Here is a 115,343-nt window from a genome sequence, read left to right on the forward strand (position 1 = left end):
TTTTCCGGCATTGTGTACCGGTAGACAGCGAAAGGTGCTCTAACGAGTGGCCGGGAGGGTTTCACCTCCCGGCCACCGTATGTGGCAGTGTCCCGTCACACATGGTGGCCATCATCGAGCGTTCACGGTGCCGGGTTCCCGATCGCCCAGTCGGAGAAAGAATTTCGGGTAGGACCTCGAACGCACTCGCACCGACAAGTCCAGGTCGCCGCAGTCACCATGATCGTCATTCGACCTGGTTGGCCATCACAAACGAGAACTCCGGCGTGCTGCCGAAATGATCTGGGTACCGCTGATTGCCGAGACGTATCGCGGGGCTGGGCTGTTGAAAGTGCAACGGATGCAACCGGACTGGACGCGAGGTCGGCCAGCGACAGTGTCGGCAATTCCGGCCCACGGCTGCGATGCCTGGGACCGGGAGGGATCCGGCTACTGTCCGAACACGACGGCATTGGCCGCTGCGGTCGCGGCGATGCCGGTGAATGCGCGGCGGGTGCTCGCAGAACCGTGTTGCTGATGCAGGAGAATCGCTCGTTCGATCATTATTTCGGCACGATGGCCGGTGTGCGCGGTTTCGGTGATCCGGACGCGTTGGTTTTTTTCCCGACGGTTCACCGGTGTTCCGGCAACCCCGACGAGCAGAACCCAGACGGCTACACGTTGCCGTTTCATCTGGACACCTACCGCAACAGCGTGCAGAAGATTCCGTCCACCTCGCACGCTTGGTCGGTGCAACCGGCAACCCCGACACGTACTCCCGCCCATGAGCCCGAGGCTCAACCGGGACCCGATACGCGATATCAACGAATCTGATTCGACCACAATCCATTTCAACAACGGGGCACTATCGCGAGACACGAAGACCTCCGATAGGTGAATGCGTGCCCAGACAGCTCGCACTTCACTCGGAGGTCTTCGTCACGTCAGCTCGCTACGCCGTCACCAACGTCCGTGGGCAGTAGAGCTAGCCGCTGGAACCGGTGGGCAGGCAGATCGAACCCAAGCATCCGCTGGACCGTGGTCCCACCGCGATACCGGCAGGGTTGCTCAAACCGCTGGCGACGACAGTGGGCGTGCCGCCGGTCGTCGGCAGCGAGACCACCTCGCCGGTACTTACCGTGATGTACAGCGTGGTGTCCGTCACCGCGATATCTTGGCCGAGGTTCAGGGTGGTCAGGGTGGTGGGTATTCCGCCGGTCATCGGCACCGAAACCACAGGTCCGGCGCTTTCGGTGACAAAGAGGGTGTTGCCGGACACGGCGACTGCGGAGGGGTTGGGCAGGGAGACCACGGTCGTGGGCGTGCCACCGGTCACCGGCAACGACACCACAGCCCCAGCGGCGGTGTTTTCGGCGATGAAGAGGGTGTTGCCGGACACGGCGATACCCTGTGGATTCGGCAAGCCGGTAGCCAGAATGGTCGGCGTGCCGCCGGTCACCGGCAACGAAACCACGTTACCGATGCTCTCGGTGACGTAGAGGGTGTTGCCGGACACGGCAATATCGAATGGGCTGACGCCGGGCAGCGTGGCAATGGTGGTGGGGGTGCCGCCGGAGGTCGGCACCGAAACGATCGTGTCGTTGCCTGGCACGGCGATATAGAGGGTATTGCCGGAGAGCGCCACCCCATAGGGATGGTCCAGGCCCTGGGTCAGAGTGGTGGGCGTGCCGCCGGTCACCGGCAGCGAAACCGCCGTGCCGTTGCCATTCTGCGCGATGAAAAGCATATTCGTTGCGGGCGCCGCGGCGGCGGGGCCGCTGGCGGTAACCGCGATCGCTGTGATGAGCACCAACGGAGTCGTCGCAGCCGCAGCCAACATCCTGCTCGCTGACCTCACTGCGGCAGCGAGACGTCGCCCACCCAGGGCTTGACGGAAATGCAGGTTCAACTCTATCTACCTCAGTTCTGTTGTCCTGGAAACGGTTCAGAGGCGCAGCTGTCACTCTGGTGCTCCGACACGCTGAGTCATCGACTACGGAACGGGTCACACAGCGACCCAATGTTGGGGACAGCGAGAAACTCTCACCCGTCGGGGTGGGCAATGCGCGCACGTTTCGGCACGGGGGCAAAGCCCCGCACCGCTGGGAGTGACCGATCAACAATCGTTGCCCGTTACAGCAGGCAAGCTTGCGCGCCACAGTCGAGCAGATCTCGCGGAAGATCCGCCTACAGTGCCGCGCCAGCATATCTATGTCATCAACGAAGTCAACGTAGAACGATCCCCTGCGTGTCAGGGCATCTCAGGAGCTTTGATGTCAAGGGAGTCAGGCCGCGAGGTGTTGGTAGCGGTTGACCAGGGACGCTGTGTGGCTGTAGAGGGTCTTGGTTTTCAGGCAGCCGTGCAGGATTCCGACAAGCCGGTTGCCGAGCTGGCGTAGAGCGGCGTTATGGCCGATCCCGCGCGGCGCTGTCGGGTTTGGGATCGTGGTCGTTTGGTATTCCCGCGCACGGCATCACGTAGACCCATCCGCCGCATCAGTCGTTCAATCGTGCAGCGGGCCACCGCAATTCCCTCTCTGTTCAGTTGCAGCCACACTTTCCGTGCCCTGTAGACACCGAATTTGTCCGCATGCACCCGCCGGATTTCGGCCTCGAGTCTTTCGTCTCGACGACTAATCCATATCCGAGCCAAACGGCATGATGTAAGACTGGATCGCTCGCAGAACGACGGTGATCGAACGCAGGTCGGCGCGGGACTCCGCGCCGACCCGGCGCAGATCCGGACCGCGAGTGTCGGCAAATCTTGACGCAAATCCCGGGTCGACTGTCGCGCCCGGCGGCGCGGGAGCCGCTGACGCAACTACCCGTGCTATTGGTCGTACCGGGCGAGACCCAACAGAACAAGAGACACCACCCGTCACTACAGCTGGTAATCCGCTTCGATAACCAGCCGCCCACCCGAAACCCGCAGGTCGTCCCCGTTCCCATGTTCGACACGCCCTGCCCGGGGCGCGAACCTACGACAGGACCAACTGCAAGGGGTCGACCCCCATCCGATGGCAAAACTGCACTCTTGTCCGTGCGCTCATGTCCGGCATGGTTGCTGGCCAGCCGTCGCGGCTTGCCATCAAACCCGCCATTTAATGGCCGACGTCAACCAACGACACCAGCGCACGCCAACGCCAGTAATCGATATCACAGCCAGCACTGGGCCGAATTGCAATGTATCCGCAGCTCAGAGGCTCACGGAACCAACGACACCCAACGCTGCCAACTCTTGACAACGACACCCATCGCACGCTGGTTCGATGCGAGTACATGGAGTTACCCATGTGCTTGCGAAATCAGTTGTCACGTAGGCGAACTTCACCAGCGTTCGGCCAAGGCGAGGGTGCGTTCGGCCGCGGTGACCATCGGCCGCAGCTGTGCGGTGAACCGCTGCGCGGTGACCGGCACGATATCGACATCGGCCCCGGTGCGCACCGAGTATCTGCCGTCGCCGACCACGTCGATCCAGCACAGCACGCCGAACGGATGCAGCTCGCCGTCGGCTCGGCGCACCGACACCACGATCTGGCCGATGCCGTCGCGAGATTGCCTGAGCAGCTTGCGGATCCGGGTCGGCGTGGTGGGTCCGGCCACCGGCACGGTCACCAGATCCCGGCTGTCCTCGGTGACTCGGGCCAGCGGTGCGGTCAGTTGCGGTGTGGCGCCTGGCGAATTCTCCGGTAGCACCGAAGTAATCCGTGCGGAAAGGTTTTTCACGCGGTCGACGAACAGCCGGATATCGCCGCCGCGGTCGGTGGTCGCACCCGCACGTTGCGCCGCGACCACCGCGATATCTCCCGCGATCGCACCGAGTACACGCACCGGACGCGATTCGGCCGCGATGCCGGGCTGGGCGACTACGGGACCGGTCTGTTCGACCAAACCCGTCGCCTCGACCGTTCCGTTCGGCCCGCCATCGACCGCCGACGGCTCTGCCGTACCACGTTCACCGAAGACCTCGATGCGCACGGTGGGGCGTGCGAGCACCCGCAGTGCCCCCTCCAGATCGGCGTCGAGAGTCTCGTCGCACCAACGGTTCAGGGCGGGGAGTTGCGCGGCGCGCTCGGTGGTATCGCGAGCCGAGAGGCGGACGGCGAGCGGGTAGGGGATGCGGTCGCCATCGGTGCGGGCCCAGGCCATGGCGAACTGGTCCGGGGTCAGCGTCCAGTTCACTCCAGTTCGGTCCATTCGCCGACGACCGGGGGCGTCGTCGGATCCATATCGCCGATCAGCTCACCGCCGTCATCGGCCGGTTCCAAAAAGGTCAGATCGTCGTCGAAGAAGTGGTAGTCGTCGTCGTACTCGTCCTCTTCGCGGGCCTGGGCGCGGGCGGCGGCAGCGCTGGTGCTCATGCCGGAGCGCGGGCTGTCACCCGCGACCATGGCGCCGCCCATGAGTCCGCCGACCGCGCCCGCGCCGACGCCGTTGATGGCATCGCCACTCGCATCGCGTTTGCGCTCATCGCGTTTGCGTTCGTCGTCGGTGTTCGAGGTGCCGGGAACGGTCGGGGCGACCACCGAGGTGGACGCGGCGGTGGTCACCGGTGCGTTGGTACCTGGTCGCACCGGGCGATCCGGTGTGGTCGTCGGTGTGGTGGCTGCGGCGGGTGCGGTCGATGCGGGGGAATCTGCTATCGGCACAACGGGTTTGGCGGCGGCAGGTGCGGTGTCGGCGGCGGGGCTCACCGAAGTGACGGTGGTCGGCGCACCAGCCGGTTGAGTCGTCGCGGCCGGCTCGACGGTGGTGTGCGATGTGGTCGGCACCGGCGCGGTCGTCGAAACCGTTGGGGTGGTGAGGGTTTGCGTACCGGTGTCGAATACGGGCGTTGTGGCCACCTGCGCGGCTGATGTTGTGTCGGAAGACTGCGGCACGTCGGCGGTGACCGCATCCGGGAAGGCGGGCACACCGGAACCGGTCGAGACGAACACATTCGTGTAGATGCTGTCCATCGCCTGCACCACATCCTGACGGGTGCCATCGGCGGATTTCTGGGTGGCGGTGTTCTCGGTCGCCTTGGCCGGATCCAACAGTGCACCGGCCAGATCCGTTGTCTGGCTGGATGGTTCGACAACGGCCGCGCGCAGTGCCTCGGCGGCATCGCCCGCTTGGCCGAGCCGCTGACCGACCGCCGCCATGACATCCGCGAGTTGCTGTCCCTGCCGCTCGAATTCGCGTACCGCATCGGCGGCAGCATCCGCCGCGGCACCGCGCCAGCCATCGGCCATCGCGGCCCGAATCTCACTGTGCGCCTGCTCGACTGCGGTGGCGAGTCCGGTCGAACTGCCTTGCCACGCTTGCTGTCCGGCCGCGAGGACAACCGGATTCATCAGCTGGACACCGTCGTGAATTTCCCGATGCGACAGGTTGTCGAAGATTTCGACGGTCTGCGCGTAGTTGGGGTCCGTATAACTGGGGTCGGCATACCGAATGGGCGTCTTCTCACCGGAGTGCGGCATTTTACGCATGCGCGGCTCCCGCCACCTCGACCCGACCGACCGCGGCTGCCAGATCCGTATCGGCCCGGGTGTACGCCGCTCCGGCCGCGCGGAAGGTCTGCGCGAGCGCCCGCGCGGCGTCGGCGTATGCGCGCAATCGGGTGATCGCGCCGTCGGCCTTGTCCTCGAAGCCGCGCCGCAGCGCCGCACCGGAATCGAAGCCGCCGAAGCCGGGAAGTGAAGTGGCCCCGCCCAATACGGCGATCTGCGCATCGACCTCATCGGCGAGTTGTTCATAGCGCTTGGCGCACTGTTCGTGCGCACCCTCGGCGACCAGTACCCCATCGATCCAGAGCTGGCCATCGTCGATCGCTTGATTCAGAGTTGTCACGTCCGACATCTCGCCGCCCCCTTCCTCGTCGTGCTGCCCGCGCAGCCGTGATCAACTCACCGGTGCGCCAACCCCACGACGACACCCTGCATCCAGTCCGCGATGTCGGCAGCGACCCGCGCGTGCACCGGCTCGTGCAACAGGTCGTGCCCGGCGTCGGCGTACTCACGCAAACTTACCCAATCGTGGCGGCGAGTCCAGACCTTCATCGCATCGATCGGCGCCCGTCGGTCCTCGATGCCGTGCACCGCGAGGATGGGCAGGGTGCTCGGCAACGGCGTGCCGGGTGCACCGGGTGCGCCGCCACCGAGTGCTCGCTTCGGCACTCCGGACAGCACCAACCCGATCAGCTCGCTCGGCGGCAGGCTCGGCTGCAGCGGGTACTTGGCCTCGAGTCCGTGCAAGTCGTCGGCCGCACTCGTCTGATCCGGCACCGCCGCGCCGAGGATGCCCAGGGCGGTGACGGCCCCGAGTGAGTGGCCCATCAGGATCAGCGGCGTACCCGGTAGTTCCGCGCGGACCAGCTCGATCAGCTGCATCGCATCGGCCACCAGTTCCATCAGCGTGCCGGGATTATTCGGATCGCCCTCGCTCAACCCGTGCCCCGCGGTGTCCAGTGCCCACACCTCGATCCCGACGGATTTCGGGGTGCGGGCGAAGCGGTGGTAATGGCCGCTGTGCTGGCCCATTCCGGGCAAGAGCACTGCAGCTGCGGCCGGGTTGTCGACCGGCCACCGCCGGTAATGCATCCGGCCTCGCGCGCCGTCGAAGAATGACATCCGTAAATACTGGCAACTCGCTGAGACGCAGTCGAGTTCCTGACATAACTACTGGTGAGTTCATAACTGACAAAGTGGCTAGACTCCCGGCCGAGGGTCGGGCAAGAGAGTCGAGGTTCGCTTTGAGGAAGCCCTATCGTCGGAACGTGCGAGTGTGGGTCATCGCATTTGCGCTGAGTTGTGCCGGTGTGGATGTCTCGGTCGCCATGGCCGAGCCCCAGCCGCTCGGTGCGGTCGCCGCATGCGCGCAGGGCCAGGCGGCGACGGCCGTGCCCGCCGGTCTGCCGGTGCTCGACTGGTCGGAGAATGTGGGGTACGACGCGCAGGGCAACCTATGGGTATCGCGGCTGTACCGCAATGAGGTGCAGCGCTACGACAGCGCGGGGCGGTTGACCGCGACGGTGCCGGTCGAATTCCCGGGCGCGATTCGGCTCGGCCCGGACGGACTGCTCTATGTCGTCTTCGGCGATTCGCCGACGAGTGTGGTGCGTCCAGGTGGTGTGGTGCGCTTCGATCCCAACGATCCCAGGCCCTCCGTATTCGCCTCCGGATTCACCATGCCCAACGGTGCCGCCTTCGATACGCAGGGCAATCTGTACGTCGCCTCCAGTCTCGGCGTGATCCGGATCCGTCCGGACGGCGGCGTCGATGCGGACTGGACCGCGCGGGCGAAGTACACCGGCGCCAATGGGATTGTGGTGCGGGATAGTTCGATCTACCTCAGCATGAACGGCAATCCGCTCGGTCGGATCGTGCGCTTCCCGATCGAGGACCCGGACCGTGTCGCCGTGATCGCCGACTTGACGGTGTCACCCGGAATTCCGGATTTCGCAGACGACTTCGTCATCGATGACGCGGGTGTGCTCTACGTGACCACCTTGACCGGCCAGCTGGTTCGGGTCGATCCGAGCGCGAATACCGCATGCGCGGTGCTGACCGGCGAACCGATGACATCAGTGGTCGCCGTGCCCGGCCGCCCCGACGAACTCATCGCCGGCACCGAGAGCGGCGCGATCCTGAGGATTCGGCTGTCGCGCTGAGCGAATCGGTCAGTCCTCGATGAGATCGGCGGGTGCGGCCTGACGCCAGGAATCCAGCAGGATGTCGTAGAGTTCGTCGATATCTTCCACGGCGCGGAGCCGGGCCCGGACCCAGGACGAGGACGCCTCGTGCGGCGGAACCCAGAACTTGCCCGGTTCGGCGGCGATGAGTTCCGCGCGATCGTGTCTGGGGCAGCGGATGGCGACCGAGGTCTGATCGTCGGGGATGGTGACGAACATTTTGCCCGCCACATCGAAGGTGGGATGGTTCCAGCGTTCCTTTTCCACGGTTTTGGGAAAGGACAACGCGATGCGGCGCACGTCGTCGGCGTCGAGCACGGTTCAGCCTCCGGTTCGGAAATCGGACTCCTATCGTGCACATCGCTTCGTCGGCCATCAAGTGACGGCGTCGGTTATGCGGGACGCGATCGTGCGCAACCGTTCCACCAGGACGGGCGGCTCGTGGACTCGGAAGTCCGCGCCGAGTTCGATCAGGCGGTGTGCCAACCAGGCCGGGTCGTCGTCGCGGGTGGCCTCCAGTCGGCAGGAGTCGTCGTCGATGGGTGCGATATCGCCGGGGGAGTCGCCGAGACGGCCCGCGACCCGGCCGATCGGTGCCTGGATCGTCACGCGGACGCGGAAGGACGGCGTGCCCCAATCGGTTCGGCGACCCGCCACATAGGCGGCCGGATCCGCGGCGGGCAGCGCTCGCGGGCTGTAGCGGGCTCCGGTGGGTTGCGGTCGGTCGATGCGATCGACTCGGAAGATGCGCCAGTCGTCGCGGTCCACATCGTGGCCGACGAGGTACCAGCGACGCCGTGACGGCACCAGCCCGACCGGTTCGATATGGCGACGGGTTTCGGCATCGGATTCGCCCCGATACGCGAAACGTACCCGCTCCCTGTTGGTTACGGCCGCGGCCAGCGCGCTCAGCACCTCGGGATCGACCGCCGGGGCGTCGTCGGTGTGCGGCACCAGGGCGGTGCCGAGCACCCGCACCCTGCGGCGCAATTTGGCGGGCAACACCTGTTCCAGCTTGGCGAGCGCGCGGACCGAGGCCTCCTCGATACCGACGATGGCCGATCCGGCGGCGGCACGCAGTCCCACCGCGATGGCGACCGCCTCTTCGTCATCGACCAGGAGCGGCGGCATCGCGGTACCGGCGACGAGCCGGTAACCGCCCGTCGCGCCCATCGTCGCCTCGACCGGATAGCCGAGTTCGCGCAGCCGGTCGATATCGCGGCGCACGGTGCGGTCGGTGACGCCGAGTCGATCGGCGAGTTCGCTGCCCGGCCATTCCCGTGGTGTCTGCAACAGGGAGAGCAGGCGCAGCAGGCGGGCGGGGGTGTCGTTCATGATTTCAGGATTCCAGATAACTAGGACTTGGGTTGTCCTAGTTGGTTCCTAACGTAGTTTCCGTACCCGAGAGCTAGGAGTCACCCGATGAACGAGATCCACCCCTTCCGTATCGACATTCCGCAGGCCGATATCGACGATCTGATCGACCGGTTGGCCCGCACCCGCTGGTCGGCGCAACTGCCGGGCAAGGGCTGGGAGCGCGGTGTCCCGGTCGACTATCTGCAGGAGCTGGCCGAGTACTGGCGCACCGGATTCGACTGGCGGGCACAGGAGACGGCGTTGAACGAGTTCCCGCAGTTCGTCACCGAAATCGACGGCCTGGACGTGCATTTCCTGCATGTGCGTTCGCCCGAGCCCGATGCGCTGCCGCTGATCCTGACCCACGGCTGGCCGAATTCGTTCGTCGAATTCACCAAAACCATTGGTCTGCTGACCGATCCGCGCGCCCACGGACTCGATCCGGCGCAGGCGTTCCATGTGGTGGTCCCGTCGGTGCCCGGTTTCGCATTCTCCGAGGGGCCGAACGAGACCGGGATGACGGTGCGTCGGGTGGCGCAGATGTGGGTCGAGTTGATGGACCGGCTCGGCTACCAACGCTATGGCACCCAGGGCGGTGATCTCGGGGCCTACGTGGCACCTGAAATCGCCCTCATCGCACCGGATCGCGTGGTCGGTGTGCATATCGATGGCGGTATCGGCATGCCGACCGAGGCCGATGTGCCGACCATGACGCCGGAGGAACGCGCGGAATGGGATCAGATGCAGGGCTGGATGTCCGGCGGCGTGAACCACCACGTGCTATTGCGTGCCGCGCCACAGACTTTCGCGCACGCCTGGACCGATTCGCCGGTGGGCCTGCTCGCCTGGCTGATGCAGAAATTCAACGAGTTCACTCCGTTGGCCGAACTGGCCGAGGATGTCATGGACCGCGATCATCTGCTGACCAATATCAGCCTGTACTGGTTCACCCACACGGCGGGGACGTCGTCCTGGCCGATGTACAACGGACTCGGCGACGGCGGATTCGTCTGGCCTACCGGCCAGAAGGCGGTACCGACGGGCGTCTACGCGGGTGGTTCCGCACTCATGCTGCGACTCGCGGAGCGCGACAACACCATTGCGCACTGGCCCGAGGGCAATACCGGAAACCACTTCGTGCCGATGGAACTGCCGGATATGCACGTCGCCGATATCCGGGCGTTCTTCGGCAAGGTGGCTTGAGCGCTCAGTTGTTCTGGTGCGCGATTTCGTCCCGCGATACGGAGTCCGCATGGTTCGGGGTGGCCGGCGCCACGGGTTCCTGAGTCGAGGCTGCCGGTGCCGGTGCGGCGCCCTCGGGTGCCGGCGCCGGCGGCAGCACTGGACGATCCGGAACGTAGAACATTCCGACGGTCGGCGTCATCACGCAGTGCGCGAACGGGTAGTCGATCATGCCCCACATCGAGGCGATGATCGTGCCAGGACCGCTGGTCACGGTCTTCGACAGCGTCGGCATGTTGTATTCGGTCCGGTCGTCGAGCGTGGTGAGGCCGCTCGCGCCGGTATTGACGTTCAGCCAGGCCACGACGAGCCCGGAGGACAGCGGTGCGCCCGAATGCGCGGGCGTCGCGCTGAACCGCAGGGTGCCGGGCAGCGGGTCCGCGGCGCCATTGGGGTTGGAGCCGTCGGTGGAGGCCGCCGCGATGATCGTGGTGACCGGGCCGACGCTGCCGCAGCCGAAGGTCGGCGCGGCATAGGCGAACGGGGTGAAGGCGGCCGAGACATTGCGCAGCTCGGCGATATCCACCAGCTTCGTGAACTGGCTGAGCGCGCCGACGCCCGCCTGCGCGGCCGGATCGGATCCGGCATCGGTGGTGAGCTGTTCGAGTCCGGTATCGACGGTGGATGGCTCGGCGACCGCCGTACCGGTGAGGGCGAGGACCGCACCGATGCCGAGAGAGGTCACTGCCGCGGCGGCGCGTGCGATGGATCTGCCGTTCACTCGTTCTCCTCGATACCGAACACCGGGATAGCCCCGCCCCACGAGCAGCAACGTACCAGTTCGTCGCTTACGCCGCCCAGGGACTCACAACCAACCGCACCGGCCGCTGAGGGCCGGCGCGCGACACATCCCCGATCTGCCCTTGTGACCCACTCGACAGTGCGAGATTACCGGGGGGTAGGTTTGACGCGGACGTACGAGACACACCGGGAGATGTGTATGAAACTAAGTCTGACGCCCGACGAGGTGGGCTTCCGCGACGAGCTGCGGAACTTCTACCGGACCGAGATCCCCGCAGACATCCGTGACCGCGTCAAATACGGCCACGAGCTGTCCCGCGAGGACATCGTCACTTCGCACAAAATCCTCAACGACCACGGTCTGGCCGTGCCGAACTGGCCGGTCGCGTGGGGCGGCAAGGACTGGACGCCGATTCAGCGCCACATCTGGCAGGACGAAATGCAGCTGGCATCGGTGCCCGAGCCGCTGACGTTCAATGCCCAGATGGTCGGCCCGGTGATCGCGCAATTCGGCTCGCAGGAGATCAAGGAGCGCTTCCTGCCGCCGACGGCCGCGCTGGATATCTGGTGGTGCCAGGGCTTCTCCGAGCCCGACGCCGGATCCGACCTGGCCTCGCTGCGCACCACCGCGGTGCGCGACGGTGACTCCTACATCGTCAACGGCCAGAAGATCTGGACCACGCTCGGCCAGTACGCGGACTGGATCTTCTGCCTGGTCCGCACCGATCCGAATGCGCCGAAGAAGCAGGCGGGCATCTCCTTCCTGCTGTTCGATGTGAAGTCTCCCGGCGTCACCATCCGCCCGATCAAGTTGATCGACGGTGGCTACGAGGTCAACGAGGTCTTCTTCGAGAATGTGCGGGTGCCCGCCGATCAGCTGGTCGGCGAGGAGAACCAGGGCTGGAGCTACGCGAAATTCCTGCTCGGCAACGAGCGCACCGGCATCACCGGTGTCGGTCGTACCAAGGTCAAGCTCGGTGTCGCGAAGGATTACGCGCGCCAGACCAAGTCGGGTTCGGGCACCCTGCTCGAGGATCCGGTCTTCGCCGCGCGAATCGCCGAACTGGAGAACGAACTGCTCGCACTGGAACTGACCCAGCTGCGCGTGGTCTCGAACTCCTCGGACGGTAAGCCGAATCCGGCCTCGTCGGTGCTCAAGCTGCGCGGTTCCGAACTGCAGCAGGCCACGACCGAGCTGCTGCTCGATATCGCGGGCCAGGACGCACTCCCGGTCGACGCCGCCGATATCGCCTCGCCCGGTTGGGCGCAGCGCAGCGGCCCCGGCTATCTGAACTACCGCAAGACCACCATCTACGGAGGCTCCAGCGAGGTGCAGCGCACCATCATCGCCTCCACGATCCTCGGATTGTGAGGCGCCGCCATGGATTTCGAACTCACCGATGAACAGGTCATGCTGCGCGACACGGTTCGCGACCTGCTCGCCCGCAACTACGATCCCGAGACCCGCCTGAAGGTCACCGACACCGAACTCGGCTGGAGCCGCGATGTCTGGAACCAGCTGGCCGAACTCGGCGTGCTCGGCCTGAGCTTCACCGAGGAGGACGGCGGCGTCGGCGCCGGTCCGGTGGAGACCATGGTCGTACTCGAGGAGATCGGGCGCAGGCTCGCACCCGAACCGCTGCTGGATGCGGTGCTGGTGCCGGGCGGTCTGGTCGCGCGGGTCGGCAGTGCCGAACAGCGGCAGCGGATTCTGCCCGAGGTGACCGGCGGCACCAAACTGCTGGCGTTCGCGCATGCCGAGCCCGGTGTGCGCTGGCCGTCCACCGAACTCGCGACCACCGCTGTGCAGCAGGGGGATTCGTGGGTGCTGACGGGCCTGAAGAATCCGGTTCCGCACGGTGACAGCGCCGATGAGCTGGTGGTCAGCGCGGTGCTGCCGACCGGCGGCATCGGACTGTTCCTGGTCGATGCGGCCGGAGTGCAGCGCAAGGCGTACCGGACGCTCGACGGTCAGCGCGGCGCGCAGATCGAATTCGACAAGGTCCCAGGCGAATTGCTCGGTGACAATATCGACGCCGCCGAGGCGGTGCAGATCACGATCGGGCACGCCCAGGCCGCGCTGTGCGCGGAGTCCATCGGTGCGATGGAAGAGGCGCTGCGGCTGACGACGGATTATCTGAAGACGCGCAAGCAGTTCGGCGTCACGCTGTCGAAGTTCCAGACGCTGACCCAGCGGGCAGCGAATATGTACGTCTCGCTGGAACTGGCGCGCAGCATGAGCCTCTACGTGAATGCGTCGCTGGCCGATAGTGCCGACGCTGAGTCCGATGGCCACTCCGCAAGCTCCGTGGACGCGGTCGTCGCGTCGCGGGCGCGGCTGCAGGTCGGCCGGTCGGCTCGGCATATCGGCCAGGAGGCGATCCAGATGCACGGCGGCATCGGCGTCACCGCGGAGTACCCGGTGAGCCATTACGTCGCTCGGCTCACCGCGATCGAGCGCACGCTCGGCGGCGGGCTGGAGCATCTGCGGGTGCTCAGTGCGCAGGTCGGTGATTACGACCTGCCGCAGCTGTAGGGTCCGGTAGTTCCGAACGGCGGCGCGTACGAGGTACGCGCCGCCGTTTTGCTATTCGTCGTCGCTGAGGCCCGGCGAGGTGGCCGTCGGCACGCGGCGCGTCGTCGGCGGCTCTTCGATGGTCGGGTCGACGGCAGGACGCGACTGGGTGGTCGGCGGCAGCTCGATCTCGGTGGTGAAAGCGGGCGGCGGCACAGCGTACGACGGGGAGGTCTCTGTCCCTCGGGTCGTGGATTCCGGCCGGGCCGACGGTGGAACGGTGAAATCGACCGACTTGCGCGGCGGTCCCGGGCGCGCGACCTGCCAGCTCGGCGACGGCGGGATGAATACCTTCGGCGCCGCCGAGGTGCTGGTGCCGTAGCGCACTGCCGGGACGGCGTCGTCATTGGCGGATTTGATCGGCGGGGGTGCGACGTAGGTGTCGTGCTTGCCGATTCCGCAGGCGCCGATGAGAACGAGTCCGAGAGAGACTGCGCCCGCGGCGATTACCGGACCGGCGATCTTGGCCCTGCTGCTCTCCATCGGTAACACTCCTCGTCCGTTCGAGTGGAGCTCACAATAATCGAGGCCGGTCGACCCGGCCAGACGAGCACACGCTGGGCACGCGCGGTGCCAGCATGAATTAAACAGTGGTGACTCAGATATCGAATTGGTCTCTTCGGCGTGTCGCGGGCACGTGTCGTGGTCGAACCACGTCTCCGGGCCGTAGCGTGTGTGATCAAAGTTACGCGTGAGACGCCAGTACCTAGATGAGAGACGCGCGGTGGAAATCGTGCGACGGCAACACTCTGATCGGCGTCATCGAGGAGTTGATGATGGGAGCTTACTCGACAACTCCGTTGCGAGCCTCCGCCACGGCCGACGAATCGGCCGCCCCGGAAACTTCGCAGCAAGTCGTGTCGAACCCGCCGGTGCCCACCCTGTCCACGATTTTGTCGCGGATAACGGCCTGGCTGATTTTCATCGGCGGCATCGTCGGAGCCGTGCTCGGCATCGCCGGACTGCACGTCGAAATCACTGTCGCCGGACTGATTCTGGCGTGCACAGCTGGTCTGGTGCTGCTGAAGCTACGCGCGGATCGAACCAGCTGAACCGTGCCGCGGCGACGCGGAAAATTGCGAGCGCGCAGGGCTTTCGCGCTCTAGCGTAATCCGGTATGAGGATCGAGATCACCGCCGATGCCGCACGGTTCCGGTCGCTGACCGAGCCGTTTCTGCGACGTGATCCGCTGCGGCACACGGTGATCACCACCGGGATCGCCAACCACCTGACCGGCATGCAGGTCGATGCCGACTGCTCGCGGTTCCTGTCCGTCCACGACGACGACGCGACGGTGATCGGCGTTGCCATGCGCGTGGCCGGACGCGGCGTGTATCTCGGTGAGCTGCCCGCGGGAAGTGTTGTGCCCGTTGCCGATGCGATGGCCGAGGTCGCTGCGGATGCGGGCGGGGTCGAGGGCGCGACCGACGATGCGACCGAATTTGCCGAGCGCTGGGGCAAACGGCACGGTGTCGGCTATCGGGAGGTGTACTCGACGCGCCTCTACCGGCTCGGGGATCTGAACTTCCCGAAGACCGCCGGATCAGCCCGTCGCGCAACCGATTCCGATGCCGGGCTGTGCGCCCAATGGGCCGAAGCCATGCGCCTCGAATCCGGTATGCCGCCGCCGAGCCTGACCGCCATCGCCATCCGGAATCGCATCGCGACCGGTCGCTGGTGGCTGTGGGAACGCGACGGCGAGCCCGTCTCCCTTGCCGCACACCAGGTCCCGGTCTTCGGCTGGTCCCGAATCGGTCCCGTCTACACACCTCCGGCCCACCGCGGCAACGGCTACGCCGGCATCCTCACCGCCCACCTATCCCGCACCCTGCGCTGGAACAACCTGAACGTCTGCCTCTTCGCCGACATCGCCAACCTCACCGCGAACCACATCTACCGCACCATCGGCTTCGAACCCGTCCGCGATTTCGTGCACTACCAATTCACCTCGGCCACAACCGCACTGCGCAAGTAGCCGGTGTCGCATAGGCATTGGTGACCTCGCAGGGGCCATAGCTTTTGCGAGGTACGCACGGCTTGTGCGGCGGTCAGGGGGCGGGGGTGACCCATTCGAAGGCGGAGGCTTTGGAGCGGGTGCCTTCGGCGGTGCGGGAGCGGTTGGGTTCGTCGAGGTCGGTGAGCAGGGCTTCGGTGAGGGTTACCAGGGTGGCCAGGACCGGCGGGGTGAACCAGGTGGGGCGGGTGGCGAAGAGGATGTCTTCGGTGGAGGTGTTGCCGCTGGCGCCGGGGGCGAAGGGGCAGCCGCCGAGGCCGCCGAGGGAGCCGTCGACCATCGTTGCTCCGGCCTGCAGGGCGGCGAGGGTGTTGGCGACGCCCATGCCCCAGGTGTCGTGACCGTGGAAGACGATGCGGCGGTGCGGGGTTCGGTCGCGCACCGCCGAGATCAGCTCCGACACCTGGGTCGGGTGCGCCTGGCCCAGGGTGTCGGCGATGACGATGTCGCAAGCGCCCTCGGTGCGCGGGTCGTTGGCAATGGCCAGAACTCGCTCGGGATCGACGGGACCGTCGAAGGGGCAGGTGAAGCTGGTAGCGAGGCAGAGCTGGATTTCGCCGCCCGCCTCCCGCGCCAACCGAACGGCATCCGGCATCGCGGCGACACTGTCCTCGGTGCTGCGGCCGATATTGGCCTTGTTGTGCGCGTCCGATGCGGAGAAGCAGTACTGGAAGTTGCGCACGCCCGCGGCGGCGGCCTTCTCCACATGGCGCGGCGTGGCCACCCAGACCCAACAGCGTTGCAGCTCTTCGGGACTCAGGGCGGCAATGAGTTCCATGGTGTTGGCCATCGGCGGCACCAGATCGGGACGTGCCATCGACCCGATCTCCAGTGCCGGCACGCCGACCGCGAGCAGTTCGCGCACGATATCCACCTTGCGCTCGACCGGCAGCACCTTCCCCGTCAACTGCAATCCGTCCCGGAGCGTCACATCGCGAAGGATGGCTTCGGAGCTACCTGCACGCCCACTCGTCGAATCGCTTTCCGATGCCGTGTGCATCACTCCTCCTCTAGCGCATCCCGGACCGGCGGCGCCTGACGCACATGCGGCGGTACGCACATCACGCCACCGCACGGCTTTTCATTCGAAGCGGGGGTCGGATGCACTGTCGGACGCGCGTGTCCGGGCGCACTCATTTCGCGCGCACCACGCCCCGGCGGTCGACGCCTGCCATATACCCGTCGCGTCATACCGCCTCCACTCCATCGATACCGGCGCGCATCACGCCTCCAATCCGGCGATATCGGCATCGCTCATTCCGAGCAGTTCCGACAGCACCTCTCGCGTGTGCTCACCCAGGTCCGGTCCGACATTGCGGATCGGCAGGGACTTTTCACCGATCACCGGCACGATGCCGGGAAAGCCGACCGTCTTCGGTTGCGGCGCACCCACATCCACCGGGAACGGCTGAATCATATTGCGCGCCTTGTATTGCTCGTCGTCGACGATATCGGCGGCGGTGTAGATGGGGCCGCACGGAATGGCCGCCGCCTCCAACAGTTTCAGCGCCTCGTCGCGGGTGTGCCGCACGGTCCATTCGGCAATGGACGCGTCGAGCCGTTCGCGATTGCGCCAGCGTCCGGCATTGTCCTGCAGTTCCGGATCGGCGGCCAGATCGGGACGGCCGATCACCTCCATATAGCGCTGGAAGATGGCGTCCCCGTTGCCACCGATGATGACGCTCGCACCGTCGCTGGTCGGGTAGGCATTACTCGGCGCGATGCCTTCCATCCGCCCGCCGACCCGCTCGCGATTGATGCCGTAGGCAAGATAGTCGGGCACCAGCGATTCCATCACCGACAGGATCGCCTCGTTCAGCGCCACATCGATGACGCGTTCCCCCAGCGGGATCGACTCGTTGGTGCGTTGCCGCTGGAACAGCGCCATCACCGTGCCGAACGCCGCGTAGATCCCCGCGATCGAATCACCGATGGACACGCCGACCCGCACCGGCGGCCGATCCGGATCACCGACGAGTTCGCGCAGCCCGCCGACCGCCTCGGCGACCGCGGCGAAACCGGGCCGCGCGGCCAGCGGCCCGGTCTGCCCATAAGCCGAAATCCGGGTGATCACCAGACCCGGATTGACTTCGTTCAGCACCTCCGGACCGAGGCCCCACTTCTCGAGCATGCCCGGCCGGAAATTCTCCAGCAGCACATCGCAGTGCCGGAGCAGATCCAGGACGATGCCCCGACCTGCCTCGGTGCGCAGATCCAGCGTGATCGACTTCTTGTTCCGGTTGATGGTGCGGTACAGCATCGAGGTATCGCCGCCGTAGAGTCGCCAGTTGCGTAGCTCGTCGCCGGCCTTCGGGCGCTCCACTTTGATCACCTCGGCACCGAAATCGCCGAGGATGCGACCAGCGGTCGGCGCGGCGATGTAATTGCCGAGTTCCAGGACGCGAACCCCGTCCAGCGGGCTGATACTCATGGCATCAGTCTGTACTATCGTGCCGCCCGGCAACGGCCCGACCTCATACCTCGGCGAATGCCGGTACCGCAACCGCGCGGCCCCTCAACTGCCGCAGCGCAATCGGCGTACTGCGGCAGCCGTGCGATCGTCGTCACACTTCGAGCGGGGAAGCTTCCTCGATGATCGAGTAGTGCTCGGCATTGCCGTGGTGCGAGGTGCTCGCGAGGCCGTCGACACCGACCGGGATATCGCCGGCGAGGGTGATCCGGGTCAGCTTGCGCGGCTGGTTGTCGTAGTCGTCGACGGCGTAGTGCTGGGTGGCGCGGTTATCCCAAATGGCGACGTCACCGGGCTGCCAGTTCCAGCGGGTGGTGTTCTCCAGCCGGGTCACCCGGTCCTGGAACAGGCGGAACAGCGCCTGGGACTCGCTGGTGGAGACCCCGAGGAAGCGCTTGACGAAGTGCCCGACCAGCAGGGCGCGCTCACCGGTCTCCGGATGCACCCGCACCACCGGGTGCTCGGTCTCGTAGTAGTCGGACTGGAACTCGGCGCGGTAGGCGTCGGTGTTCGGGTTGCTCCGGTCGACGTCGGTGGCGGCGTAGTCGTAGAGGTTGGTGTGCACCGCCCGCAGGCTCTCGGCCAGGCGCTTGAGCGGCTCCGGCAGCGAATCGTAGGCGGCGACAGTGGAGGCCCAGGTGGTGGAGCCGCCGTAGGTCGGCAGGGTGACCGCGCGCAGGATGGAGGCCTTCGGGATCCGGTCGACGAAGGTGACGTCGGTGTGCCAGCTATTGGCGCGGCCGTACTCCGAGTCGATGGCCAGGCTCTTGACGCCGTGCGAGGTGACCGTCGGATGCGGGGTGGTGGGGGTGCCGAGCAGTTGCGCGAACTCGTACTGCCCGTCCTCGGTCAAATGGTCCTGGCCGCGGAAGAAGATGACCTTGTGCTCGAGCAGCGCGCGCCGGATCACCGCGACGGTTGCCGCGTCCACATCGCCGCCGAGCCGGACATTGTCGACCTGGGCGCCGATGCGGGCGCCGATTTTGGTCACGGTGGCGGTTGTCTGGGCGTAGTCGACCGTCATGGGATCACCTTCGCTGGGTTGAATCGGTTGATGCCCCATCGAGCACATCACCGAAACACCCACCCCAACCAGTGTTTTCGTCGCCCTGATCCCAACCCCACGCCCCGCAGCGTTTGCCTAGAGTAGTCAAATGGCGGTTGTCGGTGGCGTTTCGGGCCACCATTTGACTACCTTTGGTGAGCTGTCCGGTTGGGTCTGCTGACACCTGGACGGCGGGGGAGGGTCAGCCGACGTGCTCGCGCAGGTATGCCAGATCCTCGGCAACACCCTCGCCGGGTGTCTCCAGAACCACCGGGGCATCCGCCGTCCGGCACACCTCGGCGAGCAACTCCGGATCGATCGTCCCGTCCGCGAAGTTGGCATGACGGTCCGCGCCCGAATTGAATTCGTCGCGGGAGGAGTTCAGGTGCACCAGGTCGATGCGGCCGGTGATGGCCTTGATCCGCTCGACGACGCCGACGAGATCCTCACCGCCCGCCCAGGCGTGGCAGGTGTCCAGGCAGAAGCCCGCGCCGAAATCGCCGACAGCGTCCCAGAGCCGGGCGATCGAATCGAAATGCCGGGCCATGGCGTGGTTGCCGCCCGCGGTGTTCTCGATCAGGATCGGCACCGCGAAGCCGCCCTTGTCCTGCTGACGTTCGAACAGCTTGCGCCAGTTGTCGATTCCGGTCTCGAGTTCGCCGTCGGAGCGGACATGTCCGCCGTGCACCACCAGGCCGAACGCGCCGATATCGGCGGCGGCCTTCGCCTGCTGTGCGACCGCGTTGCGCGACGGCATGCGCAGGCGATTGTTCAGGCTGGCCACATTGATCTGATAGGACGAGTGCACCACCACATCGATCGGACTGGCGAGGATTTCCTCGGTCCGCGGATGCGGGGTCGGTTTGTCCCAACTCTGCGGGTCGACGACGAACAGCTGGATGACATCGGCGCCGAGTTTTTCACCGAAGCCGATCGGATCGCTGTCGAGCCGGACGTGTGCTCCAATGCGCATGGGGCCGAGCCTAACGAGTGCCACCGACAACGTCTTCGCCCACCGCAACGAACATGTTGCGTCCGGGCCGTGCGAACAGATACATCGGTAGGATCCAGGTGCTCGACCCGATATGGGGGGTGAATCCACTGTGCTGCGAACTGGCGATGTTTTCGCTGGATACATGATCAAACGTGTGCTCGGCCAGGGCGGTATGGGCACCGTCTACCTGGCCCAGCATCCGCGCCTGCCACGCCTTACCGCGCTGAAATTGCTGAAGCGCGAACTGTATACCGATGCCGAGATCCGGCGCCGCTTCGAGCGGGAGGCCGATCTGGTCGCTCAGCTGGACCATCCGAATATCGTCACCGTCTACGACCGCGGCGCCGAGGATCAGCAGCTGTGGATCTCGATGCAATTCGTGCCTGGCGCGGATGCGTCCTGTGCGGATGTCAATGTGCTCGCGCCGGGTCGCGCGGTGCAGATCGTCGCCGATACCGCGGCCGCGCTGGATTTCGCACACGGCAACGGCGTGCTGCACCGCGATGTGAAACCGGCCAATATCCTGCTGGCCAAGGCGCCGATCGGACAGCCGGAACGGGTGCTGCTCACCGACTTCGGCATCGCGGCCATGCGCGATGGCGAGTCCACGCTGAGTTCGGCCGGAACCATCACCGCCACACTGGCATACGCCGCGCCGGAACAACTGACCGGTACGCCGGACTACCTGGCCGACCAGTATTCACTGGCCTGCTCGCTGTTCTGGATGCTGACCGGTGTCGGGCCGTTCCAAGGGGCGAATCCCATGGCCGTCATCAACGGGCATCTGTATGGGGCGATACCGTCGCTGCGCCGGTATCGCCCCGACGTGCCGCCCGCGCTGGACGCGGTGCTGGCGCGGGCCATGGCCAAACGGCCCGCGGACCGGTTCGGCAGCTGTACCGAATTCGCAGTGGCGGCTCGGCGGGCGCTGGTGTCGTCCGCGCCGCACCCGGCTCGAGCGAACGGTCCGTATCGCCCGCCGATGGGCACGGGTCCCGAATCGCGTCCCGGCACCGAACCTCCTCGCGATACCGGTCCGGCCCGGAACCCGCTGCCGTCTGGAAACGCGGTGCCCCCCAACAGTTCCGAGCGGGTCGGCAGCAGAACCGCCCGGCCGACCGAGCCGACCAGCCGCAGTGCCCCCGAGTCCTCGAGAATGTCCCAGCCGCGCCTGCCGCTGCCGCCACGCCGTTCGCCGCGACCCGGCACCATCGCCCTGCCCGATATCCCACGTCGCCCCGGCAGAACGCCGCCTGGACCCACGCCGCGCCCTCCGCCATAGCCGGAAACAACGTCGATACCGATAAGTCGACGATAACCAGGGCTTAAGCGAATCCTGCTAAGGTTTCGATGTTTTCCGTGGTCAGGAGGTCCTGATCGCGCATTCTTATGCTGTACGCCCGTTCATCGGTGGGTCCCGGTGGGCGGCGGGAAGTGGAGCAGACATGCTGGCCAGCGGTGACGTTTTCGCCGGTTATGTCATCGATCGGCAATTGGGTCGCGGTGGCATGGGTTCGGTGTACCTGGCAAAACATCCGCGACTGCCGCGGATGACGGCGCTGAAGCTGCTGAATCGAGAGATGTTCTTCGATAAGGAGGTGCGGGCGCGGTTCGAGCGGGAGGCGGATCTGGTTGCACAGCTCGATCACCCGAATATCGTCACCGTCTACGACCGCGGCCTCGAGGACGAGCAGCTGTGGATCTCGATGCAGTACATCGATGGCATCGACGCCGCGTCGGTCGATCCCAAGTCGCTGCCGCCGGAGCGCGCGGTCCAGATCATCAAGGAGACCGCCGACGCGCTCGACTACGCGCACGGCATGGGCGTACTGCACCGCGATGTGAAGCCCGCGAATATCCTGCTCGCCCGCTCCGGCGGCGGGCGCGGTGAGCGGGTCTACCTGACCGACTTCGGTATCGCGCGACTGCGCGACGACACCGGCCATCTCACCCAGACCGGCACCTTCACCGCGACTCTGGCCTACGCCTCCCCCGAACAGCTGACCGGCGCGTCGCTCGATCACCGCTCGGACCAGTATTCGCTGGCCTGCTCGCTGTTCTGGCTGTTCACCGGGTCGGGTCCGTTCGCCGCGACCAATCCGGCGGCGGTAATCCAGGGGCATCTGCAGGGCACGCCCCCGGCATTGAGCAGCGTCCGTCCCGGACTGCCGCTCCAACTGGACGGGGTGCTGGCGAAGGCCATGGCCAAGCGACCCGATGAGCGGTTCGCCTCGTGCTCGGAGTTCGCGCAAGCCGCCAAGCAGGCATTCACCAATCCGAGCATCCCGGCGATGCCGGTGGTCGGCCCGCGTCCGGGTACCGGACCGGCGATTCCGGTGACGGGCGCGCCCCGCCCGGTCACCGGGCAGCCGATGCCCGTGACCGGTACGCCACATCCGGTGACGAACGGTCCGTACCCGCAGACCGCCGGACCGTATCCGCAGACCAGCGGCCCGTACCCGCAGACGAGCGCTCCGCCCACCGTGCAGCCGCAGCCGTTGGCGCCGACGACCGTCAATCCCGCTTCGCAGGGCCCCCCGCGTCCGCAGCCGATGCAGACCGCGCCGACCCAACAGCAACCGCATCCGAGCAATCCCTACAACCAGCAGCCGCTCGGATTCGCGCCCCGGCCGCCGATGAGCGGGCCGCGCCCGCCCGCACCGCCGCAGCGCAAATCGAACGTAGGGCTGATCGTCGCGCTGTGCGTCGGTCTGGTGATCCTGTTGGTGATCGTGCTCGCGATCATCGGCGTGGTATCGAACGGTGGTTCGTCCAGCTCCAGTGGCGGCAGCACGACGACCTCGTCGAGTTACTCCAACGGCGGCAGCGGCTCGGTGGATGCGACCGCGGCCGCGATCAGCAAAGAGTTCCCGCGCATGGTGCCCGCCAGCGAGTCCGATTCGGTCGGCTACAACGGCGCGAAATGCAATGCCCACAAGACCGGCGACCTGACGCTGCCCACGCCGGGCACGCCGGACTTCGGCGCCTGGGCCGCGCAGTGGGATTGCTACGGCGGCGGTGACAACGACGACCCGTTCTACACGATCTACGTCTACAAGAACGCCTCCGATGTGCAGAGGGCGCTGAGCAACCTGCCGTCCGACGCCACCAAGTCGACCGATGCCAACGGTGGCAAGACCTACACGAACTACAAGTTCGTCAACGACGGGCCCAAGATCGTCACCGCGTTCACCGGCGACAGCAAGCGCGCCCAATTCCTCATGTACGCCGACGGTTTGGCGGGTGCTCAGGACAAGGTCCTGCGCTGGTGGCGCTCGGCCCCACTGAACTGACAGCCGAACCGGGCGCGAAAAATGGCTCGCGCCCGGTTCCGTTCGGCCCGTACAGTTCTGCGCATGTTCGGCCACGCCATCGCTCTGGAGTCCGCGGTCGCGGACGCGATGGCGGCTGCCCTGGCAGCGTCCGCAGCAGTGGCTGCGGCGCACTTCGACGGCGCCCGAAGCTGACCTTCCCCGGGATGTCCCGGGACCTCTGACGGGGAAGGTGGCCCGTCGCAGAGAGGTCCCACGGCGAGATCGCCGGAAATCATTTCCTAGCCGGGGAAAGTCATGTCCAAGAAGACGTATGTGCGGACCAAGCCGCATCTGAACATCGGCACCATGGGTCACGTCGATCACGGCAAGACCACGTTGACCGCCGCCATCACCAAGGTGCTCGCCGAGCGCGGCGGCGGTAGCTTCGTGCCGTTCGACCGGATCGACCGGGCGCCGGAGGAGGCGTTGCGCGGAATAACCATCAATATCGCGCACGTCGAATACGAAACCGCCACACGGCATTACGCGCATATCGATATGCCCGGGCACGCCGACTTCGTGAAGAACATGATCACCGGCGCGTCCCAGCTCGACGGGGCGATCCTGGTGGTTTCGGCGCAGGACGGCGTCATGCCGCAGACGGCCGAACATGTGCTGCTCGCGCGTCAGGTCGGGGTGGAGCACATCGTGGTCGCGCTCAACAAGGCCGACGCGGGCGATCCGGAACTGCTCGACCTGATCGAGCTTGAGGTGCGCGAGCTGCTCAGCGCCCAGGGTTACCCGGGTGTGGAACTGCCGGTCGTACGGGTTTCGGGTTTGCGTGCGCTGGACGGGGATTCGCGGTGGACGGCCGCGCTGCTCGACCTGTTGGATGCCGTGGACACGCATGTGCCCACGCCCGTGCGCTACACCGACGCGCCGTTCCTGCTCCCGGTGGAGAACGTCCTGACCATTACCGGTCGGGGCACTGTCATCACCGGTGCGGTGGAGCGCGGCCGGATTCGCCTCGGCGATCGGGTGCAGCTCTACGGCGGCGAGGAGCTGACCTCCGTTGTCACCGGGGTGGAAACCTTCGGCCGCACAATGGAGTTCGCGGAAGCAGGCGACAATGTCGCGCTGCTGCTGCGCGGCGTGCAGCGCGGTCAGGTGCGTCGCGGTCAGGTCGCGGCGGAACCGGGCAGCATCGCGGTGCACACCAGGTTCACGGCGCGCGTGTACCTGCTGGGTACGGCGGAGGGCGGTCGGCGCACCCCGATCGCCACCGGCTACCGCCCGCAGTTCTACGTGCGCACCGGTGACGTCGTCGGCAACGTCACGCTGCCCGTCGCCGTCGCCCGCCCTGGTGAAACCATCGACCTGACAGTCGAATTGGGCCGCCCGGTCCCGCTGGAGCCGGGCCTCGGCTTCGCCATCCGCGAGGGCGGCCGCACCGTCGGCGCGGGCACCGTCCTGACCGTCGGCTAGCCCCTGCCCGGGTTGGGCATGCGCGAGCATCACGCATGCCCAACACCTGGCCGGGAGCTGCCGCATCGGCAGACCGCATGACGCGCAGCTACGCCCTGAATGTGTGCGTCGATTCTTGTGCGGCGCTTGGGGAATTCGTGCCGTCAACCGCCGGCGCATCCACCCGCGATCGAGTTGTCGCTGTGGTCGTAGGGGTTGCGCTCCCGAGGCCGATTGCGTTCGTCATCGCGACGAATCCGCTGGAGGTCGCGAACCACCGCCGCGCGCCGAACTGCGGTTTCCTCGGCCGCGGACCAGGATGCCGAAACCCTGCGCCGCCGGAGCAGCATATTCAGAATTCGTCGAATACCCATGATTACCAACCCCCTTCTGTGTTATGTGATTTTATCGAAGGGGTCTGACATTGATCGGCTGCCTTGACGGCCTTCGCAGTGGACGAATGAACACCGGGAAGAGGGAGCAACACGACGTGATCAGCGATCGGCGGCAACGCGCACAACGGTTCGTCGAGTTGCACCGGGAAGGTTGCTTCCTGCTCCCGAATGCGTGGGATGCGGGCAGCGCCCGGATTCTGGAATCGGCCGGGTTTCCCGCAGTGGCCACCACCAGCGCCGGTATCGCGTTCTCCCTCGGACGTCCGGATCACGACTTCTTCGCTGAACACGAGGACGGGCGGGTCGATCGCGAGACCATGCTGGGGCGGGTTCGCGAGATCGTCGACGCGGTAGGGGTGCCGGTCAGCGCCGATCTCGAAGAGGGATACGGCGAGAAGCCCGAGACGGTGGCGACCACGATCTCGTCGGCGCTCGATGCCGGTGCGTCGGGCGGCAATATCGAGGACTTCACCGGTGACAGCACCCGACCGCTCTATGACCTGGAGTTGTGCGCGGACCGCATTCGCGCGGCCCGCGCTGCCGTAGATGCCGGCGGGGAGCCGTTCGTTCTGGTCGGCCGCACCGATGGTCTCCTGGTCGATTTCTCGCTCGATGAATGCATCCGCCGGGCCAACGCCTATCTGGCAGCGGGCGCGGACTGCGCTTTCGTTCCGGGTGCCGGCGACGCCACCACTATCGGCACACTCGTGCGCGAACTCGACGGCCCACTAAATGTGGTCATGGGCTTGACCGGCAACGCACTGTCCCTCGACGACCTGCGCGAACTCGGCGTACGCCGAGTCACGGTCGGCGGCAGCATCTTCCGCGCCATGTACCGCCAATTGCTCGATACCGCACACGAATTGGCCGACCGCGGCACTTTCACCTACGCAGCCGAGCAACTCACCCAGAACGATCTCAACAACCTCTTCCGCCGCTGATCCGGGCTCCAGGTAGCGGCGTTCGCGCAGTTCTCGCGCATCGGGCGGCAAGGATCGTGTCGAGGGCGCGTTCCTTGACCGGAACTGGGTTGGGGCGCCGCAGGCGCGAATTACGGCGAGGTCGATCGCCGTCAGGCGAACAAGAGGCCCGGCACTGCGAGTGCCGGGCCTTTTGTCACGGCAGCACGCTTTCTCCCAGGCACAGGGGCGAAGTCGGCGCTGACCCTTGCCTGCCCCACGTTTATCGTAGTACTGTCCAGACACATGTCCATCACGTGTGTGGACAGATATCCCAGGAGGACTTCATGACCCTGGTCAAGCCGCTGCGGGTTTCCGGAGGCGATCACGAGCATGGGCATCTCGAGGAATTCCGCGTCGATCCATTGGCTTTGATGCGCCGGGTGCGGGCGGAATGCGGGGATGTCGGCGCGTTCGATCTCGCCGGGCGGCATGTGATTCTGCTGTCCGGCGCCGAGGCCAATGAGTTCTTCTTCCGATCCGGCGACGAGGATCTCGATCAGGCCGCCGCCTATCCGTTCATGAAGCCGATTTTCGGTGAGGGCGTGGTGTTCGACGCCAGTCCGGAGCGGCGCAAGGAGATGCTGCACAACCAGGCTTTGCGTGCGGAACAAATGCGCGGACATGCGGCGACCATCGGGCGCGAGGTCGAGCGCATGCTGGCGAATTGGGGTGACGAGGGTCAGATCGACCTGCTCGATTTCTTCGCCGAGCTGACCATCTACACCTCATCGGCCTGCCTGATCGGCAAGCGCTTCCGCGATGAACTCGACGAACGCTTCGCCCGCCTCTACCACGATCTGGAGCGCGGCACCGACGCGCTGGCCTATGTGGATCCGTATGCGCCGATCGAAAGTTTCCAGCGCCGTGACGCCGCCCGTGCCGAACTGGTCGAATTGGTGCAGGGCATCATGGACGGCCGCGCCGCGAATCCGCCCGCGAACAAGGAAGATCGGGACATGCTCGACATCTTGATCTCGATCGAGGACGAGCACGGGCAGCCGAGATTCAGCGCGAGCGAAATCACCGGGATGTTCATCTCGATGATGTTCGCGGGCCATCACACGACTTCGGGTACCGCGGCGTGGTCGGTCATCGAATTGCTGAGGCATCCGGCGGAATTGCGTCGCGTCGTCGACGAACTCGACGAGCTCTACGCCGACGGTTCCGATATCAGTTTCGGGGCGCTGCGCCAGATTCCGAATCTGGAGGCGGTGGTCAAGGAGACACTGCGGCTGCATCCGCCGCTGATCATTCTGATGCGGGTGGCGCAGGGCGAATTCGAGGTGTGCGGACATCGCATCGCACCGGGCGATCTGGTCGCGGCGACTCCGGCCATCTCCAACCGAATTCCGGAGGACTTCCCGAATCCGGATCTGTTCGACCCGAACCGCTATATCGATCCGAATCAGGCGGATATCGTCAACCGCTGGACCTGGATCCCTTTCGGGGCCGGTAGACATCGCTGTGTCGGTGCGGCCTTCGCGCTCATGCAGCTCAAGGCGATTTTCTCGATACTGCTGCGGGACTGGGAATTCGAAATGGCACAACCATCCGACAGCTACCGCAACGACCACAGCAAGATGGTGGTGCAGTTGCAACAGCCCTGTGCGGTGCGCTACCGCAGGCGGCGAAAGGTCTAGGCAAACGCCCAGTTACGAGAGTGTGAGCGGTAAGATTCTGGGCCCCATGGACTTTCGAATTCGCTTGTAGGGTGAAGACATGATCACGCTCAAAAAGGAAGATGGCGCCGCTGATCTCAACGGCATCACCAAGCTGACGGTCGGGGTGAGCTGGGACCCGTCGGGAGGCACCAGCGGTGGCGCGGTCGGATTATTGCGCCGCAAGCGCGGTGTGGACCTGGATCTGATCGCCATCCTCATGCAAGGCGCGGAGCCGGTGCGTTTCGCCGGACTCGACTCCCTCGACCCGCTCGGCAACGGTTCGGTCCAGCACACCGGCGACGAACAGACCGGCGCGGCCTCCGGCGACGACGAATCGGTGCACGTCACCTTCGCGAATGTGCCCGAGGCCATCGACGCGATCATTTTCGTGGCCGCGGCCTTCAAGAAAGGCTCCTCGTTCGAGAAGGCCAACAACATCAGTTTCAAGGTCTACGACGCGACCGGCGGCAGCGCCCAGCAGGTGGCCGACATCTGGCCGTCGCTGCTCGGCACGGATAACGCCAATGCCGTGGCCAAGGCGTTCCGCAACGGCGGAAGCTGGCAGCTCGAGGTGCTCAATCGCAAGGGCAAGATCAAGCAGGGCGATAAGCAGGCCCTGCTGCGCTTCGCCATGGCGTGAGCAAGCGGGCCGGAGCTCGGCCGCCGAGCTCCGGCCGCTATTGCTACAGAACCGATTCGACGGCGGAGACGACCGCGGCGTCGTCGGGGGTGGTGCGCGGCCGGAACCGGCCGACTACCGCACCCTCGCGATCGATCAGGAACTTCTCGAAGTTCCACTGGATATCACCGGCCGTGCCCTCGGCATCCGCGGCCTCCACCAGGGCCTGGTAGAGCGGATGCCGCTCGTCGCCGTTGACGTCGGTCTTCTCCAGCAGCGGAAAGTCGACGCCGTAGGTGGTCGAGCAGAATTCCGCGATCTCCTCGGCGGTACCCGGCTCCTGGCCCATGAACTGGTTACACGGCACGCCGACCACACTGAATCCGCGGTCGCCATAAGTTTTCTGAAGTTCGACGAGTCCGGTGTACTGCGGCGTCAGCCCACACTTGGAGGCCACATTGACCAGCAGTACCGCCTTATCTCCGACCAATTCGCCCAGTGTTGCCGGGTCGCCGGAGAGGGTACGTAGGGGAATGTTGCGGATATTCATTCGTATCGCACCTGCCAGTTCTTGATTCCGTTGATCCACCCCGATCGCAACCGTACCGGATCGGCGACTTGGCTGATCTGGGGCATGACATCGGCGATCGCGTTGAACATCAGGTCGATCTCCAGTCGCGCCAGATTCGCCCCGACGCAATAATGCGCACCGGTGCCGCCGAATGCGACGTGCGGATTGGGATCGCGTAATACGTCGAAGGTGAACGGATTCTCGAGGGCGTCCTCGTCGAAGTTGGCCGAACTGTAGAAGATTCCCAGTCGCTGACCCTGCTTGATCTGCTGTCCACCGAGTTCGGTGTCCTGGGCGGCGGTGCGCTGGAAGGCATTCACCGGGGTCGCCCACCGAACGATCTCGTCGGGTGCGGTGCGCGGCCGCTGCTCCCGATACAGCTCCCACTGCTCCGGATGGTCCACGAAGGCCTTCATGCCGTGGGTGATGGCATTGCGGGTGGTCTCATTGCCCGCGATGGCGAGCAGGATGACGAAGAATCCGAATTCGTCCGAACCGAGCGCTTCGCCGTCGACATCGGCGTGCACCAATTGGCTGACGATGTCGTCGACCGGGCAGGCGCGGCGCTCTTCGGCCATATTCCAGGCGTAGCCGAGGATTTCGGTGAACGCGGTGGTTGCGTCGCCGTACTCCGGATCGTCGTAGTTCAGCGTCTGGTTGGACCATTCGAACAACTTGTGGCGGTCGTCGTTCGGCACGCCGAGCAGTTCCGCGATGGCCTGCAGCGGCAGTTCGCAGGCGACCTGCTGTACGAAATCGCCACCCCCGGTTCGCTTGGCCTCGTGCACGATTCGCGCCGCGCGTTCGGTGAGTGCGGCGCGCAGGCCCTCCACCGCACGCGGGGTGAATCCCTTGGAGACGATCCGGCGGGTCTTGGCATGCTTGGGCGCATCCATATTCACCAGCAGCGCACCGGTGAGTTCGATCTGCTCCGGCGTGACATCGTCGGGCAGCCGGATGATCGCGCCCTTCTGCGCGGAGGAATAGATTTCCGGGTTGCGCGAAATCTCCTTCACGTCTTCGTGTTTGCTGACCACCCAGTACCCACCGTCGCGGAATCCGCCGGAGGTCGCATCGGGCTGCGCGCACCACCACACCGGTGCGGTGCGGCGCAGGGTCGCGAATTCCTCGACCGGCATGCGGTTTTCCCACAGCCGGGGATCGGTGAAATCGAAGCCTGCCGGGAACGCGGGCGCTGCCATAGCTACCTCCTGGAGTGAAAAGTGTTTCAGCGCAGCCTGAGCCGGCGCATGAGTCGTAGGGTCGTCAGCGTGGTCTTCAGCTGCTTCTCGTAGGGCAGGCCCGCGCGGGCGGCCATCACCTGGCGCTTTTGCACGCCGATATTCACGGTGTCGGTGTATTTGAGCAGGCCCTGATCGCCGTGCCGGGTGCCGACGCCGGATTGTTTGACGCCGCCGGACGGGGTGCCCTTGGCGGCGTAGGTGGTCACGAAGCCGTCGTTGATATTGATATTCCCGGCCTCGAGCTGCGCGCCGATTCGGTTGGCGCGGGCCAGATCTCGGCTCCACACGCTGGCGTTCAGGCCGTAGGTGGTGTCGTTGGCGAGCCGGATGGCCTCCTGCTCGTCGGTGAACCGGTAGACGCTCACCACCGGACCGAAGGTCTCCGCGGTCGCGTGCGTCATCTCGGGGGTGACATCGGTGAGCACGGTGGGTTCATAGAAGGCCGGGCCGATATCCGGTCGCGCCTTGCCGCCGGTCAGCACGGTCGCGCCCTTCGCGCGCGCGTCCTCGACATGCGCCGCGACCCGCTCCATATGCTGCACCGAGACCAGCGAGCCGAATTCCGGTGTGAAGTCGTAGGCCGCGCCGATCTTGGCGTTCAATTCGTCTGCCGCCGTGACCAATCGGCGCACGAACTCGTCGTACAACCTGTCCTGCACATAGATCCGCTCGATGTGCATACAGGCCTGGCCCGAATTCGCGAAGACCGCGAATGACGCACCGGGAATCACTTCGTCGAGATTCGCATCGTCCAGCACGATCATCGGGTTCTTGCCGCCGAGTTCGAGGCTGCAGCCGATCAGATTGCGGCCTGCGCCTTCGCCGACCACCCGCCCGGTCGCGGTCGAGCCGGTGAACATGACGAAGTCGGCATTGTCGATCAAGGCCGGACCCACATCGGGACCCTCACCGCAGACGACCTGGAACAGCCCCTTCGGCAGACCGGCCTTGTACAGCAGCTCCACCCCGAACAGCGCACAGAGCGCGGTCTTGTTATCGGGCTTGAGTACCACGCCATTGCCCGCCATCAGCGCGGGCATCGAATCCGAGAGCGCGATGGCGAATGGGAAATTCCACGGCGCGATGACCGCGACGACGCCCTTGGGGCGGTGCTGCTCGGTCGAGGTGGTGATCAGCGGCACCGGGCCGCCGCGCCGCTTGGGCTTCAGCACCCGGCGTGCGGTCTTGAGGTAGTGGCTGATGACCATCGGCACATCGCAGGATTCCTCGAAGGCCATGCGGCGGGTCTTACCGCAGCCGATCTGGATCAGGTCGGCGATGGTTTCGTATTCGGCGAGTATCAAGTCGTGTGCGCGTGCGAAGACCTCGAGCCGGCGCTGCAGCGGCCAGGCGGCCCATTCCTGCTGGGCCCCGCGGGCGGTCGCGTAGGCGGCGGCGACGTCCTCGGGGGTCGACTGCGGTAGTTCACCGACCGCGGCGCCGGTGTAGACCTCGACCATCGAATACGGATCGGCGGTGCCGGAGGCCGCGACCATTGCGGTCAGCCTGCCGATCAGCGCTTCGGTGATCCGGGCGGGCAGCGCCGGTGCGGAATCCTTCTTGGCTTCGGTTGTATTCATCGGACCTTCTCCGTGCTGACGGCAGATGCCCTCGAATTAGAACACGTTCCCATCCTGGCTGTCAGGGGCTCGAGGGGGATGACCTGGTCGAATGCATGCCGAGACATGGTTCAATCCGCCTGATGATCCGGTGCGCGGCTCGCCGCGTACTCCCGCGCCCAGCGGTAATCGGGCTTCCCGCTCGGGGCGCGCGTGACGACCTCGGCCAGCCAGATCTGCTTGGGCACCTTGTACCCCGCGAGATGCTTGCGCACATGGCGCTCGAGCGCCGCGAAATCCACCGATCCGGCGCCCGCGACCGATACGACCGCCGCCACCTGCTGGCCCCAGCGCTCATGCGGGAGCCCGATCACCACCGCGTCGTAGACGGCTTCGTGCGCCTTCACCACGCTCTCGACCTCTTCGACGAAGACCTTCTCGCCGCCGGTATTGACGACCATATTGCCGCGGCCGATCAGGGTCACCGAGCCGTCCGGCTCGACCCTGGCGCGATCGTCGGTCACCACGATTCGGGCGCCGTCGACCGTCTTGAACAGCCGCGCGGTCTTCTCCGGATCCTTGTAGTAGCCGATCGGCACCGCACCGGTCTTGGCCAGCCAGCCCTCGGCACCGGGTTCGACCTGCCGTCCCGCATCATCGACCACGATCGCGCCGCGCCCGCTCTGCACGCGCGGACCGCGGCCGGGATTGTCGTCCTTCTGCGCGAAACCGATACCGCCGAAACCGGTTTCGGAGGACCCGATGGAATCGGAGACCACCGTCGACGGAAACAGTTCCAGCAGTGCGTTTTTCACCGGTTGGGACAGCAGCGCGGCACCCGAGCCGATGGCGACGAGCGAGGATGCGTCCACTGGGGCGGCGCGGTAGGCATCGATGAGCGGACGGGCCATCGCATCGCCGGTGATCACCATGATTTGCGGGCGATGTTGTTCGACCACCTGCCACACCCGCTGCGCATCGAATTTGGGCTCGAAGATCACGGTATTGCCGGACCACAGGGCGGTGAAGGACGGCATCATCGCGGCGGCGTGGATGAGCGGCGGGAGGACGAACCAGGTGCTCGGCTCGCCCTGTGCGCCGACACGGGACTGTTGATATTCGTCGGAAACCGGTTCGTTCGTGTAGAAGTCGATACCGCCGCCGAGTACCCGCCACATATCCTCTTGCCGCCACATGACGCCCTTGGGCCGGCCGGTGGTGCCGCCGGTGTACATCATGAACAGGTCGTCGGGGCTGCGGTCGATCGGACGGCGGGCGGGGGAGCCCGAGAGTAGGGCCTGCTCATACGAGGCGGACGCGGCCCGGGGGATGGTGCCGGCAGGTGGCCGGGCGTCGACGATCAGCACGCGGATCGACGGCGTGTCGGCGAGCGCTTCCAGTGCCGCATCCGCGTATTTCTCATGGCACACGAGCACTTCGAGGTCGGCATTGTCGTAGAGGTAGCGCAGTTCTTCGACGCCGTACCGATAGTTGATATTGATCGGGACTGCCCGCAGCTTGAAGCAGGCAATGAGGGTGGTCATGGTTTCGATGCCGTTGTGCATCTGGAAACCCACGTGCGTACCGGGGCCGACGCCGATCGAGCCGAGATGGTCGGCGAGGCGATTCGCGCGGGCGTCGAGTTCGGCGAGGGTGAGTGCGAGATCGCCCTCGATGAGCGCGGTGCGCTCCGGCATCGCGTCGACCGCATGCTCGAAGAGGTCGGCGAAATTGTGGGACATGGCAATTCACTCTCAGCGAATGACGGTGAGCGGCAGCGGAATGCCGCGGTCGGTGAAGGTGAAGGCGGCGCCGGTGCTGATCCGGGTGATGGCCACCTCGGTCGCCTCCTTGAACGGCGCTGCGGCGAGGGCTATCTCAGCGGTCCAGCCGTGCTCGTCGGAAGTGGTCGAGTGCACGTCGAACCGTGGATTCACGCCGCGCACCATGGCTGCCAACGGTGCTGGATGGTCGGGATCGACCATCGATGGCCAGGTGCGGTCGGTGTTGGCATCGCTGTGCCACGGCACGCGCAGTCGCACCGCATCGTCGGTGACGGATACGTCGATGCCGGTGTACGGCAAGGGATTCCATGCCGGGTGCAGGAGCAATACCTCGGCCAGTGCAGCCGGATCGTCGCCGAGCCCGAGCGCGTTGCGAATCCGCTCGGAGGTGAGTCCGGCGATGCCGGTGAATTGTTTGCGGCCGATATCCGTTGCGGTGTCGGCGGACCGAGCGCGCACGGCGGTCATGAAGCCGATGGTGAGCAGATGGTGTTGCAGGCAGACCTCGTCGGCCATGCGCACCAGCGCAGATTTGGAGAAGTCGGCGAACCGCAGATCACTGAGCAGCGGACCCGCGTAATCGCTTTGGCCGGGATCGTCCTTATCGATGGGGGACAGTTCCAGCAGTGCGGCTCGGGAGTTGGCCACCACCTCGGCATTCGGCGGTGTGGGCGGTGGGATATGTGCCTGGTCGATGACGACGGTCCACGCGCACACCGGCTTTCGATCCGCCGGATGACGCGGCGGCCGGTGGATCGGGCGGACCTGGGCATGCGGATTTGTCGCGAGGGCGGTCGCGTCGAAGGTCGGATCCTCGATGTCGTGGCACATGGACACCACGAACTCCTCGCCGAGCGGCTCCACATCCGCCAGCGCGCCACAGTGGTCCAGCCAGAATTCGCCGTGATCGCGATCCTCGACGCGGAAACGGAAGTCCATGAACTGCGGCGGCGCACCGATATCGAGTTGCAGGCCCTTGAAGATCGTCGGCACGTCATCGCCCTCGAAATCGAGCGCGCGGCGCATGCGGCGGGTATAGACCGGACTGGCGAGCTGCCATTCCTCGATGGCGACCGCCGCCATGCCCTCGCGCCCGAATGCGCCGATGGAATGCGCCATTCCGGACCGGTCGATCAGATGACCGCACAGCAGCAGTTCGGGCACCAGCCTCGCCAGCTGGGCCCGCGACAACCGGTCGAAGCTCGAAATCACCACAGTGGAACCGGTGCTTCGCCGATCCGATACCAGCCCGGCAGCGTCTTTCCAGAGACCGACCGCTGGATGCGTTTCTGCATTCCGGCCGTCAGTGCGTTGTTCTGGATCATCTCCACGAACAACTGCGAGACATTGCCGAAGTCGAAGAAGTCGCGCTGCCAGGACCACTGGTAGTTGCCGCCGTAGCGGAACCAGCTGCCGCCGATGCCCTCCGGACTGTAGTTGCGACCGTCGGATCGCTTGTTATCGCTGATCTGCTTCCAGAAGCCGATGACATCACCGCTGCGCTCATCGATGACGAACTGTTGGTACGGATAGGACCAGCCCTCCAGCCCATCCATCTCCTGACCGAGTGCGAGTTCTCGGATCTCGGCCCGTCCCACTGCCATGAATTCCTGGGTCGGACCGTAATTCCAGCCGTAGGTGGCGTCCTCGGTGTACATCTCGGCGAGCGGCTTCCAATCGCCCTTTTCCTCGCAGCGCTGATTCTCCAGCACCCAGCGCCGGACCATCTCGTCGAGTTCGGCGCGGTCGAAATCTGGCATTACCGTGTTCCTTTCGCAGCTGTATTTACCCGCCCCGCCGACTCCGCAGGCTCCGTCGGCTGCCGTCCCCCGGGGTCCTCGCGGATCGACAGCGCTTGGGTGGGGCAGTAGCGCACCGCGCGCTCGATATCCGCGCGGGCTTCGGGACCCGGTGTCGGGTCGAGGATTTCGACCTTGCCGCGCTTGGGCACGCTGAAGGCCGCGGGCGCTTCGTCCTGGCAGACGGCGTGCCCCTGACACAGATCCAGATCGGCGACGATCCTCACGGTCGGCTCCTGTCCTCGGCGGTCGGTAATGGACGCAGCGGGGCCTCGGGCTGGACCTCGACCAGCACGAGATGTGCCCCGCGCGGTGCGGAGACCACGGCGATGACCGCGGCGGCCAGATCGCCGGCGCGCAGCATGTACGGGTGACGGGCGAAACCCCAGGCTTTCCAGTCCTCCAGCATCGGCCCGACCACATCGGGAGTGGAATTCATGCCCATGCCGGTCAGTGTCGGACCCGGGCGCACCAGTGATGCGCGAACTCCGCTGCCCTCCAGCTCCATTCGCATCTGCTGGACCATTGCCTCGAGCCCGGCCTTGGCAGCGCTGTAGGCGCCGGTGCGCGGGCGTGGCTCCTCGGCGCAGTCGGAGCTGATCAACACGAAATCGCCGCGCTGCCTTTCCATCATCCCCGGTAGTACCCGGTGCACCAGCCGGTGCGCGCCGACCAGATGCACCTGCACCTGCTGCAGGAACCGATCCGGCTCCATCTCGTGCACCAGCGAGAATTCGATATCGCCCGCGCCGGAGACCAGGATTTCGGTGGGCCCGAGGGTATCTTCGGCCGCGGCGACGAAATCGTCGACGGATGCCGCGTCGGTGACATCGAGCTGGTGGGCGAAGGCTTCGCCGCCATTGGCGCGGATTTTGGCCGCCAGCGCCTCGCATTGATCCACCCGGCGCGCGCCGAGCGCGACGGGGTGTCCGAGTTCGGCGAGCGCTTCGGCCGTCGCCGCGCCGATACCGGAGGATGCTCCGGCCACAATCGCCGGTCGGCGCACCGGATTCGGTTCGAACCGTGGCATTATTTGGCCTCCACGATGACGGGCAGGTTGGCGAACCCGCGGACATTGGTCGAGTGCACGCGTTTGATCCCGGCGTCGACGACGTCGTAAGACCGCACACGCGAAGCGAATTCGCGCAGCGCTACGTTGGCCTCCAGCCGGGCGAGGTGTGCACCGAGGCAGAAGTGCACGCCCGCACCGAAACTCGCGAGTCCGGACTTGTCGGCGCGCCCGATGCGGTAGCTGTCGCCGTCGGCGAAGACCTCCGGATCCCGATTGGCCGAACCGATCAGCAACAGCACCTTCGCACCCTTCGGGATGGTGCGGCCGTGCTGGTCGATATCAACCGCGGCGCAGCGCGCGACCATCTGGCTGGAGGTGTCGTAGCGCAGCGTCTCCTCGACCCAGTCGGTGACCAGCTCGGGTTCCGCGACGACCTTCGCGTATTCGCTCGGATTGCGTGCGCTCCAATAGAGCGCATTGCCGAGCAGTTTGGTGGTGGTCTCGTTACCGGCCACCACCATCAGGAACATGAAGCCGATGATCTCCTCGTCGGACAGGGTGTCGCCGTCGATTTCGGCATCCAGTAGCGCCGAGGTGAGATCCGTTGTTGGAGTACGCCTTCGCGCGGCGACCATTTCCGCGTAATAGGTGAGCAGTGTGATCGATGCCTGCGCGGCGGCCATCGGAACATCCAGGACGCCGTCCTCGCGGTGCACCACCAGATCGGCCAGCCTGCGGACCTCCGCGCGGTCGGCCTCGGGCACGCCCATCAGTTCGGAGATGACATCCATCGGGAGTTTGCCCGCGACCTCATCGATCCAGTCGAACTCGCCGGTCGCGAGTGCCGGTTCCAGGTAGGACAGCGTCAGGTCCCTGATCCGGTCTTCCATCTCGGCCACCCGCTTGGGGGTGAAGCCCTTGTAGACCAGGCGGCGCATGCGCATATGCCGCGGATCGTCCATGGCCAGGAACGACATCACCCGGCTCGCGTGCGGACCCCACGCCGCCGGATCCAGCGAGACCCCGTTGGCGCTGGACAGGCGGACGCTGTCGCGGAAGGCCGCGGTCACATCCGCGTGCCGGGACAGCGCCCAGAAATCCAGGTCGGCGTTGTAGTAGAGCGGCGCCTCGGTGCGCAGCCGCTCATAGGTGGGGTACGGGTCCTCGTGGAACGCGTAGTCGTAGGGGTCGAAGGTCAGGGGTTCCAGTGAGGCGGCCGTCATCGCGATAACCCGGAATTCGAGAACCAGTTCTCATCGATGATCGGTGTCGCGTCATCGATGGGAGACACATAGCTGGACATGTGTCTGGACGGTACCACCGGCATGCCGGAATCGACAGAGGTTTCCCTGAACAATCTGGGTGAGGTCCCGGGTGGGCCCGAATGACGGCTGGTAGTTCTCGCCGGGGGAGGGCAGGCTGGTTCTGGACCGCAGTTCTGAAACGGGTTCTTGCGTATGGGAGCGGACCGAGACTATATTCCGTACACCTGTCCAGACAGTATCGGAGCCTTTATGAGCAGCCTCCTGCCCGCCGACGGTTCGCGCCTGCTGATCGGCGGCAAGCTGGTCACCGGCGGGGACGGCGTCTTCGCCACGGTGAACCCGGCGACCGAAGCGGTCATCGGTCAGGCCGCGAATGCGAACGGCGCGGATATGGACGCGGCCATCGCGGCCGCGCGCACCGCATTCGACGACACCGACTGGTCGCGCGATCACGCCTTCCGCGCCCGCTGCCTCGAACAGTTGCGCACCGCATTGCAGGCCGATGTCGACGAGTTGCGTGAGATCACCGTCGCCGAGGCGGGCGCGCCGACCATGCTGACCAGAGGGCCACAACTCGAAGGCCCGGTCGCAGATCTGTCATTTTCCGCATCGCTGGCCAAAACCTACAGCTGGGAAACCGATCTCGGCACTGCGACACCGATGGGTATCAAGAGCCATCGGGTGTTGCGTCGCGAGGCGGTCGGCGTGGTAGGTGCCATTACGCCGTGGAACTTCCCGCACCAGATCAATTTCGCCAAACTGGGTCCCGCGCTCGCGGCCGGAAATACCGTGGTGCTCAAGCCCGCACCGGATACCCCGTGGTGTGCGGCGGCCGTCGGCGCGATCATTGCCGAGCAGACCGATATCCCGCCCGGCGTCGTCAATATCGTGACCTCCACCGATCACGGTCTCGGCGCGCAGCTCACCACCGATCCGCGCGTCGACATGATCAGCTTCACCGGCTCGACGCAGACCGGTAGATCGGTAATGACCGGCGCGGCAACGACTTTGAAGAAGACCTTCCTCGAACTCGGCGGCAAATCGGCATTCATCGTGCTCGACGACGCGAATATCGCGGGAGCCTGTTCGGTGGCGGCGTTTTCGGTGGCCGTGCACGCGGGACAGGGGTGTGCCCTCACCACCCGGCTGCTGGTACCGCGCGCGGCATACGACGAAGCGATCCAGGCCGCGGCGGCCACCCTGTCGGGCATCGTTCCTGGTGATCCGGCCGATGCGCGCACTGTCTGTGGACCGCTGATCTCCGAGCGCCAGCGGGCAAGAGTCGAGCGGTATCTGGAGATCGCGCGTGCCGAGGGCGGCCGGATCGTGATCGGCGGCGGCCGACCGGCGGGCCGCGAGCGCGGATATTTCATCGAACCGACATTGATCGCGGATGTGCCGAATACCGCTACGGTCGCCCGCGAGGAGATCTTCGGACCCGTGCTCGTGGTGATCCCGCACGACGGCGACGACGATGCGATCCGGATCGCCAACGACTCCCCGTACGGACTCTCCGGCTCGGTATGGGGCACCGACCCGGACCGAATTCGGCACGTCACCAATGGTGTTCGCACCGGCACGATCGGTGTCAACGGCGGCATCTGGTACTCGGCCGACGCACCGTTCGGCGGCTACAAACAATCCGGCATCGGCCGGGAAATGGGCATCGCCGGATTCGAGGAATACCTGGAAACCAAGCTCGTCGCCACCGCCGGATAGACCACAACAGCTGCAAGGAGCTGATTTCATGACTCGATTCCCGGGAAAGACCGCCATCGTCACCGGCGCCGCCCAAGGTATCGGCGCGACATACGCCAAGGCGCTGGCGAACGAAGGCGCCAATGTCGTTGTCGCCGACCTGAATGCCGAGCGCGGTAAGGCCGTAGCGGCCGAGATCACCGCCGGTGGTGGCAGCGCCATCTTCGGCGAGGTCGATGTGGCCGATCCGGAATCGGCCATCGCCCTCGCCGAATTGACCGTCCGCGAATTCGGGGCGATCGACCATCTGGTGAACAATGCCGCCATCTACGGCGATATGAAGCTCAACCTGCTGCTCAGCGTGCCATGGGACTACTACAAGAAGTTCATGAGCGTGAATATGGACGGTGCGCTGAATATGACCCGCGCGGTGTGGCAGCACATGGTCAAGGCGGGCGGCGGATCGATCGTCAACCAATCCTCCACCGCCGCATGGACCTACTCCAGCTTCTACGGCTTGGCCAAGGTCGGCATCAACGGCCTGACCCAGCAGCTCGCCTTCGAACTCGGCGGTTCCAAGATTCGCATCAATGCTATCGCGCCCGGTCCCATCGATACCGAAGCCACCAAAACCGTGACACCGAGCGTCATCGTCGACGATATGGTGAAACGGTTGCCGCTCAAGCGAATGGGAACACCGGATGATCTGGTCGGCGCCTGCCTGTATCTGCTCTCGGACGAGGCCAGCTGGGTCACCGGGCAGATCTTCAATGTCGACGGCGGACAAGTGTTCCGATCATGAGTAGCGAATTGCCGGTCGGGTTCATCGGTTTGGGCAATATGGGCGCACCGATGGCCAAGAGCCTGCTGTCCTGGCCCGGCGGACTCACCGTCTGCGATATGCGCCCAGATGCGGTGCAACCGCTCACCGAAGCCGGTGCGGCATCGGCTGTTTCGGCTGCGGAAATCGCCGAGAAGGCGGCCGTGATTTCAGTGACCGTGCTGGACGACGCACAGGTGCGGGCCGTGGTCACCGGACCGGAAGGGGTGTTGCGGACGGCCGCCCCGGGCACGGTTATCGCCGTGCACTCCACCATCAGCGACCGGACCGCCGAAGAGTTGGCGGGTGAATGTGCCGAGTACGGCGTCGAATTGGTGGACGCGCCGATCAGTGGCGGTGCCGCCGGGGCCACGCGCGGCAAGCTCGCGGTGATGGTCGGCGGCAGTGATACGGCATTCGAGCGGGTGCGCGGACCCTTCGGTTGCTTCGCCGATCTGGTCGTGCACGCCGGACCGGTCGGTGCGGGCACCCGAATGAAGTTGGCGCGCAACCTCTTGCACTTCATCGCGTTCACCGCCGCCACCGAGGCACAGCGGCTCGCCGAGGCCGCGGATCTGGATATCACCGTGCTGGGCAATGTCGTCCGGCATTCCGACGCGGTCACCGGCGGTCCCGGCGCGATCATGCTGCGTGACCGCACCGCACCGATCGAACCGAAGGATTTCTGGCTGCCGATCCTGAGCCACGTGCGCGATCTCGGCGAAAAGGATCTGAGCCTGGCCCTGGATCTCGGCGCGCGACTCGGCGTCGAGCTGCCGCTTGCGGAACTGTCTCTCGACCGCCTCGGGCCCGGGCTCGGCGTGCCGAAGGAAAGGGGAAATCAATGAGTGAAGCATCGCGTAGCGATTCGATGAGGGGTGGCGGTCGAGTGACGGGTGGGCGTGACAACGGATCTGCTGATTCGGTACGTCAGCGCGGGCTGGCCAAGATGGCCGAGGTCTACGGCACCGAATTCCAGGACTACCCCAGCGACCATTTCGCCGTGACGGCCGATCATCTCTTCGCCGAAATCTGGTCGCGTCCCGGACTCACCATTCGGGACCGCCGACTGATCCTGCTCGGGGCGCTCGCCGCCCAGGGCGCGATGGATACGGCGGGTATCCAGATCGGCGCGGCGCTGCGCAACGAGGAGTTGACCGAGGCGCAGCTGCACGAGATCGCACTGTTCCTCTGCTATTACGTCGGCTGGCCGACCGGCACCAAACTCGACCTGCTGGTGGGAACGATTGTCGCCCAACAGAAAAAGGCGGCACGCAAGCAGTCCGAACAGGTGGGGCAGTCCGAATCGTCTGTGTCGTCCGAAGACGCGAGTAAGTAAGGAACGCGAAACATGTCTGATGCCGCAAAGATCCGGCCGCTGCGCGCCGACGCGATCGCCGCATGGGATTTCGAGGCGGATGTCGTCGTCGCCGGATACGGCATCGCCGGTGTCTGCGCCGCCATCGAGGCCGCGCGTGCGGGGGCCGACGTGCTGATCCTGGAACGCACCGGTGGCTGGGGCGGTGCGGCGGCCATGGCGGGCGGATTCATCTACCTCGGTGGCGGCACGCCCTTGCAGCAGGCTCTCGGCTTCGAGGACACGCCGGAGAATATGGAGACATTCCTGCAGGCCGCGCTGGGTCCCGGACAGGATCGGGCGAAGATCGCGGACTACTGCCAGAACAGCGTCGAGCACTACAACTGGCTGGTCTCCAACGGGGTGCCGTTCAAAGAGGAGTTCTGGGGTGAGCCCGGCTGGGAGCCGCCGCACGACGAAGGGCTGATGTACTCCGGCGGCGAGAATGCCGCGCCGTTCAATGCGATCGCGAAACCCGCTCCGCGCGGCCATGTTCCGCAAATGGCGGATAAGAAGATCGGGGCCAAGAGCGGCGGCTACATGCTGATGAAGCCGCTGGCCGATACCGCCGAAAGTCTAGGTGTCGGTGTCGAATACGACATCAGGATCCGGCGGCTGGTGATCGACGAGACCGATCGGGTGGTCGGCGTCCTCGCGACGCGCTTCGGCAAGGAGGTCGCGATCCGCGCCGAACGCGGGGTGGTGCTCGCCACCGGTAGTTTCGCTTACCACCAGCAGATGATCGAAGGCTATGCGCCGCGGTTGATCGGGCGGCCCGCCGCCGCCATCGAAGAGCACGACGGCATCGGCATTCTGGTCGCGCAGGCGCTCGGTGCTGAGCTGGCGCATATGGATGCCACCGAGGTGGCGTTCTTCGGAGATCCGCAGCTGTTGGCGCGCGGCATCCTGGTCAACGGGCGTGGTCAGCGTTATATCCCGGAGGACACCTATCCGGGGCGGATCGGACAGGCGACGCTGATCCAGCAGGAAAATCAGGCGTTTCTGGTCATCGACGAGGAGTCGCTCGAAGCGGCGCTTGCCACCGTGACATCCACGCCGTTCTTCCGGCAGCCGCCGACCTGGGCGGCCGAGACCGTCGCGGAGCTGGAGTCCGATATGGGGCTGCCGGAGCGCGCGTTGCAGGGCACCGTCGAGTGCTACAACCTGCACGCCGTCGACGGCAAGGATCCATTGCTCGGGAAGAAGCCGGAGTGGGTCAAACCGATCGGCACCCCGCTCGCCGCCTTCGACATGCGGGGCTTCACCGCGGGTTTCACCCTCGGCGGGCTGCGCACCGATCTGGACTCGCGAGTGCTGCACGTCTCCGGTGAACCGATTCCCGGCCTGTTCGCCGCGGGCCGCTGCACCTCCGGGCTCTGTGCCGGCGGCTATGTCAGCGGTGCTTCCCTCGGTGACGGCAGCTTCTATGGTCGGCGCGCCGGTCGCGCCGCCGCAAAGTAGGATCTAGACACATGTCCGAAGGCGAGTCCATCATCCTGGAGGCGACCCGGCGTCGCCTCACCGAGAAGCAGGCCGACACCGTCGACAAGCTGACCAAGGCCGCGGTGGAAGTGCTTGCGCGCGAAGGCTTCGCGGGGATGACCATCCGCATGGTCGCCGCGGCGGCCGGCGTCGGCACCGCCACGGCGTATACCTACTTCTCCTCAAAGGAACATCTCGTCGCCGAGATCTTCTGGCGTCGCCTGTTCGCCAGTTCGGCTCCGGTCAGCGATGACCCGGACCCCACTGTCCGGGTCGTCGCCGAACTCCGCAATATCGCCATGCTCGTCGCCGACGAACAAGAACTCTCGGGCGCCGTCACCAGCGCCCTGCTCGGCCGCGATCCCGACGTCGCCCACCTCCGTGCGCGGATCGGCATGGAAATCCGCAAACGACTGGTCCGCGCCCTCGGCCCCGACGCCGACCAGGAAGTAGTCGAATCCCTCGAACTCGTCTACGCGGGCGCACTCGTCCGCGCGGGCATGGGCTACGCCTCCTACTCCGAAATAGCCGACCGCATCGAGAAGTCGGCGCTGCTGATTCTGAGGTAGGGCACTTACCCGAGAGGTAATCGACTTCATTATCGGGACCCGCAATGATGGTGGGGCACCAGATGATTGGAGAAATCGATGCCCTACTTCGAATCGCACGACGGCACCACGCTGCACTACCAGGACTGGGGTTCGGGGCAGCCGGCGCTGTTCCTGGCCGGTGGCTGGTTGAGCAGCACTTCGTGGGAGCTGCAGATGTTGCCGCTGTCCAAGCAGGGGTTGCGGTGCCTGTCCTACGACCGGCGTGGGCACGGCAAGTCGGATTGGGTCGGGCACGGATACGACTACGACACGTTGGCCGCGGATCTGGCCGCATTCCTGGAACATCTCGATCTGCGCGAGGTCACGGTGGTTGCGCATTCGATGGCCGGCGGTGAGATCGTCCGGTACCTGACGCGGTACGGCAGCGATCGGATCAGTCGGGTCGCGCTGGTCTCGGTGACGATGCCGTATCTCGCACAGGCCGAGGACAATCCGAACGGTGTGCCGAAGGCCGTCTTCGATGCGGTGGGCGCGGCCCGCGCCGCGGACCGACCGCTCTGGATGGAGCAGAACGCCCAGGCATTCTTCGCGACGCATCTGGGCAACCAGGTTTCCTCGGCGCGCATCACGTGGATGGTCCAGAAGTGCATGGACTGCTCACTTCTCGCGGCGGACGAGATCATGAATACGATCTACAACGCCGACTTCCGCGACGAGTTGCGCGCACTCACACTGCCCACGCTGGTCATCCACGGTGACGCCGACGCCTCGGCGCCGATCGACCTCTGCGGACGCGTGATCAAGGACCTGATCCCGAGCAATACCTACAAGGAATACCCGGCCACCGGACACGGCATCATGATCTCGCACGCCGCGCAGCTCAATGCCGACATCCTCGACTTCATCAAGGCGTGAGGGCCGGACGGTAGCGGCGGATACTTGTCGTACCCCGCCGCTACCGTGTGCCAATGGGATTCGCGCTCTCGATCACCGTGTCGCCCGAGGACATCGATGGCAACGGACATATGAACCAGGCCGTCTATCTGCAATACGCGGAGCGGGCGCGCTGGGCCTGCCTGCGGGAGGGCGGTCTATCCCAGGAGAAGTTGCAGGACGCCGGGGTCGGGCCGATCTCGCTGCAGGTGACGCTCGAATTCAAACAGGAACTCTTCGTGGGCGACGAGGTCACTGTCACTTGCGATTTCGCCTGGGATGGCAAGACCCACCGGACCATCCAGGAGATCCGCAAGGCGGATGGCACGGTCTCCGCCGAGATCGTCGGCGTCGGCGGTCTGCTCGATCTCACCGAACGGCGCTTGGTGCCGGACGCCGCGCGCTACTTCCGCGACCTTGCGCAGGATCCGACGGTCTTCGGTCTGGGCCGGTCGGCGTAGTTCTAAGGGTTCATTGAGACCTCGAGACTTGGGGGAGGTCCCTGATGGCGCGGGCGCGCGATACCCGACAGACTGGGTTCCATGACTTCGCAAGCCCTAGGTGCCGACCTCGAGAAATCGGCCGCCGCCACTGTCGCGGCACGGGCCATCGACCTGGTGAAGGTCTACGGCCACGGAGATACACAGGTCAGGGCGCTGGATGGGGTATCAGCCGAATTCGTGAAGGGGGAGTTCACCGCGATCATGGGGCCCTCTGGATCGGGCAAATCGACCCTGATGCACTGCCTGGCCGGCCTGGACAGTGCCAGCACCGGAACCGTGCGGATCGGCGACACCGATCTCGCCGGGCTCTCCGATAAGCAGATGACCCGGCTGCGCCGCGACCGCATCGGCTTCGTCTTCCAGGCATTCAACCTGGTGCCGACGCTGACCGCGCAGGAGAACATCACCCTGCCGCTGGATATCGCGGGCCGCAAGCCCGACCAGGATTGGCTGGATACGGTCATCAAACGGCTCGGGATCACCGATCGACTCACCCACCGGCCGAGCGAACTGTCCGGCGGGCAGCAGCAGCGGGTGGCGTGCGCGCGGGCGCTGGCCGGTAAACCGGAGATCATCTTCGGTGACGAGCCGACCGGCAATCTCGATTCGCGCGCCTCGGAGGAGGTGCTCTCGATCCTGCGCGCGGCGGTGGACGAATTCGGGCAGACGGTCGTCATCGTCACCCATGAGCCGCACGCGGCGGGATATGCCGACCGGGTGGTGTTCCTCGCGGACGGTCGCATTGTCGACGAGTTGCGCGATCCCACCGCCGAATCGGTGCTCGACAAGATGAAGTCGCTGGAGCAGGTTTAGTGAGCGAGCGTCAGCGAGTGAACCAAAGACACAGCGCGCCTTCGCGCACGACGGAGCCGAGCGTCAGCGAGGCGCAGTCGTGAGCGAGCGTCAGCGAGTGAACCAAAGACACAGCGCGCCTTCGCGCACGACGGAGCCGAGCGTCAGCGAGGCGCAGTCGTGAGCGGCAAACCGATGCGCAAGGTGGTCTTGCGCAATCTCGCCGCGCACAAGGTGCGACTGGCACTGACCCTGCTCTCGGTGGTGCTCGGAACCGCATTCATCGCGGGCTCGTTCGTCTTCACCGATACCCTCCAGCGGACCTTCGACGGGATCTTCGCCAATCAGGCCAAGGGCGTCGATGTGCGGGTGAGTCCGCAAAAGCAACAGGCACAGGGCATTCCGCTCAGCGTGGTCGACCAGATTTCGAAGATGGACGGGGTGCGGGCGGTCGCGCCGAGCGTCAACGGACCGCTGGTGCTGCTGTATCCGGACGGTAAGAAGGCCGTACAGACCGGTGGCGCACCGACTTTCGGTCAGTCCTACATCCCGCCGGATAAGGCGGTCGCCGAACCGGATAAGTTCGTGCAGGGTGTCCCGCCCGCGCACGAGGGCGAAATCGCACTCAATACCGGCGGCGCCGAACGCGCGGGCCTGCATGTCGGTGACAAGACCAAGGTGCTGGTTCCCTCGCACGGCACCCCGATCGACGTCACCCTCACCGGAATCTACGAAGTCCCTTCGGACACCGGCGGTTTCATCGGCGTGCTGTTCGACGACGCGCAGGCCCGCCAGCTGTTCACCGACGGCTCGCATGTCGCCTATATCGATATCGCGGCCGTCGGTATACCGGGTGACGACCTGCGCGACAAGATCGCGAACGTGCTGGTGGACTACAAGGTGCAGAACGGCGATCAGGTGCGCGCCGATCTGAAGAAGGAAGTCTCCAACGCGCTCAACTTCATCAATTACTTCCTGCTCGCCTTCGGTGCGATCGCACTGATCGTCGGCACCTTCATCATCTACAACACCTTCTCGATGATCGTGGCCCAGCGGTTGCGTGAGCTGGCGCTGCTGCGTGCGGTCGGTGCGAGTCGACAACAGGTCGGCCGATCCGTGGTGGCAGAGGCACTGGTCATCGGATTGGTCGGCAGCGCAATCGGTTTGGTGGGCGGCATCGGTCTGGCCTTCGGGCTTTCGGCACTGCTCAATGCATTCGATCTCGGCCTGCCGACCGGATCGTTGACGGTGCTGCCGCGCACGGTGATCGTCGGACTGCTCGTCGGGCTGCTGGTGACCGTGGTCAGCGCTTATGCGCCCGCGCGTCGCGCCGCCAAGATTCCGCCGGTGGAGGCCATGCGCGAGGAGTTCGCCTCGGCCGGTGAATCGCTGCGGCTGCGGACCGGTTTCGGCAGTGCGCTGGCCGTCGCGGGTGTGGTGCTAGTGGTGCTCGGTGCGCAGAAGACCGGCGGCCATGCCGCACTGACGGTCGGGATCGGCGCGCTCGGCCTGATCTTCGCGGTACTGCTCGCCGCGCCCGCATTGTCGCGGCCGGTGGTGGGCGGTCTCGGGGTGCTGCTGCGGCCGTTCGGCCCGATCGGCCGGATGTCGCGCAATAATGCCGCGCGCAACCCACGGCGCACTGCCGCAACGGCTTTCGCGCTCACCCTCGGTTTGATGCTGGTGACCGCGATCGGCATGCTCGGCGCATCGGCCAAGGCCAGCGTGAGCGTGCTCGTCGACAAGGGCGTGAAGGCAGACTATGTGCTGGCCGGACCGCAGATGATCGGGGTGCCGCTCGGTGCGGGTGACGCCGTGCGCAAATCGGTGCCCGGGGTGGCCGATGTGGTCGGCCTGCGCGGTGTCACGTTCAAGGTCGGCGATGAGCAGCTGGCCGGCACCGAATTCGACGGCTCGCCCGACCGTGTCATCAACTACGACATGATCAAGGGCACCAACACGCTGGGCGATCACGATGTCATGGTGTCGCAGGACGAGGCCGATAAGCGCGGCTGGAAGGTCGGCGATCAGGTCAGTGTGACGAGCCTGGGGTTCAAGAAGATTTCGGTCCAGGTGGTCGGCATCTACAAGAAGACGCCGCTGCTCGGACCGCTGGTGGTGTCGCCGGTCATGTACGACGAGGTGATGCCGGTCAACTTCCGGACCAACCTGTTCATGTTCGTCAAGGCCCAGCCCGGTGCCGATCTCGCTCAGATGCGCACCGATCTTGAGAATGCGACCGAGCAGTTCGTCGTGGTCCAGGTGCAGGATCGGGAGGAGTTCAAGGGCGCACAGGGCAAGCAGATCAATACGCTGCTCGCCATCCTGTACGGACTGCTCGCGCTGGCGGTGGTGATCGCGATTCTCGGCATCGTCAATACCCTGGCGCTGTCGGTGGTGGAGCGGCGTCGCGAGATCGGCATGTTGCGCGCGGTCGGCATGCAGCGGGCTCAGGTACGCCGAACCATCTATCTGGAATCCATGCTGATAGCGGTATTCGGCGCGATCGTCGGGATGCTGCTCGGCCTCGGTCTCGGTGTCGGCTTCCTGCGGACCCTGCGTGACCTGGGCATCGATGAGATCGCCATCCCGTGGAATCAACTGGTGCTGGTGCTCATCAGCTCGGCCGTGGTCGGTGTTCTCGCCGCGCTGTGGCCGGGCATTCGCGCCGCCCGCACCCCACCGCTGGCCGCCATCGCTGACCTGTAGGTCTACTCAGCGAATAACGGGCATACCACTCCGCCGTCGGCGCACCGTAGGCGTCGCTCGGCGGGGTGGGCCCGAATTCGACGCAGAAGTGCGCGGTCGAACGCTCGATGACCGGACCGGCATCGAGCATGGTGCGCCACTTGTCCAGGTTGGCACGGCGGCCGTAGCGAGCTCCGAGGATGCTGCCGCAGATCGCTCCGGTGGAGTAGCTGTCGCCGAAGTGATCGACCGCGAACAAGTTTCGGTTGCCGAAGATGGGTTCCGGTGTGCCACCGACCTTTTCGGCGGCGAGTGCAGCGAAGACCCCGATAGCCAGGGCCTCCGGGCCGATCCGGCGGAGGCCCTCCATATCCCCTGGTGCGGGCAATCCGGCCGCCCCGCGGACAGCCAGTTCGATGGCGGCGGCGCGGGAGAGTTCGGGGCGAGCCACATCGAGTGCGGCTCGGAGATCGGCGCCTCTCGTCACACCCGCGATGATCGCGGCCGTGGTGCCCGCGGGCAGCCACTCGCTCGGATTGCCGTGGGTGAGTGCCGCGGCATCACAGCCGAATTCGAAGATCTGCCCGATTGTCCCGCGGCGGTTGAGTCCGCCGGGTGCGGCGCGGACGACGGCGGCCCAATTCCCGGTCGATCACTTGTGTCTGTCCGGTCACAGTGTGCTGAGTCTGGCTAACGAGTGATGCTACGGTAAACGGAGGTTACTACTCCGTTTAACATGTGGGGTTGGATGGGTAAGGAGGCCGCTGGCAATGGTGGCAGTGGGTCTCGGTGGTCCGAACGTGGGTTTTTCGCCCGCGGTCGGCGGCATCGCCGAGAAGATGAGGGCGGCGGTGCACGGCCGTGGCGGCGAGGCGGTCAGGCAACTCGCATTGATCACCGTGCTCTATCTGGCCTACCGGGTCGGGCGGATGTTCACCGCCGACGACACCGTGCACGCACTCGGCAATGCGCGAGAAATGCTCGGGCTCGAGGACAAGCTCGGGCTGCCGGAGGAGACCACGGTGCAGGCGGTATTCCTGCATCGGGATTTTCTCGCGGTACCGGCCAATTTCTACTACGCCACCGCACATTTCACGGTGGCGGTCGGGGTGCTGTTGTGGCTGTGGGTTTTCCGGCCGGAGCACTACCGGTGGACCCGGAATCTGATGGTGGCATTGACCGGAGCCGCGCTCGCGGTGCATGTGTTGATGCCGCTCGCGCCGCCGCGCATGCTGCCCGAGTACGGCTTTGTCGACCTCGCCGCCATACACGGCCAATCGGTCTATGGCTCACCGGATTCCGGCGGGCTGTCGAACCAGTTCGCGGCCATGCCCTCCTTGCATGTGGGGTGGGCCCTGCTGCTGGCCTTCGCCGTGGTCGCGGCGACCCGAAGTTCCTGGCGGTGGCTGGCGTTGGCACATCCGGTGCTCACCACGGTGGTCGTGGTCGGGACCGGCAATCACTACTGGCTCGACGCGATCGTCGCGGTGGTGCTGCTCGGATTGTCAGCGCTGCTGCATCCGCTGGTGGTGCCCGCCACGGCGACAGCGTGGGGTGCGATGGGGCCGGTGGGCCCGCAGCCGGTGCCGACGCGCTGAGTCAGCTGATTCCGGCATTTCGGTTGGCCCAGGCTTGGATATCGCCCCGATCGAGGGCTAGGGCGAGCAAGTCGGGGAACCTGTCGGGGGTGCAGGCGAAGGCCGGTATGCCGAGGGCGGCGAGAGCGGCGGCATTGTCGTGGTCGAAGGCGGGAGCGCCGTCGTCGGAGAGGGCGAGCAGGACGACCACCTGGATGCCGGAGTCCCGCATGGCATTGACGCGGCGCAGCATCTCTTCGCGGATACCGCCCTCATAGAGGTCGGAGATGAGGACGAACAGGGTGTCTGCGGGGCGGGTGATGAGCGATTGAGAATAGGCGATGGCGCGATTGATGTCCGTGCCGCCGCCGAGTTGGGTGCCGAAGAGGACCTCGACCGGATCGGTGAGTTGTTCGGTCAGGTCGACGACTTCGGTATCGAAAACGACCAGGGACGTTTTCAGCGACCGCATCGAGGCCAGGACCGCCCCGAAGACCGAGGCGTAGACCACGCTGGATGCCATGGAACCGGATTGATCGATGGCGAGGACGACATCCCGGCGCACCGCCTGCGCCTTGCGGCCGTAGCCGACCAGGCGTTCGGGCACGACGGTCCGGTGTTCGGGAAGGTAGTTGGCGAGATTCTTGCGGATAGTGCGGTCCCAGTCGATATCCCGCAGCCGAGGTCGGGTCACGCGGGCGGCGCGGTTCAGTGCGCCGGATACCGCCGCGACGGTGTGTGCGGCAACGCGCTGTTCGATTTCGCGGACCACCTGCTCGACCACCATTCGCGCTGTCGCCTTGGTGGTTTCGGGCATCACCCGATTCAGGCTCAGCAGGGTGCCGACCAGGTGCACGTCCGGTTCGACCGCTTCGAGGAGTTCCGGTTCCAGCAGGAGCTGGGTCAGATTGAGGCGATCGACCGCGTCGCGCTGCATGACCTCGACGACGGCGGACGGGAAGTAGGTGCGGATATCGCCGAGCCAGCGGGCCACCTTCGGTGCCGAGCCGTCGAGTCCGGCCGAGCGCTTACCGGAGGTCTGATCGTCGGTGTTGTAGACCGCGCCCAAGGCTCGATCCATGGCCTCGTCATCCGCTGAACCCAGGCCGCCGAGGGGTTGTTCGGCGGCGGTGCCGAGCACCAGACGCCAACGCCTGGACTGGGTTTCATCGATCGCATTCATCCGGTCACTCCGGGAGGTAGGTGACGGCGGAATGCCACCACATCGTCGTTCGGGTTGATCGAGGGGCCCGAGCGCGGTGCTGAAGGAGCGCGTCGGGCGGCTGCTGGGCTGTTTGTGGCAGCCGCATTGCACAATGCGGTGCGGCGATCTGATCGCGTCGTAATGCCCAACGAGTGGGCAGAATCGCTCGCGATGCGCATGGCGACGATCTTCGGTTCGGTATGGAAGGCCTTGCGGTCGTCGGTGCACGCTGCGAGTTGATCCGGGCTAGGCGCGTCGGGTTCATACCGGCACTCCGAGGATGTCCGCGACCGTGCGCATGGCGACCAGCCCTCGTTCCACATCGAAGGTCGTGTCCGCGCCGGGCCGCGATTTGCCGGAGCCACCGTCGCGCACCGCCTGGCCGATGGCGCGGCGCTCTCCGGATTCGAATGCGCCGAAGGTGCGGCGCAGCAGCGGCAGGATTTCGACGAACATATCGTCGCCGAGACTGCGGAGCCAATCGTCGATGAGCCGCAACAACTCTCGGTCGTGGACCAGCAGCAGCCCGCGACCTCCGAGGAAGCCGTCGATCCAGGCGGCCTTGGCGGCGGCGGTATTGCCGATCGAGAGCGCGGCGGAAAGCCTACGTGCGGAATCGGATTCGTCGATGCGCCCGGCATCGGCGAGCAGTCGGACGGCACGACCGACCAGGGCGCCGTGCACATCGTCACGGTCGGCGAGGCGGTGCAGGGCGGCCAGCCATTCGCCGGTGGCCCAGTCGTTGTCGCGCGTGTGAATGGCGGTGTGCGCGGCATCGAGTTGGGTGCGGAGTTGTTCGGCGGCATCGGTATCGAGGCCGGTGACCGCGCCGGGCAGCCCCGCGCAGATCCGCACGAGCAGGCCGTCCGCGACGTGGGCGAGGGCTTTGGTGTCGGTGCCGCGGACGTCGCCGTAGCGCAGCGTGCGGGTCAGGCCGGGGAGGGCGGCGAGCAGGTGGGTTACGTCGTGGTCGAGTGCCGCGGCCGATTCCAGGCGGCTGATCAGACCGTTGGTGGCGTCGCCGAGATCGGCGAGCAGCGCGACCTCGAGTGCGGCGGTGAGGTCGCCGACGGTGCTGCCCTCTCGGCCCACGGTGTCGAGGATTTTGGCTTCCGCCGCGGTGCGGATGGTGGTGCCCCAGCGGGAGGCCTCGATGATCGAGACGGCGAATTCCGGTCGCCACCGCAGCGTCCAGGATTCGCGGAAGGTGCCGGTGCTGCGCACCTCGCCGGTTGTCGGTGTGCCCCAGTCGATTCCGAGTACCCGCAGCCGGTGCAGCAGTCGGGAGCGTTCGACCTCGCGCTCCTTGCGCAGGTCGAGATCGAGGTTGCGGGACAGGGCTTCCTGCTTGAGCCGCAGCGTGCGGATCCGGGCACGCAGATCGGCATCCAGCGGGACGGTCGGCGTGCCATCGGGAACTGCACCGAGTGCCTCGCCGACCACCAGTTCGGACGCGACGAGCCGCACCATCGTCTCATCGCCCGCGCACATCACCGACCGCACCGCCTCGGTGACCTCCGACAGCCCCGCCAGCGGCCGAGCCCGCAGCACCGCGAGCGTGTCGGCGAGCCGGACGGATTCGATGATGTGCGCACTGGAGACCGGCAGATCGTGTGCGCGCAACACCCCCGCCACCTTGGTCAGCCAGCGCGCGATCGGCTGTTCGGTCTCGGTGAACAGGTGGTGATACCAGCCGGGCGAGGTGATTCCGGCGCCGTATCCGGACGTCGTCGCCAGCCGGGAATGCGTCCACGGCACCCAAGTCACGGTTGCCTTCACCTTGGGAAGCCCCCTGAGCAACTTGGTATCCGCCGTCGCAGGCCCCAACTTCCCCGCCAACGCCGGTGCATGCCACGCCCCACACACCACCGCGAGCCGCTGTGCCCCTTCCTTCAACGCCTTCCGCATCGTCTGCCGCATATACGCCTCACGCCGCAAGGTGTGCGCGTCGATCCCGATGGGTTGGCGCTCAACGTCTTCGAACGCGATCGCCTCGTCGACAGTGTCACCGGTCGGCGAGTTGGCCGACTCGGCATGTGCGGCGGGCCGGGGTTGGTCGTCGGGCTGGAGTGTCTCGCTGCTTGGGTCACCACCCGCCGGAATGCCGGGTATCTCGTGCGGCTGTTGGCCGGGCGAAGGCGATTCGGCTGTGTTCGTGGCAGGTCCGATTGCGAACATGCCTCGTTCAGCGGCTTCTCGCAGTGCACCCATTGCCTCGGTGATCGCTTCGAAAGCGTCGGCGTCGGCAACGGATTCGACCACTGCGTCCCACCAGCGTTCGGCATCGTCGTAGCCGGCCGCGGCGGCCAATTCGGCTAGTGGGTCGATGCGGTCGCCCGGTTCGTCTTCGGTGGCGAGGACGGTGGTCGCGGGAAGGTCGCAGAACTTCACCGGCACTGCGTGTTCCGCCGCATGTCGCAGCGCCTGCCATTCGGGGGAGAACACCGCGTACGGCCAGAATGCGGCCTTGGCGGGCTGGTCCGGCACATAGGCCAGCAGAGCGACGGGCGGTGACATTCCCTCGGCCGCAACGTATCCGACCAAGGGGTCGGCATCGGCCGGGCCCTCGATCAGGATCGCGTCGGGGCGGAACTGCGCGAGCGCGGTGCGCAAAGATCTGGCCGAACCCGGGCCGTGGTGACGGATGCCGAATACGCGGGTCACCGGACCGCTCTGGGCGGCGTTCTGCTGGTCGTCCCTGCGGTCGTCGGCCGTGTTTGTCTTTCTCACCGTGTCACTCCCGGTTGAACATGCGGTGTGGCCGGATCAGTCGGCGGTGCTGCCTCATCCGTGCACCTCGCGGCAAGCGCGGTAGAAGTCGGACCATTCGGGGCGTTCGCGGACAACGGCTTCCAGATACTCGGTCCAGATGACGGCGTCGGCCACCGGATCCTTGATGACCGAGCCGAGGACCGCGCCCGCGATATCGGACGCGCGCAGGGTGCCGTCGCCGAAGTGTGCCGACAGGGCGATGCCATTGGTGATCACCGAGATCGCTTCGGCGGTGGACAGGGTGCCGGAGGGCGTCTTCAGTTTGGTGCGGCCGTCGGCGGTCATGCCGGAACGCAGCTCCCGAAAGACGCGCACGACCCGGCGGACTTCCTCGGCCGCGGCGGGAACCGCCGGAAGTTCGAGCGCGGGGCCGAGTTGTTCGACGCGGCGGGTCACGATGGCGACCTCCTCGTCCTCACTGGCGGGCAGCGGCAGCACAACGGTATTGAAGCGGCGACGCAGAGCAGAGGACAGATCGTTGACGCCGCGGTCGCGGTCATTGGCGGTGGCAATGACATTGAAGCCCTTGGCGGCTTGCACCTCCATCCCGAGTTCCGGTACCGGCAGGGTCTTTTCGGACAGCACGGTGATCAGCGCGTCCTGCACATCGGACGGAATGCGGGTGAGTTCCTCGATCCGGGCGATGGCGCCGCGACGCATCGCGGTCATGACCGGCGACGGCACCAGCGCACCCTCGCTCGGCCCCTCCGCGAGCAGCCGCGCATAGTTCCAGCCGTAGCGGATCGCTTCTTCGGCGGTACCCGATGTGCCCTGTACGAGCAGGGTCGACGCACCGCTGATCGCGGCCGAAAGATGTTCCGATACCCAGGTTTTCGCGGTGCCGGGCACGCCGAGCAACAGCAGCGCCCGATCGGTCGCCAGCGTCGCGACCGCCACCTCCATCAGCCGTCGCGGCCCGACGTACTTGGGGCTGATCACGGTGCCGTCGTCGAGCGTGCCACCGAGCAGATAGGTGACGACCGCCCACGGCGACAGTTGCCACGACGGCGGCCGCGGCCGATCATCGATCGCGGCCAGTGCCCGCAGTTCCTCGGCATAAGCCTGTTCGGCGTGCGGACGCAACAGCTCCGGCTTCGAATCGGTAGTGGTCACTGCAACTCCTCGAGCATCATCGAGCGGTGGTTGAGGTCATGGGCGAGCTGATCGAAGGCTCGCTCCCAATTGGGATCGGTGCATCGGCGCGCCACCGCGGTGGCGGTCCGCGCCGCGCCTACGGGCAGGTGCACGGCCGCCGCGGACAGCAGCGAGCGATGCGCGCTCGGACCGGTGCCGTGCGCTTCGGGGCGTTTGGCCGCGGCACGTGCGCGTTCGAACAACAACAGCATCAGGTGTTGGGCAAGGGGTTCCGGCCACGGATGGCCCATGGCGGGCAGCAGCGCCTCGAGCTCTGAGAGCCACGCGCCGTCCAATTGCAGCAGATGCCGGGTGCGGTCGGTGAGTGGCAGCAGCGCGAACAATTCGCGGCGTCGAAGCATGGCCAGATCGGTCGGCACACCGGCGTCGAACAGCGCCCGCGCCCAGGCTGAATCATGTTGTGCCAGTGCGGCATCCACCCAACCGTCGAACAGCGGCTGCCGGAATCGGTCACTGATCCTGGCCCGCGTGGCCTTATCGGGTGCGCCGAGTTCGGACTCCCAGTGCGTCAGCGGTGTCGCCGCCACGAGTTGGCGCAGCCGACCCGCGCGCAAATCCGGTGCGCCGTCCCAGCGATAGGTGAACTCCACCGCGCGGTCGTTGATGCCGTCCCTGCGATCGGCATCGTCGAGCTCCTCCGGAATGCGGACAACCAGATTCGGATGCAGCAGCAGATGTTCGACCGTGACCCATGCGCTCGCACGCCGGGTCATGCGCTGCGTGAATGCCGAATCCGATAGCAGCGGAAGCAGTCCGGCCGCGACTCGCCGGACATCCGATCGTCGATCGTCCAACGCGGTCTCGAGCAGCGGTTCGTCATCAGCCGAAATCCCATCGGCGAGTATGGCCAAGAGTTCGGCCTTCAGTGGGCCGGATTCCTTCGGCCACGACGCGGTCAGCGCTGCACGTGCGGCTTCGGCATCTCGCCGGCGCAGTTCGGCGAGCCATTCGCGGCGCTCAGGCGGTTGGCCGAACTGCCAGCTCTGCGCCGTCGGCGCATCGGAAGGCCCTTGCCGCACCAGGTCGCGCCAATCCGGATGCTGGTCGGACAGCCAGCGGCCGCGGGTTCCGGCCAGACGCAAAAGCGGTTCGCGCAGTTCGGTATTCGCCTTCGCCTGCGCGAGCAGTAGCGCGCACAGTGCATCCGGGGCGCGATAGTCGAACGGTGCTGCGGCCGCGAACCATTCGGGCAGAAAGGGGGACCGGTCCCGCAACATGCGGGCGAGTCGGGATGCCGCGGCGCGGGGCAGGAGTCGCCGCGCGTCGTCCGCGGCGGGTTCGGGCTTGGTCGCCGTACTGACGGATACGCCACCGCGCGCGAAAGCGCCACGCAGTGCAGCAGATTCGAGAAGCACAAGTGCCGGATCGGTGCGCAACCGGGTTGCTGCGGCGGCCACCGGAGCCTCGAGCCGCGCGGGATCCGCTGCCCTGCGGGCAGTGCCGAGCAGCGCCACCGAGGTCAGCTCCTCCGACACCGGCGCGGCAGGCGCATTCGACATCGCACGCGTGCCGAACTCCGCACTGTCGACATCGACGACCTCACCCGCGGTGAATACCGAGATCGGCACCAATCCGGCCACGCCCCATTCGGCGGCCAGCGTCACCGGGTGCCCACCGGACACCGCGAGCAGTCGCCACGGTTGCTCGGTAGCCGCAACCGGCAGCGCGGTACCGTCGGATTCGGCTATGTACCAGCCATTTTCGGTCCACACCGGCACGACATCGGTGAGCAGCAGCGGTCGCAATCGCAACCATGGATCGCCCGCGAGCGCCTCGGCATGCTCGGTCAATGCGGTGGCGATCGTCCCGTCGGCAACCGGCAGCGTGGTAAACGGTTCGGCCGCACCGTGCCGCTCGCCCCAGAGCGCCCGCAGCGGCGCGCCACCCGGGTAATAGTGCAGATCGGCTTCGGCCATCATGCCGGGCAACGGCACCTCCGCCGAGAAGCTCGGCGTGCCGAAGGAATGCTCGAGTAGCAGCGCCCAGCGTCGAGTCTGCCTGCCGTACAACCATGTTCGGCGCGTGTAGAGCCGCTCCTCCTCGCTGGTCCGGATGCCGAGTACCTGCCACTGATCCCGGACCGCGGGTTCGGTGCGCACGGATTCGGCGGATGTCGGATAGCCGATATGGGTGCGGACGCAGGCCCGCAGCTCCGGCGACAATTCGTCGAGCCGGCGGTGCGCGGCGATCAGCAGATGCAGCCTCGCGTATTCGGCGAGTACGACCTCTGGCCAGTCCGCCCTGGTCACCACGGTGGTCGGCAGCTGGCGCAGCGTGGCGGCGACGCCGGGGGCCTGCGCGTCGACCATTCGGGCCGCGATCGCCTCGAAGGCGCGAAACGAGCGATCGGTCTGGGCCAGTCCGGTGCGCACCTGATCGCCGAGCCAGATATCGAGTTCCTCCAGCCCCGCCGTCACCCGGACCCGCCGCTGTTCGGCGGTCGCCGGATTGGCCGTGCGGGCCCGCGAGTCGGTGGCGGGCTCGGCCGCGCGAACCGCCCGGGCGTCGATCCATTCCGCCGCGAAGTCCGCGATCGGTGCTTCGGCGACCGCGCCGCCCGACCAGGCGAGCAAGAGCGACAATGCGTGCTTGCAGGGGAACTTGCGGCTCGGACACGAGCACTTGTACGCCGGACCCGCCAGCGCCACAACTGTCTGATACGGCTTGGCGCCGCTACCCTGACACAGGCCCCACAGCGCGGTGTCCGACTGCCCGGTGCCGCGCCAGCGCCCGGCGAGCTTGCGTGCGGCCGATAGCGAGCTCGCATCGGGCGCGAGCGCGCTGACCTGTTCCTCGGTCCACGGCGCGGTCATATGTATGGCTCCCGCCTGGTTCATCCGGCGGCCCCGGATCGACTGTATGTCATGTCTTCCCCCATTGCTCGGTTGCCGGATTTCTACCGCAGCCCACCGACAAGTTGGGTGGTGAGCGGCTATTTTTCTGGAATACGCTGCGGGGACGACGGATTCGGCAAGAAACGTATCTTGCGCTGGTTGTCCGATTCTGGCATTCTGTCCTGTTCGGCTCCGACCGAGCCACCCAGATCGGGTGACACACCATCGAGCTGCCCGCCGGGGTTGGCGAGGGGTGGACATCGAGCGGGGCCCAGCCTGTTCGATGGCCATACCATCCCCGCGGGCAGATTCGCATTTCCCCTTCCGGCCGCGCGAAACGGTACCGCTGTGGGCGAATTCGACGCCATCGGGTAGCGTCTCGTTCAGCTTTCAACAGTGATACCCGTGCGGGGTTGGAGGACGTGCCGCGGTTCGTGGTCTAGGGGGTTTACGCATGCGTACAGATCCCGGAGCCGATACTGCGGCGGTGCCGCGCCTGACCGAAGTGGTGTCCCGACGGCTCGCGGCCGATCCTGCGGTCACCCCCGACGTCGCGCACACCGTGCTCCGCGCCCTCGGCGGCGGCGAGTCCGATGATCTGACAACCGAATTCGATGGCTCCGGCATCTTCCTGCGTGCGATCCGGGTACGCGGCTTCCGCGGTATCGGACCCGAAGCGACACTGCAGTTGCCCCCGGGGCCGGGTCTCACATTGGTGGTGGGCCGCAACGGAAGTGGTAAGTCGAGCTTCGCCGAGGCCGCCGAGCTGGTGCTCACCGGCAGTAATCGTCGCTGGGACGGCCGGTCGGCGGCATGGCGCGAGGGCTGGCGGAATCTGCACGACGGCGGCTCGGCGCGTATCGAACTCGAATTGCTGACCGCCGGAGCCAATCCCGAGCTGACCATTGCCAAAGAGTGGTCACCGCAAGCGGATCTGGGCCAGGCACGCTGGACCGAACAGCGATCCGGCACCGCGTCAACGGATTTCGACGGCAACCGCTGGGCCGGTCTGCTGGAGTTGTATCGCCCCTTCCTGTCCTACAGCGAACTCGGCGCACTCGTCGACGGCAAACCGAGCGATCTGTTCGATGCGCTGCACCGGCTGCTCGGCCTCGACGAATTGACCGTGGCACAGGAGCGGATCCGCACCCGCCGACTGGAACTCGAACGCGCCGTACGGGATTCGCGCCAGGAACGCATCGAACTGGTGACCGCGCTCGGCACGGTGGCCGACGACCGTGCGGTGCGGATGGCGGCGCTACTGCGCCCGGACCGCCCCGATCTCAGGGCCATCGGTCGCGAGGTACTCGGCACGGCCGAGAATCCGGTCGGGCCGGATGGGCTGCGGGCAATCGTGCGGCTTGTCTTGCCCTCGGGTGCCGAAGTCGAAGCGATCGCCGCTCGCCTCGAAGAGTGCCGCACGGTGCTCGCGCGCGATTCGACCGCCGATGCCGAGTCCGATCTGCGGGTGCTGGATTTGCTGCGGCGTGCGCGCGATCATGTCGGTGCCAGCGGGGAATGTGCGTGTCCGGTCTGTGGGCGTGGGGAATTGGACGCGACGTGGTTGCGCGGTGCGGACGCCTCGATTGCCGAGCTGACCTCCCGAGTCGACGCACTCGCGAGCGCGCGGGCCGCATTGCGACAGGCCGTCCGCGACGCCCGCGCGCTCCCGGAACATATCCCCCCGGAACTCGATTTCGATCCGCGCAATCCGCCCACCGTCGACACCACCGCGGTGCGTCGCGCCTGGACGGACTGGGCGGCGCTGACCGGCGCCGATTACTCGCCTGACCTGCCCGATCGACTGCGCGGTGCGCACACTCGCCTGGTCGACGAACTCGAGTTGCTGCAACAGGGCACTCGGAAGGAACTGAACCGCCTCGACGAGGTGTGGGCGCCGCTGGTGCCACGCATCAGTGGCTGGCTGGAGGGGGCCCGTGCGGTCGTCGCGAACGGCAGCGAACTGCGCACACTCAAGCGCGCCGAGGATTGGCTCAAATCCGCGACGGCCGGATTGCGCGGTGAGCGGATGGCGCCGCTGGAGACCACGGCGCGCTGGGTCTGGCGCACACTGCGTCAGCAGAGCAATGTCGAACTCGGTGCGATTCGATTGCAGGGCAACGCCGGAACCGCGCGGCGGGTGCTGCTCGATGTCACCGTCGACGAGGTGGACGGCGCCGCGCTCGGGGTGATGAGTCAGGGGGAGTTGCACGCCCTCGGGCTTTCGCTGTTCCTGCCGCGAGCGACGGTGGAGGACAGCCCTTTTCGCTTCGTCATGATCGATGACCCGGTGCAGGCCATGGATCCGGCCAAGGTGGACGGATTGGCCAGGGTGCTCGAGGTGATGGCGTGGACGCGGCAGGTGATCGTTTTCACCCACGACGAGCGGCTGGCCGAGGCGGTGCGGCGCATGCAACTGGACGCCAGCGTGCTCGAAGTGCAGCGCCGCGAACGCTCGGTGGTGGAAGTGCGGGTCTCGAGCGACCCGATCCGCCGCTACCTCGACGACGCCCGCTCCCTGGTCCGTACCCCCCAACTACCCCCGGCGATCGCCGACGAACTGGTGGCCACCTGTTGCCGTTCCGCCGTGGAAGCGGCCAGCCTGGCCAGAGCCAGGCGCAATCTGCTCGCCGACGGCATGGACCACCGCGACGTCGAACGCCACATCGAAGGCGCACAAACAACTCGCGCAATGGTCGCGCTCGCGGTCATGGGTATCGGCGGCCGAGTAGACGACCTGAACAAACACCTCGCCCGCGAAGGCAAATGGGTCGTCGACGCCTTACGCGACGCCACCGCAGGAGCCCACGTACCCATCGGCCGCAGCATGCGCGACCTGATCGCGGACACCGAGAAGTTCGTCGGCTGGCTACGCCGATGAACGGGCGCTACGCATCGATAGCTCGGGGGTGGCGGTGAGTGCGGCGCGTGATGGCGCGGGCCCGTCGGGCGACGCGGACGATGGTCGGGCGCGTGATAGTGATCCCTTGGGTGGCGCGGAGTTGCCAGGTATCGAGGGTCGAGAAGACGGTGCTGGTCGGGAGGGGGTTGGCGGTTCGCAGGGGAGGTCGGTCGGGCACGGCGGAAAGCGTTGGGCAGGAAGGCAAGTCGGGGTACCGGACGAATCGGCTGGGAAGAGCGGCGCGGCTCGGCAGGGCCGTACGACTCGGCGGGGTGAGGGGGCTCGGCAGCGGAAGGTGGGGGCGGGGCGGCGAGGGGGCGCGCGCAAGCAGGGGGTGGCGGGGAAACCGCATCCGCCGCGGCCGACGGTGGCCGAGCGGTTCGATGCGGTGGATCGACTGCTCGACGGGTCGGTGACCGATGCCGATGGGCTGTGGTCGCGGGCGACGGTGTGGATTCTGCGGCTCGCGCTCGAGCAATCCGTCGACGAGTTGTGGTTGCAGGTGGCACCGGAATTGGCCCGCTGCCCGATGCGCGCCCAACTGCTCGCCCTGCGCGTATTCGCGGGCGACGCCACCGCCGCGCAGGTCGCGACGGTATGGGCAGCCCTGTCCCGCGCCGCTCACCACCACGATTACGAACTCGCCCCGAGCGTCACCGAACTACGCCGCTGGCGCGAGCAGACCGCAGCCATCGCCACCTCACTCGCTACAGCCGCCACCGGCTGGATCGATCGAGAAGTCAGGACTGACTGAACAGTCCGATGACGCCGGCCAGCAGCGAAAGGCCCTCCGAGGCAATGGCGGAACCGGTTCCCAACATGTTCAACACATTCAGCAGTCCCATGGCGGGCTCCTTGATCGGTGTCGACACTTCCGCTTATCCACACGGTGATTCGTCGCCCCCGAGTTGCTGGATCGCCTATGTCAGTGCGCCTTTACGCGACACTCCGCCCGACACGCCAACTTGAACCAAACCCATTCGTGCCCCGAGCTCCCTCGAACGCATGGATCAAGATCAGGTGGAATCTGCGCGGGCATCGCCCGAGTAGCCTCCTCCACCAGTGCCACCTGATCTTGATCAGGGGCCCCGGAGCGCGCAGTGATCCGCACGGCGGCAAGATTCGGAGTCATGGACGATTCACAGCCGTGCCCGTGTAAGCGTGGGGAGCCGTTTGGCGCCTGCTGTGGACCGGTGCTGGCGGGGGAGCGGCCCGCGGCGACGGCCGAGGCGCTGATGCGTTCGCGCTACACCGCATTCGCGCTCGGCGATACCGAATACCTGCTGCGGTCCTGGCATCCGCGCACGCGACCGAAGTCGCTAGACCTGGATCCGGCCCAGCGCTGGCTGTTCCTGGAGATCGTGCGCACCGAACGCGGCGGACCGTTCGACGACGCCGGCACCGTGGAATTCATCGCCCACTACAAGGCCGAAGGCCGACGTGGATCTCTGCACGAGGTCAGCACATTCGCCCGGGTGGACGGCGCCTGGGTCTACCTCGACGGCATCATCGAACCGTGACCGGTAGCGTGCCACCCATGCCACGTGTCGCGATCGAATACTGCACGCAATGCCGCTGGTTGCTGCGCGCGAGCTGGATGGCACAGGAATTGCTGAGCACCTTCGCCACCGAACTCGGTGAAGTGGCGCTGATCCCCGGCACCGGCGGCGTGTTCCGCATCACCATCGACGGCGACCAGATCTGGGAGCGCAAGGCGGACGGCGGATTCCCGGATATCGCCGTACTCAAGCAGCGCGTGCGTGACCGCGTCGCACCGGAGCGTGACCTCGGCCACGTCGACAAGCGAGACCGACCCGACCCAGCGTGATATCGACCACGCCGATCACCGCCCCGGAATCAGGAGCAGCACCCGCCACCGCAGCACCCGCCACCTGCGGGCCGCGGCGCGGGCGGGGGTGATGCGGCGCCGCCGCCACCCCTGCTGACCGTGGCGAATGTGGTCAGCAGCTTGACCGTGTCATCGTGGCCGTTCGGGCAGGCCGCCGGATTCGAGGCCTCCGCCATCGGACGGTTGACCTCGAAAGTGTCGCCACAGCTGCGGCACCGGAAGCTATAACTCGGCATCGGCCCAGCGTAGCGCCAAGGGTGATGAGGTGCGTCCCACCTATCCCACTGTCGAACTGGACGTACTCTCGATAAGAGATCGCTAGGTGCTTGGACCCGGCCGGAGCAAACTCGCAGCGCACCTGCCCGGGGCGTAGGCAGGAGGTGCGGAAGATGACCACGCAGTTCGATATCGAACCTGGCTCCGAGGTCGGCGACACCGAGCCGGTCGCCCAGACGACCTGGGGCCGCGTGAGTGGACGCTGGGACGGACCGGTCGCGGTGTGGCGCAGCATTCCGTACGCATCCGCGCCGTCCGGTCCGAACCGGTTCCGGCCGCCACTGCCGCCGCGGCCGTGGGATGGCATCCGCGAGTGCACGACCTTCGGCGAGATCGCCCCGCAGACAATGGGCAATATGGTCCCGGTCGACTCCGACCTGCGGACCGGGGAGGACTGCCTGTGGCTCAATGTGTGGTCGCCGCGCTGTTCCGCTGATACCGGTACGCCCCGCCCGGTCCTGGTGTGGCTGCACGGCGGCGCGTACTGCCTCGGCACCGCGGCCCAGGAGATCTACGACGGTCGCAAGTTGGCCGAAGCCGGTGACGTGGTCGTGGTGACGGTCAATTACCGCATCGGCGCCCTCGGCTTCCTCGACTTGTCCTCGCTCTCCGACGATTTCACGCCGAACCTCGGTCTGCACGACCAGATCGCCGCACTCGAGTGGGTTCGCGACAATATCGCCGCATTCGGCGGCGATCCGGGCAACGTGACGCTTTTCGGCGAATCGTCCGGCGCCGGATGCGTGACCGCACTGCTGACCGCACCGCCTGCGGCCGGTCTGTTCCATCAGGCGATCGCGCAAAGTCCGCCCGCGACAACGGTTTTCGGCCAGGAGCGGGCTGCCGCTGTGGCCCAGCGCTTTCTGGAACTGATCGAATTGCCGTATTCGCGCGCAAGCGAATTGCTGGAATGCCCGATCGACCGGATCGTGACGGCCGCGGGCGTACTACTGGACGAGATTCCGTTGAAGGAGCCGGGCCGACTGGCCGCCGCGCCGGTCGTCGACGGTTATCTGGTCCCGACCTATCCCATCGACCGCTTCCAACAGGGCCGTTCGCATCGCGTGCCGCTGATCATCGGCACCAATAAGGACGAGGCCTCGCTGTTCCGCGTCCTCCGCTCGCCGATCATGCCGGTGACCCCGGATGCGGTGAATGCCATGCTGCGCGATGTGGCCGCCAATCATCCGGAGATGTCGCCAGAGCGCATCGCCGAAATCACCTCTGCCTATCCGGATCTCGCGAAAACCCGTGGCGCGCTTGCCATGTCCACCGACGCGGCCTTCCGCATGCCGGCCCACTGGGTCGCCGACGGCCACGCCCAGCATTCACCAACATGGATGTACCGCTTCGACCACGCCACCCCCATGCTGAAGGCCGCCCGCGTCGGCGCCGGTCACGCTACCGAATTGCCTTATGTCTTCGGCAATTTCGGCACGTTGAACCATGATCCCACCTTCTGGCTCGGCGGCCGCAAGGTGGCAATGGAAGTCTCCGGTCGCATGCAACGCCGCTGGCTCGCCTTCGCCACCCACGGTGTTCCCGCCGCCATCGACGGCTCCAAACACTGGCCCCCCTACCGCCCGAGCACCCGCACCACACTCCTGATCGACAACATCGACCGGGTAATCGACGACCCGGACCGCGACCTGCACACCGCCTGGGGCGAACAGGCCGTCGGCTTCAGCTGAGTCCCTGCGCCACCTTCTCCGAGGCCGCTGAGGGTCAACCGGGTTGGCCGCGCGCGGCGGTCGAGCTCCCACACGGTTCACCGTGCGCCAACCTCGCGCACGCCGAATAGCCTGGTGCGCCTTTCTATTACACGTCTGTGGAGAAGCGGATGCCGCCGTCCGGGATATCGACGCCGGGCCAGATGCGGGCGCCGCGTAGTAGTTCGCAGCGGGCGCCGACGTTGGCGCCGTCGCCGATGACGGCGTCGCGGACGAGGGCGCGGGGGCCGATGCGGGCGCCGAAGCCGATGATGGAGCGTTCCACGGTGGCGCCTGCTTCGATGCGGGCGCCGTCGAAGAGCACCGCTCCGTCGAGGCGCGCGCCTGCGCCGACTTCGGCGCCGCGCCCGACGACGGTGCCGCCGATGAGCAGCGCGCCTGGGGCGACGCCCGCACCCTCGTGGACGAGAGATTCACCACGCTGTCCGGGCAGGGCCGGGGAGGGTGCGATGCCGCGGACCAGGTCGGCCGAGCCGCGGACGAAGTCCTCCGGCGTACCCATATCGCGCCAGTAGGAGGAGTCGACGTGTCCCTGCACGCGGGCACCTTCGGCGAGCAGCGCGGGAAACACCTCGCGCTCCACCGACACCGGTCGCCCCGCCGGGATCTTCTCGATGTATTCGCGCCGGAAGACATAACAACCGGCGTTGATCTGATCGGTCGGCGGATCCTGCGTCTTCTCCAGGAAGGCGGTGACCCGCCCATCCTCGTCGGTCGGCACACAGCCGAATGCGCGCGGATCGCTCACCCGAACCAGATGCAGGGTCACATCCGCATTCGTGGACTCGTGGGTGTCCAGGATCGCACCGAGATCGGTGCCGCCGAGCACGTCGCCGTTGAACACCATGATGTTGTCGGCGCGCAGCTTGGGCAGCACATTGCGGATGCCGCCACCCGTGCCGAGCGGTTCGGTCTCGGTGACGTACTCGAGGTCGAGGCCGAGGTCGGCGCCGTCACCGAAGTGTTCCTCGAAGACCTCCGCCTTGAACGAGGTGCCGAGCACGACGTGGGTGATTCCGGCGTCCGCGATGCGGGCGAGCAGGTGGGTCAGGAACGGCAGTCCGGCCGTCGGCAGCATCGGCTTGGGCGCCGACAGGGTGAGCGGACGTAACCGCGTGCCCTGGCCGCCGACCAGAATCACGGCGTCGGTGCCTGCATTTCCTGCCATCATGCTCCCTGTTCACAGTGGATCGTGTGCTCGGTGGTGCGCGTCACCGGACAGACACCAGTTTCAGTACCCAGCGACACGGGTTCGGCACTGTTGTGTGCCGAACTTGTGACGTTAGCTCTGGGCTTCCCGCGCCTGTTGACGCAGCGCAGATCGAACCGCAATTCGGGAACGGATCGCAAGTCCGGCCCGCAACGCCAACCGCAGCGGCGCCTGCCACCAGTGCGGATGCCGATCGGCCTGGAATCGGTACGCGCTCGCGTGGTGGGCGGGCAGCATCACCTCGGGATGGCGTCCGGCCGCGTGGCCCTTGGCATGGGTGACCTCGGCATCGGGCACGAAGACGTTGTGCCAACCGGCCTTGCCCATCCGGTCGCCGAAGTCCACGTCCTCCATGTACATGAAGTAGCGCGAGTCGAAGCCGTCGATCGAATCGAAGGCCGCGCGCCGCACCAGCAGACACGAACCGGACAGCCAGCCGACGGCCCGCTCGGAGATCTGCTCGTTGTCCTGGCGGTAGCGCAGGGTCCACGGATTCGACGGCCACACGGTGCCGAGAATGGCGTGTCCGGCGCCGTCGAGCAGTCCGGGCACCGAGCGTGCGGACGGGTAGACGCTGCCGTCGGGCTCGCGCACCATCGGTCCGAGCGCGCCCGCCCGCGGCCAGCGCTTGGCGGCGGCGAGCAGTTTGTCGATGGAGTCGCTGCCCCAGCGAATATCCGGATTGGCGATGACGATGAATTCGACGCTCGGATCGATCTCCGCGACCGCCCGGTTGATCGCACCGCCGTAACCGATATTTCCGCCGGTCCGCAGCAGCCGCACGTGTGCGTTGGCCTCCGCCGCCAGCTCAGGCGCACCGTCCACCGAACCGTTGTCGGCGAGGATCACCTGCGGTTTTTCGCTGGTGGCAGCGGCCAGGGTGGTGATGAAGTGCTCGAGGTGCTCGCCGGGTGAATAAGTCACCGTGACGACGACAAGGCCGCCGGGGGCAGCAGATCCGGAATCGCTCACGACTGCGCCTCGCTGACGCTCGGCTCCGTCGTTCGCGAAAGCGCGCTGTGTCTTTGGTTCACTCGCTGACGCTCGCTCACGACTGCTCCTCGCTGACGCTCGGCTCCGTCGTGCGCGATTGCGCGCTGTGTTGTTGGTTCACTCGCTGTCGCTCCCTCACGGGCATGCAGCCTACTGTGACAACCCCGACAGCGCGTCCCCGAGTGCGACCTCCCACCGGCGCAGCGGAGTCAGTCCGGCATCGGCCCAGGAACGGTTGGACAACACCGAATATGCCGGGCGCCGTGCGGGTCTCGGAAATGCGGTCGAGTCACACGGGCGCACCCGAGTCGGATCCGCGCCGATTCCGGCGAATATCGCCCGCGCGAATTCGAACCAGCTGACCTGGCCGGAGTTGGTGGCGTGCAGCACTCGCGGCGCATCCGGCCGACCCGCCAATTCCAGGAGTCCGGCGGCCAGATCGGCGGCGTAGGTCGGGGAGCCGAGCTGGTCGTCGACCACGTCGAGGGTGTCGCGTTCGCGTTCCAGCCGCAGCATGGTCGCGACGAAATCGCTTCCGCGCCCGGTATATACCCACGCGGTGCGCACCACATGCGCGTGCGGCGCGGTTGCCAGCACGGCCTGTTCGCCTGCCAATTTGGATCTGCCGTAGACGGTGGCGGGTTCGGTCGGGTCGTCGGTGTCATACGGCTTGTCGTGGGTTCCCGCGAACACGTAGTCGGTCGAAACATGGATCAATCGGGCATCCACCTCCGCACAGGCGGCAGCGAGTACCGCCGGTCCGGTCGCATTGACCGCGAAGGCGGCCTCGGGATCGGACTCGGCCTGGTCGACGGCGGTGTAAGCGGCGCAGTTCAGCACGACATCACCCGGTTCGAGTGCGGCGCGCACAGCGTCCGCGTCCGTGATGTCCAATTCGTCGCGACCGAAGGCGTGGGCATCGGGTGCGCGGTGCAACAGTTCGCGTCCCAACTGCCCACCGGCACCGGTCACGACGAGGCGCGCGGCTACGGTCGATGAGGGCGATATCGCGGTCACGGGCACGAGTCTGGCACGCCGTGGCACCTGCGGTTGTGGTCCGCCGCGGTAGCCGTCGGTTAGCCTCGGGGCAAGCAAGACGGGGGCTACCGGAGGCGGGGCGGTCGAGTCAGCGACGTGTCGGCTTCTACGAACCGGCGCCGCGCAGTCGGTACATCAGCTGGGAGCGCGCGGGCAAGCGCAGCCGGATGCTCGGTTTTTGGCGAGAGGATGCAGTGGTGCCGCAGAAGATGAGGGCGACAGCGTCGTCGCGACTACCCGCAGCCGGGAGCGGCCTGGGTCCGCTGCGCGCGTTCGTCGCGGCCGGGGCGGTGCTGGTCCTGCTCATCACCGGATTCGCCTGGCACAGTGTCGACTCGCTGATTTCGAATATCGAACGCATCGGCGGCCTCGGCCTCGGCGGCGGGAGCGACGGCGCCGTCGACATCCTGCTGGTCGGCGTGGACAGCCGCACCGACGCGCACGGCAATCCGCTCAGCAGCAATGAGCGCGCCATGTTGCATGCGGGCGATGAGGTCGGCACCAATACCGACACCATCGTGCTGGTTCGCGTCCCGAACGACGGCCGCTCCGCCACCGCCATCTCCATTCCGCGCGACTCCTATGTCGACATTCCAGGCGTCGGCACGAGCAAGATCAACTCGGCCTACGGCGCGACCAAAGAGGCTCAGCGCCGCAAGCTGATCAACCAGGGCGTCTCGGAGGCCGACGCGGAAAAGCAGTCCACCCAGGCCGGTCGCCAAGCGCTGATCAAGACAGTGGCCAATCTCACCGGCATCACGGTCGACCACTACGCCGAGGTCAGTTTGCTCGGGTTCGTGCTGCTGACCGATGCGGTCGGCGGGGTCGATGTCTGCCTGAACAATCCCGTGGACGAATGGATGTCCGGCGCCGACTTCCGGGCGGGTCGTCAGAAGCTCGACGGCCCACAGGCTTTGAGCTTCGTGCGCCAGCGCCATGATCTGCCGCGCGGCGATCTGGACCGGATCGTGCGCCAGCAGGTCTTCATGGCGCGGTTGGTCGGCCAGGTCCTCAGCACCAAGACACTGAGCAATCCGGGCAAGTTGCGAAATCTCAGTGATGCGGTCGGTCGCACCGTCGTGCTGGACGACGATTGGGACGTGCTGGCGTTTCTGCAACAGTTGAAGGATCTTTCGGGCGGTCAGGTCAGTTTCGAGACGATTCCGGTCGCCGATCTCAACGACACGACCAGCGATGGTGAATCGGTCGTACGGGTGGATCCGAAAGCGGTGAAGTCGTATGTGGCTTCGCTGGTCGACGGCAAGTCGGAGGATCATGCCGAGCCGACGATCGATCCGGCATCGGTGAGCGTCAGTGTGTTCAATGCGAGTGGGATCGGCGGGCTCGCGGGACAGGTGGCACAGGCGTTGACGGCCAAGGGATTCCAAGAGGGAATAGTCGGCAACTACACCGGGCCCAGCGTCACCAGCAGTCGAGTACTAGCGATGGATACCTCGAATCCGAAGGCCAAGGCGGTCGCGAAGGCGCTCGGCGGCCTGACAGTCATCGCGGACAGCACGTTGTCCCCGGATTCGGTCAGCGTCGTGCTGGCAAGCGACTATTCTGGTCCGGGCTCGACCGCGGGCAGCATGTTCGACTTCTCCAAAACGTCGAGCACCGCAACGCCCGTACCGCCGGCTCCACCGATCGACGCAGGCCAGAACGGACCGAAATGCGTGAATTGACCATGCGTGAATTGACCGATGCGTGACCACGACCACGTGCTGACACTCGCCGAGGCAGTACTCGATCCGATCCTCGAGCGCGACCCGGCCGGTCCGCGCGTCACCTACTACGACGATGCCACCGGCGCCCGGATCGAACTCTCCGGGCTGACCCTGGCGAACTGGGCGGCCAAGACCGCCAATCTGATCCGCGACGAATTCGGGCTGAGCCCGGGTGCGCGTGTCGCGGTGCTGCTGCCCGCGCACTGGCAGACCGCCGCGGTGCTGCTCGGCTGCTGGTGGGCCGGGACCGAGGTAGTGCTCGGGCCCGATCCGGATGCCGATCTGGCGCTGGCGACCGCCGAGCGATTGGACGAGACCGACGGTATTCCGGAGGTCGCCGCGCTCTCGTTGGATGCCTTCGGCATGCCGGTGCGGGATCTGCCGATCGGCATCACCGATTTCGCCACCTCCGTGCGGGTGCACGGCGACCAGTTCATGCCGCGCGGCGCCGGGGTGGCGCTGGGCGGGATGCCGGTCTCCGAGGTGCTCGCCGAGGCCAGAAAATCCGCTGTGCTGCAAGGGTTTTCCGAGGGCGACCGGGTGCTGTCGAACACTTCCTGGGATACCCCGGCCGAACTGATCGACGGGTTCGTCTCGGTGCTGGTGGCGGGGGCCTCACTGGTGCAGGTGGTCAATCCGGATCCGGCGCTGCGCGAGCGGCGCATCGAATCCGAGCGGGTCACCGCGCAGCGCGGCTGAGCTCCTACCCTGGTATAGGTCGGCGTCCGACCATGGGACGTTCCACCCTGGCCGGGGAGTGCGTACGGTGGAATTGTCGCGCAACGATGGGGTTGGTGAAGTGATGAAGCCGCAGTACTGGTTCCGGTGGTTATCGGTGCAGGGTGCGCCGCGGTTGGCCCTGCGCACCCAGGCGCGGCGCGGCGATCCGTTCGCCCAACTGATGGGCGGACCGGATGGTCTCGCCGATCCCTATCCACTGATCGAGCGGCTGCGCGGACAGGGGCGGCTGCAGCGCACCGCGATCGCGTGGGCGAGCTTCGACCATGAGCTGTGCCGAGCCGTACTGCGGGACAACCGATTCGGTGTGCGCACCACCGACAGCTTCAATATTCCGAAGCCGCTGCAATTGCTCGCCGAGCGACTTCCCTTGCCGCCCAATCCGGTCGAGCCGCCGTCCATGCTGGTCATCGACCCGCCGCAGCATACGCAGATGCGTAAGCCGGTCGCGTCGGCCTTCACCCCGCGTGCGATCCGCCGATTGCGGGAACGGGTCGAGACCGTCACCGAGGAACTGCTCGGTGCGCTGCCCTCGGGTGGTTCGGCCGATCTGATCGCGTCGTATGCCGCGCAGGTGCCGATCGCCATCATCTCGGAAATGCTCGGCTTCCCGGAAAAGGACCGAAAGCTATTCCTGGACTGGGGCGATCGGATGACGCCGCTGCTCGATATCGGGATTTCCTGGCGGGCATTCCGGCGTGCGCTCGGCTCGATGGAGGTGATGAACGATTACCTCGACGGCCATATCGCGCGACTGCGTCGCGAACCGGGCGACGATATCCTCAGCAGTCTGGTCACCTCGGGTGAACTCGACGATTTCGCCTTGAAGGCGACCGCGAGCCTGTTGATGGGCGCGGGCTTCGAGACCACGGTCAACCTGATCGGCAACGGCGTCGCCCAATTGGTCACGCATCCCGAACAGTTGGATCGATTGCGCGCCGAACCGGATCTCTGGCCGAATGCGGTCGAAGAGGTGCTGCGCATCGATGCGCCGGTGCAGACGACGGCGCGAATCGCATCGACCGACTTGGAACTCGAGGGTGTGCCGCTGCACAAGGGCAATACCGTGGTGCTGTCGCTGGCAGGTGCGAACCGCGATCCCGCCGTCTTCGCCGATCCAGATGTCTTCGATGTAGGCCGCTCGAATGCCAAGGAGCACTTGACATTCAGTAGCGGCATCCACGTCTGCCTCGGTGCGAGCCTGGCCCGCATGGAAGCACCTACGCGCTGCAATCCTTGTTCGAGCGCTTCCCGGACCTGCAACTCGATGGGGCGCCGCAGCGTCGAAAGTTGTTCACGCTGCACGGATATGAGCGGATGCCGGTTCGGCTCGGTCGCCGGGCCGGCACCCCGGCTCGCGAGCCGACGACGGTCTGAGGACTATATGCCGTGCCGACGGTCGCCCGTAACGGCCTCGCACAGTTGCGCTTCGGTTTCGGCGGAGAACGGTTCGCGGTAGGCGGCAACGGCTCGGCGGGTTTCCTCGGCGACCAGATCGGCGTTGATCTGAGCTGCTGCGGCCGCGCCTGCTGCTGCGGCCGCGCCGACCTGGGCCGTCAGGTCGGTGACATTGCCTGCGGCCCAGACGCCGGGCACATCGGTTCGGCCGGTGGCGTCGGTGGTGATGTATTCGCCGACGCCTGCCGGGTGTTCGGTCGGTTGCAGTCCGAGTGTTTCGAGGAAGTTCGCTCGGGCGACCATCCGTGAGCCGACCACCACGACCTCGCGGGCGATTACGGTGCCGTCGCTCAACCGCACTCCCGCGAGGCGGTCGTCGACGATCTCCAGCGCCGTCACTTCGCCGTGCACCACGCGGATGCCGCGGGCGTTCAACTCCTCCGACTGTTCGGCGGTCGGTGGCATGGTGTGCGAGAAGTACGTGACATCGGTGGTGAGCTGACGGAACAGCAGTGCCTGGTGCACCCCCATCGGGCCGGTGCCGAGCACACCGATGGCCTGGTCGCGGACCTCCCAGCCGTGGCAGTACGGGCAGTGGATCACATCGCGGCCCCAACGCTCCCGCAGTCCCGCGATCTCGGGTAGCTCATCGACCAGACCGGTGGTCACCAAGAGCCGACGTGCCCGCACGGACCGGTCACCGAGGCACACCGCGAATCCGTCGCCATCCCGCGCGACCGTGATGACCTCGCCGTTCACCACATGTCCGCCATAGCCGCGGACCTCGGCCCGACCGCGTTCGAGCAATTCGCCCGGTGGCGTTCCGTCCCTGGCGAGCAGTCCGTGCACGCCCTCGGCCGGGGCATTGCGTGGTTGCCCCGCATCGATCACAACCACTGACCGTCGCATTCTGGCAAGCATCAGCGCGCCGCTCAATCCGGCCGCGCCACCGCCTATCACCACCACGTCATAGCCGTCATTCAAATGATCGGTCACAGCTCCACCTCGCTGGCGCTCGGCTCCGCTGCGACCGTTGATGCTGTGCTGATGGTTCCCTCGCTTTGCTCGGTCACATGACCACCTCCTCGAAACGACCATGCGGCCCGGTCGCCGATTTTGGCAAACAAACTTGCCGATATGGCAATCTGGTTGGCATGGACAACGACCTCGGCCAAGCCCTCGACGCGGTCGGGCCTCGGTTACGCGCGCTGCGCCGCCAACGCGAAACCACATTGGCCGACCTCTCGACGGAAACCGGCATCTCGGTGAGCACCCTGTCGCGCCTGGAATCCAGTGCCCGCCGCCCAACCCTCGAATTACTGTTGCCGCTGGCCAAGGCGCACGGCGTCACCCTCGACGAACTCGTCGACGCCCCACCCACCGGCGACCCGCGCATCCACCTGCGCCCGACCACCCGCCACGGCATGACCTATCTGCCCCTGACCCGCCGAGCGGGCGGCATCCAGGCCTACAAACTGGTGATCCCCCCGAATATCCGCCGCGACCCCGACCCACGAACCCATGAGGGCTACGAATGGCTCTACGTGCTCAACGGCCGCCTCCGCCTGATCCTCGGCGAACACGATGTAGTCCTCACCCCCGGCGAAGCCGCCGAATTCGACACCCGCGTCCCGCACTGGTTCGGCACCGCCGGCCCCGACCCCGTCGAATTCCTGAGCCTTTTCGGCAAACAAGGCGAACGCGCCCACCTCCGCACCACCCCCAAACCCCGCCCGAACTGACAAATCGCACTGCCCATCCGGAATAGCGATTTATTCCGGGCGGATTTTCCAGATGTAGCGGGTTTTGGGGCGGCCGGCTCGGCCGTAGTCGGATTTGCGGTCGACGAGGCCGTCGTCGGCCAGCTTTTCCAAGTAGCGCCAGGCTGTAATGCGCGAAACGCCGACCGTGCTGGCTGTGTCGGCGGCGGTGACGCCGCCGGGGGCGTCGCGGACGGTGCGGGAGATTTCGTCCAGGGTTTGGGGGGCAACGCCTTTGGGGGCGGTGGCGCGTTGGTCGGAGGTGCGTAGCGCGCCGAGGGCTCGGTCGATGTCGTGTTGGGAGATGGCGGTTTCGCCTGCGGGCAGAGCGGTGCGAAATTCGCGGTAGCGTTCGAGTTTGTCGCGAAAGGCGGCGAAGGTGAACGGTTTGAGCAGGTAGAGGACCACGCCGTAGGAGACTGCGGTGCGCACCATGGCCAGGTCGCGGGCCGAGGTGATGGCAATGACGTCGGGGCGGGGTGCGAGGCCGGTCAGGGCGGCGGCCACATCGAGGCCACTGGCATCGGGAAGTCCGATATCCATGAGCACCAGGTCGATCGGCGCATTCTCGGCGGCGGCATCGGCGGCGGCGCGCATGGCCTCGCGACCGGTGTGCGCGACCGCGACCGCGTTGAAGCCCGGAATCCGTTCGACGTAGGCGCGGTGCGCCTCGGCGATCAATGGCTCGTCCTCGACGATCAACACTCGGATCATCGCGCATCCTTTCGTGGGATCGTCACGGTCACGGCACTTTCCGGATCGCGTTCGGTGCCGATCACGCCGCCGTGCCGGTCGACAAGGCGATGGACCAGTGCCAGCCCGAGGCCCTGATGGTCGGCCTTGGTGGAGTAGCCGCGTTCGGCGGCGCGGGCGAAGGTTTCCGCCGACATTCCGGGCCCGCTGTCCGCGACGCGCACGTACAGTGCCGAATCGTTCGCCGATCGCACCGACTCCAACGCCGTCGCCGACTCGATGGCAAGCGCCGGATCCGGTGCCAGCGCCGGATCGACCACGTCTGACGAATACTGTTGACGCACAGTCACTTCCACCCAGCCAACCGAGCCGTCAGCGGCTGCGTCGATGGCATTGTCGATCAGATTACCCACCAGCGTCACCGTCTCCTGCGCGGACAGCGGCGCGGTCGAGTCGAGCGCCGTATCCTCGGTGATCGTCAGCTCGATGCCGCGCTCGGCGGCCTGGTTCACCTTGCCGAGCAGCAATGCGGCAAGTGCGGGATCGCCGACCGAGGCGAGCAGCCGATCGATTAGGGCTTGGGACAGTTGAAGTTCCGCGGTCGCGAATTCCACTGCTTCTCGATAGCGGCCCAACTCGACCATGGTGATCACGGTGTGCAGCCGGTTGGCCGATTCGTGCGCCTGCGCGCGCAGCGATTCCGCGAAACCCCGCACCGAATCGAGTTCACCCATCACGGTGCGCAATTCGGTGTGGTCGCGAATGGTGATCACGGTGCCGATCGGCCGCCGGTCCCAGGTGACGACATCCTGATTGACCAGCAGAATCCGATCCGTGGTCACATGCATCTCGTCGCGGACCACCCCCCAACTCATCCGCTGCATCGAGATCGGCAGATCCGCGCGCGCGACGGGCCCATCGGGCAGATCGAGCAGCCTGCGCGCCTCGTCGTTGACGACTTCGGCACCATCACTGTTCGGACCGAACACCACCAGGCCCTCGTGGATCGAATGCAGTACCGCATCGTGCTGTTCGTACATCGTGCGCAGCTCATCCGGCGCGAGACCGTGCGTCTGTCGGCGAATCCGGCGACTCAGCAGGAACGAACCCGCCGCCGCGACCACCAGACCCGCCGCGGCCACGCCGAGAATCAACGGCAATTGCGTGCCGACCTGAGCGCCGATCCGCGCCCGCGTTACGCCCGCCGACACCAATGCGACGATGCGACCGTCGTCGTAGACCGGTGTGACCGCTCGAATGGAGGGCCCGAGCGTTCCGGAAAACGTCTCGGTGAACGTCTCGCCGGCCAGTGCCCGATCGATATTGCCGCTGAACGGCTGCCCGATGCGTTCGGGTGTGGTGTGGGTGTACCGGGTCCGATCCGGGGCCATCACCACGATGAAGTCCATCCCGGTCGCCATGCGGGTCCGTTCGGTCACCGGTTGCAGCAGGGCGGTGGGGTTGGAGGTGCGTAGCGCTTCGAGGGTGGAGGGCGCCTGTGCGACGGTCACCGCGACATCGGTGACCTCGCGCGAGGTGGTGACATCGCTGTGATGCCTGGTGTCCAGGACGGCTAGCACCGCCCCGATTCCGATGACCAACCCGAGCACCACGAGCTGGAGCACGAAGGCCTGTCCGGCCAGCGATAGCCGACCGCGTCCCCCGTGTTTCTCACCGCGCAACACTTTCTTTCCCTCGTGCCATTTTGAACGTAATGCACCAAAGCGTGACCGCCATCACCTCTAGCAGCCAACATTGTGCACGTGAGGGCGTGAGCCACCTCACGCCGGTACCACTTGAAGAGGACTTCCCCCGCATGAGCGATAGCACCGACCGAACAACGGACACCGCCGCAACACCACTGCGGCCGGTGCCACGCGACCGCACCCATTGGCTTTATCTGGCCGTCATCGTCGCCGTCATCGCGGGAATTCTGGTCGGCTGGAAGGCCCCCGAATTCGGTCAGGACGTCGGCCCGCTGGGCACGATGTTCGTCAATCTGATCAAGATGATGATCGCGCCGGTCATCTTCTGCACGATCGTGCTCGGCATCGGCTCGGTGCGCTCGGCCGCCAATGTCGGCAAGGTCGGCGGACTCGCGCTCGGGTACTTCCTGGTGATGTCGACAGTTGCGCTCGGCATCGGCATGGTCGTCGGCAACCTGCTGGAGCCGGGCTCCGGCATGAATATCGCCAAGACCGCCAACCAGGGCGCGAAGCTGGCCGATCAGGCGCATGCCGCGGGTGGTACCTGGGAGTTCATCCAGAGCATCATTCCGACCACGCTGCTGTCCTCGCTGACCACCGGCAGTGTGCTGCAGGCGCTGTTCATCGCGCTTCTCGTCGGGTTTGCGCTGCAGGCGATGGGGAAGACGGGCGAGCCGATCCTGCGCGGTGTCGCATCGCTGCAGAAGCTGGTGTTCCGGATTCTGTCGATGATCCTGTGGCTGGCCCCGATCGGTGCGTTCGGCGCGATCGCGAATGTGGTCGGCAAGACCGGACTCGATGCGGTCAAGCAACTCGCGCTGCTGATGGTCGCGTTCTACCTGACCTGTCTGGTGTTCATCTTCGGCGTGCTCGGCGTGCTGCTGTGGAGCGTGTCGCGGGTTTCGGTCTTCAAACTGGTCCGCTATCTGGCGCGGGAGTACCTGCTGATCCTCGGCACCTCTTCTTCGGAGTCGGCGCTGCCGCGGTTGATCGCCAAGATGGAGCACCTCGGCGTCGAACGGACCACGGTCGGTGTCGTTGTGCCGACCGGATACTCGTTCAACCTGGACGGCACCGCCATCTACCTGACCATGGCGTCGCTGTTCATCGCCGATGCGATGGGCAAGCCGCTCGGCATCGGGGAACAGGTCGGCCTGCTGTTGTTCATGATCGTCGCCTCCAAGGGCGCGGCGGGTGTCACCGGCGCGGGTCTGGCCACGCTGGCCGGCGGATTGCAGAGCCATCGTCCCGAACTGCTCGACGGCGTCGGCCTCATCGTCGGAATCGACCGGTTCATGTCGGAAGCCCGTGCGCTGACCAACTTCTCGGGCAACGCCATCGCCACGGTGCTGGTCGGCACCTGGACCAAGACCGTCGATGTGGACCGAGTGCACACGGTCCTCGATCGCAAACTGCCCTTCGACGAGCGGACCATGGTCGACGATGACCACGGCCCGCGGCCGCAGCAGGACGACGCCAAGGATCTGGTTTCGGCCTAGCTGTACCCGTATAACGAAGGGGCCCGCAGGATCTGCGGGCCCCTTCGTGGTGTCGGTGGGATCAGTCGGCCCACTTCTCCGGATTCAGGTAGTGCTGGGCGATCGCAGTGGCGTGGCCGTGGCCGAAGCTGTGCTCGGACTTCAGCCATTCGACGATTTCCTTGTGCGAGGCCAGATTCGACGCGCGCACGGCGGACTTCCACTCGTCGATGGTGCGGCCGTATTCGGCCTCGATCGATGGGAAGTAGGACGCGGGCCCCTTGGGCTTGGTCGTTGCCATGTTCGTCTCCTCTGTTCTTGCGTTCAGCGGTATGGACGGTGCTGATCGCCGAAACTCATCGGCGCGATCCGGATTGTGTGCCGGATCGCGAATACCGCCGCCGACCAAGCGATTTGCGAGGTCGGCGGCGGTTTCGGAACCGGTGATCAGGCTTTGACCTCGGCGCGTTCCTGTCGATTCGCGACAGTCCGCTCGCGGATCAGCAGCACACCGGTCACGGCGACCAGTGCGGCGGTAAGCCCATGGATGCCGAAGGCGGCCGCGGTGGATCCGCCCCAGCTGAGCACGGTGAGCATGTCGCCGATCGGAACCAGCGCGATGACGAGGGTGACGATGCCGAGGGCGTAGCGCTGCTTGGTGGCGAGCAGCACCAGGATGATCAGCCCGGAGACGATATCGCGGACGCCCTTGAGATTCATGAAGGCGACCGCGTCGCCCTTCGGCCATTCCGGCAGGCCGAATCCGGTGGCAGTGGTTTCCGGCGTGACCAGGTAGCTGATGCCGATGTAGAGGATGAAGGCCGCGCCGATGAGGGAAAGGACGGTGGCGATGCGCGAGATGGTCACGGGTGCTCCTCGAACTAGTGCTCCAAAATCTAGCGACGCTAGGTCTTCGAGCTACATTAATGGAGCCTCGATAGTTTGTCTAGCGCTGCTAGAATTTCGACTATGACCACGCAGAGCCGCAAAGAACGCGAACGAGCCGAACGACACCAGCGCATCATCGACACCGCACGTGAACTCGCCGAAACCTCGGGCTGGGAGGCGGTGACCGTGCGCCGCCTGGCCGAACGAATCGAATACAGCCAGCCGGTGCTCTACAGCCATTTCGCGGGTAAGGCGGCGATCGTGTCGGCCGTCGCCGAGCAGGGAATCGTCGAACTCACCGCCCATCTGCGGGAAAGGCGAGCGGCCGCGCAGGATCCGGTCGCGGTACTCGAGGCCGTGGTGCGCGGTTACCTGGACTTCGCCACCGAGAATCCGGCCCGCTATGACGCGATGTTCGTCCTCGATACCGAACTCAACTTCGGCAACGACGCACCACAGGCGCTGCGTGATGCGTTCGATGAGATCCAGAGCGCATACGCGCCGTTCGCCGGCGAGTTCGATCTACAGGCGGGCACCGAGGTGGTCTGGAGCACGGTGCACGGCATCGCCACCCTGGATCGCAGCGGTCGCCTGGTCGACGACCTGCGCGAAGAGCGCATCCGGGTGCTGCTCGGCCAGTGGACGGGTCAGGGCGTGCGCGATACCTCGCGCGGGTAACGGCACAGCCTCGGTCGGCCCGGCAGAATCGAGGTATGCCTGATGTCGTCGTGGTCGGTTCCGGTCCCAACGGTCTCGCGGCGGCGGTGATCCTGGCCCGTGCCGGTCTCACCGTCGAGGTGTACGAGGCGCAGGCCACCGCGGGCGGCGGGAGCCGCACCGCCGAGCTGACGCTGCCCGGATATCGGCACGATGTCTGCGCCGGTGCACATCCGATGGCATTGGCGTCGCCGTTCTTTCGCGCCTTCGATCTGGCCGCGCATGGTGTCGAACTGCTCGCGCCCGAGGTGTCCTACGCGCATCCGCTCGACGGCGGAACTGCCGGTGTGGCCTGGCGCGATCTCGACCGTACCGCCGCTGATCTCGGCCGTGACGGGGCCGCATGGCGTGCGCTCTTCGAGCCGATGGTCCGACATTGGCAGCAGGTCGTGGATTTGGCGATGTCGGATCTGCGCCGTCCGCCGGCCGACCTGCTGACCGGACTGCGCTTCGGACTGCGGGTGCTCGAGCAGGGTTCGCCCCTGTGGAACCTACGATTTCGCGAGCAGACGGCACCGGCACTGCTGACCGGCGTTGCCACGCATGCGATCACGCCGCCGCGCGCCATCCCCGCGGCCGGAGCGGGCATGCTGCTGGCGACACTCGCGCACGCCGGAGGCTGGGTGCTGCCACGCGGCGGCAGCCAGGCCATTCCGGATGCGTTGATCGCCGAACTCGAACGCCTCGGCGGCAAGCTCGTCACCGGGCACCGCGTCGAATCGCTCGACGAATTCGGCGGCGCGCGTGCGATTGTGCTGGATACCGCGCCCGCCGAACTGCTGCGCATGGCGGGGGACCGGCTACCGGATCATTACGCAAAGGGGTTGCGCCGCTTCCGTTATGGCGGCGCGGCCTGCAAGGTCGACTTCGCGCTGTCCGGGCCGGTGCCATGGCGGGCACCGGGCTGTGAACTGGCCGGGACACTGCATCTGGTGGGTACCCGCGCGGAGGCAATGGCCGCCGAAAAGACCATCGCCGCAGGACAACACGCGGATCGTCCGTATGTCCTCGCCATTCAGCCGGGTGTGGTCGACCCGACGCGGGCACCGGCGGGCGGCCACACGCTCTACACCTACGCTCACGTCCCGAACGGCTCCGCCCGCGATATCAGCGCCGCCGTCATCGCCCAAGTTGAACGATTCGCCCCGGGTTTCACCGACCTGATCCTGGCCAAGAATGTCGTCACCGGCGCCGAGATGCCGACGCACAATGCCAACTACATCGGCGGCGATATCTCCGCGGGCGCGATGACCCTGCGCCAGTTCGCCTTCCGCCCGGTCCCCCGCTGGAACCCATACGCCACACCACTACCCGGCGTCTACCTCTGCTCCGCCTCGACCCCGCCCGGCCCGGGTGTCCACGGCATGTCCGGTTTGCATGCCGCGCGGCACGTGCTGCGCACGGAGTTCGGCATTCACACCGACCCACTGGATCTGCTGCGCACACCGAATCCCGCCTGAGCATGCACTTTTCGTGGGCCGGATCGCGCGGCAGGACGCGCGTGCGATCACCGAATCAGGCCCGCGTCCGGTACAGGTCGGGTTCCAGATACATCACCCGCGCGGCGGGCACGGCCGCCCGCACCCTGGCCTCCGCGTCATCGATGGCCGCGGCGATATCCTCGATATCCAGATCGGGCACGATCGAGATCTTGGCTGCCACCAGGATCTCCTCCGGCCCGAGGTACTGCGTCTTGAGGTGGATCACCCGGTCGATGCGCTTGCCGTCGACCAGGTTGGCCCGGATCGCCCTGTCCTCCTCCGGCGTCGCGCCCTCACCGATGAGCAGACTCTGCATCTCCACGATCAGGATCAGCGCGATGACGCCGAGCAGTGCACCGATGGCGAGAGTGCCGATGCCGTCCCAGATCGGGTCATCGGTGAGCATGGTCAGCCCGACCGCCGCGAATGCGAAGACCAGACCGACCAGCGCGCCGGTGTCCTCCAGCAGCACCACCGGCAGTTCCGGACTGCGCGAATTGCGGATGAACCGCCACCAGCTCGAATTGCCCTTGAGCGGGATGGATTCCCGCATCGCCGTCATGAAGCTGAAGCCCTCGAGGCAGATCGCGATGAACAGGATGACGATCGCGACGATCGGATTGCTCAGCTCCTCCGGATGCTGAACCTTGTGGATGCCCTCGTAGATGGCATAGATCGAGCCGAGGGTGAACAGCACCAGCGCCACGATGAACGAATAGAAGTAGCGATTGCGCCCGTATCCGAACGGGTGCAGTTCATCGGCATCCTGTGCGGCGCGGCGCTGACCGAGCAGCAGCAGTCCCTGGTTGGCGGTGTCCGCGACCGAGTGCACCGCCTCGGCCAGCATCGACCCGGAACCGGTGATGAACGCGCCGACGAACTTCGCCGCCGCGATCCCCGCGTTCGCCGACAACGCGGCGAGAATCGCCTTTTTGCCACCACCAGCCGACATCTGGGTCAGGTCCTCCTGTGTCCGATTTGCAGCGCCTGTGGCGCTGTGTGTTCGCGGCCCCCTGGGTGTCTCGCGTCCGACCCTTTCGAGCGACCTGCAAGCAGTCGCTAGCGGCGCAGCCGAGACTCGCGACTTCGTCGCATGCGTTCGGCCACTCGGACGCGAGACGGGCCGCGAACGTCGCTCGTAACACTCGCTCCGTTGTTGTCCGGTTAGGAGGCCCGTCGAACGAACAGCCTAAGGCAGCAGATGAACAAACTGGGCGACAGGTCAGTTCGTGCCGCCGACGCAGGCGCAGAACAACTGGGCGTCGCCGTCGACGGCCTGGGCGCGAATCTCGGTGTCGGCCGCCGATATCCACGCCGCCGCACCGCGTTCCAGCACCAGCTCGCTCACCCCTTGCAACAGCCGCACAGTCCCTACCGTGCACAGCACGATTCCAGGTCCGGCGGATGTCAACGGTACCTGCCCTGATCCGGTGGTCAGATCGAACCGCCGCAGCGCGAACTCCGGCGCGGGCGTCCGGTAGTGCACCGACCCGTCACCCGCCGGTTCCGGCAGCACCACCGGCAGATCGATCGGCTCGAAGTCCAGCACCCGCAGCAACTCCGGCACATCGACATGCTTGGGCGTGAGACCGCCGCGCAGCACATTGTCGGAGTTGGCCATGATCTCCACACCCAGTCCGCGCAGATACGCGTGCAGATTGCCCGCCGCGAGGAACAGTCCCTGTCCCGGTTCCAGCGTCAGCCGATTGAGCAGCAGCGCGGCCAGCACGCCGGTGTCGCCCGGATATGCCTCGGCGAGTTCGAGTGTGGTGCGCGCCTCGGCGGTGAACTCCCGGGCGCCCTTCACCGAGAGATAGCGCACGCATCCGTCGAGCACCTGGGGGAGCAGTGTGCCGAGGACATTCTGCGGCAGCGTGATCCAGGTCGTGAACAGCGTCCGCAGTCCGGCCGAATCGGGTTGGGCGGCGAGCAGATCCGCATATGAGCGCAGTCCCGGCACATCCAGTGCGCGCAGCAGCTCGACCGTGCGATGTGGATCCCGGAATCCCGCCAGCGCCTCGAACCGGTCCAGCGCGACAACCAATTCCGGCTTGTGGTTCTCGTCGCGATAGTTGCGCATCGGCGAATCCAGTGGCACCCGCGCGTGGTTCTCGCGCTCGAATCCGGCCCGCGCCTGCGCCGAACTCGGATGCGCCTGCAGCGATAGCGGTTCCTCGGCGGCCAGGATCTTCAACAGGAACGGCAGTCGCCCGCCGAATTCCGGTGCGGCGGGCCCGAGTTCACGCTCCGGATCGTCCGCGACCAATTCCAGCAGGGAGCGGGTGCTGTTCTCCAAGCGGACATGCGCCGGATCGGCGGGATGCGCGCCGAACCACAGCTCCGCCTCCGGATGCGCGGAAGGGACCGGTCGGCCGCACAACTGAGCGAGTGCGGTGCGTGAACCCCAGGCATAGGAACGCAGCGCACCAACGAGTTCGTGCACTAGTAGTGTCCCCCGTCGAGCTGTTCCGTGGACTGTGTCGCACCACTGCGCGAGCCGATCAACCGCAGGTAGGCGGCGGCCATCTCCAAGCGCAGTGCGAGCACCGCGAGTTGTTCGAGTTCGCTGGCATGGGCGATGGTGCCGGGCAGCGGCGCGCCCGAATCATCCACTCTGGCAGGCATTGGTGTGGCGGGATCGGTGAGCGAGGTGTGCAGCGGTTCGATATCCGCGCTCACCAGATCGGCGTCGACCAGACCTGATCTGGTGCCGCCGAAGACGGCAAGCCGGCGGCGCGCCGCGGCCTGATCCAGATCCGAGCTGAGCACGAACACCCGGATGCGCTCCACCGGCGCCGGTCCGTCGAGTTCCTCGTCGTGGAACAGCGGATCGAAGTTCGGCGCGGATTCGCCTGCGCCCTCGACCATTCGGGGGTTGGCGGCCACGGCCTCGGCCAGATCCACCGCGGTGGCGACCTTGCCCGCCGACTGCAGCAGCACCTCGGCGCCGTGCTCGGCGAGTTGGCTGGCGGCCGGGGAGTCCCCGGCCAGCACGACCGCGCGCTGCTGCATGCGCGCGGCCAGCGTCTTGGCCGGATTGTGGAAGACCTCGTTGTGCGGCCCATCGCGCAATGCCTCGGCATCGAGCACATCGGCCAGCTCGGTCAGATCGGGTACCGCGGCGCCGGAGCGGGTCGGATCGACGATGCGCAGCACCGCGATACAGGCCGCGAGGAAGCGCAGTAGACGATTGTGGTCCAGTACCGGAATCCGCGGCTCCAGCAGTGAGGTACGCCCGGCCGCCGCGGCCCGCAGCGGACCTTCGTGCGGCGCGGCGACCACAACCTCGGCGCCCCGGCGCTGTGCCCGGTCGACCGCATCGATCAGCCGGGGATCGCCCGCGTCGTCACCCGCGACGAGCACCACGTCCAGCGGGCCGACCCATGGTGGAAGGGCAGCGACCGGGACCACGGGTAGGCCGGCACGGTCGCCGAGTGCGGCGACGATCAGACTTGCGGCGCGTGCGGCCCGGCCCGAGCCGGAGACCAGCACCACGCTGCGTGGTCGCAGATCCGCGAGGCGCGCGAGCGCGTCCTCGCCGACTGCTGCCGCGGTCGCGCGTACCTGCGCGCCGCCGGATGCCGCAGAGCGCAGGGCGCCGCCGACATCGGCGGCCTCGAGCGAAGCGGCATCGTCGAGGTCGAGCACCGGTGTTCCAGCGATCATCGGGCGTCCCACCTCCCCTCATCGCGCTGTGTGCGGTCCCGCCCTGCTCCCACCCGGGCTGTCGACTCGGAGGGATCGACACGTGCGCCCGGGTCGGGCGAATCCAACGTCTGTAATTCCACTATTCCAGTCAGGAGCGAACGATGCTCAGAATCACGGTATCGGGCTGAGCCGTCCCCTTCCTCGGGCGTCGAATCGTGAGCCTGCGCGTCCATTCCGGCTGTGATTCCACTATCCCAGTCAGAACCGGACGATGCTCGGAATCTCGGTATCGGGCCGAGCCGTCTATTCCCCCGCTCGCCGAACCCAGCGCAACTGACTGTCACCGCGTGGATGTGCGATTTCATCCGCCCTGATTCCACTATTCCAGTCAGGACCGGACGATGCTCAGGATCTCGGTCACGAGCGCGTCTACTTCCTCCGTCGTTCGGGCTTCGACATTCAGCCGCAGCAACGGTTCGGTATTCGACGCGCGAAGATTGAACCAGGCGTCGTCGGCGAGCTGGACGGTGACCCCGTCCAACCGGTCCACCGATATGGCCCGATCCCCGAATGCGTCCACTACAGCCATCGTCCGCTCCTTCGCGTCCGCCACTGTCGAGTTGATCTCTCCGGACGCCGCATATGTTTCGTACGACGACATGAGCTCCGAAATCGGCCGATCCTTCTCACCGAGCGCCGCGAGCACGTGCAGGGCAGCGAGCATGCCGGAATCGGCGCCCCAGAAATCGCGGAAGTAGTAGTGCGCGGAATGCTCACCGCCGAATACCGCGCCGGTGGCCGCCATCTCCTGCTTGATGAACGAATGCCCGACCCGGGTGCGCACCGGGGTGCCGCCGAGTTCGTGCACGAGTTCGGGCACCGAGTGCGAGGTGATCAGGTTGTGGATGATGACCGCGCCCGGTTCCTTGGCCAGCTCACGCTCGGCGACCAGGGCGGTGATCGCCGACGGCGAAATCGGATTGCCGTTCTCGTCCACCACGAAGCAGCGGTCGGCGTCGCCGTCGAAGGCGAGGCCGATATCGGCGCCGGACTTGCGGACCAGTTCCTGCAGATCGACCAGATTCTTCGGATCGAGCGGATTGGCCTCGTGATTGGGGAACGAGCCGTCCAGCTCGAAGTAGAGCGGCACCAGGGTCAGCTGCGCCACGGTGCCCAGCACCTCGGGCACGGTGTGCCCGCCCATGCCGTTACCCGCGTCCACCGCGATGGTGAGCGGGCGGACATCGTCGAGATCGACCAGCCCGCGCAGGAACTTCGCGTAATCGGCCAGCAGATCGACTCTCGTGGCGCTGCCCGGCGTTCCGTCGTAGCCGGGAACCCCATTGATCACCTCGTCCTTGATCGTCGCCAGACCGGTGTCCTGACCGACCGGAAGCGCCTTCGCTCGGCACAGCTTGATGCCGTTGTAGCGGGCCGGATTGTGGCTTGCGGTGAACATCGCGCCGGGACAGTCGAGGTCACCGGAGGCGAAGTAGAGCTGATCGGTCGAGGCGAGCCCGATGTGCACCACGTCGAGGCCCTGGCCGAGTACGCCGTCGGCGAAGGCGGCGGCCAGTTCCGGGGAGGACTCGCGCATATCGTGTCCGATGACCACGCGGGTCGCGCCCTCGGCGCGCATCAACCGCGCGAACGCGGCCCCCACATCCTTGACGAATTCTCCGTCGATCTGTTCACCGACGACCCCGCGAACGTCATAAGCCTTGATCACCGCGTTCACGAATTCGGCAGAGCGGGCCACAGTCATGGTGACCACCCTAGTGGCTCGCGCCGACGCCCCTGACACGGTCCCGTCCCGACTGCTAGCTGGGCGGGTCCGGGAGTACTCGGAGGTGTCCACGCCGGCCGGTGCGCGTGGCGCGCGGTGCGGGCGGGGCGTAATCGGAGTAGCCACGCTGGTCGTGCTCCGGCGGACGGCGGCGCAGCCCGGCCTCGCGGACCGCTTCGGCCAATGCCGTCAGATCATCGTCATCCGGTGTGCTGGAAGAGAATCCGCCTTCGTGGCGAACCATCTCCCAACCCTTTGGTGCGGTGATGCGGGAAGCATGTGTTTCACACAGATCCCAGGAATGCGGTTCGGCCACCGTCGCCAGTGGCCCGACCACCGCGGTCGAGTCGGAGTACACGTAGGTGAGCGTCGCAACAGCGGGATTCTTGCAACCTGGTCGGCAGCAACGACGCATGGGGATCACGCCGATGAGAGTAACGCGCTCGACGTTGCGATGTGCTCAGACACGCTAAGGATTCGGCGTTTTCGGGCGAGTTCATCCCCGCTCGGCGGTGTGTTCGTCACGCGCCTTCGGGATCGATGAGGTCCGGATCGACGCCGAGATAGGTGGCGATCTGCTGGACGAGGACCTCGCGCAGTAGATCGACCAGATCGTCGGGATCGCCCGCGCGCAGTTCGAGTGGCTTGCGGAACAACACAACTCGGGCGCGGGTGGCCACCCCGTGCCGGTCCACACCGGCCGGAATGAGTCGCGAGAGCGGCACCGGTCCGTCGGCCACCACCTCGTCCGGCCAGGTGACCGAATCCGGGTGCAGCGGACGGATTTTCGGCACATCGTCGACAGCGATATCGAGCTTGGTGAGTCGATCGTGCCACCGGGTGTCCAAGGGCGCGAAGGCCTCGAGGACCAGCCGGTCGAACTGTTGCCCCCTGGTGCGCCAGGCCGGCACCGTCGGTGGGAGCATCGGCCCGCGCACCCCGCGTCCACGACGGATCACCGATCGTGCGGTCGGTGGACGACGATTACGTGAACGGGCCATGACTAAAACTTAGTCAGCCCGCCTCTGCTATGTGCACCCGAGGCGGGCCGACGCGAAGTTCTACCCGATGCCGCGCTTCAGGCGGCGCCGCTCTCGTTCGGAGAGGCCGCCCCAGATGCCGAAGCGTTCATCGTGTGCGAGCGCGTATTCCAGGCACTCGTCGCGTACTTCGCAGCCCATGCAGATCCGTTTGGCCTCACGGGTCGAGCCGCCCTTCTCGGGGAAGAACGCCTCCGGATCGGTCTGTGCGCACAGGGCACGTTCCTGCCACTGCTCTTCGATCGATTCGAACATCTCGTCGAAGCCCGTCACGACCAAGCTGAGCCGGGGTGCTGTCACTCCGTCGGTCATCTCAGGCCCGATCCGGTCCGGTTCGATCCGACCGATCTCTGCGCAGACGCCACGTGCTGCGCCTGCTGTGGAATCGGTTTGCGATACGCCGCCCGGCATGCCCGAAGGGGCCAGCTCATTGGCCATCGCTCCGCCTCCTCACTGTGTGTTAGCGCAGATTGATTCTTTCCGTCGGACCAACACGCACACCGACGGCCGTACCCCGCGACGTTGTCCCGCGGACATCCCCGAGCTTGTCACTCCGGTGCGAACACTTGTTCGAAAAGCTGTCCACGCCTTGAACTCTCGCGCGAACCCGAAATGACATGACTGTGATTAGACACGCCGAACGTGTCGATGGTCAAGCCGCCGTCGCAATTCCGTTACTATCCGCTACCGCTTTCCGTTGCTGATCTTGAACGCGGAATAGCAAATGACCGGCAAATACAGTGCGAACCGCGGCCGCTCCGGCAGCGCATAGGCTGTGTCGATGTGACTCCACAACAAGCGGACACCGCACCCGCAAGTGGGCCCAAGATCGCCGTCCTGGTTGGCGGGGTCGGCGGCGCGCGCTTCCTTCAGGGCGTCCGGGAACTACTGCCCGATGCGGATGTTTCCGCCATCGTCAATGTCGGTGACGACGTCTGGATGCACGGCCTCCGGATCTGCCCCGACCTCGATACCTGCATGTACACCCTCGGCGGTGGAATCGATACCGAACGCGGTTGGGGCCGGGTCGCCGAAACCTGGCACGCCAAGGAAGAACTGGCCAAATATCATGCCCAACCCGATTGGTTCGGTTTGGGGGATCGCGATATCGCGACGCACTTGGTTCGGACCGAAATGCTGCGTGCCGGGTACCCGCTCTCCGCGGTCACCGAGGCGTTGTGCAACCGGTGGCAGCCGGGCGTAAAACTCATCCCGGCTACCGACGATCGCTGCGAAACACATGTCGTTGTCAGTGACCCCGACGACCCTGGCGAACGCCGCGCGATCCATTTCCAAGAGTGGTGGGTTCGCTATCGCGCGGACATCCAGACGCACGGATTCGCCACAATTGGGGCCGATGACGCCAAACCGGCGCCAAATGTGACACAGATCATATCCGAGGCCGATGCGGTGCTATTGGCCCCGTCCAACCCCGTGGTGAGCATCGGCGCCATCCTCGCGGTGCCCGGCATTCGCGGCGCACTGCGCACCACCGAGGCCAAGGTGATCGGCATCTCCGGCGTGATCGACGGGAAACCGCTGCGCGGTATGGCCGATGAATGTCTCTCGGTGATCGGGGTGGAAACCACCGCCGAGGCGATCGGGCGCCACTACGGCGCGCGCTCGGCCACCGGCATCCTGGACGGATGGCTGATCCACAGCACCGACACCGCGGATGTGCCCGGTGTCGAAGTGCGCAGCGTGCCGCTATTGATGACCGATCCGCCGACCACCGCCGAAATGGTGCGGGAGGCGCTCGACCTGGCTGGGGTGAAGCTATGACTACGCAAGAGCCGTTGACGGAACCGGCCGATCACGCGGCGGGGGAGTTGCGGATCCTGCCGATCACCGGGCTGCCGGAATTCCGGCCCGGCGACGATCTCGCCGAACATATCGCCGCCGCCGCGCCCTGGTTGGTCGACGGCGACATCCTGGTCGTCACGAGCAAGATCGTCGCCAAGGTCGAGGGTCGCATCGTCGAGGCGCCGCTGGATCCGGAGGAGCGCGACACCGCGCGCCGCGCGCTGGTGGAGCAGGAAGCGGTGCGCGTACTCGCGCGCAAGGGTCGCACGCTCATCACCGAGAACAAGCTCGGCATCGTGCAGGCCGCCTCCGGGGTGGACGGATCCAATGTCGAGCAGGGTGAGCTCGTGCTGCTGCCATCGGATCCCGATGGGAGTGCGAAGGCGTTGCGCACCGCGCTGTCCGAGCGGCTCGGGGTGGACGTCGCGGTGGTCGTCACCGACACCATGGGCCGGGCCTGGCGCAACGGTCAGACCGATACGGCCATCGGCTCCGCCGGATTGCGGGTGCTGCACGACTATGCGGGCGCGGTCGACGGGCAGGGCAATGAACTGCAAGTCACCCAGGTGGCGGTGGCCGACGAATTGGCCGCCGCCGCAGATCTGGTGAAGGGCAAACTCGGTGGTGTCCCGGTCGCGGTGGTGCGCGGGCTGCCGATCACCGATGACGGCTCCTGCGCCGCGGATCTGCTGCGCGGCGGCACCGATGACCTGTTCTGGCTCGGCACGGCCGAGGCGATCGAGCAGGGTCGCTCCGAGGCGTTGCTGCTGCGTCGCTCGATCCGTCAATTCGCCGATACCCCAGTCGATCCCGAACGCATCCGCGCCGCGGTCACGAAGGCGCTCACCGCTCCCGCGCCGCATCACACCCGTCCGGTGCGCTTCGTCTGGGTCCGCAAGCCCGGTCTGCGCGCGCAACTGTTGGAGGCCATGGCCGAGCGGTGGCGGGCCGACCTCACCGCGGACGGTCTCGATCCGGAGCGGGTGGAACGTCGCATCGCCCGCGGCCGCATCCTGCACGACGCACCCGAGGTGATCATCCCGTTCTGCGTGCCAGACGGCGCACACGACTATCCGGATGAGCGGCGGCGCGGCAACGAACGCACCATGTTCACCGTCGCGGTGGGCGCGGCGGTACAGGGCCTGCTCGTCGCACTGGCCACCGAGGGCATCGGCAGCTGCTGGATCGGCTCGACCATCTTCGCTCCGGAGACCACCCGCGAGGTTCTCGGCCTTGCCGACGACTGGAACCCCTTGGGCGCCATTGCGATCGGCCACCCCCTCGAAGAACTCACCCCCCGTCCGGTCTTCGGGCCGGGCCCCGGCCTGGTCGAACTGTGAGCGAGCGTCAGCGAGTGAATCATCGACACAGCGTGCAATCGCACACGCCGGAGCCGAGCGCCGGCGAGGCGCAGTCGTGAGTGCGAGTTCGCTGCACGCCTCGGCAACGCAGTTACTGGAGGCGTGGAAGCCGACGGGGGTCGATGCCTCGCTGCGCGAGGCGATGCTGGCCTTCCTCGGATCCGCCCCGCGCGGGTGTCTGCGCGAGCACGCACCCGGTCACATCACGGCCTCTGCCGTCGTCTTCTCGCACGACGAGCGCGAGGTGCTGTTGACGCTGCACCCGCGGGTCGGCCGTTGGATCCAACTCGGCGGGCACTGCGAGGAGGGTGACGAGACGGTGGCCGATGCCGCGCTGCGCGAGGCGACCGAGGAGTCCGGCATGACCGGCCTGCGCATGGATGCCGAACTCTACGGCGCGCAGGCCCATCCGATCACCTGTTCGCTCGGCGTCCCGACCCGCCACCTCGACCTGCTGTTCCGCATCGTTGCGCCGCCCGGTGCGGTCCCGATCCGCAGCCATGAATCCACCGATCTGCGCTGGTGGCCGGTCGACGCACTGCCCGACAACGCCGACGTTCTGCTTCGCTGAAACTCGACAGCTCGATCGCCGCGTCATCCCGCTCTCGACGGGATGACGCGGCGATCGTCGTATCGGGCGTGCCGTGCTGTCCGATTTGCCGTTTCCGCCAGAGTTTACAAATTCATAAATTTGTCTAGACAGAAGACAAGTTGATATCTAATGTCCAAGTAAGTGGTACCGCACATCACATGTGATGTGCCGCTTGGATGAGGAGACAACGATGTCCACGGAAACCCATGCGCCTGGCCGCCCGGCCGCAGCGACCGATTGGCGCGACCGCAAGCGATACATGTGGCTGTGGGGGTTGTTCGCGCCGACCGGCCTTTTCACCATCGGCCTTCCGCTGGTCTGGGCATTCAACGAATTCGGCTGGCACGGACTGGCCCAAGTGCCGTTCTGGCTGGGCCCGGTGCTGGTCTACGTGGTGATCCCGCTGGCCGATATCTTCTTCGGCCCGGACGGCGACAATCCGCCCGACGAGGTGATGGAGTACCTGGAGAACGACAAGTACTACCGCTATCTCACTTACCTGTACCTGCCGTTCCAGTACGCGACGCTGATCTTGGGGTGCTACCTGATCACTGCGGACAACCTGAGCTGGCTCGGCATCGACGGCGGGCTGCACATCGTCGACAAGATCGGCCTGGCTATCACCATCGGCATGATCGGCGGCATCGGCATCAATACCGCGCACGAACTCGGCCACAAGAAGGTCGATCTGGAGCGCTGGCTGTCGCGCATCGCCCTGGCCCAGTCCTGCTACGGCCACTTCTATATCGAGCACAACCGCGGCCATCACGTGCGTGTCGCGACGCCCGAGGATCCCGCGAGTTCCCGTGTCGGCGAATCATTCTGGGCCTTCTGGCCGCGCACAGTGCGGGGCAGCTTCATCTCCTCGTGGCGGTTGGAGAAGACCCGGCTGGATCGGCTGGGCAAGAAGTCGTGGAGTCTGCGCAACGAGGTGCTCAGCGCCTGGCTGATGTCGGTGGCGTTGTTCGCGGTCCTGCTCGCGGTGTTCGGGATCGGCCTGCTGCCATATCTGATCCTGCAGGCGGTCGTCGGCTTCAGCCTGCTGGAGGCGGTCAACTATCTCGAGCACTACGGGCTGGTCCGCCAGCGCACCGCATCCGGCCGGTACGAGCGGCCCGCCCCCGTGCACAGCTGGAACAGCGACCATATCGTCACCAATATCTTCCTGTACCACCTGCAGCGGCACAGTGATCACCACGCATACCCGACCCGCCGCTATCAGACGCTGCGCAGTTGGGACGGTGCGCCGAATCTGCCGAGCGGCTATGCCAGCATGATCCTGCTCGCCTACTTCCCGCCGCTGTGGCGGCGCGTGATGGACAAGCGGGTGCTCGCGCATTACGGCGGCGATATCACCCGCGCCAATATCCATCCGGCCAAGCGGGACAAGGTGATCGCGCGCTACGGCACGGCCGCATCGGAGGCGTCATCATGAGCGAGCGAATCATGTGCCAGCGCGCATTGCGCATGCCGGAGCCGAGCGCCAGCGAGGCGCAGGCATGAGCAGATTTCGTTGTCCCGTCTGCGATTACGTCTACGACGAGCTGAAAGGCGCACCGCACGAAGGGTTTCCGGCAGGCACGGCGTGGGAAAAGATACCCGACGACTGGTGCTGTCCGGACTGCGGCGTGCGCGAGAAGATCGACTTCGAACCGATGGAGGTTCCCAAATGACGGAATACAAACTGTTTCAGTGCATCCAGTGCGGCTTCGAGTACGACGAGGCAAAGGGCTGGCCGGAGGACGGGATCGAGCCGGGCACCCGTTGGGACGACATTCCCGACGATTGGACCTGCCCGGACTGCGGCGCCGCCAAGGCCGACTTCTACATGGTCGAGATCGAACGGTCGTGAATTTTGACTGTGGCAACCACCCGTGACAACCTCGCGGGTATGCCGCGCAACGGACCCAGAGTTTCCTATCAGGAGGCGGCGCGGGAACTTCTGCGCACCTCCGTCCTGGATTCGATGCGCGAACTGCTCACCGAGCGGGACTGGTCCAAGATCACCCTCGGTGATGTGGCCACCCGCGCCGGTGTCAGCAGGCAGACCCTCTACAACGAATTCGGTTCGCGCGCCGGGCTTGCGCAGTCCTATGCGCTACGCCTGGCCGACGATCTGGTCGATCATGTCGGCTCCGCGATCGACGGCAATATCGGCGACGCGCGCGCCGCATTCGAAGAGGGGCTGCGCGACTTCTTCCAGGCGGCCGCCGCCGACCCGCTGGTCCAGTCGCTGGTCGCCGGTGAGGTGAAGCTGGATCTGTTGCGGCTCATCACTCTTGATGCCGAGCCGTTGGTCGAACATGCGACCGCACGGCTGTCCATCGCGTTCCAGCACAGCTGGGTACAGGCGACGGTCGCCGAATCCGATGTGCTGGCACAGGCTCTGGTGCGTATCGCGCTGAGTTACATCCCGACGCCGCCCGCGCAAGGCCGCAATGCGCCCGCGGAATTGAGTGCCGTCTTCAGCCCGTATGTCGAGGCGATTCTGGCCGCGCGTGAGCTGCACTGATTCCACCACTGGGAAATTGACTGTTTGCGGTGAGTATGCCCTGATCATGACCACATGTGAAGGTGCTTAAAAACCGACCGCCACGCATGTAACGGTTGACATCTTTCGGCGCCAAGCTGCTGTGTAACGGACGTAAGGTCTGTATGTATTGTCATGCGTCGGAGTTAGGGTAATTATTTAGCGGGGCAAACGTGCAAACGGTTGGCAAACCGGCGGGGTCGCCCGACCCCAAACGCCATCTGTGGGTTCTCGGCCTGATCGCTCCTGCGATCGCGCTGTTGCCATCGCAGCTGGTCTTGCGTACCGGCGCCCCGGTCTGCTGGTGGATCGGGCCGATCATCGTGTTGATCGTCATCCCGGTGCTGGACTGGGTGGTCGGTGTGGACGGTACCAATCCACGCGACGAGGATTACGAGTTGCTGTCCAACGATCGGTACTACCGGTGGTGCACCTATCTGTTCCTGCCGGTCCAGTTGGTCGGCCTGGTCATCGCCGCCGTCATGTGGTCGGGCGACGAGCTGGCCGTGGTCGACAAGCTCGGGCTGGCAATGACTCTCGGGTTCGTCAGCGGTATCGGCATCAACGCGGCGCATGAGCTCGGGCATCGGGTCGAACATCTGGAGCGCTGGCTGGCCAAGATTTCGCTGGCGCAATCCGGATACGGACACTTCTTCGTCGAGCACAACCGGGGCCATCACGCGCGCGTGGCGACACTGGAGGATCCCGCCAGCGCCAGGCTGGGCGAGTCACTCTGGGAGTTTTTGCCGCGCAGCATTTCCGGCGGATACCGCTCGGCCATCCGGCTCGAACGCGAGCGCCTTACCCGCAAGGGCAAAGGCTGGTTCACCCTGGACAACCACATTCTGCAGGCATGGGCAATGAGTGTGGTGCTGTTCGGCACGCTGATCGCGATCTTCGGCTGGCGCGTGCTTCCGTATCTGGCGCTGCAGGCGGTGGTCGGCGTCATGCTGCTGGAGACGGTGAACTACATCGAGCACTACGGACTGCTGCGGGCCCGCCGACCCAATGGCCTCTACGTGCGCTGCTCGCCGCGCGATAGCTGGAACAGCGACCACCTCGTCACCAACATCTTCCTGTTCCATCTGCAGCGGCACAGCGATCACCACGCGAATCCGGGGCGCCGGTACCAGACCCTGCGCAGTTCGATGCAGGCGCCGCAGCTGCCCGCCGGATACCTGTCCATGATCGTGTTCGCGGCCATCCCGCCGCTGTGGCGACACATCATGGATCACCGCGTACTGGCCCATTACGGCGGCGACATCACCCTCGCGAACATCCAGCCGCGTAAGCGCCGTCGGATCCTGATGTCCTATGGCGTGACCGCGTAGTTCGGCGGGTGTACTGAGCGGTTAGCCTTAACCCGGTACTGACGAACCAGGAGAGGCTGATAGAGGCAGATGACGACCTCAGAACTTCCCGCACGCACGTCCCTGACCGCTGATGTCCGCAACGGCATCGATTACAAGGTGGCGGACCTGTCGCTGGCCGAATTCGGTCGCAAGGAGATCCGCCTCGCCGAGCACGAGATGCCCGGTCTGATGGCGCTGCGCCGCGAGTACGCGGAGGTGCTGCCGCTGCGGGGTGCGCGCATCTCGGGTTCGCTGCACATGACCATCCAGACCGCCGTGCTGATCGAGACGCTGACCGCGCTTGGCGCCGAGGTCCGCTGGGCCTCCTGCAATATCTTCTCCACCCAGGACCATGCCGCCGCCGCGGTCGTCGTCGGACCGCACGGCACCGTGGACGAGCCCAAGGGCACCCCGGTCTTCGCCTGGAAGGGCGAGACCCTGGAGGAGTACTGGTGGGCCGCCGAGCAGATGCTGACCTGGCCGGGCGAGCCGGCCAATATGATCCTCGACGACGGCGGTGACGCCACCATGCTCGTGCTGCGCGGCGCGCAGTTCGAGAAGGCGGGCCTGGTGCCGCCGGAGGACGAGGACCACTCGACCGAGTACAAGGTCTTCCTGAACCTGCTGCGCGAGCGCTTCGAAACCGATAAGACCAAGTGGGGCAAGATCGCCGCATCGGTGCAGGGCGTCACCGAGGAAACCACCACCGGCGTGCTGCGGCTCTACCAGTTCGCGGCTGCGGGTGAGTTGGTGTTCCCGGCGATCAACGTCAACGACTCGGTCACCAAATCAAAGTTCGACAACAAATACGGCACCCGCCACTCGCTCATCGACGGAATCAACCGGGGCACCGACGTTTTGATCGGTGGCAAGAAGGTGCTGATCTGCGGCTACGGCGACGTCGGCAAGGGCTGCGCGGAATCGCTTGCGGGACAGGGCGCCCGGGTGCAGGTCACCGAGATCGATCCGATCAACGCGCTGCAGGCGCTGATGGACGGCTACGACGTCGTGACCGTCGAGCAGGCGATCGGCCAGGCCGATATCGTCATCACCTCGACCGGCAACAAGGACATCATCACCCTCGACCACATGAAGGCGATGAAGGACCAGGCCATCCTCGGCAATATCGGTCACTTCGACAACGAGATCGATATGGCGGCCCTGGAGCGTTCCGGCGCAACGAAATTGAACATCAAGCCGCAGGTGGACCTGTGGACGTTCAAGGAGTCCGGCAAGTCCATCATCGTGCTGTCCGAGGGTCGGCTGCTGAATCTCGGCAATGCGACCGGACATCCGTCGTTCGTGATGTCGAACAGCTTCTCCAATCAGGTGATCGCGCAGATCGAACTGTGGACCAAGCCGGACGAGTACGACAACGAGGTCTACCGCCTGCCCAAGCATCTGGACGAGAAGGTCGCGCGCATCCACGTCGAGGCGCTCGGCGGCACGCTGACCAAGCTCACCAAGGATCAGGCCGAGTACATCGGCGTCGATGTCGAGGGCCCGTACAAGCCCGATCACTACCGCTACTGAGCCGCCGCAGGTAGCGCCGAAAAGACCTGCGCCCCGCCGACCGAGCCCGGTCGGCGGGGCGCTGTCGTTCGGTGCCGTGGCCTGGCGGTAGCCTGCTCGCCATGGGCGTGTTGATTGCGGTCGAGGGCCTCGACGGCGCCGGGAAGCGGACGCTGATCGACAGTATCGTCGCGAACCTGCGCGCGCGGGGCCTGCGCGTGCAAACACTCGCGTTTCCGCGCTATGACCGGTCCATCCACGCGGATCTCGCCGCCGAGGCATTGCGTGGCGCCCATGGCGATCTCGCCGATTCGGTGCACGGCATGGCGCTGATGTTCGCACTCGATCGGGCCGCGGCGCGCGAGGACCTGTCGAAGCTGTTGGCCGACAACGACATCGTTATCCTGGACCGCTACGTGGCCTCCAACGCCGCGTATTCGGCTGCGCGCCTGCATCAGTCGGCCGACGGCGAAATCGTGTGCTGGGTGGGCGAATTGGAGTTCGGCCGGTTCGAGTTGCCGGTGCCGACGCTGCAGTTGTTGCTGGACGTGCCGACCGAGGTCGCGGCCGAGCGTGCCCGGCTGCGTGGCGAACTCGACGACAGTCGCGCACTCGATGCCTACGAGCGCGACGGCGGACTACAGCGACGCACCGGCGAGGTGTACCGTGAGCTGGCCGAACGGGACTGGTACGGGCCGTGGTCGAGATACCGATCCGATGACGATCCGGCGACGCTGACTACTCGTTTGGTCGAAATTGTTGCCGGATAAGGTTGGATGTGCGGCGGGATTGCACCAGTGTTGGCGTGGCGGCCCGTTCCGAGCGCGAGAGATGACAACATAGTACTTATGAAGCCGAAGATTCTGGTCGTCGACGACGATATGGCACTCGCTGAGATGCTGACGATCGTCTTGCGCGGGGAAGGGTTCGACCCGCATGTGGTCGGCGACGGCACGCAGGCGCTGGCGGCGGTTCGGGAGATTCGTCCCGATCTGGTGCTGCTCGACCTGATGCTGCCGGGCATGAACGGTATCGATGTGTGCCGCGTGCTGCGGGCCGACTCCGGAGTTCCGATCGTGATGCTCACAGCGAAGACCGATACGGTCGACGTCGTGCTCGGTCTGGAGTCCGGTGCCGACGATTACATCGTCAAACCCTTCAAGCCGAAGGAACTCGTCGCCCGCGTGCGTGCGCGCCTGCGGCGCACCGAGGAGGAGCCGGCCGAGCTGCTCTCGATCGCCGATATCGTCATTGATGTGCCCGCGCACAAGGTGACCCGCGGCGGTGCGCAGATCTCGCTGACACCGCTGGAGTTCGATCTGCTCGTCGCGCTGGCCCGCAAACCGCGTCAGGTCTTCACCCGTGAGGTCCTGCTCGAGCAGGTCTGGGGCTACCGGCACGCGGCCGACACCCGCCTGGTGAATGTGCACGTGCAGCGGTTGCGGGCGAAGGTCGAGAAGGATCCCGAGAATCCGGAGATCGTGCTGACCGTCCGCGGTGTGGGTTACAAGGCCGGACCGCCGTGAGTGAGCGCAGCGAGCGAACAAGAGGACACAGCCGAGCACTCGCTCGTGGCGGAGCCGAGCGTCAGCGAGGCGCAGCCATGAGCGAGCGCAGCGAGCGAACCGAAGACACAGCGTTCGCGAGAACGGCGCAGCCGAGCGCCAGCGAGGCGAAGCCGTGATCGGTGGCGACGCGGATCGTTCGACCGCCTCGCCCGGTGTGGTGCAGCGCCTCGAACGGTCCCTCGCGCCGGTGGTCGCGTGGCTCAAGGAAGTCGGCAGTGCACTCGGCCATGTTTGGCGGCGTTCGCTGCAATTGCGCGTCATCGTGTCCACACTCACCCTGTCGTTGATCGTCATCACGATCCTCGGCGTGGTGCTGACCAGCCAGATCACCGATCGGCTGATCGACGCGAAGATCAACGGTGCGGTCGAGGAGATGGATCGCGCCCGCAATACGGTGGAGAGCCAGCTCGCGGGTGTGCACGATATCGGCACTCAGCAGCAGCGGCTCATCGATGCCCGCAACGCGCTGTCCAACCGCGGCGGGACCGGCCAATCAACCGGTGTCGCAGGCAGTTTCGATTCCGCGCTCAGCATCGTCGGTGGTACCCCGCAGCAGCAGATCTCGACCGGGCCGATCCAAGAGGTGCCCGAGGAACTGCGCCGCTTCGTCGCGCGCAACCAGGTCAGCTACCAGTTCGCCACGGTCGCGGATTCGGACGGCTACCACGGCCGGGCGCTGATCATCGGCAGTCCGAGCGCGGAGATTCCGACACTGCAGATCTACCTGATCTTCCCGCTGACCAATGAGGAGCGCAGCCTGTCACTGATGCGCGGCACCATGTTGATCGGCGGCGTCGTACTGCTGGTGCTGTTGGCCGCGATCACCGCTCTGGTCACCCGGCAGGTGGTGCTGCCGATCCGCTCGGCCGCGCGGATCGCGGGCCGCTTCGCCGACGGCAGGCTCAAGGAACGCATGCTGGTGCGCGGCGAGGACGATATGGCGCGGCTGGCTCAGGCCTTCAACGAGATGGCCGAGAGTCTGTCCAACCAGATCAACGAGTTGGCGGAATTCGGAAATCTGCAGCGCCGCTTCACCTCCGATGTCAGCCACGAGTTGCGCACCCCGCTGACCACCGTCCGCATGGCCGCCGACCTGATTCACGGCAGCAGTGACGATCTCGATCCGGCGCTGGCCCGCAGCTCGGAATTGCTGGTGACCGAACTCGACCGCTTCGAGGGTCTGCTCAACGATCTGCTCGAGATCAGCCGTCACGACGCCGGTGTGGCCGAACTACAGGTCGAATCGCTCGACGTGCGGATGTGCGCGCGGGCGGCGATCTCCACCGTGCGGCATCTGGCCAAGGAATCCGGTGTCGAGGTGGTCATCGATATGCCGGAGGAGCCGCTGGTCGCCGAGGTCGATCCGCGACGGGTGGAGCGGGTGCTGCGCAATCTGCTGGCCAATGCGATCGACCACAGCGAGGGCAAACCGGTGTTGATCCGGATGCGCGGCGATCTGGAGGCCAATGCGGTCGCGGTGATCGTGCGCGATCAGGGTGTCGGCCTGCGGCCTGGTGAGGAGAAGTTGGTCTTCAACCGGTTCTGGCGTTCGGACCCGTCCCGGATGCGGCGTTCCGGCGGCACCGGACTCGGTCTGTCGATCAGCGTCGAGGACGCCAATCTGCACGAGGGCAAGCTCGAGGCGTGGGGCGAGATCGGTATCGGCGCGAGCTTCCGGCTCACCCTGCCGCTGGTGCGCGGCAAGAAGATGGGCGCGAGCCCGCTGCCGCTGGAACCGGTGCTGCGCAAGGCATTGCCCGCGCCGCGGGTGGATCCGGAACCGGTCGAGGATCCGGCCGCCGACGAGTCGGAAGCCGAAGCCACGGTTACCGAGTTGCCGGTGATCCGGGTCGAGACCAATGGTGGCGAAGCGCTCCCGAGTGGAACCGCGGAAGCGACGGACACCGATGCGGCGGACGCGAAGGACTCGAACGGTGTCGGTTCGATCGGACCCACCAATGGCACGGGACCGGAGACCGAGCAAACCGAATCCACCGAACCGAAGCAGGCCGGGCACAGCGTGCCGGGTGACGGCGGGGACGTACAGTCATGAGGATGCGTAGCTGGTATCCGAGGCGCACCTCGCTCCGGCTGTCCGCGCTGGGTGCGGCGGCCGTAGCCGCGCTGTTGGTACTCACCGGATGCGCGAGCCTGCCGGAATCCTCCGCACCGCAGGCGCTCGGCACCATCAATCGCCAGCCCACCTCCGACGGTCCGCCACCGCCCATCGGCGGTCGCGATCCGGACCTGTTGCTCCGCGATTTCCTGCAGGCCACCGCAGATCCGGCCAACCGGCACCTGGCCGCACGGCAGTACATGACACCGTCGGCGTCGGCGCAGTGGGACGACACGGCGGGCACGCTGATCGTGGACAGGGCCGATACCCTGCGCGAATCGCGCTCGGGCGATAAGGCGACCTATGTGATCCGGGCGCACAAGGTGGGCGAACTGGCCGCCGACGGCGCCTATCGGGCGATCGACGCGCCCTTGGAAAACAAGATCGAAATGTCCAAGGTCGACGGCGAATGGCGCATCGATGAGTTGCCCGACGGCGTGGTGATGGAGCAGACCGCCTTCGCCAAGTCCTACCGCCGCTACGTCCTGTACTTCATCGACCCGACCGGCACCACCGCCGTCCCCGATCTGCGCTGGATCTCGGTGGCCAAGAACCAGCTGGCCCAGCGCCTGCTCAGCCTGCTGGCCGAGGGCCCCCAGCCCGCGCTCACCTCGGTCGTGCGCAATCAACTCGCACCACCTGTGACCCTGCGCGGCCCGATCACCAGGCCGAACAACGACAACAACGACGTCGGTGTCGGGCTCGGCGGCGTGCGCATCGATTTCGCCGGCGCCTCCGGGTTGTCCCCGCGCGATAAAGAACTCCTCGCCGGACAGGTGGTACTCACGCTGGCGGGTGCGGAAATCCTCGGACCGTACATGCTGCTCGCCGACGGCAAACCTTTCGACGATCGCTTCGCCGCCAACGGCTGGTCGGTCGCCGATGTCGAACAGCTGAGCCCAGCTGGCTACGCGCGCAACCAGATCGGGTTGCACGCGCTGCGCAACGGCTCGCTGGTGCAGGTCACCGACGGCGGGATGATCACACCGCCCGGCTACTTCGGTGCGGTGAACAATCTGCAGTCGGTCGCCCTCTCTCCGGACGGTCAATTGGTCGCCGCGGTCGCCGACGCCGGACGTCCGCCGCCGGAGCCGCCGCGCACACTGATGGTCGGCAGCTACGGCGGCAACGCCTTCCCGGTCGCCGAGGGCTCCACCATCAGCCGACCGTCCTGGAATGCCGACGGCACCGCCGCCTGGGCCGTGATCGACGGCGAACGGGTCATCCGCGCCGTCAACGATCGCGCCACCGGAAACGTCTCGGTACAGGACGTAGACATCTCGGCCCTGATGGCCTCGGCACAGGGATCCCCGCTGCGGCTGCCTATCACCGAGTTACGGGTCTCCCGCACCGGTGTGCGTGCGGCCCTCGTCGCCGACGGCAAGGTCTATGTGGCTGTGGTGGAACGCCGCCCGGACGGCAAATACGCGCTCACCTCGCCGGTGCCGCTCGCGCTCTCACTCAGCACCCGCGCGGTTTCGTTGAGCTGGCTCACCGCGGACACCATCGTCATTGCCAGGGAGGGCAATGTAGATCCACTCTCGACCGTCTCCATCGACGGATCCCAATTTGCTCCGCAGACCAGTCAGAATCTGACCGCACCGGTCCGGGTGGTCAGTGCCTCGCCGGAGACCGAGTACGTCGGCGACTCGCGTGCGGTGCTCCAACTGCAGTACAGCGAGCAGACCTCGGACCGGTTCTGGCGCGAGGTGCCCGGCCTCAACGGCGACAACTCGGTCCCGGTGCTACCCGGCTGATCGTCGGCACCGAAACGAATGCTGCGCCACCGATATTCGCGAATCTGTCGGTGGGTGGGCGCAGACTCGGGCGATGCGAACCCTGTTGGATCTGATCCTGGCGACGGCCTGTGCCGGATGCGGTGTGGCGGGTGTGGGCTGGTGCGTGGACTGTGCGGCCACCCTGGCCGGGCCGCCGATGCGGGTGCGGCCGCGCGCCGATCCGGGTGTGCCGTGCTGGGCGCTGGCGCCGTATGCGGGCCCAGCGCGGCGGGTGGTGCTCGCGGCGAAGGAGCACGGGCGTCGCGATCTGGCCGAGCCGGTGGGGCTGGCACTTGCCGATGCTCTGGCGCGACTGCGCGATGACGAGCGGTCGCTGGTATTGATCCCGGCACCGAGTCGGCGGGTGTCCGCGCGCCGCCGCGGCGGAGATCCGGTAGTGCGCACGACGCGGGCGGCGGTGCGGTGGCTGCCGGATAGCCGGGTGATACCGATGTTGCAGGTGTGGTGGGGTGTGCGCGATTCGGTGGGCTTGACAATCGGTGAGCGACAACACAATCTGCGCGGTCGGATCTTGGCCCGACCAGCCAACGGAGCCGGGTCCGAAATCGCGGCGAATGCCGAGGTGGTACTGGTCGACGATGTGCTCACGACCGGCGCTACGGCCCGCGAATCGGTGCGCGCACTCGACCGGATCGGGGTACCGGTACGTGCCGTGCTGGTGACGTGTTCGGCTTGACTCCGGGAAATTTGCGTGAACAGTGGCGGACCGCCCGTTGACGTACTAGCGTCGCGATCACACACCCGAACCGGGAGTTTGGAGGTGGCGCCTCGGACATCATGTGCCGAGAGATTGTCTATCGGCACGGCTCATCCCGCCGCACGCACGCTGGTCTGTGCGGCCATATCCGGGAGGTACGCGTGACGACTTCTTCACGACCTTCAGTGAAAGACGCCCTCGCTGTGAAAGAAACACAGGCCTCGGTGCTCGATGACAGCACCCTGGATGCGACAGAGCAATCCACAGCGGACCGACCTCGCGCGCCGCGCGGCGATGTCGTGGTGAAGGGCCGCAATGTGGAGGTTCCTGACCATTTCCGAATTTACGTCGCGGAGAAACTCTCCCGTGTCGAACGCTTCGATCCGTCGATATTCATCTTCGATGTGGAGTTGTTCCACGAGCGCAATCGTCGTCAGCGTAAGGCCTGCCAGCGCGTCGAGATCACCGCGCGAGGCAAGGGCCCGGTCGTCAGGGCGGAGGCATGTGCGGACAGCTTCTATGCTGCCCTCGAATCGGTGACCGCGAAGCTGGAGAGCCGGCTGCGTCGGACCAAGGATCGCCGCCGCGTCCACTACGGGGACAAGACCCCGGTCTCGGTGGCCGAGGCGACCGCCGATCTGATCGATGACTCACTGTTCGCTCAGGCGGAGGGCGCCACCGCACATGAGCATCCCGAGGCCGAACGTAGTCGGCACGAAACCGAGTCCCCGGATTACGCGGCAGGCCCCGGCCATATCGTACGAACCAAGGTCCATTCCGCGACCCCGATGTCGGTCGACGACGCCCTCTATCAGATGGAGCTCGTCGGGCACGACTTCTTCCTCTTCCAGGACAAAGAGACCGACCGACCGTCTGTCGTCTACCGTCGCCACGCATTCGACTACGGCCTGATCCGGCTCGCGTAGTACAGCGCTGACCCTCGTTCTCCGGGTATTTCAGCACATGAGCTGAATGCCCGGAGAATTTGCGTATCCGGCGTCAGTGCCTGCGTTCGCGGAAAAAGGTTCTGTGCAGCACGGAATCTCGGCGCTGCGGGCGCATGGCCTGCAACATGACCAGGTCGGCGAAGGTTTCGGCATCGCGTTCGCGGGCGGATGCGTAATCGCTGCGCCCGAGAACGTAGGCAATGGACTCTGGGGAAATCGAGGGTAGAAGGTCCGCGAGCGCCGACATCGGTTGTGGCGCGGGGGTTTCGGTCCCCGATTCCGGTCCGTGGCCGAGCAGCATATGACCCAGTTCGTGGACGATGATGTGCTCGGCATGCCATTCGGTGGTGTCGGCGCCGTAGACGATGATGTCGCTGTCGCGCTTGGCAATCCACAAACCGCTACCGGTGCCACAGCCCGTGTCCGCGAGCAATGCGGTGTCGACCGGTTGCAGGGTGATGGTGCGACCGCGGTGGTCGGCGACGGCATCGAGGTATGCGGTCAGATTCCACGGGGACGGTATCGGTACGTCCCGGGATACTTCCCGGAACCGGTTCTCCATACCCGGCATTCGTCGGCAATCTCCTACAGCGCTGCGGTCCCGTCCCATGCAACCGACGATGCTACCGACTGTTCGGAAACTGCCCGGTCTACGGTCGCTCGACCGGTTGATCCGCGCGGTGGATGAGCGCGGTCAGCGTGGTGAGATCGACATCGGATCCGCGCAGCGCGATGCTGGCGACATTGGCATCGCGCATGGTGGCGAGCAATTCGAGTTCCCGATCGATCGCGGCCGCCGCCGCGCCCGTGGTGATCAGATAATCCGCGCTCACGCCGAAGCACTGTGCGATAGCGCTGAGCAGATCGGATCCGACCGGCGCCGAGTCGAATTCGCCGCGCCGCAACCGGTCGAGCTGATCCTCCGGGACAGTGCGGCCCAATTGCGCACCGACCTGTTCGGCCACCGCCGCCGTCGTGCGTTCGGGCTCCGACCGCGGGTGCACGGTCGCGAATAGTCGATTCACCTTGTGGCTGAGTGTCAGTCGCGCTCGGCTCGTCGCATCGTCGGTCATCTGTACTGCCCTCTACTGCTTGCCGTTTCGAATAGATGCCGCTCGGGGATTGGCTGCCAGCCAACGTGCGCGGAAGCGGCCCTCGGTGCCGGCGTCCACATCTTCCGCGCGTCCGGCCAGCCAGCGGCGATAGCGGCGTTCCTCCAGGTCGGCGGGGTCGCTGGACTCGGCGGGCACGTCGAGCAGATGCGAGAACGCCATTGCGACCAGTGGATGCAAGGTTTTGCCCGGTCCGCCATTGCGTTCCAGCATTGCGGTGGCATAGCGCGCGGAGAGCCGGGAGACCACTCCGTTGAGATCCGAAATAGCCGCCACCACATGGGGTTCGGTGGTCCGGCCGCGCTCGACCGCATCGTTGAGCCGACCCGCCGCCGCGAGCAGTCCGGTCAGGTCGGAGAGTTCGAAGCGGATCGAATCGGGTCCGGAGACGATCGACTCGTCGGTACCAGGGGTGTGCGTCGTGACCTCGTGCGTGGTCGGATCGCCGCCCGCATAGGTGCGCGCCGCGCTGCCGGGCAGCCAGCGCAGCGGCGCGTCGAGTTTGTTCAGCGTGTGCGTGCTGATGGTCGCATCGCCGTCTTCGATCTTGCGGATCGTCGGCGCAGAAGGCCCTCCCAGATCGCCGATTTGCATCTGGGTGAGGCCGAGTTCGTCCCGGCGTTCCTTGATGATTCGGCCGAAGCGCTTATGCCGCGACAGCTCCGAAGGGCTTTGCATAGTGAGCCCCATGCTAGAGGTCCTTTGGTAGCAATGACAACTTTATAGAAAGGGTTTGAAAAACCAATAGAAAGATTGCTACTGTTTCCTCGCGCCGAGTGGTGTCGACGTCGACCTTGCGGGTTCCGGGACGAGCAGGGGCGTTCGCCGGGACAGGGCGCCGCTCATCCGCCTCCCGTGCCTTTGTTCGGCGCGGGGTGCCCCGACAGTGTCGTCGCGGGCCGGCGGTTGAGTGCCGGGTCCGCTTACGGGCGTACCCGAGAGTTACCCATGTGCTTGCGAAATCGGGCGCAGCGGGACGGTTGAGAATGCCCGGCTCAGCGGCGATGGAGGGGATCGCTGAGCCGGGCGCTCGCGGGTGCTGTCAGTGGATCCATAGGCGACAATTGATTTCGTGAGTAAATGGGTAACTCGCCGGGTACGTCCAGAACCCGGCCAGGCATCCAACGCAGGACCTGAACGCTGATGTCGCGGCTCACGACTTGTATGGCCTGAATATTCGGAGAGGCGGATGAGCATCCCATGGCTACCAGTGCTGCTCGCCGTGCCGTCATCGTTTCCGGTGCACGCACGCCATTCGTCAAGGCGTTCGGTGATTACACGCAGATGGATTCGATCGCGCTGGCCGATGCCGCGGTGCGTGGGCTGTTGGAGCGAACCGGTCTGCCCGGCGCGCAGGTGCAGGCAATCGTGTGGGGCGGTGTGATTCTGCCGAGTGCCGCACCGAATATCGCGCGGGAGATCGCACTGGATCTCGGTCTCGACCCCGGGTGCGAGGGGTACACGGTGACGCGGGCGTGCGCCTCCGGACTCCAGGCGATCACCTCGGCGGTGGCGGCCATCGAGCGCGGCGAATACGACATCATGATCGCCGGCGGCAGCGATTCGACCAGTAATGCCGAGGTGAAGTTGCCGCAGAAGCTGGTGCACGCCGGTGCGCCGCTCGCATTGGGCAAGCCGAAGCCGAAGGACTATCTGGCGGCGGCGCGTCAGCTCGCGCCCTTCACCGATCTGCTGCCGAGCCGACCGAAGATCGCCGAACGCACCACCGGCGAGGTGATGGGGGAATCGGCCGAGAAGATGGCCCGCATCCACGGGATCAGCCGCGCGGATCAGGACGAATTCGCGGCGCGCTCACACCACCGGGCCGCCGCGGCCATCGACTCGGGCCGCTTCGACGACGAGGTGCTGCGGGTGCGCACCCCCGAAGGCACGGATGTCACGCGCGACGGACTGGCGCGCGCGAACACCAGTGTCGAGAAGTTGGCGAAGCTGAAGCCGGTCTTCGCCCGCGACGGCAGCGTGACCGCGGGCAATGCCAGCCCGCTCACCGACGGCGCGTCCGCGGTACTGCTGATGAGCGAGGACCGGGCGCACGCCCTCGGCTACCGTCCGCTGGCCGCCTTCCGCTCCTGGAGCTACGTCAGTGTCGACCCGACCGATCAGGTGCTGATCGGCCCGGCCATCTCCATGCCGCGCGCCCTGGACAAGGCCGGAATGTCGCTGGGCGATATCGATTTCGTCGATATCCATGAGGCATTCGCGGCCCAGACACTGTCCGTGCTAGCCGCACTGAACAGCGACGAGTGGGCCAAGACTCGCCTCGATCGCGATACCGCGGTCGGCGAGATCGAGATCGACAGGCTCAACGTGCACGGCGGTTCGGTGTCGCTCGGACATCCGTTCGGCGCGACCGGCGCACGCATCGTCACCACCATGGCAAACGAGCTGGCCCGCTCCGGCAAGAACGCCGCCCTGCTCGGCATCTGCGCTGCAGGCGGAATCGGCGCGTCGGCCGTGCTGGAAGGCGTCTGATTGCCGCCTCCACCCCTGTTCCGCCGGATTCGACCATCGGGGCGAGGGGGTGGGTTTCGCTAAGCTCGCGGCGGTGGGTCCTGTCGTCCTGCACCCACTCGGGTGCCCAGGCCCGACCGGCTGTGGTCGCGTTCTCGAGAGTTCGCCGAGCGTAGTCAAATGGTGGTTGGTGGTGGGGTTTTGGGCCGCCGTTTGACTACCCTGGATGAGTCCGAAGCGCCATTTGACTGCGCTCGACCAGCTCAGGCGCGGAATGTCTCCTGGTGGACGGCGTCGGTGAGGGGGCGGCCGGTGCGCCAGCCGAAGCGTTCGAGGTCGGGGACGCGTTGGAATTCGTCTACCGGGCCGACGCACAGCCAGGCGACGGGGCGGATGCCGTCGGGTAGGCCGACGAGGTCGGTGAGGAATTCGGCGTCGTAGAACGAGACCCAGCCGACGCCGATCTGCTCGGCGGTGGCGGCCAGCCAGAGGTTCTGGATGGCGAGAACCGCCGAGTAGATGCCGGTTTCGGGGACGGTGGCGCGGCCGAGGACCTGCGGGCCGCCGCGGTCGTGGTCGTAGGTGACGACGATGCCGGTGCCGCTCTCGGTAATGCCCTCGATCTTGATCGGGTCGAAGGTCGCCGCCCGATCCGGCGGCAGTGCGTCCCGGAATTCGATCCGCTTCTGTGCGACGTGGTCGGCGAACTTCCGCAGCGTCGCATGCTCGCGCACCACGACGAAGTCCCACGGCTGCGAGTTGCCGACACTGGGCGCGCGATGTGCGGCATCGAGTATCCGCCACAGCGTCGCATCATCGACGAGGTCACCGGTGAACTCGGCCCGTACATCCCGCCGCATCCGGATGGCCTCGTAAACGCTCAGATCTTCAGCACACACACCCTCAGTCAACCAGCCGCAACCGGCGCTCCCGCCGAGGCCTGGGCGGATACCATGAGCCCGCCGCGCCCTGTATGGCCGGCCCATCGAAAGACGAAGGCGCCCACGGACTTTCCGTGGGCGCCTTCGGTGTGACTGGGCGTCAGGCGATGGAAACGGCCCGGCGTGCGAACCGGCGGCGCCCATCCTTCAGCGCCGTACGCAGCCCGCGACGCTTACCGGTGACCGGGTCGAAGCTCGGCATGGTGGCGCCGTCGAATTTGCGCTCCGAGGCGGTCTCGGGGGCATCGTCGGCGGACGCGCGCAGGTACTTGTTCGGCAGCGCCAGCTTCAGGATGGTGCGCCAGGACTTGAAGTACTGCACCGGAAGCGAGCCGGTGGTGTAGGGCAGGTCGTACTTCTCGGCCAAGGCGCGCACCCGGACCGCGATATCGGCGTAGCGGTTGCTCGGCAGATCCGGGAACAGGTGGTGTTCGATCTGGTGGCTCAGGTTCCCGGTCATGAAATGCATGACCGGACCGCCGGAGATATTGGCGCTGCCCAGCATCTGGCGCAGGTACCACTGGCCCTTGGATTCGCCGTCGATATCGGCCTTGGTGAATTTCTCCGCGCCGTCCGGGAAGTGGCCGCAGAAGATCACCGCATTGGTCCAGATATTGCGGATGACATTGGCGGTCAGGTTCGCGGTGAGCGTCGAGAAGAACGCGGGCCCGGTCAGCAGCGGGAAAAGCAGGTAATCCTTACCGGCCTGCTTGCCGATCTTGACCAGCACCTCGCGGCGCTTGACCTCGAATGCGGCCCGCTCCGGCGAGCCCTCCTTCAGCCGGTGCACCTTGCCCAACTCCAGATGCTGGATCGCGACGCCGTATTCGAAGAACAGCTGCAGCACCAGGTTGTAGACCGGATTGCCGATATTGAACGGCTTCCACCGCTGATCCCGGGTGACGCGCAGCAGGCCGTAGCCGATGTCATCGTCCATGCCGAGCACATTGGTGTACTTGTGGTGCAGGTAGTTGTGCGTCTGCTTCCAGTGCTTGGACGGGCCGGTGTTATCCCATTCCCAGGTGCTGGAGTGGACTTCCGGATCGTTCATCCAGTCCCACTGCCCGTGCATGACGTTGTGCCCGATCTCCATATTCTCGATGATCTTGGCCGTGCTGAGCAGGGCAACACCGGCGAGCCAGGCGGGCGGCAGGAAACTGGCGAACAGCACCGTGCGGCCGCTGATCTCGAGCGCACGCTGCAGGCGGATGACATTGCGGATATACCGCGCGTCGCGAGCACCGCGCGAGGACTCGATATCGCGCCGGATCGCGTCGAACTCCGCATCGAGTGCCTCCACATCGGCTTCGGTGAGGTGCGCGTATTCCTTGACATCCGAGATCGCCATGGCGGTTACAGTACCGTAAGTTACGAGACCGTAGGTTGCGAGGTCTGTCTCCGGGGTGTGGCAAATCCCCCATTGCAAACGTGGCTGGGGGATGCTATGTCATGGCTGGCGTCGGCTGCGACGGATCGCCCGCTCGCGCATGGCCTTTCGCTGCAGGGTCGCCTTCTCCTGACGTGCCTTTTCCTGCAGCGCCAGCTTGGCCTCGCGCAGCACTTCCTTCTCGTGCCGAGCTTTTTCCCGCAACACCACCTTGGCCTCGTTCAGTGCAGAACGCAGGCCGCGACGCTTACCGGTCTCGGGGTCGACGGGCAGCCAGTGCGTCTCGTTCCACTTGTCGGCCCAGCGCTCGGCATTCGGCATCGACGGCATGGCGGGCAGCGAGACGCCGGCGAATTTGCGCTCCGAGGAGGTCTCCGGTGCGTCGTCGGCGGTGCGCTTGAGGAAGCGGTCCGGCAGTGCGAGCTTGTGGATGGTCCGGAAGGCCAGCAGATACTGCTTGCCGAGCGAGCCGGTGGTGTACGGCAGGTCGTACTTGTCGCACAGTTCGCGGACCCGCTCGGCGATTTCCGGATACCGGTTGCTGGGCAGGTCGGGGAACAGGTGATGTTCGATCTGGTAGCAGAGATTGCCGCTCATGAAGGCCATGGCGGGTCCGGCCTTGAAGTTGGCGCTGCCGAGCATCTGGCGCAGATACCATTCGCCGCTGGTCTCGCCCTCGAGCTGTTCGATGGTGAATTTCTCGGCGCCGTCGGGGAAGTGGCCGCAGAAGATCACCGCGTAGGCCCACAGGTTGCGCACCAGGTTGGCGGTCGCATTCGCCTTCAGCGTGGACTTGAATGCCGGTCCGGTGAGCGCCGGGTAGATCAGGAAGTCCTTGGCCACCTGGCGGCCGATCTTGCGACCGAAGTCCTTGTTGGGCTCCGACATCAGCTGCTTGCGCGGCGTGCCGGCGAGCTCCTTCTCGATGCTCCAGTCGTGTAGCGCGATACCCCATTCAAAGGTGGCCGCGAGCAGGATATTGGCCAGCGGCTGGATCAGATGGATCGGCCGCCACTGCTCGTCGCGGGTCATCCGCAGGATGCCGAAGCCGAGGTCCTCATCCTTGCCGAGCACATTGGTGTAGGTGTGGTGCGAATAGTTGTGCGCCCGCCGCCACTGCACCGACGGCCCGGTCATATCCCACTCCCAGGTGCTGGAGTGGATTTCCGGATCGTTCATCCAGTCCCATTGCCCGTGGCTGATGTTGTGCCCGAGCTCCATATTCTCGATGATCTTGGCGACCGACAGCAGAGCCGTGCCCGTCAGCCAGGCCCACCGGTTGCGGCTGCCGAACAGCACACCGCGCGCGAGCACTTCGAGCCCGCGCTGCGCCGCGATCGTGCGCCGGATGTACTTGGCGTCACGTTCGCCGCGGGACAACTCGACGGAGCGCCGGATGGAATCGAGTTCCTGCCCCAGTGTTTCGATGTCGGCCGCCGTGAGATGGGCGAACGCCTTGATATCGGTGATGGCCACCGGGGTCCTTTCCCTGACTGGATGTACCTCGAGGGTACCTGTCGGATCCCCCGAGGGCGGTTCTGTGTCGCTGTCTCAGACGTCGAGTGCGCAGTCGCCCGCCGCGGCCGAGATACAGGTCTGCACCTTGTCGCCCTCGCGGCGCTCGTCACCATTGCGCAGATCGCGGGCATGTCCGGAAGTCAGTGTGACGACACAGGTTTGGCAGATGCCCATCCGGCAGCCGAACGGCATCTGCACACCGACGGATTCGCCCGCTTCCAACAGACTGGTAGCGCCGTCGATCTCCACGGTGCGCCCGGTCTTGTCGAATGTGACCGTGCCGCCCTCGCCGACGGCGGAGCGCTCGATCTCGAAGCGCTCGACATGCAGCCGGTCGCTGATGTCGGCCGCACGCCAGTGCTGTTCGATCTCGTCGAGCATCGCGGCCGGACCACAGGCCCAGGTCTGGCGCTCGCGCCAATCCGGGAAGTGTTCGTCGAGTGTGGTGAGGGAGAACCGGCCCTGCTCGTCGGTGAGGTGCAGCTGCGAGGAGAAACTGGGGCGGCGATCGTGCAGATCGCGCAGTTCGGCCCCGAACATCACATCGTCGCGGGTGCGCGCGGAGTGCACATGTACGACATCGGTGACCATGTCGCGGCGATCCAGCGCGCGCAGCATGGACATGACCGGGGTGATACCGCTGCCCGCGGTGAGGAACAGCACCTTTTCCGGCGGCGGCGACGGCAGCACGAAACCGCCCTGCGGTGCGGCCAACCGGACGATGGTGCCCGCAGCGACACCGCTGACAAGGTGGCTGGACAGGAAACCCTCGGGCATCGCCTTGACCGCGATGGAGATCAGCCGCTTGCCGCGGTGTTCCGGATCGGTCCAGTTCGGCGGGCAGGTCAGCGAGTACGAGCGCCAATGCCAGCGGCCGTCGACCAGAATGCCGATGCCGATGTATTGACCCGGCTCGTATTTCCAGTCGAAGCCCCAGCCCGGCTTGATGACCAGGGTGGCCGAATCGGCGGTTTCCTTGCGCACCTCGACAATTCGGCCGCGCAGCTCACGCGCTGACCACAATGGATTCGCCAGGTGCAGATAGTCGTCGGGCAGCAGTGGCGTGGTGACGCGCGCGACGGCGCCGCGCAGTACGTTCAGCCGTCCACCGCGTTCGGCGACTTCCGCCGCCGGAGCCTCCAGCCACTCCCGGACCGTGCGCACCGAGACTGCCGCTTTTTTCAAGACCATTGCCGCCGTTCGTCTCCCTGTCGTAGCGACCGGTGAAGCCGCCTCGCAGCCAGGTTACGGCATCGTAGGTTAGTGCGGGATGTGCAGGCTGTCGGTCACAGTAATTCGAGCAGGAACGGCAGCTCCTGGGCGGCATACCAGGCCAGCTGATGGTCCTCGGCATCACCCAGCACGAATTCGGCGTCGGCGTCGCCGAGGTCGGCGGCATCGACGACATCGACCGCCTTGGCCACCTCGGGTTCGGCCTCGGCCAGGTCGACGTGCACCGAGGCGATCCGGTCGTAGCCGATCGTTCCGGCCAATCGCACCACCGCGTCGTCGAGGTCCGGGCGCAGCTTCGCACCGGTCACATCGGCGGCGATGACCGCGCGGCGATAGACCGGGCTGTGGTAGGTGGTGGCTGGGTCGTCGGCGTCGCCGTCCTCGTCGTCGGACGCCTCGGTGGCCTCCTCGCGCTCGGCGGCGAGCAGGCGCAGCGAGGCCCGCGCGGCCTCGGCCATCGCGACCTCGGCCAATTCTTCGTCGTCCCCGGAGGCATAGGCCTCGCGCAGTGTCGGCGTGACCGCGAAGGCGGTGCCGCCGGCCGGGCGCAGTTCCCGGTTCGCGACGAGCTCGCGCAGCATCGGCACGGTGGCGGGGATATAGACCCGCATGGTGTTCTCAGACGCAGGCACCGAGCATCTCCTCCATGGACTCGTGCACCGACGCGGCCAGCACGCCGATATCGGCCATCGCGTCGCGGTCGGCGTTGAGTCCGTAGAAGACGCGTCCGTCATAGGACGTGATCCCGATGCTCGAGGCCTGGTTGCGCAGCAGCGGCGACACCGGATACATCTCCAGCATCCGCGCGCCGCCGATGTACATCGGGGTCTGCGGACCCGGTGCGTTGGTGATCACCAGATTGAACGTGTGCTCTGCGAACGTACTCGCCGCCCGCACACTCATCGCATGCAGGCTCGCCGGAGCGAAGCCGGCCAGGTGTACCAGGGTGCGCGCCCGCACGCCGCGCCGGTGCTTGCTGTTGGCCTCGGTGGCATGGGAGATATGCGATAGGCGCATCACCGGATTCGGTTCGCCCACCGGCAGGTCGATGAGGAACGAGGAGACCTCGCTGGTCGGTTTCAGCTGGTCGTCGATGCCTTCGACATAGACCGACATGGGCACCACCGCGCGCAGCACGGTCGATTCGGTGAGCGCCTCACCGCGCGAGAGCAGCCAATTGCGCAGCGCCCCGGTGACGACGGCCAGGATCGCATCATTGATCGAGCATTCGAAGCGCTTGCGGATCTTGCGGTAGTCCTCCAGATCCGTGCGCACCACATCGAAGCGGCGGTTGCGCGAGGTCTTGGCATTGAGCGGGCTGTCGGGTGCGCCGACGGTGGCCGCACGCACGGCCGAAACCATCGAATCCACCGCCTTGCCCGCGGCCTCGACCACCGAGAACGCGTGCGCGCTCGCGTCGCGCGCCACCTCGAGCGCCTCGCGCGGCTGCGCGGCCAGGTGGGTGAGCGCGCCGATCAGCAGTTCCATCTCGTTGGGTTCGCGCGGCGCCACCCAGGCGTCATCGGCGATACCGCGCGGTGATGCGCTGGTATCGAGGATGACGTGCCCGATCTCGAGTGCGGTATCCCCGTCGACGAGCGCCGAATGGGTTTTGGTGAAGATCGCGGACCGGCCCTCGGCCAGGCCCTCGATCAAATACATCTCCCACAGCGGGCGGCTCTGATCGAGCGGTCGCGAAGCCAGCCGCGCAACCAGATCGTGCAGCTGGCAATCGTTGCCCGGCTCGGGCAGTGCGGAGCGGCGGATGTGATAAGTGATATCGAAATGGCTGTCCTCGACCCAGACCGGGCGGCCGAGCGCGAACGGGACTTCGCGGACCTTCCTGCGATAGCGGGGAACCAGGGAAAGCCTGCTCTCCACCAGATCGACGAGTCCGTCGTAGTCGAGTGCCGTTTCCCCCTGTGCAGAGTCGCTACCTCGGACGATCGCGAGAGAGCCGATATGGATCGGATTGCTGCTCGACTCGAGCTGATAGAACGACGCGTCCTGCGGCGTCAATCTCGTGATCACGCTGCCCGGTGCTCCTTCCGATGTGGCTCCCACCCGAGCCGTCTCATCGCCCATTGTGGTCGCCCACAACGGTTCGTCCTGCCCCCTGTGGCATATCCAGCGATATTCGCGCAACCCTTTACCCACGCCTGGTTCCGTGGAAGGCTGCATTGGTTCGAGACCGGAGGAACTCGATTCGCACACACTAATCGGGGTGCCGCATAACGGATGCCTTTTGAGCTGCGCTGCCCCTTGGTGTCGTCACGTGCGGTCGGATAACGGGTCGTCCCTGGTAGGCAGGGCTCGCGGCGTCCGGCACGACGAACGACTTACATCGTATGACACCCGCGCTGAAACAGGTTCCGGTCCGTCGGATTCCCAGCCGATCCGAGCGCCGACACACGGGTACGGTGAAAAGAAACGGCTGCCGCCTGGGTGGTAGCGGCGGCTGCGGCGCTATGTCGCTGGTCATCGTCACCGGCCCTTTCGAGCGACCTGCAAGTAGTCGCTACGGCTAACATGGATGCCGCATTACCATGAAGCGTGCTGCGGACTCCGCCGTGCTCGGCGGGGCCATGTGCACACTGCCCGCCCCGGATGACGGCCGAACATTTGACACACCGACCAGAGGACTGACGAGACCCGTGCCTGCGCTGACACTGACGAGGTTGCTACGGATTGGTGAGGGACGCACGGTCAAGCGGCTCGCCCACCTCGCGGAAGAGGTCCTCGCGCTCGGGCCCGAGATCGAGGAGCTCACCGACCACGAGCTGCGTGCCAAGACCGACGAATTCAGGGACCGCTACGCCGACGGCGAAACGCTGGACGATCTGCTCCTGGAGGCGTTCGCGGTGGCCCGTGAGGCGTCCTGGCGGGTGCTGAACCAGAAGCACTACAAGGTGCAGATCATGGGTGGCGCGGCGCTGCACCTCGGCAATATCGCCGAGATGAAGACCGGTGAGGGCAAGACCCTGACCTGTGTGCTGCCCGCCTACCTCAACGCCATCTCCGGCGACGGCGTGCATGTCGTCACGGTCAACGACTACCTGGCCAAGCGCGATGCCGAGTGGATGGGCCGCGTGCACCGCTTCCTCGGGCTGAGCGTCGGCGTGATCCTGTCCGGTATGACCCCGGCCGAGCGTCGCGAGTCCTACAACTCCGACATCACCTACGGCACCAACAACGAATTCGGCTTCGATTACCTGCGCGACAATATGACCCACTCGCTGGACGATCTGGTCCAGCGCGGGCACAACTTCGCCGTGGTCGACGAGGTCGACTCCATCCTC

Annotated in this window: 104 protein-coding genes and 4 pseudogenes (1 of these 108 running past the window's edge); 53 read left to right on the top strand and 55 right to left on the bottom strand. The window is 66.1% G+C overall.

Annotation, left to right across the window (positions count from 1 at the left end; genetic code table 11):
• Nucleotides 1-472: 472 nt before the first annotated feature.
• Nucleotides 473-735: pseudogene (locus ACFYOW_RS43160) on the top strand (alkaline phosphatase family protein); the annotation flags it as partial.
• A 229-nt stretch (nt 736-964) separates the two neighbouring features.
• Here the strand turns inward: ACFYOW_RS43160 and ACFYOW_RS43165 are convergent.
• From ACFYOW_RS43165 to ACFYOW_RS43195, 7 genes and pseudogenes are all read right to left on the bottom strand, one after another.
• Nucleotides 965-1,789, bottom strand: a complete 825-nt coding sequence (locus tag ACFYOW_RS43165; RefSeq protein ID WP_387296836.1) for a hypothetical protein — start codon at nt 1,787-1,789, stop codon at nt 965-967.
• 475 nt (nt 1,790-2,264) lie between these two features.
• A pseudogene (locus ACFYOW_RS43170) lies at nt 2,265-2,390 on the bottom strand (IS110 family transposase); the annotation flags it as partial.
• Between the two features lie 38 nt (nt 2,391-2,428).
• Nucleotides 2,429-2,608: pseudogene (locus tag ACFYOW_RS43175) on the bottom strand (IS3 family transposase); the annotation flags it as partial.
• A gap of 698 nt (nt 2,609-3,306) precedes the next feature.
• Entirely contained in the window at nt 3,307-4,176 is an 870-nt protein-coding gene (locus ACFYOW_RS43180; protein ID WP_387296838.1) for an ESX secretion-associated protein EspG, read from the bottom strand.
• Nucleotides 4,158-5,453: a WXG100 family type VII secretion target gene (locus ACFYOW_RS43185; RefSeq protein WP_387296840.1), complete on the bottom strand. Its 1,296-nt coding sequence runs from the start codon at nt 5,451-5,453 to the stop codon at nt 4,158-4,160. The genes ACFYOW_RS43180 and ACFYOW_RS43185 overlap by 19 nt, the downstream gene beginning before the upstream one ends.
• Nucleotides 5,446-5,823: a hypothetical protein gene (locus ACFYOW_RS43190; RefSeq protein WP_387296842.1), complete on the bottom strand. Its 378-nt coding sequence runs from the start codon at nt 5,821-5,823 to the stop codon at nt 5,446-5,448. The genes ACFYOW_RS43185 and ACFYOW_RS43190 overlap by 8 nt, the downstream gene beginning before the upstream one ends.
• Nucleotides 5,824-5,870: 47 nt before the next feature.
• Entirely contained in the window at nt 5,871-6,593 is a 723-nt protein-coding gene (locus ACFYOW_RS43195) for an alpha/beta hydrolase (protein WP_387296844.1), read from the bottom strand.
• A 146-nt stretch (nt 6,594-6,739) separates the two neighbouring features.
• Here ACFYOW_RS43195 and ACFYOW_RS43200 point away from each other — a divergent pair, with 146 nt between their 5' ends.
• Nucleotides 6,740-7,633, top strand: coding sequence for an SMP-30/gluconolactonase/LRE family protein (locus ACFYOW_RS43200; protein WP_387296846.1), 894 nt, complete (start codon nt 6,740-6,742; stop codon nt 7,631-7,633).
• Nucleotides 7,634-7,642: 9 nt separating this feature from the next.
• On the opposite strand, the gene ACFYOW_RS43205 is transcribed toward ACFYOW_RS43200, so the two are convergent.
• Nucleotides 7,643-7,972 carry an MmcQ/YjbR family DNA-binding protein gene (locus ACFYOW_RS43205; RefSeq protein WP_387296848.1) on the bottom strand — a complete coding sequence of 110 codons (330 nt, stop codon included), beginning with the start codon at nt 7,970-7,972 and terminating at the stop codon, nt 7,643-7,645.
• A gap of 57 nt (nt 7,973-8,029) precedes the next feature.
• Nucleotides 8,030-8,989: a helix-turn-helix transcriptional regulator gene (locus tag ACFYOW_RS43210; RefSeq protein WP_387296850.1), complete on the bottom strand. Its 960-nt coding sequence runs from the start codon at nt 8,987-8,989 to the stop codon at nt 8,030-8,032.
• An 87-nt stretch (nt 8,990-9,076) separates the two neighbouring features.
• Between ACFYOW_RS43210 and ACFYOW_RS43215 the strand changes: the two genes are divergently transcribed.
• Nucleotides 9,077-10,213 carry an epoxide hydrolase family protein gene (locus tag ACFYOW_RS43215; protein ID WP_387296852.1) on the top strand — a complete coding sequence of 379 codons (1,137 nt, stop codon included), beginning with the start codon at nt 9,077-9,079 and terminating at the stop codon, nt 10,211-10,213.
• A 4-nt stretch (nt 10,214-10,217) separates the two neighbouring features.
• Here the strand turns inward: ACFYOW_RS43215 and ACFYOW_RS43220 are convergent, their stop codons facing one another.
• Nucleotides 10,218-10,973: a hypothetical protein gene (locus ACFYOW_RS43220; protein ID WP_387296854.1), complete on the bottom strand. Its 756-nt coding sequence runs from the start codon at nt 10,971-10,973 to the stop codon at nt 10,218-10,220.
• A 219-nt stretch (nt 10,974-11,192) separates the two neighbouring features.
• On the opposite strand from ACFYOW_RS43220, the gene ACFYOW_RS43225 reads away from it, so the two are divergent.
• Both ACFYOW_RS43225 and ACFYOW_RS43230 read left to right on the top strand, forming a co-directional pair.
• A complete protein-coding gene (locus tag ACFYOW_RS43225) occupies nt 11,193-12,365 on the top strand; it encodes an acyl-CoA dehydrogenase family protein (protein WP_387296856.1) in 1,173 nt (390 codons plus the stop codon).
• A 9-nt stretch (nt 12,366-12,374) separates the two neighbouring features.
• Nucleotides 12,375-13,529, top strand: a complete 1,155-nt coding sequence (locus tag ACFYOW_RS43230; protein WP_387296858.1) for an acyl-CoA dehydrogenase family protein — start codon at nt 12,375-12,377, stop codon at nt 13,527-13,529.
• Between the two features lie 51 nt (nt 13,530-13,580).
• Here ACFYOW_RS43230 and ACFYOW_RS43235 read toward each other — a convergent pair whose 3' ends face one another.
• On the bottom strand, nt 13,581-14,051 hold the full coding sequence (locus tag ACFYOW_RS43235; RefSeq protein WP_387296860.1) for a hypothetical protein: 471 nt from the start codon (nt 14,049-14,051) through the stop codon (nt 13,581-13,583).
• 227 nt (nt 14,052-14,278) lie between these two features.
• Here ACFYOW_RS43235 and ACFYOW_RS43240 point away from each other — a divergent pair, with 227 nt between their 5' ends.
• Together ACFYOW_RS43240 and ACFYOW_RS43245 are read left to right on the top strand one after the other, a co-directional pair.
• Entirely contained in the window at nt 14,279-14,620 is a 342-nt protein-coding gene (locus ACFYOW_RS43240; protein ID WP_387296862.1) for a hypothetical protein, read from the top strand.
• Between the two features lie 65 nt (nt 14,621-14,685).
• A complete protein-coding gene (locus ACFYOW_RS43245) occupies nt 14,686-15,543 on the top strand; it encodes a GNAT family N-acetyltransferase (RefSeq protein ID WP_387296864.1) in 858 nt (285 codons plus the stop codon).
• A gap of 73 nt (nt 15,544-15,616) precedes the next feature.
• Here ACFYOW_RS43245 and ACFYOW_RS43250 read toward each other — a convergent pair whose 3' ends face one another.
• From ACFYOW_RS43250 to ACFYOW_RS43265, 4 genes are all read right to left on the bottom strand, one after another.
• Nucleotides 15,617-16,582: a hydroxymethylglutaryl-CoA lyase gene (locus ACFYOW_RS43250; RefSeq protein ID WP_387296866.1), complete on the bottom strand. Its 966-nt coding sequence runs from the start codon at nt 16,580-16,582 to the stop codon at nt 15,617-15,619.
• Between the two features lie 222 nt (nt 16,583-16,804).
• Nucleotides 16,805-18,013 (bottom strand): CaiB/BaiF CoA transferase family protein, encoded by a 1,209-nt coding sequence (locus tag ACFYOW_RS43255; RefSeq protein ID WP_387296868.1) that lies wholly within the window; start codon nt 18,011-18,013, stop codon nt 16,805-16,807.
• Nucleotides 18,014-18,146: 133 nt separating this feature from the next.
• Nucleotides 18,147-19,076, bottom strand: coding sequence for a TauD/TfdA dioxygenase family protein (locus ACFYOW_RS43260; RefSeq protein ID WP_387296870.1), 930 nt, complete (start codon nt 19,074-19,076; stop codon nt 18,147-18,149).
• A 223-nt stretch (nt 19,077-19,299) separates the two neighbouring features.
• Nucleotides 19,300-20,070, bottom strand: a complete 771-nt coding sequence (locus ACFYOW_RS43265; RefSeq protein ID WP_040695028.1) for a deoxyribonuclease IV — start codon at nt 20,068-20,070, stop codon at nt 19,300-19,302.
• Between the two features lie 163 nt (nt 20,071-20,233).
• On the opposite strand from ACFYOW_RS43265, the gene ACFYOW_RS43270 reads away from it, so the two are divergent.
• From ACFYOW_RS43270 to ACFYOW_RS43295, 6 genes are all read left to right on the top strand, one after another.
• Nucleotides 20,234-21,373: a protein kinase gene (locus ACFYOW_RS43270; RefSeq protein ID WP_387296872.1), complete on the top strand. Its 1,140-nt coding sequence runs from the start codon at nt 20,234-20,236 to the stop codon at nt 21,371-21,373.
• A gap of 163 nt (nt 21,374-21,536) precedes the next feature.
• On the top strand, nt 21,537-23,384 hold the full coding sequence (locus ACFYOW_RS43275; protein WP_387296874.1) for a protein kinase: 1,848 nt from the start codon (nt 21,537-21,539) through the stop codon (nt 23,382-23,384).
• 276 nt (nt 23,385-23,660) lie between these two features.
• Entirely contained in the window at nt 23,661-24,830 is a 1,170-nt protein-coding gene (gene tuf, locus ACFYOW_RS43280) for an elongation factor Tu (protein ID WP_387296876.1), read from the top strand.
• A gap of 439 nt (nt 24,831-25,269) precedes the next feature.
• On the top strand, nt 25,270-26,145 hold the full coding sequence (locus ACFYOW_RS43285; protein ID WP_387296878.1) for an isocitrate lyase/phosphoenolpyruvate mutase family protein: 876 nt from the start codon (nt 25,270-25,272) through the stop codon (nt 26,143-26,145).
• A 305-nt stretch (nt 26,146-26,450) separates the two neighbouring features.
• Complete coding sequence (locus ACFYOW_RS43290; RefSeq protein WP_387296880.1) at nt 26,451-27,806, top strand: cytochrome P450; 1,356 nt, start codon at nt 26,451-26,453, stop codon at nt 27,804-27,806.
• A 79-nt stretch (nt 27,807-27,885) separates the two neighbouring features.
• Complete coding sequence (locus tag ACFYOW_RS43295) at nt 27,886-28,467, top strand: TerD family protein (protein ID WP_063045919.1); 582 nt, start codon at nt 27,886-27,888, stop codon at nt 28,465-28,467.
• Nucleotides 28,468-28,510: 43 nt separating this feature from the next.
• On the opposite strand, the gene ACFYOW_RS43300 is transcribed toward ACFYOW_RS43295, so the two are convergent.
• The 9 genes from ACFYOW_RS43300 to ACFYOW_RS43340 all read right to left on the bottom strand — a co-directional run bounded on the left by ACFYOW_RS43300 (nt 28,511) and on the right by ACFYOW_RS43340 (nt 37,638).
• A complete protein-coding gene (locus ACFYOW_RS43300) occupies nt 28,511-28,996 on the bottom strand; it encodes a glutathione peroxidase (RefSeq protein ID WP_063045920.1) in 486 nt (161 codons plus the stop codon).
• Nucleotides 28,993-30,219: a cytochrome P450 gene (locus tag ACFYOW_RS43305; RefSeq protein WP_387296883.1), complete on the bottom strand. Its 1,227-nt coding sequence runs from the start codon at nt 30,217-30,219 to the stop codon at nt 28,993-28,995. Before ACFYOW_RS43305 ends, ACFYOW_RS43300 begins: the two co-directional genes overlap by 4 nt.
• A 26-nt stretch (nt 30,220-30,245) precedes the next feature.
• Complete coding sequence (locus tag ACFYOW_RS43310; RefSeq protein ID WP_387296885.1) at nt 30,246-31,841, bottom strand: succinic semialdehyde dehydrogenase; 1,596 nt, start codon at nt 31,839-31,841, stop codon at nt 30,246-30,248.
• A 110-nt stretch (nt 31,842-31,951) separates the two neighbouring features.
• Nucleotides 31,952-33,562, bottom strand: coding sequence for an acyl-CoA synthetase (locus ACFYOW_RS43315; RefSeq protein WP_387296887.1), 1,611 nt, complete (start codon nt 33,560-33,562; stop codon nt 31,952-31,954).
• A 12-nt stretch (nt 33,563-33,574) separates the two neighbouring features.
• Nucleotides 33,575-34,819: a hypothetical protein gene (locus tag ACFYOW_RS43320; protein WP_387296889.1), complete on the bottom strand. Its 1,245-nt coding sequence runs from the start codon at nt 34,817-34,819 to the stop codon at nt 33,575-33,577.
• Entirely contained in the window at nt 34,813-35,364 is a 552-nt protein-coding gene (locus ACFYOW_RS43325; protein WP_387296891.1) for a nuclear transport factor 2 family protein, read from the bottom strand. The genes ACFYOW_RS43320 and ACFYOW_RS43325 overlap by 7 nt, the downstream gene beginning before the upstream one ends.
• Nucleotides 35,364-35,630 carry a ferredoxin gene (locus ACFYOW_RS43330; RefSeq protein WP_387296893.1) on the bottom strand — a complete coding sequence of 89 codons (267 nt, stop codon included), beginning with the start codon at nt 35,628-35,630 and terminating at the stop codon, nt 35,364-35,366. Before ACFYOW_RS43330 ends, ACFYOW_RS43325 begins: the two co-directional genes overlap by 1 nt.
• Nucleotides 35,627-36,433, bottom strand: coding sequence for an SDR family oxidoreductase (locus tag ACFYOW_RS43335; protein ID WP_387296895.1), 807 nt, complete (start codon nt 36,431-36,433; stop codon nt 35,627-35,629). Before ACFYOW_RS43335 ends, ACFYOW_RS43330 begins: the two co-directional genes overlap by 4 nt.
• Complete coding sequence (locus tag ACFYOW_RS43340) at nt 36,433-37,638, bottom strand: cytochrome P450 (protein ID WP_387296897.1); 1,206 nt, start codon at nt 37,636-37,638, stop codon at nt 36,433-36,435. The genes ACFYOW_RS43335 and ACFYOW_RS43340 overlap by 1 nt, the downstream gene beginning before the upstream one ends.
• Before the next feature lie 291 nt (nt 37,639-37,929).
• Between ACFYOW_RS43340 and ACFYOW_RS43345 the strand changes: the two genes are divergently transcribed.
• The 10 genes from ACFYOW_RS43345 (at nt 37,930) to ACFYOW_RS43390 (ending at nt 48,525) form a co-directional block, all read left to right on the top strand.
• Nucleotides 37,930-39,399, top strand: coding sequence for an aldehyde dehydrogenase (locus tag ACFYOW_RS43345; protein ID WP_387296899.1), 1,470 nt, complete (start codon nt 37,930-37,932; stop codon nt 39,397-39,399).
• A gap of 28 nt (nt 39,400-39,427) precedes the next feature.
• Nucleotides 39,428-40,180 (top strand): SDR family oxidoreductase, encoded by a 753-nt coding sequence (locus ACFYOW_RS43350; RefSeq protein ID WP_387296901.1) that lies wholly within the window; start codon nt 39,428-39,430, stop codon nt 40,178-40,180.
• Nucleotides 40,177-41,046 (top strand): NAD(P)-dependent oxidoreductase, encoded by an 870-nt coding sequence (locus ACFYOW_RS43355; protein ID WP_387296903.1) that lies wholly within the window; start codon nt 40,177-40,179, stop codon nt 41,044-41,046. Before ACFYOW_RS43350 ends, ACFYOW_RS43355 begins: the two co-directional genes overlap by 4 nt.
• Nucleotides 41,047-41,069: 23 nt before the next feature.
• Entirely contained in the window at nt 41,070-41,537 is a 468-nt protein-coding gene (locus ACFYOW_RS43360) for a carboxymuconolactone decarboxylase family protein (protein WP_387297017.1), read from the top strand.
• 12 nt (nt 41,538-41,549) lie between these two features.
• Nucleotides 41,550-43,016 carry an FAD-dependent oxidoreductase gene (locus ACFYOW_RS43365; protein ID WP_387296905.1) on the top strand — a complete coding sequence of 489 codons (1,467 nt, stop codon included), beginning with the start codon at nt 41,550-41,552 and terminating at the stop codon, nt 43,014-43,016.
• An 11-nt stretch (nt 43,017-43,027) separates the two neighbouring features.
• Nucleotides 43,028-43,606 (top strand): TetR/AcrR family transcriptional regulator, encoded by a 579-nt coding sequence (locus ACFYOW_RS43370; protein ID WP_387296907.1) that lies wholly within the window; start codon nt 43,028-43,030, stop codon nt 43,604-43,606.
• Between the two features lie 78 nt (nt 43,607-43,684).
• Nucleotides 43,685-44,503, top strand: coding sequence for an alpha/beta fold hydrolase (locus ACFYOW_RS43375; protein ID WP_387296909.1), 819 nt, complete (start codon nt 43,685-43,687; stop codon nt 44,501-44,503).
• A 53-nt stretch (nt 44,504-44,556) separates the two neighbouring features.
• The gene (locus tag ACFYOW_RS43380) at nt 44,557-44,982 is read left to right on the top strand and encodes an acyl-CoA thioesterase (RefSeq protein WP_387296911.1); all 426 of its coding nucleotides are present in this window, start codon (nt 44,557-44,559) and stop codon (nt 44,980-44,982) included.
• Nucleotides 44,983-45,063: 81 nt separating this feature from the next.
• Nucleotides 45,064-45,837, top strand: coding sequence for an ABC transporter ATP-binding protein (locus tag ACFYOW_RS43385; RefSeq protein ID WP_387296913.1), 774 nt, complete (start codon nt 45,064-45,066; stop codon nt 45,835-45,837).
• A gap of 174 nt (nt 45,838-46,011) precedes the next feature.
• Nucleotides 46,012-48,525 (top strand): ABC transporter permease, encoded by a 2,514-nt coding sequence (locus tag ACFYOW_RS43390; protein WP_387297019.1) that lies wholly within the window; start codon nt 46,012-46,014, stop codon nt 48,523-48,525.
• Here the strand turns inward: ACFYOW_RS43390 and ACFYOW_RS43395 are convergent.
• Nucleotides 48,434-49,141 (bottom strand): annotated as a pseudogene (locus ACFYOW_RS43395) (ADP-ribosylglycohydrolase family protein); the annotation flags it as partial. The gene ACFYOW_RS43390 and the pseudogene ACFYOW_RS43395 sit on opposite strands and share 92 nt — an antisense overlap.
• 133 nt (nt 49,142-49,274) lie before the next feature.
• On the opposite strand from ACFYOW_RS43395, the gene ACFYOW_RS43400 reads away from it, so the two are divergent.
• Nucleotides 49,275-50,102, top strand: coding sequence for a phosphatase PAP2 family protein (locus ACFYOW_RS43400; RefSeq protein ID WP_387296915.1), 828 nt, complete (start codon nt 49,275-49,277; stop codon nt 50,100-50,102).
• A 1-nt stretch (nt 50,103) separates the two neighbouring features.
• On the opposite strand, the gene ACFYOW_RS43405 is transcribed toward ACFYOW_RS43400, so the two are convergent.
• The 4 genes from ACFYOW_RS43405 to ACFYOW_RS43420 all read right to left on the bottom strand — a co-directional run bounded on the left by ACFYOW_RS43405 (nt 50,104) and on the right by ACFYOW_RS43420 (nt 58,025).
• The gene (locus ACFYOW_RS43405; protein WP_387296917.1) at nt 50,104-51,264 is read right to left on the bottom strand and encodes a VWA domain-containing protein; all 1,161 of its coding nucleotides are present in this window, start codon (nt 51,262-51,264) and stop codon (nt 50,104-50,106) included.
• A gap of 282 nt (nt 51,265-51,546) precedes the next feature.
• Nucleotides 51,547-53,949: a DUF5682 family protein gene (locus tag ACFYOW_RS43410; protein WP_387297021.1), complete on the bottom strand. Its 2,403-nt coding sequence runs from the start codon at nt 53,947-53,949 to the stop codon at nt 51,547-51,549.
• Nucleotides 53,950-54,069: 120 nt separating this feature from the next.
• Complete coding sequence (locus ACFYOW_RS43415) at nt 54,070-55,170, bottom strand: AAA family ATPase (protein WP_387296919.1); 1,101 nt, start codon at nt 55,168-55,170, stop codon at nt 54,070-54,072.
• Nucleotides 55,167-58,025, bottom strand: a complete 2,859-nt coding sequence (locus ACFYOW_RS43420; protein ID WP_387296921.1) for a DUF5691 domain-containing protein — start codon at nt 58,023-58,025, stop codon at nt 55,167-55,169. The genes ACFYOW_RS43415 and ACFYOW_RS43420 overlap by 4 nt, the downstream gene beginning before the upstream one ends.
• A 475-nt stretch (nt 58,026-58,500) precedes the next feature.
• Here ACFYOW_RS43420 and ACFYOW_RS43425 point away from each other — a divergent pair, with 475 nt between their 5' ends.
• Entirely contained in the window at nt 58,501-60,927 is a 2,427-nt protein-coding gene (locus tag ACFYOW_RS43425; RefSeq protein ID WP_387296923.1) for an AAA family ATPase, read from the top strand.
• Between the two features lie 355 nt (nt 60,928-61,282).
• Nucleotides 61,283-61,702, top strand: a complete 420-nt coding sequence (locus ACFYOW_RS43430) for a hypothetical protein (protein ID WP_387296925.1) — start codon at nt 61,283-61,285, stop codon at nt 61,700-61,702.
• Here ACFYOW_RS43430 and ACFYOW_RS43435 read toward each other — a convergent pair.
• Nucleotides 61,689-61,820 (bottom strand): hypothetical protein, encoded by a 132-nt coding sequence (locus tag ACFYOW_RS43435; protein WP_387296927.1) that lies wholly within the window; start codon nt 61,818-61,820, stop codon nt 61,689-61,691. The two genes, ACFYOW_RS43430 and ACFYOW_RS43435, sit on opposite strands and share 14 nt — an antisense overlap.
• Before the next feature lie 258 nt (nt 61,821-62,078).
• Between ACFYOW_RS43435 and ACFYOW_RS43440 the strand changes: the two genes are divergently transcribed.
• Together ACFYOW_RS43440 and ACFYOW_RS43445 are read left to right on the top strand one after the other, a co-directional pair.
• Nucleotides 62,079-62,468 carry a YchJ family protein gene (locus tag ACFYOW_RS43440; protein WP_387296929.1) on the top strand — a complete coding sequence of 130 codons (390 nt, stop codon included), beginning with the start codon at nt 62,079-62,081 and terminating at the stop codon, nt 62,466-62,468.
• Between the two features lie 17 nt (nt 62,469-62,485).
• Entirely contained in the window at nt 62,486-62,776 is a 291-nt protein-coding gene (locus ACFYOW_RS43445; RefSeq protein WP_387296931.1) for a SelT/SelW/SelH family protein, read from the top strand.
• Nucleotides 62,777-62,805: 29 nt separating this feature from the next.
• Here the strand turns inward: ACFYOW_RS43445 and ACFYOW_RS43450 are convergent, their stop codons facing one another.
• Entirely contained in the window at nt 62,806-63,033 is a 228-nt protein-coding gene (locus tag ACFYOW_RS43450; RefSeq protein WP_387296933.1) for a zinc ribbon domain-containing protein, read from the bottom strand.
• A 153-nt stretch (nt 63,034-63,186) separates the two neighbouring features.
• On the opposite strand from ACFYOW_RS43450, the gene ACFYOW_RS43455 reads away from it, so the two are divergent.
• Entirely contained in the window at nt 63,187-64,764 is a 1,578-nt protein-coding gene (locus ACFYOW_RS43455; RefSeq protein ID WP_387296935.1) for a carboxylesterase/lipase family protein, read from the top strand.
• Between the two features lie 127 nt (nt 64,765-64,891).
• On the opposite strand, the gene ACFYOW_RS43460 is transcribed toward ACFYOW_RS43455, so the two are convergent.
• The 3 genes from ACFYOW_RS43460 to rfbD all read right to left on the bottom strand — a co-directional run bounded on the left by ACFYOW_RS43460 (nt 64,892) and on the right by rfbD (nt 68,023).
• Complete coding sequence (locus ACFYOW_RS43460; RefSeq protein WP_387296937.1) at nt 64,892-65,971, bottom strand: sugar phosphate nucleotidyltransferase; 1,080 nt, start codon at nt 65,969-65,971, stop codon at nt 64,892-64,894.
• A gap of 114 nt (nt 65,972-66,085) precedes the next feature.
• Nucleotides 66,086-66,985 carry a glycosyltransferase family 2 protein gene (locus tag ACFYOW_RS43465; RefSeq protein WP_387296939.1) on the bottom strand — a complete coding sequence of 300 codons (900 nt, stop codon included), beginning with the start codon at nt 66,983-66,985 and terminating at the stop codon, nt 66,086-66,088.
• A gap of 171 nt (nt 66,986-67,156) precedes the next feature.
• The gene (gene rfbD / locus ACFYOW_RS43470) at nt 67,157-68,023 is read right to left on the bottom strand and encodes a dTDP-4-dehydrorhamnose reductase (protein ID WP_387296941.1); all 867 of its coding nucleotides are present in this window, start codon (nt 68,021-68,023) and stop codon (nt 67,157-67,159) included.
• A gap of 230 nt (nt 68,024-68,253) precedes the next feature.
• On the opposite strand from rfbD, the gene ACFYOW_RS43475 reads away from it, so the two are divergent.
• From ACFYOW_RS43475 to ACFYOW_RS43485, 3 genes are all read left to right on the top strand, one after another.
• Nucleotides 68,254-69,729 carry an LCP family protein gene (locus ACFYOW_RS43475; RefSeq protein ID WP_387297023.1) on the top strand — a complete coding sequence of 492 codons (1,476 nt, stop codon included), beginning with the start codon at nt 68,254-68,256 and terminating at the stop codon, nt 69,727-69,729.
• Nucleotides 69,730-69,747: 18 nt separating this feature from the next.
• Nucleotides 69,748-70,470, top strand: a complete 723-nt coding sequence (locus ACFYOW_RS43480; protein ID WP_387296943.1) for a TIGR03089 family protein — start codon at nt 69,748-69,750, stop codon at nt 70,468-70,470.
• A gap of 103 nt (nt 70,471-70,573) precedes the next feature.
• Nucleotides 70,574-71,968, top strand: coding sequence for a cytochrome P450 (locus ACFYOW_RS43485; protein WP_387296945.1), 1,395 nt, complete (start codon nt 70,574-70,576; stop codon nt 71,966-71,968).
• On the opposite strand, the gene ACFYOW_RS43490 is transcribed toward ACFYOW_RS43485, so the two are convergent.
• Nucleotides 71,890-72,903, bottom strand: a complete 1,014-nt coding sequence (locus ACFYOW_RS43490; RefSeq protein WP_387296947.1) for an NAD(P)/FAD-dependent oxidoreductase — start codon at nt 72,901-72,903, stop codon at nt 71,890-71,892. The two genes, ACFYOW_RS43485 and ACFYOW_RS43490, sit on opposite strands and share 79 nt — an antisense overlap.
• A gap of 158 nt (nt 72,904-73,061) precedes the next feature.
• On the opposite strand from ACFYOW_RS43490, the gene ACFYOW_RS43495 reads away from it, so the two are divergent.
• A complete protein-coding gene (locus tag ACFYOW_RS43495; protein ID WP_387296949.1) occupies nt 73,062-73,649 on the top strand; it encodes a helix-turn-helix domain-containing protein in 588 nt (195 codons plus the stop codon).
• A 30-nt stretch (nt 73,650-73,679) separates the two neighbouring features.
• Here the strand turns inward: ACFYOW_RS43495 and ACFYOW_RS43500 are convergent, their stop codons facing one another.
• Together ACFYOW_RS43500 and ACFYOW_RS43505 are read right to left on the bottom strand one after the other, a co-directional pair.
• Entirely contained in the window at nt 73,680-74,381 is a 702-nt protein-coding gene (locus ACFYOW_RS43500) for a response regulator (RefSeq protein ID WP_387296951.1), read from the bottom strand.
• Entirely contained in the window at nt 74,378-76,045 is a 1,668-nt protein-coding gene (locus tag ACFYOW_RS43505; protein ID WP_387296953.1) for an ATP-binding protein, read from the bottom strand. Before ACFYOW_RS43505 ends, ACFYOW_RS43500 begins: the two co-directional genes overlap by 4 nt.
• A 131-nt stretch (nt 76,046-76,176) precedes the next feature.
• On the opposite strand from ACFYOW_RS43505, the gene ACFYOW_RS43510 reads away from it, so the two are divergent.
• A complete protein-coding gene (locus tag ACFYOW_RS43510) occupies nt 76,177-77,565 on the top strand; it encodes a cation:dicarboxylate symporter family transporter (protein WP_387296955.1) in 1,389 nt (462 codons plus the stop codon).
• Nucleotides 77,566-77,626: 61 nt separating this feature from the next.
• Here ACFYOW_RS43510 and ACFYOW_RS43515 read toward each other — a convergent pair whose 3' ends face one another.
• Together ACFYOW_RS43515 and ACFYOW_RS43520 are read right to left on the bottom strand one after the other, a co-directional pair.
• A complete protein-coding gene (locus tag ACFYOW_RS43515; protein WP_387296957.1) occupies nt 77,627-77,845 on the bottom strand; it encodes a DUF4287 domain-containing protein in 219 nt (72 codons plus the stop codon).
• A gap of 146 nt (nt 77,846-77,991) precedes the next feature.
• Nucleotides 77,992-78,411, bottom strand: coding sequence for a DUF4267 domain-containing protein (locus ACFYOW_RS43520; RefSeq protein ID WP_387296959.1), 420 nt, complete (start codon nt 78,409-78,411; stop codon nt 77,992-77,994).
• Nucleotides 78,412-78,513: 102 nt separating this feature from the next.
• Between ACFYOW_RS43520 and ACFYOW_RS43525 the strand changes: the two genes are divergently transcribed.
• The gene (locus ACFYOW_RS43525; RefSeq protein ID WP_387296961.1) at nt 78,514-79,110 is read left to right on the top strand and encodes a TetR/AcrR family transcriptional regulator; all 597 of its coding nucleotides are present in this window, start codon (nt 78,514-78,516) and stop codon (nt 79,108-79,110) included.
• A 35-nt stretch (nt 79,111-79,145) separates the two neighbouring features.
• Complete coding sequence (locus tag ACFYOW_RS43530) at nt 79,146-80,609, top strand: phytoene desaturase family protein (RefSeq protein ID WP_387296963.1); 1,464 nt, start codon at nt 79,146-79,148, stop codon at nt 80,607-80,609.
• 55 nt (nt 80,610-80,664) lie between these two features.
• Here ACFYOW_RS43530 and ACFYOW_RS43535 read toward each other — a convergent pair whose 3' ends face one another.
• The 7 genes from ACFYOW_RS43535 to ACFYOW_RS43565 form a co-directional block, all read right to left on the bottom strand.
• Nucleotides 80,665-81,582: a cation diffusion facilitator family transporter gene (locus tag ACFYOW_RS43535; protein ID WP_387296964.1), complete on the bottom strand. Its 918-nt coding sequence runs from the start codon at nt 81,580-81,582 to the stop codon at nt 80,665-80,667.
• Nucleotides 81,583-81,852: 270 nt separating this feature from the next.
• The gene (gene manA / locus ACFYOW_RS43540; protein ID WP_387296966.1) at nt 81,853-83,073 is read right to left on the bottom strand and encodes a mannose-6-phosphate isomerase, class I; all 1,221 of its coding nucleotides are present in this window, start codon (nt 83,071-83,073) and stop codon (nt 81,853-81,855) included.
• Nucleotides 83,073-84,296 (bottom strand): tobH protein, encoded by a 1,224-nt coding sequence (locus ACFYOW_RS43545; RefSeq protein ID WP_387296968.1) that lies wholly within the window; start codon nt 84,294-84,296, stop codon nt 83,073-83,075. Before ACFYOW_RS43545 ends, manA begins: the two co-directional genes overlap by 1 nt.
• Before the next feature lie 370 nt (nt 84,297-84,666).
• Nucleotides 84,667-86,037, bottom strand: a complete 1,371-nt coding sequence (locus tag ACFYOW_RS43550; protein ID WP_387297025.1) for a phosphomannomutase/phosphoglucomutase — start codon at nt 86,035-86,037, stop codon at nt 84,667-84,669.
• Between the two features lie 61 nt (nt 86,038-86,098).
• On the bottom strand, nt 86,099-86,479 hold the full coding sequence (locus ACFYOW_RS43555; protein WP_083898166.1) for a DUF3499 domain-containing protein: 381 nt from the start codon (nt 86,477-86,479) through the stop codon (nt 86,099-86,101).
• Nucleotides 86,480-86,585: 106 nt separating this feature from the next.
• Nucleotides 86,586-87,065: a metallopeptidase family protein gene (locus tag ACFYOW_RS43560; protein WP_330249994.1), complete on the bottom strand. Its 480-nt coding sequence runs from the start codon at nt 87,063-87,065 to the stop codon at nt 86,586-86,588.
• A gap of 60 nt (nt 87,066-87,125) precedes the next feature.
• On the bottom strand, nt 87,126-87,359 hold the full coding sequence (locus ACFYOW_RS43565) for a WhiB family transcriptional regulator (protein WP_029901515.1): 234 nt from the start codon (nt 87,357-87,359) through the stop codon (nt 87,126-87,128).
• Between the two features lie 528 nt (nt 87,360-87,887).
• Here ACFYOW_RS43565 and cofD point away from each other — a divergent pair.
• From cofD to hpf, 15 genes are all read left to right on the top strand, one after another.
• Nucleotides 87,888-88,886 carry a 2-phospho-L-lactate transferase gene (cofD, locus tag ACFYOW_RS43570; RefSeq protein WP_387296970.1) on the top strand — a complete coding sequence of 333 codons (999 nt, stop codon included), beginning with the start codon at nt 87,888-87,890 and terminating at the stop codon, nt 88,884-88,886.
• Complete coding sequence (locus tag ACFYOW_RS43575; RefSeq protein WP_387296972.1) at nt 88,883-90,247, top strand: coenzyme F420-0:L-glutamate ligase; 1,365 nt, start codon at nt 88,883-88,885, stop codon at nt 90,245-90,247. The genes cofD and ACFYOW_RS43575 overlap by 4 nt, the downstream gene beginning before the upstream one ends.
• A 76-nt stretch (nt 90,248-90,323) precedes the next feature.
• Nucleotides 90,324-90,839, top strand: coding sequence for an NUDIX hydrolase (locus ACFYOW_RS43580; RefSeq protein WP_387296974.1), 516 nt, complete (start codon nt 90,324-90,326; stop codon nt 90,837-90,839).
• Nucleotides 90,840-91,050: 211 nt separating this feature from the next.
• Nucleotides 91,051-92,295, top strand: a complete 1,245-nt coding sequence (locus ACFYOW_RS43585; RefSeq protein ID WP_387296976.1) for an alkane 1-monooxygenase — start codon at nt 91,051-91,053, stop codon at nt 92,293-92,295.
• Between the two features lie 64 nt (nt 92,296-92,359).
• Nucleotides 92,360-92,533 (top strand): rubredoxin, encoded by a 174-nt coding sequence (locus ACFYOW_RS43590; RefSeq protein WP_387296978.1) that lies wholly within the window; start codon nt 92,360-92,362, stop codon nt 92,531-92,533.
• Nucleotides 92,530-92,712 (top strand): rubredoxin, encoded by a 183-nt coding sequence (locus ACFYOW_RS43595; protein ID WP_063047281.1) that lies wholly within the window; start codon nt 92,530-92,532, stop codon nt 92,710-92,712. The genes ACFYOW_RS43590 and ACFYOW_RS43595 overlap by 4 nt, the downstream gene beginning before the upstream one ends.
• Before the next feature lie 39 nt (nt 92,713-92,751).
• Nucleotides 92,752-93,372 carry a TetR/AcrR family transcriptional regulator gene (locus tag ACFYOW_RS43600; RefSeq protein WP_387297027.1) on the top strand — a complete coding sequence of 207 codons (621 nt, stop codon included), beginning with the start codon at nt 92,752-92,754 and terminating at the stop codon, nt 93,370-93,372.
• Nucleotides 93,373-93,563: 191 nt separating this feature from the next.
• Nucleotides 93,564-94,721 carry an alkane 1-monooxygenase gene (locus ACFYOW_RS43605; protein WP_387296980.1) on the top strand — a complete coding sequence of 386 codons (1,158 nt, stop codon included), beginning with the start codon at nt 93,564-93,566 and terminating at the stop codon, nt 94,719-94,721.
• A 69-nt stretch (nt 94,722-94,790) separates the two neighbouring features.
• Complete coding sequence (gene ahcY, locus ACFYOW_RS43610) at nt 94,791-96,275, top strand: adenosylhomocysteinase (RefSeq protein ID WP_387296982.1); 1,485 nt, start codon at nt 94,791-94,793, stop codon at nt 96,273-96,275.
• A 101-nt stretch (nt 96,276-96,376) separates the two neighbouring features.
• Complete coding sequence (locus ACFYOW_RS43615; RefSeq protein ID WP_387296984.1) at nt 96,377-97,024, top strand: dTMP kinase; 648 nt, start codon at nt 96,377-96,379, stop codon at nt 97,022-97,024.
• A 78-nt stretch (nt 97,025-97,102) separates the two neighbouring features.
• The gene (gene mtrA, locus ACFYOW_RS43620; protein ID WP_062984230.1) at nt 97,103-97,780 is read left to right on the top strand and encodes an MtrAB system response regulator MtrA; all 678 of its coding nucleotides are present in this window, start codon (nt 97,103-97,105) and stop codon (nt 97,778-97,780) included.
• 154 nt (nt 97,781-97,934) lie between these two features.
• Complete coding sequence (gene mtrB / locus ACFYOW_RS43625) at nt 97,935-99,875, top strand: MtrAB system histidine kinase MtrB (RefSeq protein ID WP_387296987.1); 1,941 nt, start codon at nt 97,935-97,937, stop codon at nt 99,873-99,875.
• A 2-nt stretch (nt 99,876-99,877) separates the two neighbouring features.
• Nucleotides 99,878-101,695 carry an MtrAB system accessory lipoprotein LpqB gene (lpqB, locus tag ACFYOW_RS43630; RefSeq protein WP_387296989.1) on the top strand — a complete coding sequence of 606 codons (1,818 nt, stop codon included), beginning with the start codon at nt 99,878-99,880 and terminating at the stop codon, nt 101,693-101,695.
• A gap of 73 nt (nt 101,696-101,768) precedes the next feature.
• Nucleotides 101,769-102,413 (top strand): ComF family protein, encoded by a 645-nt coding sequence (locus ACFYOW_RS43635; RefSeq protein ID WP_387296991.1) that lies wholly within the window; start codon nt 101,769-101,771, stop codon nt 102,411-102,413.
• A 245-nt stretch (nt 102,414-102,658) separates the two neighbouring features.
• Nucleotides 102,659-103,360, top strand: coding sequence for a ribosome hibernation-promoting factor, HPF/YfiA family (gene hpf / locus ACFYOW_RS43640; protein WP_387297029.1), 702 nt, complete (start codon nt 102,659-102,661; stop codon nt 103,358-103,360).
• A gap of 73 nt (nt 103,361-103,433) precedes the next feature.
• Here hpf and ACFYOW_RS43645 read toward each other — a convergent pair whose 3' ends face one another.
• The 3 genes from ACFYOW_RS43645 to ACFYOW_RS43655 form a co-directional block, all read right to left on the bottom strand.
• Entirely contained in the window at nt 103,434-103,952 is a 519-nt protein-coding gene (locus ACFYOW_RS43645; protein ID WP_387296993.1) for a hypothetical protein, read from the bottom strand.
• Nucleotides 103,953-104,031: 79 nt separating this feature from the next.
• Complete coding sequence (locus ACFYOW_RS43650; RefSeq protein ID WP_387296995.1) at nt 104,032-104,454, bottom strand: hypothetical protein; 423 nt, start codon at nt 104,452-104,454, stop codon at nt 104,032-104,034.
• A gap of 12 nt (nt 104,455-104,466) precedes the next feature.
• Entirely contained in the window at nt 104,467-105,183 is a 717-nt protein-coding gene (locus ACFYOW_RS43655) for a helix-turn-helix domain-containing protein (RefSeq protein WP_387296997.1), read from the bottom strand.
• A gap of 510 nt (nt 105,184-105,693) precedes the next feature.
• Between ACFYOW_RS43655 and ACFYOW_RS43660 the strand changes: the two genes are divergently transcribed.
• Nucleotides 105,694-106,986: an acetyl-CoA C-acyltransferase gene (locus tag ACFYOW_RS43660; RefSeq protein ID WP_387296999.1), complete on the top strand. Its 1,293-nt coding sequence runs from the start codon at nt 105,694-105,696 to the stop codon at nt 106,984-106,986.
• Nucleotides 106,987-107,228: 242 nt separating this feature from the next.
• Here ACFYOW_RS43660 and bluB read toward each other — a convergent pair whose 3' ends face one another.
• From bluB to ACFYOW_RS43690, 6 genes are all read right to left on the bottom strand, one after another.
• Nucleotides 107,229-107,864 carry a 5,6-dimethylbenzimidazole synthase gene (bluB, locus tag ACFYOW_RS43665; protein ID WP_387297001.1) on the bottom strand — a complete coding sequence of 212 codons (636 nt, stop codon included), beginning with the start codon at nt 107,862-107,864 and terminating at the stop codon, nt 107,229-107,231.
• A 142-nt stretch (nt 107,865-108,006) separates the two neighbouring features.
• Complete coding sequence (locus tag ACFYOW_RS43670; RefSeq protein WP_387297003.1) at nt 108,007-109,254, bottom strand: fatty acid desaturase family protein; 1,248 nt, start codon at nt 109,252-109,254, stop codon at nt 108,007-108,009.
• Between the two features lie 99 nt (nt 109,255-109,353).
• The gene (locus ACFYOW_RS43675) at nt 109,354-110,769 is read right to left on the bottom strand and encodes a fatty acid desaturase family protein (protein WP_387297005.1); all 1,416 of its coding nucleotides are present in this window, start codon (nt 110,767-110,769) and stop codon (nt 109,354-109,356) included.
• 75 nt (nt 110,770-110,844) lie between these two features.
• Complete coding sequence (locus ACFYOW_RS43680; protein ID WP_387297007.1) at nt 110,845-112,002, bottom strand: ferredoxin reductase; 1,158 nt, start codon at nt 112,000-112,002, stop codon at nt 110,845-110,847.
• A 95-nt stretch (nt 112,003-112,097) separates the two neighbouring features.
• Nucleotides 112,098-112,655: a DUF6912 family protein gene (locus tag ACFYOW_RS43685; protein ID WP_387297031.1), complete on the bottom strand. Its 558-nt coding sequence runs from the start codon at nt 112,653-112,655 to the stop codon at nt 112,098-112,100.
• Nucleotides 112,656-112,662: 7 nt separating this feature from the next.
• On the bottom strand, nt 112,663-114,075 hold the full coding sequence (locus ACFYOW_RS43690; RefSeq protein WP_387297009.1) for a wax ester/triacylglycerol synthase family O-acyltransferase: 1,413 nt from the start codon (nt 114,073-114,075) through the stop codon (nt 112,663-112,665).
• Between the two features lie 623 nt (nt 114,076-114,698).
• Between ACFYOW_RS43690 and secA the strand changes: the two genes are divergently transcribed.
• On the top strand, nt 114,699-115,343 hold the beginning of the coding sequence (gene secA, locus ACFYOW_RS43695; RefSeq protein WP_387297011.1) for a preprotein translocase subunit SecA. It continues 2,184 nt past the right edge of the window; only the first 645 of its 2,829 coding nucleotides appear in the window; its start codon is at nt 114,699-114,701; its stop codon lies beyond the right edge, outside the window.

It is taken from the genome of Nocardia sp. NPDC006982, assembly GCF_042869435.1.
Lineage (GTDB): Bacteria > Actinomycetota > Actinomycetes > Mycobacteriales > Mycobacteriaceae > Nocardia.

Coding starts and splice junctions, on each gene's coding strand:
- ACFYOW_RS43305 (WP_387296883.1), bottom strand. CDS start 30,219: ATGGCAGCGCCCGCGTTCCCGGCAGGCTTCGATTTCACCGATCCCCGG.
- ACFYOW_RS43480 (WP_387296943.1), top strand. CDS start 69,748: ATGCGTGACCACGACCACGTGCTGACACTCGCCGAGGCAGTACTCGAT.
- ACFYOW_RS43530 (WP_387296963.1), top strand. CDS start 79,146: ATGCCTGATGTCGTCGTGGTCGGTTCCGGTCCCAACGGTCTCGCGGCG.
- ACFYOW_RS43525 (WP_387296961.1), top strand. CDS start 78,514: ATGACCACGCAGAGCCGCAAAGAACGCGAACGAGCCGAACGACACCAG.
- ACFYOW_RS43575 (WP_387296972.1), top strand. CDS start 88,883: ATGACTACGCAAGAGCCGTTGACGGAACCGGCCGATCACGCGGCGGGG.
- ACFYOW_RS43195 (WP_387296844.1), bottom strand. CDS start 6,593: ATGTCATTCTTCGACGGCGCGCGAGGCCGGATGCATTACCGGCGGTGG.
- ACFYOW_RS43210 (WP_387296850.1), bottom strand. CDS start 8,989: ATGAACGACACCCCCGCCCGCCTGCTGCGCCTGCTCTCCCTGTTGCAG.
- ACFYOW_RS43685 (WP_387297031.1), bottom strand. CDS start 112,655: ATGCGGGTCTATATCCCCGCCACCGTGCCGATGCTGCGCGAGCTCGTC.
- ACFYOW_RS43245 (WP_387296864.1), top strand. CDS start 14,686: ATGAGGATCGAGATCACCGCCGATGCCGCACGGTTCCGGTCGCTGACC.
- tuf (WP_387296876.1), top strand. CDS start 23,661: ATGTCCAAGAAGACGTATGTGCGGACCAAGCCGCATCTGAACATCGGC.
- ACFYOW_RS43265 (WP_040695028.1), bottom strand. CDS start 20,070: ATGCGCATTGGAGCACACGTCCGGCTCGACAGCGATCCGATCGGCTTC.
- ACFYOW_RS43300 (WP_063045920.1), bottom strand. CDS start 28,996: ATGAATATCCGCAACATTCCCCTACGTACCCTCTCCGGCGACCCGGCA.
- ACFYOW_RS43440 (WP_387296929.1), top strand. CDS start 62,079: ATGGACGATTCACAGCCGTGCCCGTGTAAGCGTGGGGAGCCGTTTGGC.
- ACFYOW_RS43180 (WP_387296838.1), bottom strand. CDS start 4,176: ATGGACCGAACTGGAGTGAACTGGACGCTGACCCCGGACCAGTTCGCC.
- ACFYOW_RS43315 (WP_387296887.1), bottom strand. CDS start 33,562: ATGTCCCACAATTTCGCCGACCTCTTCGAGCATGCGGTCGACGCGATG.
- ACFYOW_RS43635 (WP_387296991.1), top strand. CDS start 101,769: ATGCGAACCCTGTTGGATCTGATCCTGGCGACGGCCTGTGCCGGATGC.
- ACFYOW_RS43535 (WP_387296964.1), bottom strand. CDS start 81,582: ATGTCGGCTGGTGGTGGCAAAAAGGCGATTCTCGCCGCGTTGTCGGCG.
- ACFYOW_RS43230 (WP_387296858.1), top strand. CDS start 12,375: ATGGATTTCGAACTCACCGATGAACAGGTCATGCTGCGCGACACGGTT.
- ACFYOW_RS43240 (WP_387296862.1), top strand. CDS start 14,279: ATGAGAGACGCGCGGTGGAAATCGTGCGACGGCAACACTCTGATCGGC.
- ACFYOW_RS43660 (WP_387296999.1), top strand. CDS start 105,694: ATGGCTACCAGTGCTGCTCGCCGTGCCGTCATCGTTTCCGGTGCACGC.
- ACFYOW_RS43650 (WP_387296995.1), bottom strand. CDS start 104,454: ATGACCGACGATGCGACGAGCCGAGCGCGACTGACACTCAGCCACAAG.
- ACFYOW_RS43475 (WP_387297023.1), top strand. CDS start 68,254: ATGAGGGCGACAGCGTCGTCGCGACTACCCGCAGCCGGGAGCGGCCTG.
- ACFYOW_RS43340 (WP_387296897.1), bottom strand. CDS start 37,638: ATGACGGCCGCCTCACTGGAACCCCTGACCTTCGACCCCTACGACTAC.
- ACFYOW_RS43360 (WP_387297017.1), top strand. CDS start 41,070: ATGAGGGGTGGCGGTCGAGTGACGGGTGGGCGTGACAACGGATCTGCT.
- ACFYOW_RS43295 (WP_063045919.1), top strand. CDS start 27,886: ATGATCACGCTCAAAAAGGAAGATGGCGCCGCTGATCTCAACGGCATC.
- ACFYOW_RS43510 (WP_387296955.1), top strand. CDS start 76,177: ATGAGCGATAGCACCGACCGAACAACGGACACCGCCGCAACACCACTG.
- ACFYOW_RS43215 (WP_387296852.1), top strand. CDS start 9,077: ATGAACGAGATCCACCCCTTCCGTATCGACATTCCGCAGGCCGATATC.
- ACFYOW_RS43560 (WP_330249994.1), bottom strand. CDS start 87,065: ATGGCCCGTTCACGTAATCGTCGTCCACCGACCGCACGATCGGTGATC.
- ACFYOW_RS43450 (WP_387296933.1), bottom strand. CDS start 63,033: ATGCCGAGTTATAGCTTCCGGTGCCGCAGCTGTGGCGACACTTTCGAG.
- ACFYOW_RS43225 (WP_387296856.1), top strand. CDS start 11,193: ATGAAACTAAGTCTGACGCCCGACGAGGTGGGCTTCCGCGACGAGCTG.
- ACFYOW_RS43190 (WP_387296842.1), bottom strand. CDS start 5,823: ATGTCGGACGTGACAACTCTGAATCAAGCGATCGACGATGGCCAGCTC.
- ACFYOW_RS43390 (WP_387297019.1), top strand. CDS start 46,012: ATGCGCAAGGTGGTCTTGCGCAATCTCGCCGCGCACAAGGTGCGACTG.
- ACFYOW_RS43670 (WP_387297003.1), bottom strand. CDS start 109,254: ATGGCGATCTCGGATGTCAAGGAATACGCGCACCTCACCGAAGCCGAT.
- ACFYOW_RS43615 (WP_387296984.1), top strand. CDS start 96,377: ATGGGCGTGTTGATTGCGGTCGAGGGCCTCGACGGCGCCGGGAAGCGG.
- ahcY (WP_387296982.1), top strand. CDS start 94,791: ATGACGACCTCAGAACTTCCCGCACGCACGTCCCTGACCGCTGATGTC.
- ACFYOW_RS43420 (WP_387296921.1), bottom strand. CDS start 58,025: ATGACCGCGCCGTGGACCGAGGAACAGGTCAGCGCGCTCGCGCCCGAT.
- ACFYOW_RS43515 (WP_387296957.1), bottom strand. CDS start 77,845: ATGGCAACGACCAAGCCCAAGGGGCCCGCGTCCTACTTCCCATCGATC.
- ACFYOW_RS43595 (WP_063047281.1), top strand. CDS start 92,530: ATGACGGAATACAAACTGTTTCAGTGCATCCAGTGCGGCTTCGAGTAC.
- ACFYOW_RS43290 (WP_387296880.1), top strand. CDS start 26,451: ATGACCCTGGTCAAGCCGCTGCGGGTTTCCGGAGGCGATCACGAGCAT.
- ACFYOW_RS43460 (WP_387296937.1), bottom strand. CDS start 65,971: ATGGCAGGAAATGCAGGCACCGACGCCGTGATTCTGGTCGGCGGCCAG.
- ACFYOW_RS43400 (WP_387296915.1), top strand. CDS start 49,275: ATGGTGGCAGTGGGTCTCGGTGGTCCGAACGTGGGTTTTTCGCCCGCG.
- ACFYOW_RS43655 (WP_387296997.1), bottom strand. CDS start 105,183: ATGGGGCTCACTATGCAAAGCCCTTCGGAGCTGTCGCGGCATAAGCGC.
- ACFYOW_RS43495 (WP_387296949.1), top strand. CDS start 73,062: ATGGACAACGACCTCGGCCAAGCCCTCGACGCGGTCGGGCCTCGGTTA.
- lpqB (WP_387296989.1), top strand. CDS start 99,878: ATGCGTAGCTGGTATCCGAGGCGCACCTCGCTCCGGCTGTCCGCGCTG.
- ACFYOW_RS43370 (WP_387296907.1), top strand. CDS start 43,028: ATGTCCGAAGGCGAGTCCATCATCCTGGAGGCGACCCGGCGTCGCCTC.
- mtrA (WP_062984230.1), top strand. CDS start 97,103: ATGAAGCCGAAGATTCTGGTCGTCGACGACGATATGGCACTCGCTGAG.
- ACFYOW_RS43385 (WP_387296913.1), top strand. CDS start 45,064: ATGACTTCGCAAGCCCTAGGTGCCGACCTCGAGAAATCGGCCGCCGCC.
- ACFYOW_RS43645 (WP_387296993.1), bottom strand. CDS start 103,952: ATGCCGGGTATGGAGAACCGGTTCCGGGAAGTATCCCGGGACGTACCG.
- ACFYOW_RS43345 (WP_387296899.1), top strand. CDS start 37,930: ATGAGCAGCCTCCTGCCCGCCGACGGTTCGCGCCTGCTGATCGGCGGC.
- ACFYOW_RS43375 (WP_387296909.1), top strand. CDS start 43,685: ATGCCCTACTTCGAATCGCACGACGGCACCACGCTGCACTACCAGGAC.
- ACFYOW_RS43185 (WP_387296840.1), bottom strand. CDS start 5,453: ATGCGTAAAATGCCGCACTCCGGTGAGAAGACGCCCATTCGGTATGCC.
- ACFYOW_RS43365 (WP_387296905.1), top strand. CDS start 41,550: ATGTCTGATGCCGCAAAGATCCGGCCGCTGCGCGCCGACGCGATCGCC.
- ACFYOW_RS43275 (WP_387296874.1), top strand. CDS start 21,537: ATGCTGGCCAGCGGTGACGTTTTCGCCGGTTATGTCATCGATCGGCAA.
- ACFYOW_RS43335 (WP_387296895.1), bottom strand. CDS start 36,433: ATGCCACGGTTCGAACCGAATCCGGTGCGCCGACCGGCGATTGTGGCC.
- ACFYOW_RS43285 (WP_387296878.1), top strand. CDS start 25,270: ATGAACACCGGGAAGAGGGAGCAACACGACGTGATCAGCGATCGGCGG.
- ACFYOW_RS43600 (WP_387297027.1), top strand. CDS start 92,752: ATGCCGCGCAACGGACCCAGAGTTTCCTATCAGGAGGCGGCGCGGGAA.
- ACFYOW_RS43545 (WP_387296968.1), bottom strand. CDS start 84,296: ATGATCGCTGGAACACCGGTGCTCGACCTCGACGATGCCGCTTCGCTC.
- ACFYOW_RS43310 (WP_387296885.1), bottom strand. CDS start 31,841: ATGAATACAACCGAAGCCAAGAAGGATTCCGCACCGGCGCTGCCCGCC.
- ACFYOW_RS43455 (WP_387296935.1), top strand. CDS start 63,187: ATGACCACGCAGTTCGATATCGAACCTGGCTCCGAGGTCGGCGACACC.
- ACFYOW_RS43585 (WP_387296976.1), top strand. CDS start 91,051: ATGTCCACGGAAACCCATGCGCCTGGCCGCCCGGCCGCAGCGACCGAT.
- ACFYOW_RS43355 (WP_387296903.1), top strand. CDS start 40,177: ATGAGTAGCGAATTGCCGGTCGGGTTCATCGGTTTGGGCAATATGGGC.
- ACFYOW_RS43565 (WP_029901515.1), bottom strand. CDS start 87,359: ATGTTCGAATCGATCGAAGAGCAGTGGCAGGAACGTGCCCTGTGCGCA.
- ACFYOW_RS43485 (WP_387296945.1), top strand. CDS start 70,574: ATGAAGCCGCAGTACTGGTTCCGGTGGTTATCGGTGCAGGGTGCGCCG.
- ACFYOW_RS43325 (WP_387296891.1), bottom strand. CDS start 35,364: ATGCCAGATTTCGACCGCGCCGAACTCGACGAGATGGTCCGGCGCTGG.
- ACFYOW_RS43405 (WP_387296917.1), bottom strand. CDS start 51,264: ATGAATGCGATCGATGAAACCCAGTCCAGGCGTTGGCGTCTGGTGCTC.
- ACFYOW_RS43425 (WP_387296923.1), top strand. CDS start 58,501: ATGCGTACAGATCCCGGAGCCGATACTGCGGCGGTGCCGCGCCTGACC.
- ACFYOW_RS43380 (WP_387296911.1), top strand. CDS start 44,557: ATGGGATTCGCGCTCTCGATCACCGTGTCGCCCGAGGACATCGATGGC.
- ACFYOW_RS43500 (WP_387296951.1), bottom strand. CDS start 74,381: ATGATCCGAGTGTTGATCGTCGAGGACGAGCCATTGATCGCCGAGGCG.
- ACFYOW_RS43270 (WP_387296872.1), top strand. CDS start 20,234: ATGATCAAACGTGTGCTCGGCCAGGGCGGTATGGGCACCGTCTACCTG.
- ACFYOW_RS43350 (WP_387296901.1), top strand. CDS start 39,428: ATGACTCGATTCCCGGGAAAGACCGCCATCGTCACCGGCGCCGCCCAA.
- ACFYOW_RS43445 (WP_387296931.1), top strand. CDS start 62,486: ATGCCACGTGTCGCGATCGAATACTGCACGCAATGCCGCTGGTTGCTG.
- ACFYOW_RS43555 (WP_083898166.1), bottom strand. CDS start 86,479: ATGCGTCGTTGCTGCCGACCAGGTTGCAAGAATCCCGCTGTTGCGACG.
- ACFYOW_RS43590 (WP_387296978.1), top strand. CDS start 92,360: ATGAGCAGATTTCGTTGTCCCGTCTGCGATTACGTCTACGACGAGCTG.
- ACFYOW_RS43260 (WP_387296870.1), bottom strand. CDS start 19,076: ATGACGGTCGACTACGCCCAGACAACCGCCACCGTGACCAAAATCGGC.
- ACFYOW_RS43250 (WP_387296866.1), bottom strand. CDS start 16,582: ATGCACACGGCATCGGAAAGCGATTCGACGAGTGGGCGTGCAGGTAGC.
- ACFYOW_RS43235 (WP_387296860.1), bottom strand. CDS start 14,051: ATGGAGAGCAGCAGGGCCAAGATCGCCGGTCCGGTAATCGCCGCGGGC.
- ACFYOW_RS43255 (WP_387296868.1), bottom strand. CDS start 18,013: ATGAGTATCAGCCCGCTGGACGGGGTTCGCGTCCTGGAACTCGGCAAT.
- ACFYOW_RS43680 (WP_387297007.1), bottom strand. CDS start 112,002: ATGGTCTTGAAAAAAGCGGCAGTCTCGGTGCGCACGGTCCGGGAGTGG.